At 71.1% G+C, this 111,132-nt stretch carries 104 protein-coding genes, 6 tRNA genes and 2 pseudogenes (1 of these 112 only partly in view); 51 read left to right on the top strand and 61 right to left on the bottom strand.

Translation table 11 applies throughout. The features are described 5' to 3' along the window. From ACIQBJ_RS32465 to ACIQBJ_RS32455, 3 genes are all read left to right on the top strand, one after another. A protein-coding gene (locus ACIQBJ_RS32465; protein WP_400717869.1) for a carbohydrate ABC transporter permease crosses the window boundary here: on the top strand, positions 1–882 show its 3' portion. Its footprint begins 36 nt before the window's first position; only the last 882 of its 918 coding nucleotides appear in the window; its start codon lies beyond the left edge, outside the window; it ends in the stop codon at positions 880–882. A 62-nt stretch (positions 883–944) separates the two neighbouring features. Continuing rightward, positions 945–2,399, top strand: a complete 1,455-nt coding sequence (locus ACIQBJ_RS32460) for a GH1 family beta-glucosidase (RefSeq protein ID WP_400717866.1) — start codon at positions 945–947, stop codon at positions 2,397–2,399. Positions 2,400–2,473: 74 nt separating this feature from the next. Further along, a complete protein-coding gene (locus tag ACIQBJ_RS32455) occupies positions 2,474–3,256 on the top strand; it encodes a hypothetical protein (protein WP_400717864.1) in 783 nt (260 codons plus the stop codon). Between the two features lie 77 nt (positions 3,257–3,333). On the opposite strand, the gene ACIQBJ_RS32450 is transcribed toward ACIQBJ_RS32455, so the two are convergent. Beyond that, positions 3,334–4,230: a spermidine synthase gene (locus ACIQBJ_RS32450; protein WP_400717862.1), complete on the bottom strand. Its 897-nt coding sequence runs from the start codon at positions 4,228–4,230 to the stop codon at positions 3,334–3,336. A 157-nt stretch (positions 4,231–4,387) separates the two neighbouring features. Then, positions 4,388–4,786, bottom strand: a complete 399-nt coding sequence (locus tag ACIQBJ_RS32445) for a hypothetical protein (RefSeq protein WP_400717860.1) — start codon at positions 4,784–4,786, stop codon at positions 4,388–4,390. 335 nt (positions 4,787–5,121) lie between these two features. Between ACIQBJ_RS32445 and ACIQBJ_RS32440 the strand changes: the two genes are divergently transcribed. Beyond that, complete coding sequence (locus ACIQBJ_RS32440; protein WP_400717858.1) at positions 5,122–6,519, top strand: tetratricopeptide repeat protein; 1,398 nt, start codon at positions 5,122–5,124, stop codon at positions 6,517–6,519. A gap of 66 nt (positions 6,520–6,585) precedes the next feature. On the opposite strand, the gene ACIQBJ_RS32435 is transcribed toward ACIQBJ_RS32440, so the two are convergent. Beyond that, positions 6,586–7,242, bottom strand: a complete 657-nt coding sequence (locus ACIQBJ_RS32435) for a histidine phosphatase family protein (protein WP_400717855.1) — start codon at positions 7,240–7,242, stop codon at positions 6,586–6,588. 258 nt (positions 7,243–7,500) lie between these two features. On the opposite strand from ACIQBJ_RS32435, the gene ACIQBJ_RS32430 reads away from it, so the two are divergent. From ACIQBJ_RS32430 to ACIQBJ_RS32400, 7 genes are all read left to right on the top strand, one after another. Further along, complete coding sequence (locus tag ACIQBJ_RS32430; protein WP_400717852.1) at positions 7,501–8,718, top strand: hypothetical protein; 1,218 nt, start codon at positions 7,501–7,503, stop codon at positions 8,716–8,718. Further along, the gene (locus tag ACIQBJ_RS32425) at positions 8,715–10,325 is read left to right on the top strand and encodes a hypothetical protein (protein WP_400717850.1); all 1,611 of its coding nucleotides are present in this window, start codon (positions 8,715–8,717) and stop codon (positions 10,323–10,325) included. Before ACIQBJ_RS32430 ends, ACIQBJ_RS32425 begins: the two co-directional genes overlap by 4 nt. A 64-nt stretch (positions 10,326–10,389) precedes the next feature. After that, positions 10,390–11,766, top strand: a complete 1,377-nt coding sequence (locus tag ACIQBJ_RS32420) for an AAA family ATPase (RefSeq protein ID WP_400717847.1) — start codon at positions 10,390–10,392, stop codon at positions 11,764–11,766. 152 nt (positions 11,767–11,918) lie between these two features. Next, the gene (locus tag ACIQBJ_RS32415; RefSeq protein ID WP_400717845.1) at positions 11,919–12,317 is read left to right on the top strand and encodes a hypothetical protein; all 399 of its coding nucleotides are present in this window, start codon (positions 11,919–11,921) and stop codon (positions 12,315–12,317) included. Positions 12,318–12,484: 167 nt separating this feature from the next. Beyond that, on the top strand, positions 12,485–13,027 hold the full coding sequence (locus ACIQBJ_RS32410; protein ID WP_400717842.1) for a bifunctional DNA primase/polymerase: 543 nt from the start codon (positions 12,485–12,487) through the stop codon (positions 13,025–13,027). A 76-nt stretch (positions 13,028–13,103) separates the two neighbouring features. Then, positions 13,104–13,177, top strand: a tRNA-Lys gene (locus ACIQBJ_RS32405). A gap of 99 nt (positions 13,178–13,276) precedes the next feature. Further along, complete coding sequence (locus tag ACIQBJ_RS32400) at positions 13,277–13,525, top strand: hypothetical protein (protein WP_400717840.1); 249 nt, start codon at positions 13,277–13,279, stop codon at positions 13,523–13,525. A gap of 73 nt (positions 13,526–13,598) precedes the next feature. Here the strand turns inward: ACIQBJ_RS32400 and pgi are convergent, their stop codons facing one another. Together pgi and ACIQBJ_RS32390 are read right to left on the bottom strand one after the other, a co-directional pair. Next, positions 13,599–15,263, bottom strand: a complete 1,665-nt coding sequence (gene pgi / locus ACIQBJ_RS32395; protein ID WP_400717837.1) for a glucose-6-phosphate isomerase — start codon at positions 15,261–15,263, stop codon at positions 13,599–13,601. Positions 15,264–15,435: 172 nt separating this feature from the next. Further along, positions 15,436–17,016, bottom strand: coding sequence for a Na+/H+ antiporter (locus ACIQBJ_RS32390; protein ID WP_400717834.1), 1,581 nt, complete (start codon positions 17,014–17,016; stop codon positions 15,436–15,438). Between the two features lie 111 nt (positions 17,017–17,127). Here ACIQBJ_RS32390 and ACIQBJ_RS32385 point away from each other — a divergent pair. Further along, positions 17,128–17,201, top strand: a tRNA-Lys gene (locus ACIQBJ_RS32385). Between the two features lie 43 nt (positions 17,202–17,244). Here the strand turns inward: ACIQBJ_RS32385 and ACIQBJ_RS32380 are convergent. Next, positions 17,245–17,625 (bottom strand): VOC family protein, encoded by a 381-nt coding sequence (locus ACIQBJ_RS32380; RefSeq protein WP_400717934.1) that lies wholly within the window; start codon positions 17,623–17,625, stop codon positions 17,245–17,247. A gap of 157 nt (positions 17,626–17,782) precedes the next feature. Next, the gene (locus ACIQBJ_RS32375) at positions 17,783–19,465 is read right to left on the bottom strand and encodes a chitinase (RefSeq protein WP_400717832.1); all 1,683 of its coding nucleotides are present in this window, start codon (positions 19,463–19,465) and stop codon (positions 17,783–17,785) included. Between the two features lie 144 nt (positions 19,466–19,609). On the opposite strand from ACIQBJ_RS32375, the gene ACIQBJ_RS32370 reads away from it, so the two are divergent. Continuing rightward, positions 19,610–22,933 (top strand): S41 family peptidase, encoded by a 3,324-nt coding sequence (locus tag ACIQBJ_RS32370; protein ID WP_400717829.1) that lies wholly within the window; start codon positions 19,610–19,612, stop codon positions 22,931–22,933. An 83-nt stretch (positions 22,934–23,016) separates the two neighbouring features. Here ACIQBJ_RS32370 and ACIQBJ_RS32365 read toward each other — a convergent pair whose 3' ends face one another. Then, positions 23,017–23,226 (bottom strand): hypothetical protein, encoded by a 210-nt coding sequence (locus tag ACIQBJ_RS32365; protein ID WP_400717827.1) that lies wholly within the window; start codon positions 23,224–23,226, stop codon positions 23,017–23,019. Positions 23,227–23,468: 242 nt separating this feature from the next. Between ACIQBJ_RS32365 and adhE the strand changes: the two genes are divergently transcribed. The 3 genes from adhE to pflA are packed head-to-tail and all read left to right on the top strand — an operon-like array spanning position 23,469 to position 29,194. Then, entirely contained in the window at positions 23,469–26,102 is a 2,634-nt protein-coding gene (gene adhE / locus ACIQBJ_RS32360) for a bifunctional acetaldehyde-CoA/alcohol dehydrogenase (RefSeq protein ID WP_400717824.1), read from the top strand. A 15-nt stretch (positions 26,103–26,117) separates the two neighbouring features. Next, complete coding sequence (gene pflB, locus ACIQBJ_RS32355) at positions 26,118–28,394, top strand: formate C-acetyltransferase (protein ID WP_400717822.1); 2,277 nt, start codon at positions 26,118–26,120, stop codon at positions 28,392–28,394. Between the two features lie 29 nt (positions 28,395–28,423). Next, positions 28,424–29,194 carry a pyruvate formate-lyase-activating protein gene (gene pflA / locus ACIQBJ_RS32350; RefSeq protein ID WP_400717820.1) on the top strand — a complete coding sequence of 257 codons (771 nt, stop codon included), beginning with the start codon at positions 28,424–28,426 and terminating at the stop codon, positions 29,192–29,194. 7 nt (positions 29,195–29,201) lie between these two features. Here the strand turns inward: pflA and ACIQBJ_RS32345 are convergent, their stop codons facing one another. The 3 genes from ACIQBJ_RS32345 to ACIQBJ_RS32335 form a co-directional block, all read right to left on the bottom strand. Next, entirely contained in the window at positions 29,202–31,253 is a 2,052-nt protein-coding gene (locus tag ACIQBJ_RS32345) for a phosphocholine-specific phospholipase C (protein WP_400717818.1), read from the bottom strand. A 170-nt stretch (positions 31,254–31,423) separates the two neighbouring features. After that, a complete protein-coding gene (locus tag ACIQBJ_RS32340) occupies positions 31,424–32,059 on the bottom strand; it encodes a pentapeptide repeat-containing protein (protein ID WP_400717815.1) in 636 nt (211 codons plus the stop codon). A gap of 2 nt (positions 32,060–32,061) precedes the next feature. Continuing rightward, the gene (locus ACIQBJ_RS32335; RefSeq protein WP_400717812.1) at positions 32,062–33,228 is read right to left on the bottom strand and encodes a low temperature requirement protein A; all 1,167 of its coding nucleotides are present in this window, start codon (positions 33,226–33,228) and stop codon (positions 32,062–32,064) included. A gap of 586 nt (positions 33,229–33,814) precedes the next feature. Here ACIQBJ_RS32335 and ACIQBJ_RS32330 point away from each other — a divergent pair. From ACIQBJ_RS32330 to ACIQBJ_RS32310, 5 genes are all read left to right on the top strand, one after another. Then, a complete protein-coding gene (locus ACIQBJ_RS32330; RefSeq protein ID WP_400717810.1) occupies positions 33,815–34,573 on the top strand; it encodes a DUF4239 domain-containing protein in 759 nt (252 codons plus the stop codon). Between the two features lie 109 nt (positions 34,574–34,682). Continuing rightward, positions 34,683–34,756, top strand: a tRNA-Lys gene (locus tag ACIQBJ_RS32325). A gap of 124 nt (positions 34,757–34,880) precedes the next feature. Then, a tRNA-Lys gene (locus tag ACIQBJ_RS32320) sits at positions 34,881–34,954 on the top strand. A gap of 241 nt (positions 34,955–35,195) precedes the next feature. Then, entirely contained in the window at positions 35,196–37,442 is a 2,247-nt protein-coding gene (locus ACIQBJ_RS32315; RefSeq protein WP_400717808.1) for a transglycosylase domain-containing protein, read from the top strand. A gap of 40 nt (positions 37,443–37,482) precedes the next feature. Next, on the top strand, positions 37,483–38,481 hold the full coding sequence (locus ACIQBJ_RS32310; protein WP_400717806.1) for an EamA family transporter: 999 nt from the start codon (positions 37,483–37,485) through the stop codon (positions 38,479–38,481). A 7-nt stretch (positions 38,482–38,488) separates the two neighbouring features. Here the strand turns inward: ACIQBJ_RS32310 and ACIQBJ_RS32305 are convergent, their stop codons facing one another. From ACIQBJ_RS32305 to ACIQBJ_RS32295, 3 genes are all read right to left on the bottom strand, one after another. Continuing rightward, the gene (locus ACIQBJ_RS32305) at positions 38,489–38,788 is read right to left on the bottom strand and encodes a YciI family protein (RefSeq protein ID WP_400717804.1); all 300 of its coding nucleotides are present in this window, start codon (positions 38,786–38,788) and stop codon (positions 38,489–38,491) included. A gap of 41 nt (positions 38,789–38,829) precedes the next feature. Continuing rightward, a complete protein-coding gene (gene lepB, locus ACIQBJ_RS32300; RefSeq protein WP_400717802.1) occupies positions 38,830–39,516 on the bottom strand; it encodes a signal peptidase I in 687 nt (228 codons plus the stop codon). A gap of 94 nt (positions 39,517–39,610) precedes the next feature. Next, positions 39,611–39,949: a chorismate mutase gene (locus ACIQBJ_RS32295; protein WP_400717800.1), complete on the bottom strand. Its 339-nt coding sequence runs from the start codon at positions 39,947–39,949 to the stop codon at positions 39,611–39,613. Positions 39,950–40,246: 297 nt separating this feature from the next. Here ACIQBJ_RS32295 and ACIQBJ_RS32290 point away from each other — a divergent pair, with 297 nt between their 5' ends. Further along, entirely contained in the window at positions 40,247–40,672 is a 426-nt protein-coding gene (locus ACIQBJ_RS32290; protein ID WP_400717798.1) for an OsmC family protein, read from the top strand. Positions 40,673–41,013: 341 nt separating this feature from the next. Then, complete coding sequence (locus tag ACIQBJ_RS32285) at positions 41,014–42,867, top strand: putative bifunctional diguanylate cyclase/phosphodiesterase (protein ID WP_400717796.1); 1,854 nt, start codon at positions 41,014–41,016, stop codon at positions 42,865–42,867. Here ACIQBJ_RS32285 and ACIQBJ_RS32280 read toward each other — a convergent pair. Then, positions 42,836–43,966, bottom strand: coding sequence for an LLM class flavin-dependent oxidoreductase (locus ACIQBJ_RS32280; RefSeq protein WP_400717794.1), 1,131 nt, complete (start codon positions 43,964–43,966; stop codon positions 42,836–42,838). The genes ACIQBJ_RS32285 and ACIQBJ_RS32280 overlap by 32 nt on opposite strands. A 448-nt stretch (positions 43,967–44,414) precedes the next feature. Here ACIQBJ_RS32280 and ACIQBJ_RS32275 point away from each other — a divergent pair, with 448 nt between their 5' ends. Both ACIQBJ_RS32275 and ACIQBJ_RS32270 read left to right on the top strand, forming a co-directional pair. Next, positions 44,415–45,023, top strand: a complete 609-nt coding sequence (locus ACIQBJ_RS32275; RefSeq protein WP_400717791.1) for a DedA family protein — start codon at positions 44,415–44,417, stop codon at positions 45,021–45,023. A gap of 296 nt (positions 45,024–45,319) precedes the next feature. Continuing rightward, positions 45,320–46,570 carry a hypothetical protein gene (locus ACIQBJ_RS32270; RefSeq protein ID WP_400717789.1) on the top strand — a complete coding sequence of 417 codons (1,251 nt, stop codon included), beginning with the start codon at positions 45,320–45,322 and terminating at the stop codon, positions 46,568–46,570. Between the two features lie 30 nt (positions 46,571–46,600). Here ACIQBJ_RS32270 and ACIQBJ_RS32265 read toward each other — a convergent pair whose 3' ends face one another. The 6 genes from ACIQBJ_RS32265 to ACIQBJ_RS32240 are packed head-to-tail and all read right to left on the bottom strand — an operon-like array spanning position 46,601 to position 52,139. Continuing rightward, positions 46,601–47,455 (bottom strand): alpha/beta hydrolase, encoded by an 855-nt coding sequence (locus ACIQBJ_RS32265; RefSeq protein ID WP_400717787.1) that lies wholly within the window; start codon positions 47,453–47,455, stop codon positions 46,601–46,603. Continuing rightward, positions 47,452–48,525 (bottom strand): branched-chain amino acid ABC transporter permease, encoded by a 1,074-nt coding sequence (locus ACIQBJ_RS32260; protein WP_400717784.1) that lies wholly within the window; start codon positions 48,523–48,525, stop codon positions 47,452–47,454. Before ACIQBJ_RS32260 ends, ACIQBJ_RS32265 begins: the two co-directional genes overlap by 4 nt. Next, on the bottom strand, positions 48,522–49,406 hold the full coding sequence (locus ACIQBJ_RS32255; RefSeq protein ID WP_400717782.1) for a branched-chain amino acid ABC transporter permease: 885 nt from the start codon (positions 49,404–49,406) through the stop codon (positions 48,522–48,524). Before ACIQBJ_RS32255 ends, ACIQBJ_RS32260 begins: the two co-directional genes overlap by 4 nt. Further along, positions 49,403–50,134, bottom strand: coding sequence for an ABC transporter ATP-binding protein (locus tag ACIQBJ_RS32250; protein ID WP_400717779.1), 732 nt, complete (start codon positions 50,132–50,134; stop codon positions 49,403–49,405). Before ACIQBJ_RS32250 ends, ACIQBJ_RS32255 begins: the two co-directional genes overlap by 4 nt. Then, the gene (locus tag ACIQBJ_RS32245) at positions 50,131–50,889 is read right to left on the bottom strand and encodes an ABC transporter ATP-binding protein (RefSeq protein WP_400717776.1); all 759 of its coding nucleotides are present in this window, start codon (positions 50,887–50,889) and stop codon (positions 50,131–50,133) included. The genes ACIQBJ_RS32250 and ACIQBJ_RS32245 overlap by 4 nt, the downstream gene beginning before the upstream one ends. Before the next feature lie 5 nt (positions 50,890–50,894). Beyond that, on the bottom strand, positions 50,895–52,139 hold the full coding sequence (locus ACIQBJ_RS32240) for a substrate-binding domain-containing protein (protein WP_400717774.1): 1,245 nt from the start codon (positions 52,137–52,139) through the stop codon (positions 50,895–50,897). A gap of 269 nt (positions 52,140–52,408) precedes the next feature. On the opposite strand from ACIQBJ_RS32240, the gene ACIQBJ_RS32235 reads away from it, so the two are divergent. Then, positions 52,409–53,176, top strand: coding sequence for a CoA transferase subunit A (locus ACIQBJ_RS32235; protein ID WP_400717771.1), 768 nt, complete (start codon positions 52,409–52,411; stop codon positions 53,174–53,176). Next, on the top strand, positions 53,176–53,811 hold the full coding sequence (locus ACIQBJ_RS32230; RefSeq protein ID WP_400717769.1) for a 3-oxoacid CoA-transferase subunit B: 636 nt from the start codon (positions 53,176–53,178) through the stop codon (positions 53,809–53,811). The genes ACIQBJ_RS32235 and ACIQBJ_RS32230 overlap by 1 nt, the downstream gene beginning before the upstream one ends. Positions 53,812–53,862: 51 nt before the next feature. On the opposite strand, the gene ACIQBJ_RS32225 is transcribed toward ACIQBJ_RS32230, so the two are convergent. Together ACIQBJ_RS32225 and ACIQBJ_RS32220 are read right to left on the bottom strand one after the other, a co-directional pair. After that, on the bottom strand, positions 53,863–54,573 hold the full coding sequence (locus ACIQBJ_RS32225; RefSeq protein WP_400717767.1) for a uracil-DNA glycosylase: 711 nt from the start codon (positions 54,571–54,573) through the stop codon (positions 53,863–53,865). Positions 54,574–54,661: 88 nt separating this feature from the next. Then, positions 54,662–55,819 carry a low temperature requirement protein A gene (locus tag ACIQBJ_RS32220; RefSeq protein WP_400717765.1) on the bottom strand — a complete coding sequence of 386 codons (1,158 nt, stop codon included), beginning with the start codon at positions 55,817–55,819 and terminating at the stop codon, positions 54,662–54,664. Between the two features lie 313 nt (positions 55,820–56,132). On the opposite strand from ACIQBJ_RS32220, the gene ACIQBJ_RS32215 reads away from it, so the two are divergent. The 4 genes from ACIQBJ_RS32215 (at position 56,133) to ACIQBJ_RS32200 (ending at position 60,965) form a co-directional block, all read left to right on the top strand. Beyond that, positions 56,133–56,714, top strand: coding sequence for a hypothetical protein (locus ACIQBJ_RS32215; RefSeq protein WP_400717762.1), 582 nt, complete (start codon positions 56,133–56,135; stop codon positions 56,712–56,714). Positions 56,715–56,753: 39 nt separating this feature from the next. Next, a complete protein-coding gene (locus tag ACIQBJ_RS32210) occupies positions 56,754–58,421 on the top strand; it encodes a WXG100 family type VII secretion target (protein ID WP_400717760.1) in 1,668 nt (555 codons plus the stop codon). 108 nt (positions 58,422–58,529) lie between these two features. Next, complete coding sequence (mycP, locus tag ACIQBJ_RS32205) at positions 58,530–59,987, top strand: type VII secretion-associated serine protease mycosin (RefSeq protein WP_400717758.1); 1,458 nt, start codon at positions 58,530–58,532, stop codon at positions 59,985–59,987. A 198-nt stretch (positions 59,988–60,185) separates the two neighbouring features. Continuing rightward, entirely contained in the window at positions 60,186–60,965 is a 780-nt protein-coding gene (locus ACIQBJ_RS32200) for an HAD-IIA family hydrolase (RefSeq protein WP_400717755.1), read from the top strand. Positions 60,966–61,040: 75 nt separating this feature from the next. Here ACIQBJ_RS32200 and ACIQBJ_RS32195 read toward each other — a convergent pair whose 3' ends face one another. After that, positions 61,041–61,982, bottom strand: coding sequence for a LysR family transcriptional regulator (locus ACIQBJ_RS32195; protein WP_400717753.1), 942 nt, complete (start codon positions 61,980–61,982; stop codon positions 61,041–61,043). Between the two features lie 164 nt (positions 61,983–62,146). Here ACIQBJ_RS32195 and ACIQBJ_RS32190 point away from each other — a divergent pair, with 164 nt between their 5' ends. The 4 genes from ACIQBJ_RS32190 to ACIQBJ_RS32175 all read left to right on the top strand — a co-directional run bounded on the left by ACIQBJ_RS32190 (position 62,147) and on the right by ACIQBJ_RS32175 (position 65,176). Then, a complete protein-coding gene (locus tag ACIQBJ_RS32190) occupies positions 62,147–63,058 on the top strand; it encodes a zinc-binding dehydrogenase (protein WP_400717751.1) in 912 nt (303 codons plus the stop codon). Between the two features lie 50 nt (positions 63,059–63,108). After that, positions 63,109–63,522 carry a nuclear transport factor 2 family protein gene (locus ACIQBJ_RS32185; RefSeq protein ID WP_400717749.1) on the top strand — a complete coding sequence of 138 codons (414 nt, stop codon included), beginning with the start codon at positions 63,109–63,111 and terminating at the stop codon, positions 63,520–63,522. A gap of 151 nt (positions 63,523–63,673) precedes the next feature. Beyond that, positions 63,674–64,042 carry a hypothetical protein gene (locus ACIQBJ_RS32180; RefSeq protein WP_400717747.1) on the top strand — a complete coding sequence of 123 codons (369 nt, stop codon included), beginning with the start codon at positions 63,674–63,676 and terminating at the stop codon, positions 64,040–64,042. Positions 64,043–64,105: 63 nt separating this feature from the next. Continuing rightward, positions 64,106–65,176: a Gfo/Idh/MocA family oxidoreductase gene (locus ACIQBJ_RS32175; RefSeq protein WP_400717744.1), complete on the top strand. Its 1,071-nt coding sequence runs from the start codon at positions 64,106–64,108 to the stop codon at positions 65,174–65,176. 40 nt (positions 65,177–65,216) lie between these two features. Here the strand turns inward: ACIQBJ_RS32175 and ACIQBJ_RS32170 are convergent, their stop codons facing one another. The 6 genes and pseudogenes from ACIQBJ_RS32170 to ACIQBJ_RS32145 all read right to left on the bottom strand — a co-directional run. Continuing rightward, positions 65,217–66,257 (bottom strand): adenosine deaminase, encoded by a 1,041-nt coding sequence (locus ACIQBJ_RS32170; RefSeq protein WP_400717742.1) that lies wholly within the window; start codon positions 66,255–66,257, stop codon positions 65,217–65,219. A 116-nt stretch (positions 66,258–66,373) separates the two neighbouring features. Next, positions 66,374–67,174 (bottom strand): hypothetical protein, encoded by an 801-nt coding sequence (locus ACIQBJ_RS32165; RefSeq protein ID WP_400717739.1) that lies wholly within the window; start codon positions 67,172–67,174, stop codon positions 66,374–66,376. A 127-nt stretch (positions 67,175–67,301) separates the two neighbouring features. Then, the gene (locus ACIQBJ_RS32160) at positions 67,302–68,582 is read right to left on the bottom strand and encodes a DUF445 domain-containing protein (protein WP_400717737.1); all 1,281 of its coding nucleotides are present in this window, start codon (positions 68,580–68,582) and stop codon (positions 67,302–67,304) included. Positions 68,583–68,669: 87 nt separating this feature from the next. Next, a complete protein-coding gene (locus ACIQBJ_RS32155) occupies positions 68,670–69,968 on the bottom strand; it encodes a nucleotide sugar dehydrogenase (RefSeq protein WP_400717932.1) in 1,299 nt (432 codons plus the stop codon). 49 nt (positions 69,969–70,017) lie between these two features. After that, a complete protein-coding gene (locus ACIQBJ_RS32150) occupies positions 70,018–71,226 on the bottom strand; it encodes a glycosyltransferase family 2 protein (protein ID WP_400717734.1) in 1,209 nt (402 codons plus the stop codon). A gap of 92 nt (positions 71,227–71,318) precedes the next feature. Beyond that, a pseudogene (locus ACIQBJ_RS32145) lies at positions 71,319–72,002 on the bottom strand (AAA family ATPase); the annotation flags it as partial. 57 nt (positions 72,003–72,059) lie between these two features. Here ACIQBJ_RS32145 and ACIQBJ_RS32140 point away from each other — a divergent pair. After that, entirely contained in the window at positions 72,060–73,634 is a 1,575-nt protein-coding gene (locus ACIQBJ_RS32140; protein ID WP_400717732.1) for a recombinase family protein, read from the top strand. Between the two features lie 302 nt (positions 73,635–73,936). Continuing rightward, entirely contained in the window at positions 73,937–74,263 is a 327-nt protein-coding gene (locus ACIQBJ_RS32135) for a hypothetical protein (protein ID WP_400717730.1), read from the top strand. 146 nt (positions 74,264–74,409) lie between these two features. Here ACIQBJ_RS32135 and ACIQBJ_RS32130 read toward each other — a convergent pair whose 3' ends face one another. Continuing rightward, positions 74,410–75,183 carry a hypothetical protein gene (locus ACIQBJ_RS32130; protein ID WP_400717728.1) on the bottom strand — a complete coding sequence of 258 codons (774 nt, stop codon included), beginning with the start codon at positions 75,181–75,183 and terminating at the stop codon, positions 74,410–74,412. A gap of 257 nt (positions 75,184–75,440) precedes the next feature. Between ACIQBJ_RS32130 and ACIQBJ_RS32125 the strand changes: the two genes are divergently transcribed. Further along, positions 75,441–77,156 (top strand): CHAP domain-containing protein, encoded by a 1,716-nt coding sequence (locus tag ACIQBJ_RS32125; protein ID WP_400717726.1) that lies wholly within the window; start codon positions 75,441–75,443, stop codon positions 77,154–77,156. A 429-nt stretch (positions 77,157–77,585) separates the two neighbouring features. Here ACIQBJ_RS32125 and ACIQBJ_RS32120 read toward each other — a convergent pair whose 3' ends face one another. The 3 genes from ACIQBJ_RS32120 to ACIQBJ_RS32110 form a co-directional block, all read right to left on the bottom strand. Beyond that, positions 77,586–77,933: an ion channel gene (locus ACIQBJ_RS32120; protein WP_400717723.1), complete on the bottom strand. Its 348-nt coding sequence runs from the start codon at positions 77,931–77,933 to the stop codon at positions 77,586–77,588. A gap of 205 nt (positions 77,934–78,138) precedes the next feature. Beyond that, on the bottom strand, positions 78,139–78,495 hold the full coding sequence (locus ACIQBJ_RS32115) for a hypothetical protein (RefSeq protein ID WP_400717721.1): 357 nt from the start codon (positions 78,493–78,495) through the stop codon (positions 78,139–78,141). Further along, positions 78,488–79,264, bottom strand: coding sequence for a ParA family protein (locus ACIQBJ_RS32110; protein WP_400717719.1), 777 nt, complete (start codon positions 79,262–79,264; stop codon positions 78,488–78,490). The genes ACIQBJ_RS32115 and ACIQBJ_RS32110 overlap by 8 nt, the downstream gene beginning before the upstream one ends. A gap of 417 nt (positions 79,265–79,681) precedes the next feature. Between ACIQBJ_RS32110 and ACIQBJ_RS32105 the strand changes: the two genes are divergently transcribed. The 3 genes from ACIQBJ_RS32105 (at position 79,682) to ACIQBJ_RS32095 (ending at position 81,155) form a co-directional block, all read left to right on the top strand. Then, positions 79,682–79,918: a hypothetical protein gene (locus tag ACIQBJ_RS32105; protein WP_400717716.1), complete on the top strand. Its 237-nt coding sequence runs from the start codon at positions 79,682–79,684 to the stop codon at positions 79,916–79,918. A 10-nt stretch (positions 79,919–79,928) separates the two neighbouring features. Then, positions 79,929–80,261: a hypothetical protein gene (locus tag ACIQBJ_RS32100; protein ID WP_400717714.1), complete on the top strand. Its 333-nt coding sequence runs from the start codon at positions 79,929–79,931 to the stop codon at positions 80,259–80,261. 363 nt (positions 80,262–80,624) lie between these two features. Further along, a complete protein-coding gene (locus ACIQBJ_RS32095) occupies positions 80,625–81,155 on the top strand; it encodes a hypothetical protein (protein WP_400717711.1) in 531 nt (176 codons plus the stop codon). A 399-nt stretch (positions 81,156–81,554) separates the two neighbouring features. Here ACIQBJ_RS32095 and ACIQBJ_RS32090 read toward each other — a convergent pair whose 3' ends face one another. Next, positions 81,555–82,112, bottom strand: a complete 558-nt coding sequence (locus ACIQBJ_RS32090) for a hypothetical protein (RefSeq protein WP_400717709.1) — start codon at positions 82,110–82,112, stop codon at positions 81,555–81,557. A gap of 255 nt (positions 82,113–82,367) precedes the next feature. On the opposite strand from ACIQBJ_RS32090, the gene ACIQBJ_RS32085 reads away from it, so the two are divergent. Beyond that, a tRNA-Arg gene (locus ACIQBJ_RS32085) sits at positions 82,368–82,458 on the top strand. 338 nt (positions 82,459–82,796) lie between these two features. Here the strand turns inward: ACIQBJ_RS32085 and ACIQBJ_RS32080 are convergent. The 5 genes from ACIQBJ_RS32080 to ACIQBJ_RS32060 all read right to left on the bottom strand — a co-directional run bounded on the left by ACIQBJ_RS32080 (position 82,797) and on the right by ACIQBJ_RS32060 (position 86,959). Further along, positions 82,797–83,474, bottom strand: coding sequence for a replication-relaxation family protein (locus ACIQBJ_RS32080; RefSeq protein ID WP_400717707.1), 678 nt, complete (start codon positions 83,472–83,474; stop codon positions 82,797–82,799). A gap of 127 nt (positions 83,475–83,601) precedes the next feature. Next, on the bottom strand, positions 83,602–83,844 hold the full coding sequence (locus ACIQBJ_RS32075) for a hypothetical protein (RefSeq protein ID WP_400717705.1): 243 nt from the start codon (positions 83,842–83,844) through the stop codon (positions 83,602–83,604). After that, the gene (locus tag ACIQBJ_RS32070) at positions 83,841–86,132 is read right to left on the bottom strand and encodes a type IV secretory system conjugative DNA transfer family protein (RefSeq protein WP_400717702.1); all 2,292 of its coding nucleotides are present in this window, start codon (positions 86,130–86,132) and stop codon (positions 83,841–83,843) included. Before ACIQBJ_RS32070 ends, ACIQBJ_RS32075 begins: the two co-directional genes overlap by 4 nt. A 389-nt stretch (positions 86,133–86,521) precedes the next feature. Then, positions 86,522–86,728: a hypothetical protein gene (locus tag ACIQBJ_RS32065; protein ID WP_400717700.1), complete on the bottom strand. Its 207-nt coding sequence runs from the start codon at positions 86,726–86,728 to the stop codon at positions 86,522–86,524. Between the two features lie 6 nt (positions 86,729–86,734). Beyond that, on the bottom strand, positions 86,735–86,959 hold the full coding sequence (locus tag ACIQBJ_RS32060) for a hypothetical protein (RefSeq protein ID WP_400717698.1): 225 nt from the start codon (positions 86,957–86,959) through the stop codon (positions 86,735–86,737). A gap of 176 nt (positions 86,960–87,135) precedes the next feature. Here ACIQBJ_RS32060 and ACIQBJ_RS32055 point away from each other — a divergent pair, with 176 nt between their 5' ends. Together ACIQBJ_RS32055 and ACIQBJ_RS32050 are read left to right on the top strand one after the other, a co-directional pair. Beyond that, positions 87,136–87,684: a hypothetical protein gene (locus ACIQBJ_RS32055; protein ID WP_400717695.1), complete on the top strand. Its 549-nt coding sequence runs from the start codon at positions 87,136–87,138 to the stop codon at positions 87,682–87,684. A gap of 174 nt (positions 87,685–87,858) precedes the next feature. After that, positions 87,859–88,350: a hypothetical protein gene (locus ACIQBJ_RS32050; protein ID WP_400717693.1), complete on the top strand. Its 492-nt coding sequence runs from the start codon at positions 87,859–87,861 to the stop codon at positions 88,348–88,350. 180 nt (positions 88,351–88,530) lie between these two features. On the opposite strand, the gene ACIQBJ_RS32045 is transcribed toward ACIQBJ_RS32050, so the two are convergent. Genes ACIQBJ_RS32045 through ACIQBJ_RS32030 form a run of 4 tightly spaced genes read right to left on the bottom strand, consistent with a single transcriptional unit; the run spans position 88,531 to position 90,063 of the window. Further along, entirely contained in the window at positions 88,531–88,776 is a 246-nt protein-coding gene (locus ACIQBJ_RS32045; protein WP_400717691.1) for a hypothetical protein, read from the bottom strand. Between the two features lie 48 nt (positions 88,777–88,824). Continuing rightward, entirely contained in the window at positions 88,825–89,073 is a 249-nt protein-coding gene (locus tag ACIQBJ_RS32040; protein ID WP_400717689.1) for a hypothetical protein, read from the bottom strand. Positions 89,074–89,120: 47 nt separating this feature from the next. Further along, positions 89,121–89,723 (bottom strand): ATP-binding protein, encoded by a 603-nt coding sequence (locus ACIQBJ_RS32035; protein ID WP_400717686.1) that lies wholly within the window; start codon positions 89,721–89,723, stop codon positions 89,121–89,123. A 49-nt stretch (positions 89,724–89,772) separates the two neighbouring features. After that, positions 89,773–90,063 (bottom strand): recombinase family protein, encoded by a 291-nt coding sequence (locus ACIQBJ_RS32030; RefSeq protein ID WP_400717684.1) that lies wholly within the window; start codon positions 90,061–90,063, stop codon positions 89,773–89,775. Positions 90,064–90,309: 246 nt separating this feature from the next. Between ACIQBJ_RS32030 and ACIQBJ_RS32025 the strand changes: the two genes are divergently transcribed. Then, a complete protein-coding gene (locus tag ACIQBJ_RS32025) occupies positions 90,310–91,191 on the top strand; it encodes a helix-turn-helix domain-containing protein (protein ID WP_400717682.1) in 882 nt (293 codons plus the stop codon). A gap of 28 nt (positions 91,192–91,219) precedes the next feature. Further along, positions 91,220–91,432 carry a DUF397 domain-containing protein gene (locus tag ACIQBJ_RS32020; protein WP_400717680.1) on the top strand — a complete coding sequence of 71 codons (213 nt, stop codon included), beginning with the start codon at positions 91,220–91,222 and terminating at the stop codon, positions 91,430–91,432. A gap of 231 nt (positions 91,433–91,663) precedes the next feature. On the opposite strand, the pseudogene ACIQBJ_RS32015 reads toward ACIQBJ_RS32020, so the two are convergent. The 5 genes and pseudogenes from ACIQBJ_RS32015 to ACIQBJ_RS31995 all read right to left on the bottom strand — a co-directional run. Further along, a pseudogene (locus ACIQBJ_RS32015) lies at positions 91,664–91,954 on the bottom strand (ATP-binding cassette domain-containing protein); the annotation flags it as partial. Between the two features lie 22 nt (positions 91,955–91,976). Continuing rightward, positions 91,977–92,810: an ABC transporter permease gene (locus tag ACIQBJ_RS32010; protein WP_400717678.1), complete on the bottom strand. Its 834-nt coding sequence runs from the start codon at positions 92,808–92,810 to the stop codon at positions 91,977–91,979. After that, positions 92,803–93,603, bottom strand: a complete 801-nt coding sequence (locus tag ACIQBJ_RS32005) for an ABC transporter permease (RefSeq protein WP_400717676.1) — start codon at positions 93,601–93,603, stop codon at positions 92,803–92,805. Before ACIQBJ_RS32005 ends, ACIQBJ_RS32010 begins: the two co-directional genes overlap by 8 nt. Positions 93,604–93,721: 118 nt before the next feature. Next, positions 93,722–94,024, bottom strand: coding sequence for a GroES family chaperonin (locus ACIQBJ_RS32000; RefSeq protein ID WP_400717929.1), 303 nt, complete (start codon positions 94,022–94,024; stop codon positions 93,722–93,724). A 189-nt stretch (positions 94,025–94,213) separates the two neighbouring features. Beyond that, the gene (locus ACIQBJ_RS31995) at positions 94,214–94,564 is read right to left on the bottom strand and encodes a DUF3618 domain-containing protein (RefSeq protein WP_400717674.1); all 351 of its coding nucleotides are present in this window, start codon (positions 94,562–94,564) and stop codon (positions 94,214–94,216) included. Positions 94,565–94,710: 146 nt separating this feature from the next. Here ACIQBJ_RS31995 and bcp point away from each other — a divergent pair, with 146 nt between their 5' ends. Continuing rightward, positions 94,711–95,184 carry a thioredoxin-dependent thiol peroxidase gene (gene bcp / locus ACIQBJ_RS31990; protein ID WP_400717672.1) on the top strand — a complete coding sequence of 158 codons (474 nt, stop codon included), beginning with the start codon at positions 94,711–94,713 and terminating at the stop codon, positions 95,182–95,184. Between the two features lie 71 nt (positions 95,185–95,255). Here the strand turns inward: bcp and ACIQBJ_RS31985 are convergent, their stop codons facing one another. Next, positions 95,256–97,619 carry a chitinase C-terminal domain-containing protein gene (locus tag ACIQBJ_RS31985; protein WP_400717927.1) on the bottom strand — a complete coding sequence of 788 codons (2,364 nt, stop codon included), beginning with the start codon at positions 97,617–97,619 and terminating at the stop codon, positions 95,256–95,258. A 290-nt stretch (positions 97,620–97,909) separates the two neighbouring features. Then, positions 97,910–100,246 (bottom strand): glycosyl hydrolase family 18 protein, encoded by a 2,337-nt coding sequence (locus tag ACIQBJ_RS31980; RefSeq protein WP_400717670.1) that lies wholly within the window; start codon positions 100,244–100,246, stop codon positions 97,910–97,912. Positions 100,247–100,499: 253 nt separating this feature from the next. Between ACIQBJ_RS31980 and ACIQBJ_RS31975 the strand changes: the two genes are divergently transcribed. After that, positions 100,500–100,583, top strand: a tRNA-Leu gene (locus ACIQBJ_RS31975). 84 nt (positions 100,584–100,667) lie between these two features. Here the strand turns inward: ACIQBJ_RS31975 and rdgB are convergent. The 4 genes from rdgB to ACIQBJ_RS31955 all read right to left on the bottom strand — a co-directional run bounded on the left by rdgB (position 100,668) and on the right by ACIQBJ_RS31955 (position 102,905). Then, on the bottom strand, positions 100,668–101,273 hold the full coding sequence (gene rdgB, locus ACIQBJ_RS31970; protein ID WP_400717668.1) for an RdgB/HAM1 family non-canonical purine NTP pyrophosphatase: 606 nt from the start codon (positions 101,271–101,273) through the stop codon (positions 100,668–100,670). 26 nt (positions 101,274–101,299) lie between these two features. Then, complete coding sequence (locus ACIQBJ_RS31965; RefSeq protein WP_400717666.1) at positions 101,300–101,695, bottom strand: hypothetical protein; 396 nt, start codon at positions 101,693–101,695, stop codon at positions 101,300–101,302. A 130-nt stretch (positions 101,696–101,825) separates the two neighbouring features. After that, entirely contained in the window at positions 101,826–102,551 is a 726-nt protein-coding gene (gene rph / locus ACIQBJ_RS31960; protein ID WP_400717663.1) for a ribonuclease PH, read from the bottom strand. Positions 102,552–102,671: 120 nt separating this feature from the next. Continuing rightward, positions 102,672–102,905 (bottom strand): glucose PTS transporter subunit EIIB, encoded by a 234-nt coding sequence (locus ACIQBJ_RS31955; RefSeq protein WP_400717660.1) that lies wholly within the window; start codon positions 102,903–102,905, stop codon positions 102,672–102,674. A 371-nt stretch (positions 102,906–103,276) separates the two neighbouring features. Here ACIQBJ_RS31955 and ACIQBJ_RS31950 point away from each other — a divergent pair, with 371 nt between their 5' ends. Further along, positions 103,277–104,566 (top strand): PTS transporter subunit EIIC, encoded by a 1,290-nt coding sequence (locus ACIQBJ_RS31950; protein WP_400717656.1) that lies wholly within the window; start codon positions 103,277–103,279, stop codon positions 104,564–104,566. A gap of 224 nt (positions 104,567–104,790) precedes the next feature. Continuing rightward, positions 104,791–106,041, top strand: a complete 1,251-nt coding sequence (locus ACIQBJ_RS31945; RefSeq protein ID WP_400717654.1) for a PTS transporter subunit EIIC — start codon at positions 104,791–104,793, stop codon at positions 106,039–106,041. A 25-nt stretch (positions 106,042–106,066) separates the two neighbouring features. Here the strand turns inward: ACIQBJ_RS31945 and ACIQBJ_RS31940 are convergent, their stop codons facing one another. Continuing rightward, a complete protein-coding gene (locus ACIQBJ_RS31940) occupies positions 106,067–107,014 on the bottom strand; it encodes a LuxR C-terminal-related transcriptional regulator (protein ID WP_400717651.1) in 948 nt (315 codons plus the stop codon). A 194-nt stretch (positions 107,015–107,208) separates the two neighbouring features. Between ACIQBJ_RS31940 and ACIQBJ_RS31935 the strand changes: the two genes are divergently transcribed. Beyond that, the gene (locus ACIQBJ_RS31935) at positions 107,209–108,126 is read left to right on the top strand and encodes a branched-chain amino acid transaminase (RefSeq protein ID WP_400717649.1); all 918 of its coding nucleotides are present in this window, start codon (positions 107,209–107,211) and stop codon (positions 108,124–108,126) included. On the opposite strand, the gene ACIQBJ_RS31930 is transcribed toward ACIQBJ_RS31935, so the two are convergent. The 5 genes from ACIQBJ_RS31930 to ACIQBJ_RS31910 form a co-directional block, all read right to left on the bottom strand. Then, on the bottom strand, positions 108,114–108,866 hold the full coding sequence (locus tag ACIQBJ_RS31930) for an MBL fold metallo-hydrolase (RefSeq protein WP_400717647.1): 753 nt from the start codon (positions 108,864–108,866) through the stop codon (positions 108,114–108,116). The genes ACIQBJ_RS31935 and ACIQBJ_RS31930 overlap by 13 nt on opposite strands. Positions 108,867–109,030: 164 nt before the next feature. Next, positions 109,031–109,219 carry a MarR family transcriptional regulator gene (locus ACIQBJ_RS31925; protein WP_400717644.1) on the bottom strand — a complete coding sequence of 63 codons (189 nt, stop codon included), beginning with the start codon at positions 109,217–109,219 and terminating at the stop codon, positions 109,031–109,033. 218 nt (positions 109,220–109,437) lie between these two features. Beyond that, a complete protein-coding gene (locus ACIQBJ_RS31920; RefSeq protein WP_400717641.1) occupies positions 109,438–110,406 on the bottom strand; it encodes a PLP-dependent cysteine synthase family protein in 969 nt (322 codons plus the stop codon). Continuing rightward, the gene (locus ACIQBJ_RS31915) at positions 110,406–110,684 is read right to left on the bottom strand and encodes a MoaD/ThiS family protein (RefSeq protein ID WP_014135950.1); all 279 of its coding nucleotides are present in this window, start codon (positions 110,682–110,684) and stop codon (positions 110,406–110,408) included. The genes ACIQBJ_RS31920 and ACIQBJ_RS31915 overlap by 1 nt, the downstream gene beginning before the upstream one ends. A gap of 115 nt (positions 110,685–110,799) precedes the next feature. After that, positions 110,800–110,913, bottom strand: a complete 114-nt coding sequence (locus tag ACIQBJ_RS31910; RefSeq protein WP_400717638.1) for a putative leader peptide — start codon at positions 110,911–110,913, stop codon at positions 110,800–110,802. Between the last annotated feature and the right edge of the window lie 219 nt (positions 110,914–111,132).

The raw sequence follows: 111,132 nt of genomic DNA, 5'->3' as shown, positions 1-111,132 counted from the left end.
GAGGCGGGCCCGAAGGGCGACCCGGCCCCCCGTCGGCTGTTCCGCCGCGGGGCCGGCGACCACGACAAGGCCGGTCCGGTCGCCTACGTGCTGCTCGCGATCGCCGCGCTGGTCTCGCTGTTCCCGCTGTACTGGACCTTCGTCGCCGCCTCCAACACCGGTGAGCGGGTGGCCCAGTCGCCGCCGCCGATGATCCCCGGCGGCGAACTGTGGACCAACGTCTCCACCGCCTGGGACCAGGCCGACATGGGCACCGCGCTGCTCAACTCGACCGTGGTGGCGGGCTGCGTGTCGCTGTCCACGGTGCTGTTCTCCACGCTGGCCGGCTTCGCCTTCGCCAAGCTGCGCTTCCGCGGCCGCAACGCGCTGCTGACCCTGGTGGTCGCCACCATGACCATCCCGCCGCAGCTCAGCGTGATCCCGCTCTACCGGATCGTCACGAAGCTGGACTGGGGCAACCACCTGCAGGCGGTGATCCTGCCCTCGCTGGTGGCCGCGTTCGGCGTGTTCTTCATGCGCCAGTTCCTGTCCGAGGCACTGCCGTTCGAGCTGATCGAGGCGGCCCGGGTGGACGGCGCGAACAGCCTGCGGGTCATCTGGCACGTGGTGTTCCCGGTGGCCAGGCCCGCCATGGCGGTGCTCGGCATGCTGGTGTTCGTCCAGTCCTGGAACGACTTCTTCTGGCCCTTCGTGGTCCTCACCCAGCAGAACCCCACCGTCCAGGTCGCGCTCTCGGCGATCGGCGGCGGCTCCGGCCACGACATCAACCAGGCCGTGATCATGACCGGCGCGCTCGTCGGAACCCTGCCGCTGCTGCTGATCTTCGCCGTTCTGGGGAAGCACATCGTCGGCGGGATCACGTCCGGCGCCGTCAAGAGCTGACCCTCGGAAAGCACCCGGCACAGCCCGCCCTGTCCACCCCCCAGCCATGGGAGCGCTCCCGTATGACCATGACCGATCCGACCACCGCCGCCCACGCCGCCGCGGCGGCCCCCCGGGTCGCCTTCCCGCCCGGGTTCGCCTGGGGCGCGGCCACCGCCGCCTACCAGATCGAGGGCGCCGCCGCCGAGGACGGCCGGACCCCGTCGATCTGGGACGTCTTCGCCAGGACCCCCGGCAAGGTGCTGAACGGCGACACCGGTGACGTCGCGGTGGACCACTACCACCGCTTCCGCGAGGACGTCCGGCTGATGGCCGACCTCGGGCTCACCTCGTACCGGTTCTCGCTGTCCTGGCCGCGCATCCAGCCGACCGGCCGCGGCCCCGCCGTCGAGCGCGGCCTCGACTTCTACCGCGCCCTCACCGACACCCTGCTGGAGCACGGGATCTCGCCCGTCGCCACCCTCTACCACTGGGACCTCCCGCAGGACCTGGAGGAGGCCGGCGGCTGGCCGGTCCGCGAGACCGCCCACCGCTTCGCCGAGTACGCGGCCCTGGCCGCCTCCGCGCTCGGCGACCGCATCCCGGTCTGGACCACCCTCAACGAGCCCTGGTGCAGCGCCTTCCTCGGCTACGGCTCCGGCGTGCACGCCCCCGGCCGCACCAGCCCCGCCGACGCGCTGAAGGCCGCCCACCACCTCAACCTCGGCCACGGCCTGGCCGTCGGCGCGCTGCGCGAGATCCTGCCCGCCTCCGCGCAGCTCTCCGTCTCGCTCAACCTGCACCTGCTGCGGCCGCTCACCGACACCCCCGAGGACCACGAGGCGGTCCGCCGGATCGACGCCGTCGGCAACCGGGTCTGGACCGGCCCGATGTTCAAGGGCGGCTACCCCGAGGACCTGAAGGCCGACACCGCCCACCTGGTGGACTGGGACGACCTGGTCCGCCCCGGCGACGAGGCCGAGATCGGCCGCCCGATCGACCTGCTCTGCCTCAACTACTACAACCCGACCGTCGTCTCGGCCCCGCGCGCGGAACTGGCCACCGCGGACGCCGCCCGCAACGACGGCCACGGTGCCAGCGACCACAGCCCGTGGCCCGGCTCCGAGGAGATCGTCTTCCACCTCGCCAACGACGACCTCACCGCGATGGGCTGGCCGATCGACGCCGGCGGCCTGACCGACTCGCTGCTCGGCATGCAGCGCGACTTCGGCCTCCCGCTGATGGTCACCGAGAACGGCGCCGCCTTCGAGGACGTGGTCGGCCCGGACGGCGAGGTGCACGACCCCGAGCGCCTGCGCTACGTCCGGCTCCACCTGGAGGCCGTCGCCGAGGCCATCGCCGCCGGGGCCGACGTCCGCGGCTACTACCTCTGGTCCTTCCTCGACAACTTCGAATGGGCCTACGGGTACAGCAAGCGCTTCGGGATCGTGCACGTCGACTACACGACCCAGCGGCGCACCCCGAAGAGCAGCGCCACCTGGTACTCCGAGGTGATCCGGCGCGGCGGGCTCGACTGACCCCGGGCCCGCGCGGCGGGCCGGAGGACGAGCGGCGGGCGTGACCGCGGGCGGTCCCGCTCGTTCTCCCCTGTGTGCGAACCAACTACCCGCAGCGGCCGCGACGTTCGGACACCTCCCGGGGCCGGTGGGGCCGGCCCGGGGCACTGGCGGCGGGCGGCATGATCGCCGCCCAGGTGTGGGGCCTCGGCCTCGGGGCGACCGGGGCCCGGGCCGCCGACCGGCCCGCCGACCCGGCCGCCCGCACCCTCGGGGGCACCGTCCGGGCCGAGGAGGGCGAGGTGCTCGCCCCCGTGCTGGACGGGACGGCCGGGGCCGTCGGCGGGATCGCCCCCGCCCCGGTGGCCGGCCTCGGCGGGGCCACGCACCTGCACCTCGCCCCCGGCACCCCCGGCCGGCTCCCGGAACTCCCGCTGCCCGGCCACCGCGCCGACGGCCCCGACGCGTTCGCCCTGGCGTCCCGGCTGCTCTCCGCCGTCCCCCCGCAGAGCCGCACCGAGGAGTCCGGCCGGGCCTCCCGCTCCGGCCCCGCGAACGGGCGCCCCGGCGAGACCGAGACCGCGGTCCCCGCCCAGCGCACCCCCGCCGCCGCCACCCCGGCACCCCCCGCTCCCCCGGCCGATCCCGCCCCCGCCCCGCCCGGCACCCCCCGCCCCGCCGCCGGCGGCACCCCGCCCCCGCCCTCCCCCACCGCCCCTGCCACCCCCGCCCCCACCCGCCTCGCCCTCGCCGCGGCCGCCCCGACCCACCCCACCGACACCGAGGACGCCGTCGCCGTCCTCCTGCCGATCGCCGCCGGCCTCCTCCTCACCGCCGCCGCCATGTACAAGCACCGCGGCCTCCCGGGCGGCCACTGAGCCCGTTCCCCGGGCAACCGGTATCACCCCCGGCCGGGAGCCCGGCGGGGGCACGGCGCTGACGGTTCGTCCGGGGGTCAGTCGAAGGCTTTCGGGGGCGGGGCCGGGGAGGGGACGGCCGAGGTGTCGGTGGTGACGGGGGCGCCGGCGGTGAAGTCGGTGAGGTCGCGGGCGTGCAGGAGGCGGGCCTGGGCGGGGTCGGCGGCGAGGCGGCGGGTGAGGTCGGCGAGCGGGAGGGGGGTGTGGGCGGCGGCGAGGACCAGGTTGCCGAAGCGCTTGCCGCGGAGCACGGCGGGGTCGGCGATCAGGCAGACCTCGGGGAAGACCGCCCGCAGGGTGGCGGCCTGGGCGCGGGCGAAGGCGAGCGTCCCGCCGTCGGTGATGTTGGCGGTGTAGCGCCCGGCCCCGGTGAGGGCGCGGGCGGCGAGCCGGACGAACTCCTCGGTGGCGCAGTGCGCGGGGACCCGGGCGCCGGCGAAGATGTCGGCGACGACCAGGTCGGTGGAGCCCTCGGGGGCGCGTTCCAGGACGGCGCGGGCGTCGCCGCCGCGCACCTTGATCTGCCAGCCGCGGTCCCACGGCAGTTCGGCCCGGACGAGTTCGGTGAGCGCGGTGTCGATCTCGGCGACCTGCTGGCGCGAGCGCGGCCGGGTGGCGGCGGTGTAGCGGGCCAGGGTGAGCGCGCCGCCGCCGAGGTGCAGGACGGTGAGCGGTTGGCGCGGCGGGGCGGCGAGGTCGATCAGGTGGCCGATCCGGCGCTGGTACTCGAAGCCGAGGTGCGCGGGGTCGGCGAGGTCGACCAGGGACTGCGGCGCGCCGTCGAGCAGGAGCTGCCAGGCGTGCGGCCGGTCGCGGTCGGGGCGCAGCTCGGCGGTGCCGGAGGCGACGGCGGCGGTGAGCGGGCCCTGGCTGTGCGCGCGGCCGGGGACGGGTTCGGCGGCGCGGCCGGGGTTGGTGGTGCGTGGGCGGCCCATGCGGCCATTATCGCGGTCGGCGACGGTGGGTGACGGAGGCGGCCCGCTGCGGCGTCGTCCGTTCCGCCCACCGAGACGGCACGGGACGACAGTTGCATGTCAACTACCGTCTGGGGCAGGTTCTCTGACGTGCCGTCAGAAGCGGCCCGCAGGGCGCTCAGAGCGGCCCGAGGCCGCCCGCGGTGAGGGTGGTGACGGCCTCGCAGAGCGCGGAGCGCAGCACCCACGCATCGGTGGGGCGGACGCACGGCAGGGAGCCGGAGGGCGGGATGATCCAGCGCGGGTCGTCGGTGGCGGGCAGGTCCGCGCCGGGGGTACAGGTGGAGCCGGGCAGGTGCCAGCCGAGGGCGGTGCCGGCCGGGACCAGGAAGGCGACGGCGGAGCCGCCGACGGTCTGCTGGACGGCCCCGCAGGCGCGCCGCAGCCGGAGGATGTCGACCGCCTCCAGGCCGTGCCGGACCGACACGGTGACCGTGTCGTACTGGACGACGCGTCCGGCGGCCTCCGGGCCCGGCCGGGCGGCCGGGTGCCGGTACTGGGGAACTCCGGTGGCCATGGGGGACCTCCTGTCACCTGGGGCGGCACGGAAACCGGGCGGCGCCCCGTCACCCGGTCGGGCGACGACGGGCCGGTCCGGGAGGGGGCCCGTACCTCCGGTGTCCGCGTACCAGCACAACGCGCGACCGGCCCGCGAGGCCACGGTCTCCGCTACAGCAAGCCGTGGCATTTCATGGCGGAACGCGGCAACTGCGTCCGGATTGTCCGTGATTGACCCACCCCGCCCCGGCGACCGCACGTGTTCGCACGGTGACGGCCGGTACTGTCGTGGCGACGCGGCGGTCCTCCCCCCGGGGCCGGCGCGACCACCCCGGCACGACCTCGGAGTGCAGCATGGCAGCCACGCGAGCAGGCGGTTCCCGTCCGGCGGCCGTCCCCAACCAGGCGATGCGCGCGCTGCGCGGCGACCTCTCGCCCGGGGAGTTCGCCACCCTGGTCCGCCGGGCCGCCCGGGAGATCGGCGAGCACGTGTCCTGCGACGCGCGCTACGTCGGCCGGGTGGAGTCCGGCGAGATCCGCTGTCCCAACTACGCGTACGAGCGGGTGTTCCGGCACATGTGGCCGGAGAAGTCGCCGACCGACCTCGGATTCGCCCCGCGCACGGTGGTGCGCGGCCGCGCCCCCGCAGCCGCCCCACCCGTCCCACCAGCCGTCCCACCAGCACTGCCCGCACCCACCGCACCGCCCGCCCCGCAGCGGCCTGACGAGGAGAACGACGACGTGCTTCGCCGTACGTTCCTGAACGGCGGTCCCACCGCCCTGGCGGCGGCGCTCGGCCTGGACCGGCCGGCGCCGCCGGTGGCCCTGCCGTCCGCGGCCGAGCGCCGCCGGGTGGGCGCGGCCGAGGTCCGGGAGGTCGAGCAGGCGGTCCGCGACATCCGGCTGCTGGACGACGCGCACGGCGCGGACGCCGTGTTCGAGCTGGCCGGGCAGTCGCTGCGCAGTGCCTACCTGCTGCTCAACGACGGCGACTACAGCGCCGGGACGGAGCGCCGCTTGCAGTCCGGCACCGGCGAACTGGCCATCTCGGTGGGCTGGTTGGCACACGACTCGAACCGGCTGGCGGACGCCCGCTCGTTCTACTCGGAGGCGCTGGCGACCGCCCGGATGGCCGGCGACCCGGGTCTGGAGGCCCACGTCTTCTGCAACGGCGCCTTCCTGGCCCGGGACGCCGGCCGCCCCCGGGAGGCGCTGCGGGCGGCGCAGGCCGGGCAGGCCGCGGCGGCGGGGCTGGGCTCGGACCGGCTGCTGTCGCTGCTGTCGCTGCGCGAGGCGGGCGGCTGGGCGCTGCTCGGCGACCGGTCGGCCTGCGAGCGGGCGCTGGGCCGGGCGTACACGCTGTTCGACCGGGGGCCGGGGGACGCCGATCCGGAGTGGATGTCCTTCTTCGGCGAGGCCGAGCTGGCCGGGCAGGACGCCCAGTGCCGGTCGGCGCTCGGCGACTGGGACCTGGCCGCCGAGCGGGCCGCCCGGGCGGTCGAACTGCAGGAGCCGCAGTTCGTCCGCAACCGGGTGCTGTACACCGCCGAACTGGCGCACGACCGGCTGGGCCGCGGCGACCTGGCGGGGGCGGCCGTGCACGGCTCGGCGGCGGTGGCGCTGCTGGACCGGGTCCGCTCGGCGCGCATCCGCGGCATGCTCGCGCACACCGCGGACCGCCTGCGCGGCCACGCCGCCGTGCCGGAGGTGCGGGAGTTCCTGACGGGGCACGACCGCGTGGTCGCGGCCTGAGCCCGACGACCGGCCGGGGCCGGTGCGCGGTCGGGGGCCGGTGCCCGATCAGGGACCGACGACCGGTCAGGCGTGCGTGCCGAGCCCGTCGAGGTGGCTGTGGTCGTTCCAGATCTCGACGGCGGGGCGGCCGTACTCCCAGGAGAGCACCGAGAGCGCGGCGGTGCCGAGCTTGAACTGCTGGGCGTGCTCGGCGTCGAGGCCGAGCCAGCGGACCGCCAGGATGCGCAGCAGGTGGCCGTGGGCGAACAGCACCACGTCGCGGTCGGCGCAGTGCATGGTGGTGGTGTCCGCGGCGGGGACGCCGTGCTCCTCGTTGAGTTCGGCGAGGAAGCCGTCGATCCGGCCGGAGACCTGGGCCAGGGTCTCGCCGCCGGGCACGCCGTCGCGCCAGATCAGCCAGCCGGAGTGGTCGGTGGCCCGGATGTCGGTGCCGGTGCGGCCCTCGTACTGGCCGTAGTCCCACTCCAGGAGTTCGGGGCGGTCGACGGCGCGGTCGCCGAACCCGGCGAGTTCGGCGGTCTCCCGGGCCCGGGAGAGCGGGCTGGTGTACACGGTGGCGCCGGGCAGGCCGTTCCACGGGGCGCGGGCCAGGCGCTCGCCGAGCGCGCGGGCCATCGCCCGACCCTCCTCGGTGAGCGGGACGTCGGTGCGGCCGGTGTGGCGGCCGGTGGCCGACCAGGAGGTCTCGCCGTGGCGGACCAGCACGATGCGGGCGGGCATGGGGGCTACCTCGTTCGATGGGGATGCGGTGCGCGGGCCGTCGCGGCCACCGGTCCATGATCCCCCACCCCGTCCCCGGACCCGCCGCGCCCTCGCCCGCCGAACGCGCCGAACGCACCGGGCCCGCCGGACGCACCGTCAACACGCCGGCCCCACCGGCTCCATCAGCCCCACCAGCCCCACCGTTCCGGCCGGACCCGCCCGTTCCGACCCTCGGACTCCGTTTTGTCGGCTCCGGATGCGAGACTGGGCCGCACCATGAACGTCTCGCACCTGGGGCAGTCCTCCCCGCCGCTGCGGCGGCTCTCCGAGCTGCGCGGCCCGGCGCCGCAGCGCAGCCTCGACGCCCGTGCCCTCGCCGCTCTCGCCGCCAATCCGGGGTGCCGCCGCCGCGCGCTGCTCGACGCCGCGGGCGTCGACAAGACCGCGCTGGCCCAGCACCTGGGCCGGCCCGCGCCGTTCGGCCAGTCCCCGTTCGCGATCCGGCGCGGGCTGCAGTTCGAGTCCCGGTTGAAGCAGGACGGGTACGCGGTGCTGCTGGAGCCGCTGCGCCGGCTGCTGGGGGTGCCGGAGGCCGAGGTCGCCTCGCTCGCGGTGCCGGACCTGCTGCCCGCGGCCGCCCCGGCGGCGCGCGCGGAGCGGACGGCGCTGGCGCTCGCCGAGGCCGCCGCGGACCCGGCGGCCTGGACGCTGCTGGACCACCCGATGCTGCGCCTGGAGGTGGCGGGCAGTCCCGCGTACCTGGAGCCGGACGCGCTGGTGGTGCACGGCGGCCGGTGCACCGTGGTGGAGATCAAGTCCTTCCCGGTGCTGGACGGTTCGGCCGATCCGGCGAAGGTCGGCGCGGCCGCCCGGCAGGCGGCGGTGTACGTGCTGGCGCTGCAGCGGGCGGCGGCCCTGGCCGCCGGGGTGCCGCTGGCCGAGGACCCTTACGCCGCACAGGAGTTGCCGGGTTCGCCGGAGTCCACGGTGCTGCTGGTCTGCCCGAAGGACTTCTCCAACCGCCCGGTCGCCATCCCGGTCGACGTGCGGCGCGAACTGTCCACCACCCGGCGGCAGTTGTCCCGGATGACGCGGATCGAGCAGCTGCTGGAGGCGCTTCCGGAGGGGGTGACCTTCGACCTGCGGCGGGACGACGCGGGAGCGCCGACCCGTCCGGTGGCGGAACTGGCCGAGGCGGTCGGGGCGGTGCCCGCCTCGTACGGCCCGGAGTGCATCTCCACCTGCGAGTTGGGCTTCCACTGCCGGGCGCAGGCGCGCTGCGCGGGCGCGGTGGAGCAGTTGGGCCGCGGGGTGCGCGGCGAGCTGGGGGCGCTGCGCACGGTGGAGGCGGCGCTGGAGGCGGCGGCCCGGGGCGGGTCGGAGGGCCTGGAGCCCGCGCTGTTCGAGGAGTTGGGGCTGGACGAGGCGTCCGAGCGGTTGGCGTACGCGGCCCGGCTGCGCGCGGAGGCGCTGGCGGCGGGGGGCCTGCGGTGAGCCTGCTGTCCACGCTGGCCCGGTTGGAGGCGGTGCGCGGGCAGCGGGCGGAGCCGGTGGCGACGGTGCGGCACCGGCACCTGTCGGAGCGTCCGATGGTGCTGGTGCCGCTGGCGGCGGCCGGTGAGGCGGGCGCCCCGCTGGCGGTGCTGCTGGGCACCGACCGGGACGCGCCCCGGCTGCACTTCGTGCCGCAGCCGCTGAACCGGACCCAGCGGTCGGAGTTCCTGGCCGCGACGGCGGCGGACGTGGTGCCGTACCTGGAGTCCTTCGGGTCCGAGGTGGAGCTGCTGGAGGGGTCGGAGAAGGACCCGGTGAGCGGCGAGAAGGTGCCGGTGGTGCGGGAGCTGTGCGCGGACGCGCCGCAGCTGATCGTGCCGAACGCGGGCGGGGTGGCGCACCTGGCGCTGCTCGGCCGGTCCACCCGGTTCCGCCGGACGGTCGAGGACCCGGACCCGGGCGACTACCCGGCGCCGACGCAGGTCCCGTTGCTGGGCCGGTGGTTGACGCACCTGACGGACCGGGCGCAGGTGCCGGGGTCCTCGATGCTGCTGGCGATGACGGGTCTGCTGTCCCGGCACTGGGCGACGGGGCAGAGCAACCTGGAGGACCAGCACCTGGCGGCCCGGCTGGCCTGGCACCTGGCGCCGGAGGGCTTCCCGGGGGCGGCGGCCGGGGCGGGGACGGGCGCGGCGGCGGCCGAGTGGGTGGAGTCGGCCCGGGGCGCGGACGGGCAGTTGGCGCACCCGTCGGCCGGTCCGACCACCGATCCGCGGTTCGACGAGCAGCTGCTGGCGCCGGGCATCCTGCGGCACGACGCGGCGGTGGCGGTCCGGGACCGGGCCGAGGCGGCCCGGGACGCCGCGGAGCTGCGCCGGGCGGCGGAGCTGGTGGAGCGGGCCCGGGCGGCGCTGGCCGGGGCGCTGCTGGCGGCGACGCTGCCGACCTGGCGGGACGTCTGGCGCGGGATCGACCTGCTGCGGGAGCTGCCGCCGGCCGGCCACCTGCCGGACCGCTGGGAGGGCGACCGCTGGTCGTTCACCATGCACCGGGACCGGCTGGCGGCGGGCGAGCCGCCGCAGCCGCGCCGGGACGACGCGGTGACGGCGGCCCGCAAGCTGGCCCAGCGCGAGCGCGAGCAGGCGAAGCTGGACATCCAGGAGGCGTTGGACGACCCGCTGGCGATGGCGGAGCGGCGGCTGTCCGGCGAGGCGTTCGCGGGCGAGGTGGTGGAGGTGGTGCCGGAGTGGTCGGCGGGCCGCTCCCCGAAGCCGCGTCCGCTGCTGGTGGTCCGCACCGGGGACCGGCCGCACGCCGATCCGGGGCGGGAGGTGCACCGGGCGCACGCGGAGCCGGCGCAGCGGGCGGAGATCGTCTCCTCGGCGCCGGGCGAGGTGGTGGTGCGGCTGCTGTCCGGGATGGGGCGGAAGAAGGACCCGGAGCCGGGCAGCGTGCCGGAGCCGGGCGACGCCGTGGTGTTCACGCTGTTCGAGCTGGCGCCGCGGCAGTCCGCGCCGCTGCCCGATCCGGCCGACACCCCGTGGACGCACGGCGGCCCGCCGGTGGTGGGCGCGGACGCGCCGGCCGGTGCGGACGAGTGGGAATGATCCTCCGACGAACCCGTCCGGGGCAGTGCGGCTGCCCGGGGCGACGAATCCTCCTGGAGCGCTGGTGACGGACCTTCAGCCCGCCCTGCCGCACGGCGCGTCGACGCCGGGCGAGGCGGCCGACCGGGCGGTGGCGGGCATCCTGGACGCGGTGGTGCGGCCGGTGCCGGGCGCGCCGCGCGGCGTGGTGGTGGACTCCCCGCCGGGGGCCGGCAAGTCGACGCTGGTGGTCCGGGCGGCCCGTGAACTGGTGGCCGCGGGCGAGCGGTTGATGATCGTGGCGCAGACCAACAGCCAGGTCGACGACCTGGTGGACCGGTTGGCGTCGAAGGCCCCGGACGTGACGATCGGCCGGCTGCACGCGAGCGACGCGAAGCCCGCGCCGGAGGTGCTGCGGCATCCGAACGTGACGGCGAAGGACAAGGTCGCCGACCTGCTGGAGCACGACGTGGTGATCTCCACGGCGGCGAAGTGGCAGTGGGTGAAGGTCGAGCGGCCGTGGCGGCACGCGATCGTGGACGAGGCGTACCAGATGCGCTCGGACGCGCTGCTGGCGGTGGCCCGGCTGTTCGAGCGGGCGCTGTTCGTCGGCGACCCGGGCCAGTTGGACCCGTTCACGGTGGTCGGCACCGACCAGTGGGCGGGCCTGTCGTACGACCCGTCCTCCTCGGCGGTGGTGACGCTGCTGGCGCACAATCCGGCGATCCGCCCGCACCGGCTGCCGGTGTCCTGGCGGCTGCCGGCCTCGGCGGCGCCGCTGATCTCCTCGGCGTTCTACCCGTACACGCCGTTCCGTTCGGGCACCGGCCCGGGCGAGCGGACGCTGCACCCGGGCCGGCCGGGGGACGGTTCGGCGGTGGACGCGGCGGTGGACGAGGCGGCGGCGTCCGGCTGGGCGCTGCTGGAGCTGCCGGCCCGGCACACGGTGCGGACCGACGCGCAGGCGGTGGCGGCGGTGGCGCGGACGGTGCGGCGGCTGCTGGAGCGGGAGCTGACGGCCCGTTCGGAGAGCGGCAGCGCCCTGCTGACGCCGGGCCGGGTGGCGGTCGGCACCGCGCACCGGGACCAGGCGGCGGCGGTCCGGGCCGAGCTGGCCCGGCTGGGCGTGCCGGTCGATCCGGCGCTCGGCGACTTCGTGACGGTGGACACCGCGAACCGGCTGCAGGGCCGGGAGTACGACGTGACGGTGGTGCTGCACCCGCTGTCGGGGCGGCCGGACGCGACGGCCTTCCACCTGGAGACGGGGCGGCTGTGCGTGCTGGCCTCCCGGCACCGGCACGCCTGCATCGTGGTGGCCCGGGCGGGGATCGCCGAGCTGCTGGACGAGCACCCGGCGACCGAGCCGGTGCAGCTGGGGGTGACGGTGAAGTTCCCGGACGGCTGGGAGGCCAACCACGCCGTGCTGGCGCACCTGGCCGCGCACCGGGTCCGGCTGGGCTGAGCGGCGCGCGGCCCGGCGCGGGGCGTGTTCACCCTGCGTGCACGCCCCGCGACGGGGAATAGCGCCCGGGGGCGCACCGTTCCGCTACCGGCGGTTCGCGCGCGACAATGGACGGCGGCCGTCTCCCCTGTCTCACCCGGAGGTGCACCGTCATGCCCGACTCGCGTCCGCAGGCGTCCGACCCGAGCGCTTCGCCGGTTCCGGCCGCCGTTCCGTCGGTGCCGGGTCCGGGGCGTCGGCTGCGTCCGGCCCAGCTGATCTTCGAGCCGGAGGGCTCGGCGCCCGAGCCGGAACGGTTCTTCGACCTGGAGTCGATCGCCGATCCGGCGCAACTGCTGTCCCGGTCGACCGAGTTGGCGCTGGCCTTCCGGGCCGCGGCGGAGCGCGCCACCGACTTCCAGGCGCTCGCGGCGGCGCAGCTCGCCGATCCGCGCCGGTTCGACGCGCTCTCCGCGGAGCAGATCGCCGAGCGGGCGGACTGGACGCCGGACTACGCGCTGAAGATGGTCGAGCACGGGCGGGCGCTGCAGCGGCGCGGCCCGGAGAGCTGACCGGCGGGCCGTCCAGGGCCGGCCCGCCGATCCGCCGATCCGCGGCCGAACAGGCCCGCGAGGCCACTGGCATATGCGGCGGGCGATGGTACGCCCTCGCGGCGGCCGGTGTCCGGCGAACGCGGTTTTCCCGGTGGCCGCGCTCGCGGCCGGTCCACGCTGGTCCGGTGGACATCTGGACCTATCAGTCGGTGGAGTACGTCAGCGTCGCCGGGGAGGCGTGGCTCGCCTCCGCCAGCGAGTACCCGAGCAGCATGCGCGCCCTGTGGGAGGCCCGGCCGTGGGCGCCCGCGGTGCTCCCCTGCGGCCGGGTCTTCGACGTGATCAGCCTGCCCGCGGTGTTCGGCCGCCGGGTGGTGGACGAGCTGTGGAGCTCGGGTCCGGGCTGCGGCCCGGTGGCGACCTACCGGGGCCGGACGCTGCTGTTCGTGCAGCCCGGCGCGGCGCCCCGGCTGCGGACGCTGCTGGCCTGGGAGGAGTGGGCGCGGGACGTGCCGCCGCTGCTCTGCCACGGCGCGGGCGACGCGGTGACGGTGCCGCCGGTGCAGCGGGCGCTGGACGCCCCGGAGAGCACGGCGAGCCGCTGGATCGTCGCCCCGGACACCCGCGAGCCCTGGCTGCCGGGCGCCCCGGTGGTGCTCTGGGCCTGCGTCCGGGCGGCCCGCGGCCGTCCGCGCGAGGCGGGCGACGCACCGCCGAACGCCCGCTGAACGCCGGGTGCCCGGCGGGCGGGAAACGGATTTTGGCTCCGACCCCGGCCGCTGCTAGAGTCTTCCACGTCAGCAGGCGCCGCTAGCTCAGTTGGTTAGAGCAGCTGACTCTTAATCAGCGGGTCCGGGGTTCGAGTCCCTGGCGGCGCACAGACGGTCGAAGGCCCCTCGCGGAAGCGGGGGGCCTTCGGCGTTCCCGGAGCCCGCGGGCGGCCCGGGGCCGCGTAAAGGACTGCTAATGTCCGCCGCATGGCGTCCGACGATCTCGATTCCGACTGGGCCGCCTGGCTGGACGCGGAGTTCGCGGGGGCCGAGGCGGCGGCGCTGCGCGGCCACCGGCGAGCGGTCCGGCTGTCCCGGGCCCGGCTGGTGGTGCTCTGGGCGGCCTCGGTGGCGCTGGCCTCCGGGCTGGGCTTCGCCCTGGTCTGGACCGCCCAGCACGGGCCGGCCCCGCGCCCGGCGGTCTCCACCTCGCCGACCGCCGGGCCGCACGGCTGACGGCGGGTCGGGGCAGCAGGAGCACGCGAGGGGCCCGGGGAGCGGTGCTCCCCGGGCCCCTCGTCGGACGTCGTCAGGAGCGGCCGCGCAGCTCCCGGTACTGGCCGACCAGGTTGGCGGTCGACGGGTCGAGCGCCCCGGTGCCCTCGCCGGTGAGCAGGACCGGCTCGATCTTCTTGGCGAGGACCTTGCCGAGTTCGACGCCCCACTGGTCGAAGGAGTCGATGTTCCAGATCGCGCCCTGGACGAACACCTTGTGCTCGTAGAGGGCGATCAGCTGGCCGAGGACGTGCGGGGTCAGCTCGGCGGCCAGGATCGTGGTGGTGGGGTGGTTGCCGCGGAAGGTCTTGTGCGGGACGAGCTCGGCGGGCACGCCCTCGGCCGCGACCTCCTCGGCGGTCTTGCCGAAGGCCAGCGCCTGGGTCTGGGCGAAGAAGTTGGCCATCAGCAGGTCGTGCTGGGCGACCAGGCCGGCCGACAGGTCGTCGACCGGGCGGGCGAAGCCGAGGAAGTCGGCCGGGATCATCTTGGTGCCCTGGTGCAGCAGCTGGTAGTAGGCGTGCTGGCCGTTGGTGCCGGGGGTGCCCCAGACCACCGGGCCGGTCTGCCAGGCCACCGGGTTGCCGTCGCGGTCCACCGACTTGCCGTTGGACTCCATGTCGAGCTGCTGCAGGTACGCGGTGAACTTCGACAGGTAGTGCGAGTACGGGAGCACGGCGTGCGACTGGGCGTCGAAGAACGCGCCGTACCAGACGCCGAGCAGGCCGAGCAGCAGCGGCAGGTTCCGCTCCGCGGGGGCGGTGCGGAAGTGCTCGTCCATCTGCCGGAAGCCGGCCAGCATCTCCTGGAAGCGCTCCGAGCCGATCGCGATCATCAGCGACAGGCCGATCGCGGAGTCGTAGGAGTAGCGGCCGCCCACCCAGTCCCAGAACTCGAACATGTTGGCGGTGTCGATGCCGAAGTCGGCGACGCCCTGCGCGTTGGTGGAGAGCGCGACGAAGTGCTTGGCGACGGCCTCCTCGCCGGCGCCGAGCCGCTCCAGCAGCCAGCTGCGGGCGGCGACCGCGTTGGTGACGGTCTCGATGGTGGTGAAGGTCTTCGAGGCGACGACGAACAGCGTCTCGGCGGCGTCCAGGTCGCGGACGGCCTCGTGCAGGTCGGCGCCGTCGACGTTGGAGACGAAACGGACCGTCAGGTCGCGGTCGGCGTAGGAGCGCAGCACCTCGTAGGCCATCGCGGGGCCGAGGTCGGAGCCGCCGATGCCGATGTTGACGACGTTGCGGATGCGGCGGCCGGTGTGGCCGGTCCAGGCGCCGGAGCGGACCCGCTCGGAGAAGTCGGCCATCTTGTCGAGGACGGCGTGCACGGCGGGCACCACGTTCTCGCCGTCGACCTCGATCACGGCTTCGCGCGGGGCGCGCAGCGCGGTGTGCAGGACGGCGCGGCCCTCGGTGGTGTTGATCTTCTCGCCGCGGAACATGGCGTCGCGCAGCTCGGCCACGCCGGTGGCGGCGGCGAGTTCGCGGAGCAGTTCCAGGGTGCGGTCGGTGACCAGGTGCTTCGAGTAGTCGACGAACAGGTCGCCGGCCTGCAGGGTGTAGCGCGTGCCGCGGTCGGGGTCGGCGGCGAACAGCCCGCGCAGGTGCTGGTCGCCCAGTTCCGCCCGGTGCTTCCCCAGCGCGGCCCACTGCGGGGTGCGGTCCAACGGGGTCCGGCCGTCGGCGGGGGTGTCCGGCATCGAGTGCTCCTAGCGTCGTACGGGTGCGGTTACCGGCGGGCGCGGCGGGAGGGCGGCGCCGGCCCGGCGGGTACGTGTGCGTGCGCCGGCTCCGTCGTCGGCCTCGTCCGTCCTCAACCCTATGCCCTGTTCGCGGCGGGCCACCGCCGCACCACGAGCGGTCGACGGACCGTCACTTCCTGGCCGACTGGAGGTCGAGTGCGCGCAGCACCCGGTCGGCGATCTCGGGGTCGCCGCCGGCCTCGCCGCGGGCGGCCAGCACCTCGCGGCGGGAGGCGGCGATCATCTGCTGCTCGACCGCGTGGGCCTGCCGCCACTGCTTGCCGCGGCGCTTCGCCTCCATCGCCTCCTCCTCCTCGTACTTCTCGGGGCAGAGCCGGGCCAGCCGGTCGTGCTGGCGTTCGCGGAGGCGTTCGGCGATCTCGGGCGGGAGCTGGTCCTGCTCCTCCAGTTCGGCGAGCCGGTGCAGCCCGGCCTTGGCGGCGCGCCACCACAGCTCGCGGACGGCCTTCTCGTGGGCGTCGCCGTCGCTGTCCAGGCCGAGCAGCTTGACCACGTACGGCAGCGTGAGGCCCTGCACGACCAGGGTGAACAGGACGACGCTGAAGGCGATGAAGACGATCTCGCTGCGGGCCGGGAAGTCCAGGCCGTCGTGCAGGGTGAGCGGGATGCCGAGGGCGAGCGCGACGGTGGCGACGCCGCGCATGCCGGACCACCAGAGCACCACGGTCTCGCGCCAACTGATCGGGGTGTCCTCCTCGCCGTGGCTGAGCCGCTTGGAGATCCAGGCGGCGGGCAGCAGCCAGAGCAGGCGGAGCACCACCACGGCGGCGATCACCGTCGCGGTGTCGCCGATCATGGTCTGCCAGGTGTCCTTGACGTCCTGCAGGACGGTGGAGAGCTCCAGGCCGATCAGGCCGAAGGCGACGCCGGTGATCAGGGTCTCGACGATCTCCCAGAAGGCGTTGCCGACCAGCCGGTAGGAGACCTCGTCGGCGTCGCTGGCCCGGTCGGCGAGGTAGAGCGCGCAGACCACCACGGCGAGCACGCCGGAGCCGTGCGCCTCCTCGGCCAGGACGTACGCGGCGAACGGCACCAGCAGGTTGAGCGCGACCTGCTGGGTGGGGTCGTCGAGCAGGCCGGCCAGTTTGGCGTTGGCCCAGCCGAGGCCGATCCCGACGGCGACCGCGACCAGCGCCGAGAGCAGGAACCGCTCGACCGCCCGACCCGCCGTCAGGTTGCCGTCCACGACGGCCTCGACGGCCAGCGAGTAGATGACGATCGCGGTGACGTCGTTGAACAGGCCCTCGCTCTCCAGCACCGCGGTCAGCCGCCGGGGCAGCCCGACCTCGCCGGCCACCGCGACGGCGGCGACCGGGTCGGGCGGCGAGACCAGCGCGCCGAGCGCGACCCCGGCGGCCAGCGGCGCGGCCGGCACCAGCCAGGAGAACACGCCCGCGACCACCGTGGTGGTGACCACCACCAGCGCGACGGCCAGCAGCAGGATCGACCGGATGTTGGCCTTGAAGTACCGGACCGAGGAGCGCCGGGCGACCGCGAAGATCAGCGGCGGCAGCACCAGCGGCAGGATCAGCTCCGGGTTGACCTGCACGTTGGGGATCTGCGGGATCAGCGCGAAGACCAGGCCGACCATCGTCATCAGCACCGGCTGCGGGATCCGGCTCCGGCGGGCCAGCGGCATCGTCACCACCGAGGCGAGCAGCACCAGGAAGAGCAGTGTCAGCTGGCCCACGGGGGTTCCTCTCGGCAGGCGCGGGTCGGGCCTGCTCAGCATACGTCCGCCCCCGGCCGGGCCGATTGTGTGTTTCGGCCGCTGACCAGGTAATGTTCTCCGCGTCAGCAGGCGCCGCTAGCTCAGTTGGTTAGAGCAGCTGACTCTTAATCAGCGGGTCCGGGGTTCGAGTCCCTGGCGGCGCACAGACGGTCGAAGGCCTCCCTCCGGGGAGGCCTTCGGCGTTCCTCAGGCCTCCCGCCGTTCGTTGACGCACAGCACGTTCCCGTCCAGGTCCTTGAACCAGGCGGCCCGCATGCCGTCGGCCTCGGCGACCCCGTCCAGGGTCTTCAGCCCGGGCAGGTCGTACTCCTCGAACACCACGCCGCGCCCGCGCAGCCCGGCCATCTCCGCGTCCAGGTCGGCGACCTTCCAGCTGGCCAGGGTGTGCCCGGCCTGTCCCCCGTACGGCGTCTCGTACATCCCGAACTCGGTGCCGCCACAGCGGAACACCACCTCCTCCGGGCTCTCCCGGACCGGGTCCAGCCCGAGCGTGTCGCGGTAGTACGCCACGGCCCGCCCGAGGTCCGTCACCGGGATCACCGCGGCGAGTGGAGCGTCTGCCAGCATCTCCACCACCTCCTCCTCTCCGCCCCAGGCTGACACCGCGCCCCCGCACCCGCGAGCCCCGGCGTCCACCTCCTTCGGTCTCCCCGGCCCCCCGGGGACGGCCGGAGGCCGACCACCCCCCCGGCGGTCGGCCTCGGCCCTGCTGCTGCCCGGCGGATCAGCCGAAGTAGCCGTGGAAGTTCTTCGAGAACTCGTTCCCGTTGTAGTTGTCCCAGTTGATCGACCAGGTCATCAGGCCGCGCAGGTTCGGCTGCTTGCCGGCCCGCGGGGTGTAGGAGCCGCAGCCGGTGCCCTTGGTGAGGCAGTCCAGCGCCTGGTCGACCGCGGCCGGGGCGACGTAGCCGTTGCCGGCGTAGGTGTTGGCGGGCATGCCGATCGCGAGCTGCGAGGGCTTGAGCGCCGGGAACATGTTGTTGGTGTTGCCGGCCACCGGGAAGCCGGTGAGCAGCATGTCGGTCATCGCGATGTGGAAGTCCGCGCCGCCCATGCTGTGGTACTGGTTGTCGAGGCCCATGATCGAGCCCGAGTTGTAGTCCTGGACGTGCAGCAGCGTGAGGTCGTCGCGCAGGCCGTGGATGACCGGCAGGAAGGCGCCGGCCCGCGGGTCCTGGCCGCCCCAGGGGCCGGAGCCGTAGTACTGGTAGCCGAGCTGGACGAAGAAGGTCTCGGGCGCCATGGTGAGCTGGAACTTCGCGCCGTACTTGGCCTTGAGGCTCTTCACCGCGGAGATCAGGTTGGTGATCACCGGCGTGGTGGGGTTCTTGAAGTCGGTGTCGCCGGTGTTGAGCGACAGCGAGTGGCCCTCGAAGTCGATGTCGAGGCCGTCCAGGCCCCACTTGTCGATGATCGCGGAGACCGAGTTGACGAAGTTGTCGCGGGCCGCGGTGGTGGTGAGCTGCACCTCGCCGTTCTGGCCGCCGATCGACAGCAGCACCTTCTTGCCCTTGGCCTGCTTGGCGGCGATGGCCGCCTTGAAGTCGGCGTCGGACTCGACGCCGGGGCACTCGGTGACCGGGCAGCGGTTGAAGTGGATGGTGCCGCCGGTGATGGAGTCGGGTTCGCCGAAGGCCAGGTCGATGATGTCCCAGCTGTCGGGGACGTCGGCCATCTTCAGGTAGCCGGCGCCGTTGGCGAAGCTGGCGTGCAGGTAGCCGACCAGGGCGTGGCCGCCGGGCGGCGGCGGGGTGGTCGGGCTGCTGGAGGTGCTGGGGCTCGCCGAGGTGGACGGGCTCGCGGACGTCGACGGACCGGCGGAGGTGGACGGGCTCGCCGAGGTGCTGGGCGAGGCGCTGGCGCTCTTCGACGGGGACGGCGAGGTGCTGGGCGCGCCGGGGCCGTCGAGGGAGACGTCGTCCGCGTAGTAGGTGCCCTGGCCGTACCAGCCGTGGGTGAAGACGGTGGCGGAGGTCTGGGTGGCGGTGGTGGTGAAGCTGACCGAGAGCTTCTGGAAGGCGCCGCCGGTGCCGGGCGTCCAGGTCGAGGTGCCGCCGTTGACGCCGAGGTAGACGTAGGAGCCGTTGACGTAGGCGCTGAGCGTGTACGTGGTGCTGGGGGCGACGGCGACGGTCTGGGTGCACTGGGCGGTGTCGGACCCGGACGCGGCGCCCGCGAGCGCGTACGTGCCGGTGCGGGCGTGGCCGGTGACCACGGAGCCGGTGGAGCCGGTGCAGCTCCAGGGGTTCAGGGTGCCGGACTCGAAGCCGCCGTTGACCAGGAACTCGCCGGCCGAGGCCGACCCGGCCAGGCCGAAGCTGACCGCGACGGCGCCCGCGGCCGCCACCGCCCAGGCCGTTCCGGCGGCGAGCAGCCGCTTCCTGCGGGGAGTTCGGGGAGTGTGCATGTGGGGATGCTCCTGCCTCTGTGTGGGGGACGTCCTGCTCCACCCGCCGGGCTGTGGGGTTCCCGGCCCGGGGCGTGCCGCCGCACCGGCACGCACCCTGGGAGTTGGACTAGACCACTGAACCGGCTCCGCCCGCCCCTGTCAATGCGCTCGCCACCCTCGCTCCCTGACCCCCCGTCAGCCGTTCCGCCCGTCTCCCGGACCGTCCGCGTTGCGGCGGTCGCGGGCGGGTCGAACCATGGAGTGGTGGCCGGATATCTGCGGTACCCCCATGTGCGCGGCGGGCTGCTCGCCTTCACCGCGGAGGACGACGTCTGGGCGGCCCCGCTGGGGGCGGACGGCGGGGTGGGGCGGGCCTGGCGGGTGAGCTGCGACCGGACCAGGGTGAGCCATCCGCGGCTGTCTCCGGACGGGTCGGCGCTGGCCTGGACCAGCTGGTTCGCGCTGACGCCGGAGGTGTTCACCGCGCCGGCGGCGGGCGGCGAGGCGGTCCGGCTGACGTACTGGGGCAGCCAGGACACCCGGGTGCGGGGCTGGCTGCCGAACGGCGAGGTGCTGGCGGTGACCTCGTACCACGAGCCGTTCGCGCACTACACCTGGGCGTGGGAGCTGCCGCCGGACGGTTCGCCGGGGCGCCGGATGCCGTGGGGGCCGGTCGCGGACGCGCAGGTCGGCGAAGGGTGCACGGTGCTGCTGACGGATGCCGCGCCGCACGAGCCGGCCTTCTGGAAGCGCTACCGGGGCGGGGCGACCGGCCGGCTCTGGGTGGACCACGACCTGCTGCTGCCGGGCCTGGACGGGCACCTGGCCTCGCCGATGCCGGTGGCCGCGGCGGGCGGCCCGCGGATCGCGTTCCTCTCCGACCACGAGGGCGTCGGCAACCTGTACTCGGCCCGCCCGGACGGCACCGACCTGCGCCGGCACACCGACCACGCCTCCTTCTACGCGCGCGAGGCCGCCACCGACGGCGTCCGGGTGGTCTACCAGCACGCGGGCGACCTGTGGCTGCTGGACTCGCTGGACGCCCCGGCGCCGCGCCGGCTGGAGGTGCCGCTGGGCGGGGCCCGGACCGGCCGCCGCCCGTACCAGGTGGGCACCGCGACCAACGTGAAGGACCTGGCCTGCGACGCGACCGGCCGGGCCGGGGTGCTGAACGTCCGCGGCTCGCTGTACTGGCTGACGCACCGCGACGGCCCGGCCCGGGTGCTGGCGGACACCCCGGGCGTGCGCTGCCGGCTGCCGCTGGTGCTGGGCCGGCTCGGGCAGGCGGCCTGGGTGACGGACGCCGAGGGCGAGGACGCGATCGAGCTGGCCGCGCTGCCCGCCAAGGACGGACCGGAGGACCCGCCGCCGCACCGGCGGATCGCGGCGGGCCGGATCGGCCGGGTGCTGGAGCTGGCCGCGGCCCCGGACGGCGCCCGGCTCGCGGTGGCCTGCTCGGACGGGCGGCTGCTGCTGGTGGAGACCGACGGGGGCGCGGTCACCGAGCTGGCGGCGTCCCCGTTCGGCCCGGTCTCCAGCCCGTCGTTCTCGCCGGACTCGTGCTGGCTGACCTGGTCGCAGCCGGTGGCGGGCCGGTCGCTGCGCTCGATCCGGCTGGCCCGGGTCGACCGGCCGGGGCGGACCGTCGAGGTGACCTCGGGCCGGTTCGAGGACGAGCACCCGGTGTTCACCCGGGACGGCCGGTTCCTGGTGTTCCTGTCCTGGCGGGGCTTCGACCCGGTGCACGACGTGCACACCGGCGACCTGTCCTTCCCGCTGGGCTGCCGCCCGTACCTGGTGCCGCTGGCGGCGGGCACCCCGTCACCGTTCGCCTCCCCGGCGGAGGGCCGCCCGCCGGTCGGCCTGGACCCGGAGGAGGCGGGCGGCGACGGCACCGTGCGCGTCGACGAGGAGGGGCTGGGCAAGCGGCTGGTGCCGTTCCCGGTGATCGCCTCCAAGTACTCGGCGACGGCGGCGGTGCGCGGCGGCGTGGTCTGGCTGCGCTGGCCGATCTCGGGGGCGCTCGGCCAGACCTTCGCCAATCCGGAGGACACCTCGGGCCGTCCCGCGCTGGAGTACTTCGACCTGGCCCGGGCCCGCCGCACCACCCTGGTCGAGCAGTTGGACGGCTTCGCGGTGTCGGCGGACGGCTCGGCGGTGTCGGTGTTCTCGGCGGGCGCGCTCAAGCTGTACCCGCTGGCCGCGCCGACCGCCCCGATCGCCGTCGACCTGCGCCGGATCACCCACACCGTGCACCCGGCCGCCGAGTGGCGGCAGTCCTACGCGGAGGCGTCCCGGGTGGTCGCCGACCAGTTCTGGGACCCGGGCATGTGCGGCCTGGACTGGCCCGCGCTGACCGCCCAGTACGCGCCGCTGCTGGAGCGGATCGCCTCCCCCGACGACTTCGCCGACCTGCTGCGCGAACTGCTCGGCGAGCTGGGCACCTCGCACGCGTACGTGACGCCGTCCCGGCGCGGCGAGGGCCCGGCACTGGCCCAGCAGCCGCTGGGCCTGCTGGGCGCGAACGCGCACCGGGCCCCGGACGGCCGCTGGCTGCTCGACCGCGTCCTGCCCGGCGAGTCCTCCGACCCCAAGGCCCGGGCCCCGCTGGCCGGCCACGGCCTGCGCGACGGCGCGGAGCTGCTCGCCGTGGACGGCCGCCCGCCGGACCCGGTGCGCGGGCCCGCCCCGCTGCTGGCCGGGACGGGCGGCAGTACCGTCGAACTGACGGTCCGCCAGGACGGGCGGACCCGGCGGCTCGCCGTCACCCCGCTCACCGACGAGCGGCCGATCCGCTACCAGGACTGGGTGGCCCGGCGGCGGCAGCTGGTGCGGGAGTTCGGCGGCGGCGCCTGCGGCTACCTGCACATCCCGGACCTGGGCGGCTCGGGCTGGGCCCAGTTCAACCGCGACCTGCGCTCCGAACTCGCCCTCCCCGCCCTGGTGCTGGACGTCCGCGGGAACGCCGGCGGCAACGTCTCCGAACTGGTCCTGGAGAAGCTCCACCGCCGGGTCCTGGCCTGGGACTTCACCCGCGGCCGGGAGCCGGTCCGCTGGCCCCGGGACGCGCCGCGCGGCCCCGTGGTCGCGCTCGCCGACCAGGCCACCAGCTCGGACGGCGACGTCATCATCACCGCCATCAAGGAACTCGCCCTCGGCCCGGTCGTCGGCACCCGCACCTGGGGCGGCGTGGTCGGCATGACGGGGCGGCACGCGCTGGGCGACGGCACCCAGATCTCCGTGCCCAAGAACGCCTCCTGGTTCACCGGCGGCATCGGCTTCGGCGTGGAGAACCACGGCGCCGACCCCGACGTCGAGGTGGTCCGCACCCCCCGCGACTGGGCCCGCGGCGACCACACCGACCTCGCCGCCGCCGTCACCCTCGCCCTCGACCTCCTCACCACCGCCCCGCCCGCCGCGCCCCCTCCCCCGGCCGCCCCCCGCCCCGACCTCCGCCGCCCCCCGCTGCCCCCGCGCACCGCCTGACGGCCCGTCACGGCCCGTCACGGCCCGTCACGGCCGGAACGCCGGTGCCCCGGGCGGGGTACCGGCGTTCCGCGGCGGGGCGGTCAGCCCCAGGGGTCGCCCTCGGACGTCATGTCCTCGGCGGCCTCGCGGTCGGCGCGCTCCTGCCGGATGCGGCTCTCGGCGTCGTCGCGGGCGCGTTCGGCCCGGTCCCCGAAGGCGTCGGCGGCCTCGTCGTGGGCGAGGGCGGCCCGGTCGGCCGTGTCGGCGGCCGGGCGGGCGGCCTGGTGGCGGAACCTGTCGAAGATGCCCATGTCTCCTCCTGGGTGCGTGGACGACGGGCTCCGTCCACCGTGCCACCGGCCCGGGCGGGGCGCACCCGGGCCACCGGGGCCGTCGCCGTTCGGGGTCCGGAGGAGGGACGTTCGGCCCCGGTGGGTCGCGGCCAACGGCCGTGTCCGGCGGGGGGTCGCGGGGCGGAGGCTGGAGGGGTCGAGCCGGTCCCGGCAGCGCCGCCGGGGCACACCGTTGCCGCACCCCGAGAGGTGAGCACGCCATGTCCCGCGAACCGTCCGTCGAGACCGGTGCCCCCGGCACCCCGGAAGCAGCCGTCGACCTCCTGGTCGGCAACGCGCAGCAGGCGCTGCGCGCGTACGCCTCCTTCACCCAGGAGCAGGTGGACCGGATCGTGAAGAAGGCCTCGCTGGCCGCGTTGGCCGCGCACACCCGGCTGGCGGCGCTGGCGGTGGAGGAGACCGGGCGCGGCGTGTTCGAGGACAAGGCCGTGAAGAACGTCTTCGCCTGCGAGAACGTCACCCACGTGATGGGCCGGATGAAGACGGTGGGGGTGGTGCGCCGGGACGAGATCGACGGGATCGTCGAGATCGCCGAGCCGGTGGGCGTGGTCGCGGGCGTGACGCCGGTGACCAACCCGACCTCGACCACGATCTTCAAGGCGCTGATCGCGCTGAAGACCCGCAATCCGATCGTGTTCGGCTTCCACCCGGCGGCGCAGCGCTGTTCGGCGGAGGCGGCCCGGATCGTCCGGGACGCGGCGGTCGCGGCGGGCGCCCCGGAGCACTGCGTGCAGTGGATCGAGCAGCCGTCGACGGCGGCGACGGGCGCGCTGATGAAGCACGAGGGGGTGGCGACGATCCTGGCCACCGGCGGCAACTCGATGGTGCGGGCGGCCTACTCGTGCGGGAAGCCGGCGCTGGGCGTGGGCGCGGGCAACGTCCCGGCGTACGTGGAGAAGAGTGCGGACCTGGAACGCGCGGTGAACGACATCGTGCTGTCGAAGTCCTTCGACAACGGCATGATCTGCGCGTCCGAGCAGGCGGTGATCCTGGACGCCGAGGTGTACGGCGCGGCGCTGGCGGAGTTCCGGAAGCTGAAGGCGCACCTGGCGACGCCGGAGCAGAAGGCGCTGCTGGAGCGGCACCTGTTCGGGGTCGGCGAGGGGGTGGACTGCGCGGGGGCGAAGCTGAACGCGGCGGTGGTCGGGCAGTCGGCGGCGGCGGTCGCGGCGGCGGCGGGCTTCGAGGTGCCGGAGGACACCTCGGTGATCCTGGCCGAGGTCGGCGGGGTCGGCGAGGAGGAGCCGCTGACCCGGGAGAAGCTCTGCCCGGTGCTGGCGGTGCTGCGCGCGGACGACCGCCCGCAGGGCCTGGAACTCGCCACGCGGATGGTGGAGTTCAACGGCCTGGGGCACTCGGCGGCGGTGCACAGCGAGGACGCGGCGTTCGTCGAGGAGTTCGGCGCGGCGGTGCGGGCCTGCCGGATCATCTGGAACGCGCCGAGTTCGCAGGGCGGCATCGGCGACGTCTACAACGCGTTCCTGCCCTCGCTGACGCTGGGGTGCGGCAGTTACGGGCACAACTCGGTGTCGGGCAACGTGTCGGCGCTGAATCTGATCAACATCAAGCGGATCGGGCGGCGCAACACCAACATGCAGTGGTTCAAGGTGCCGCCGAAGATCTTCTTCGAGCGCAACTCGATCACGTACCTGGCCGACATGCGCGGCGCCCGCAAGGTCGTCGTGGTGACGGACCGGACGATGGTGGAGATCGGGCACCTGGACCGGATCCGGGACGTGCTGTCCCGGCGCACCGAGCCGGTCGAGGTGCGGGTGGTGGACTTCGTGGAGCCCGAGCCGAGCATCGCCACCGTGGAGAAGGGCGCGGAGCTGATGCGCGCCTTCGAGCCGGACACCGTCGTGGCGCTGGGCGGCGGTTCGCCGATGGACGCGGCGAAGGTGATGTGGCTGCTGTACGAGCACCCGGAGGTGGAGTTCGCGGACCTGAAGGAGAAGTTCTTCGACATCCGCAAGCGCGCCTTCGCCTTCCCGGACCTGGGCGAGAAGGCCAAGCTGGTGTGCATCCCGACCACCTCGGGCACCGGCAGCGAGGTGACCCCGTTCGCGGTGATCACCGACCCGGCCACCGGCCAGAAGTTCCCGCTGGCGGACTACGCGCTGACCCCGACGGTGGCGATCGTCGACCCGGCGCTGACCACGCACCTGCCGAGGGCGGTGACGGCGGACTCCGGCTTCGACGCGCTGACGCACTGCATCGAGACGTACGTGTCGGTGTACGCCAACGACTTCACCGACGGCCTGGCGCTGCAGGGCATCCGGCTGGTCTTCGAGAACCTGGAGGCGGCGGTCGTCGACGGGCCGAACGCGCCGGTGGCGCGGGAGAAGATGCACAACGCGGGCACGATCGCGGGCATGGCCTTCGGCTCGGCCTTCCTGGGCGTGGTGCACGCGATGGCGCACACCCTGGGCGCGACCTTCCACGTGGCGCACGGGCGGACCAACGCGCTGCTGCTGCCGCACGTGATCCGCTACAACGGGGCGGCGCCGGCCAAGGTGACCAGCTGGCCCAAGTACCGGGCGTACGTGGCCCCGGAGCGCTACCGGCAGATCGCCCGGATGCTGGGACTGCCCGCCGGGACGCCCGAGCAGGGCGTGGCGTCGCTGGCCGCGGCGGTCGAGGAGCTGCGCGAGAAGGTCGGCATCCCGCGCTCGTTCAAGGAGGCCGGGGTGGACGAGGCGGCGTTCCTGGCGGCGCTGCCGCAGCAGGCGATGAACGCCTACGAGGACCAGTGCGCGCCGGCCAACCCGCGGATGCCGATGCTCGCGGACATGCGGCGGCTGATGACCCAGGCCTACTACGGCGACCAGAGCTGAGAAGGGACACCCGAAATGACCACCTCGCAGCAGCACCCCACCGCGTCCGCGCCGACCGGGGCCTGGGACGGCTTCAAGGGCGGCCTGTGGCGGGACGCGATCGACGTCCGCGACTTCATCCAGCAGAACTACACCCCGTACGAGGGCGACGGCTCCTTCCTGGCGGGCCCGACCGAGCGGACCACCGGGCTCTGGGCGAAGATCACCGCGCTGTTCCCGGCCGAGCGCGCCAAGGGCGTCCTGGACGTCTCGTACGACACGCCCTCGACCATCACCTCGCACGCCCCCGGCTACATCGACCGGGACAGCGAGCTGATCACCGGCCTGCAGACCGACGCCCCGCTGAAGCGGGCGATCATGCCGAACGGCGGCTGGCGGATGGTCGCGGGGGCGCTGGAGACCTACGGCTACCCGGTCGACCCGGAGCTGGAGAAGATCTTCACGGTCCACCGCAAGACCCACAACGCGGGCGTCTTCGACGCCTACACCCCGGAGATCCGGGCCGCCCGCAAGGCCGGCATCGTCACCGGCCTGCCGGACGCCTACGGGCGCGGCCGGATCATCGGCGACTACCGGCGGGTCGCGCTGTACGGCGTGGACCGGCTGATCGAGGCCAAGCGGGAGGAGAAGGCGTCGCTGGACGCCGCGCCGACCGACCCGCGCGCGCTGGAGGAGACCATCCGCGAGCGCGAGGAGCTGGCCGAGCAGATCCGCGCGCTGGGCGAGCTGAAGACGATGGCGCTGGGCTACGGCCACGACGTCTCCGGACCGGCCCGGGACGCCCGGCAGGCGATCCAGTGGCTGTACCTGGCCTACCTGGCGGCGGTGAAGGAGCAGAACGGCGCGGCGATGTCGCTCGGCCGCACCTCGACCTTCCTGGACGTCTTCCTCGAACGGGACATCGCCGAGGGCCGGCTCACCGAGAGCGCGGCCCAGGAGCTGGTCGACGACTTCATCGTCAAGCTGCGGATCGTCCGCTTCCTGCGCACCCCCGAGTACGACGAGCTGTTCTCCGGCGACCCGACCTGGGTCACCGAGTCGATCGGCGGCATCGGCACCGACGGCCGCCCGCTGGTCACCCGCACCTCGTTCCGGTACCTGCAGACCCTGTACAACCTGGGCCCGGCGCCGGAGCCGAACATGACGGTCCTCTGGTCGCCGAAGCTCCCGCAGGGCTTCAAGGAGTTCTGCGCCCGGGTGTCGATCGACACCTCCAGCGTGCAGTACGAGTCGGACGAGCTGATGCGCCCGCGCTTCGGCGACGACACCGCGATCGCCTGCTGCGTCTCCGCGATGGAGGTCGGCAAGCAGATGCAGTTCTTCGGCGCCCGGGTCAACCTCGCCAAGACGCTGCTCTACGCGATCAACGGCGGCCGGGACGAGAAGTCCGGCGCCCAGGTCGGCCCGGCCACCGGCGCGCTCACCTCCGAGGTGCTGGACTACGACGAGGTGCTGGCCCGCTTCGACCTGCAGATGGAGTGGCTGGCCGAGACGTACGTCCACGCGCTGAACGTCATCCACTACATGCACGACAAGTACGCGTACGAGCGCCTGGAGATGGCCCTGCACGACCGCGCGGTGCGCCGCACCATGGCCTGCGGCATCGCCGGCCTGTCGGTCGCCGCGGACTCGCTCTCCGCGATCAGGTACGCGACGGTGCGGCCGGTGCGCGACGCGACCGGCCTCGCCGTGGACTACACCGTCGAGGGCGAGTACCCGGCGTACGGCAACAACGACGACCGGGCCGACGAGCTCGCGGTGTGGCTGGTCGAGGAGTTCATGAGGAAGGTGCGCAGGCACCCGACCTACCGGAACGCCGAGCACACCCAGTCGGTGCTGACCATCACCTCGAACGTGGTGTACGGCAGGAAGACCGGCGCCACCCCGGACGGCCGCCGGGCCGGCGAGCCGTTCTCGCCGGGCGCGAACCCGATGAACGGCCGCGACGCCCACGGCTACGTGGCGAGCGCCCTGTCGGTGGCGAAGCTGCCGTACGACGCGGCGCAGGACGGCATCTCGCTGACCAACACCGTCACGCCCGACGCGCTGGGCCGCACCCCCGAGGAGCGGGTGCGCAACCTGGCGGGCGTGCTGGACGGGTACACCGCGGTCGGCGGGTTCCACATGAACGTCAACGTGCTGAACCGGGAGACCCTGCTCGACGCGATGGAGCACCCGGAGGAGTACCCGCAGCTGACCATCCGGGTCAGCGGCTACGCGGTCAACTTCGTCCGGCTGACCAGGGAGCAGCAGCTCGACGTCCTGGGCCGCACCTTCCACGGCTCGCTCTGACCCCCCGACAGGTCCCAGGAGGCACCGCCATGACCGTCATGCTCCCCGCCGAACTCCCGGTGGGCCCGGCCGCCGGCGGGTCGGTGCACTCCTGGGACCTGTCGACGGGTGTCGACGGCCCCGGCACCCGGTTCGTGGTCTTCCTCGCCGGGTGCCCGCTGAACTGCCTGTACTGCCACAACCCCGACACCATGCGGATGCGCAACGGCAGGCGCACCGGCGCGGACGAGGTGGTCGCCGAGGCGTCGAAGTACACCGCGTTCATCCGGGCGGCGGGCGGCGGCGCCACCGTCAGCGGCGGCGAGCCGCTGCTGCAGCCCGGGTTCAGCGGCGAGCTGTTCCACCGCTTCAAGCACGAACTCGGCCTGCACACCGCGCTGGACACCTCGGGCTTCCTCGGCGCCCGGGCGGGCGACGCGCTGCTCGCCGACGTCGACCTGGTGCTGCTCGACATCAAGTCCTGGGACAAGCGCCTCTACCGGAAGGTCACCGGGCAGCGGCTGGACCCGACCCTGGACTTCGCCCGCCGGCTGGCCGACCTCGGCAAGGAGGTGTGGATGCGCTTCGTGCTGGTGCCCGGCCTGACCGACCCGGTGGAGAACGTCGACGGGGTGGCCGCGTTCGCCGCCTCGCTGGGCAACGTCTCCCGGGTCGACGTGCTGCCCTTCCACAAGCTCGGCGCGGCCAAGTGGGCGGCGCTGGGGCGGGAGTTCACCCTCGCCGACACGCCGGTGCCGACCGCCGGGCAGGTGCGGGCCGCGCGCGAGCTCTTCGCCGCGCACGGCCTGCACGCCGTCTGACCGGGCGTCAGCCCGAGAGCGAGGCCGTGCCGGTCTCCAGGTGGCCGGTGAAGCGCTGCGACCAGCCGGCGTCGCCGCTGACGGTGACCGTGAAGTCGTACCAGCCGTTGGTGTAGGCGGCCGCGTTGAAGTAGTCGGAGGTGTTGGCGCCGGCCGCGACGGTGTACGTCCACGGGCCGTCGGAGCGGTAGTTGGTGGAGGTGATGGTGAAGGTCACCGGGGCGGTGCCGGTGTTGGCGAGCTTGAACCAGACCGCGAGCTTGCCGGTGTCCGGGGCGGGCGCGTAGGTGACGGTGACGGCGGCGTCCTTGCCGGACTTGGTGGCGTCGCCGGTGAAGCGGCGCAGGAAGCGGTTGGGGCCGACCACCGTCAGGTCGTACTTGCCGGCGCCGTAGTTGGTGCCGCAGTTGAAGAAGTCGCTGGTGGCCGCGGACGGGTCGACGGTGTACTGCCACGGGCCGCCGGAGCGGTAGGCGTTGGCGTAGGCCGCGAAGTGGGTGCCCGCGGTGCCCTGGTTGGCCATCGCGATCCACACCTTCATGACGCCGCCGGAGCCGAACTCCAGGTGGTCCAGGTTGGCGACCGGCTGGTACGGCAGGGCGCGGGCCGGGCGGGTGCCCGACTCCTGGACCGGCAGCTGGTTGTTGACGGGTGCCGGGTTGGGCAGCGGGCCGCAGGCGGCCAGGCCGATGGTCTGCGAGGTGTCGGGCAGCGCGGGCATCCCGTACACCGGGTTGGCGAAGTCGAACATGCCGGTCAGGTCGCCGGTCACCTTGCGGCGCCAGGCCGAGATGTTCGGGGTGGTGGCGGGCTTGCCGACGGCGGCGGTCCAGCGCTCCAGGAAGCGCAGCACCGAGGTGTGGTCGGAGGTCTCCGAGGAGACCCAGCCGCCGCGGCTCCACGGCGAGACGGCGATCATCGGGACCCGGAAGCCCAGGCCGATGTTGACGCCGTTGTAGAACTCGCCGGCGGTGCCGGCCGGGGCGGCGGGCGGCGGGACGTGGTCGAAGAAGCCGTCGTTCTCGTCGTAGTTCAGGAACATGATCGAGGAGTTGAAGACGTTCGGGTCGGCGTTCAGCGCGTCCATCACGTTGTGGACGAAGTGCGCGCCGTCCGCCGGGGTGGCGTACGGGTGCTCGGAGGACGCCTGGTCGGGGACGATCCAGGAGACCTGGGGCAGCGTCCCGGCCAGCACGTCGGCCTTGATCGCGGCGACGATGTCGTCCGGGGTCCTGCCGGTCACCTTCGGGACCGAGCCCATGCCCTTGACCGCGAGCGGGCTGCCCGCCGGGGCGGAGGCGAACTGGGTGAAGTAGGCGAGCGCGTTGTCGCCGTAGTTGTCGGCGGCGTTCTGGTAGACCTTCCAGCTGACGCCCGCGTTCTCCAGCGCCTCGGCGAAGGTCTGCCACTTCAGGCCGGACTCGTCGCCGCCGTCGTAGGCGGGGCCGCCGGCCGCGCCCGCCGGGTCGATCTGGCCGGACCAGTGGTAGGTGCGGTTCGGGCCGGTCGCCGAGATCACCGAGCAGTGGTAGGCGTCGTTGACCGTCCAGTTGTCGGCCAGCGCGTAGTGGAACGGGATGTCGGCCCGGGTCAGGTAGCCCATGGTGCGGACGTTGCCCTTGGCGGCGACCCAGGAGTCCAGCTTGCCGCTGTTCCACGCCTTGTGCTGGTCGCTCCAGCCGTGCGCGAGGTCGCCGTTGCACTGGGCCAGCCGCTCCGGGTCGGCGCCGCCGGCCGGCTTGGTGGCGGAGAACTGCCACGGGTACTGCCGGCTCAGCACGTTCGGCTGGTTGAACACGCTGTAGCCGCCGGAGAGTTGGATGGTGGCGCGGTCCGCGAAGCCGCGCACGCCCTTCAGCATCCCGAAGTAGTGGTCGAAGCTGCGGTTCTCCTGCATCAGGATCACGATGTGCTTCGCGTCCGCGAGCGTGCCGGTGGCGCTCGGCCCCGCCGCCGCGGCCGTCTCGCCGCCGGCCGCCGCGGCGGTGCCCGCGACCGCCGCCCCGGCCGCCGCGCTCGCCGACAACGCCATGAACTTCCTACGACTCAGCCCTGCCATGGTGACCCGCCCGTCCGATCGGCCGCTGTGATGTTGTCCAGACACCTTTGATGTCGGACCGCCGAGCATCCTCACCCACCGGGGGCCGCATGGCCATGGGCGCGCAGCAAGGATTCGGTGAGTGTTCACCGCGGACGGGCCGGGCGGACGCGGGGTGAACGGGCGGGGCGTCAGTCCTGCACGGAGATGCCCAGGGCCTGGGCGAACCGGGGTGCGAGGTCCAGCAGTTGGGGCGTCGAGACGATCGCGCCGCGCAGTCCGAGGTGGCCGTCCGGCAGGTCCAGCCGGGCGGCCCGGCGCAGGTCGGCGTTCTTCAGGACGGCCCCGCGCAGCCGGACCTCCTCCAGCGTGCTGCCGGGGAAGGAGACGTCGGTCAGCTTGGCTTCGGCGAGGTCGACGTCCCGCAGCAGGCAGTCCTCGAACACCACGTCGCGCAGCACCGCGCCGCGCAGGTTGACCGATTCCAGCTTGCACTGCCGGAACACCGTGCGGCGGACCGCCGAGCCGTACGCGGAGACGCCCGCCAGCACGCACCCCTCGACCTCGGTGTCCTGCCACTCGCTCTCCGCGAGGTCGACGCCGACCAGCCGCCCGCCCTGCATCCACACCTCGTTGAACGAGGCCCGGCGCAGCCGCGCCTCCTCGGCCCGGACGGCGGTGAAGGCGCACTCCAGGAACTGCGCGCCGCCGAACTGGCCGGTCAGCGCGAGGTCGTCGAAGTGCACGGTGTCGTAGCGGGCGTCGGCCCGCAGCGGGCCGGTGTGGCGCTGCAGCAGGTGGGCGTGGGGCAGGTCTTCCAGGCGCACGGTCAACTCCGGTTCGCGGACAGGGTGATGCCGACGGCGACGGCGAGCGCCACCAGGGCGCCGGCGATCGGCACACCGGCGTCCCCGGCCAGGGTCGCAGCCAGCACCGACAGCGCGGCCAGCGGCAGGATCAGCTGGGCGGCGCCGCGCTTGTGGTGGCGGGAGTGCAGCGCCCAGACGGTGAACAGGAACAGCGCGGTGGGCACGGTGACGGCGGCGGCCGCGGCCCGGTCCGAGAGGTGCGCGGCGCCGACGGCGTGCTCGACCGCGACCTCCAGGCCGCCGCCGACCGCCGCGGCCGAGGCGAACACCACGAAGTGGCCGTAACCCCAGGGCAGCGCCTGCCGGTTGGTGCGCAGCACGTGGTGCACGTCGTCGGCGAAGTAGATCCACCAGGCGCCGAAGCAGATCAGCAGGCCGCCGGCCGCGATCGGCAGCAGTTCGGCGACGGCCCGGTGCTCGTCCAGCGCGGTCTGGATCGCGACGGTGGCGGCGGCCACCGTCTCGCCGAGCACGATGATGGTGAACAGGCCGTAGCGCTCGACGATGTGGTGGCGGTGCCAGGGCGTCGGGTTGTCCTTCTCGGCCCAGGCGGGCACGGCGAGTTCGGCCAGCACGCCGACCGGGAACAGCGGGCCCTGCCAGCCGTGCGGCAGGAACAGCAGCACCACCCAGAAGACCTGGACGGCGGTGATCCCGGCGGCGTAGCGCAGCGCGCAGGTGCGGCCGGGCCCGGCCTCGCCGCGGGCGGCGCGCAGCCACTGGGTGACCATGGCCAGGCGCATCAGCACGTAGCCGGCCACGCCGAGGGCGAGGTCCTGGTCCTCGAAGATCCGCGGCACCCCGGCGGCGAGCACCAGGACGCCGGTGATCTGCACCAGGGTGGTGAGCCGGTAGGGCACGTCGTCGACGTCGTAGGCGGAGGCGAACCAGGTGAAGTTCATCCAGGCCCACCAGATCGCGAAGAACGCCATGGTGTAGCCGACCAGGGCGTGGCCGACGTGGCCCTCGGCGAGGGAGTGCGCGAGTTCGCGGCCGGCCTGGGCGATGGCCACCACGAAGCACAGGTCGAAGAACAGTTCCAGCGGGGTGGCGACCCGGTGGGCCTCGCCCCGGTCGCGGGCCAGCATCCGGCGGACCGGACGGTAGCGGTCGGGGGCGGCGGTCATCGGCCTGCCTTCGGTGCGGGGCCGCGCCGCGGGGGCGGGCGCGGACGGGGGTTCGGACGGGGGTTCGGACGGGTTCGGACGGGGTCAGGCGGGGCCGGACGGGGTTTCGGGCGCGGGAGGGGTTCGGACACCGCGATCCTGGCAGTCCGGGGGCGGTGGCGCACGCACCGTGCCCGGCACGCCGGTTGGCGCGGGCCGGGCCGATCCGGGCGTCCGTCAGGCAGAGTTGACGCCGCTGTGCGCGAACCGGGTGACAGCGGGGCCGAATCGCGGGGGCGGCGCGGGCGGTTCGGCCCGGCCGCCCCGTCCGGGCCGCTACATTCCTCCCGGAAGAAGGACGACACGGGCGCTTCGCGGACAACGCGGAAGGTCAAGGAGGACGGCGCGGACACGGGGGCGGGCTCGCCGCGGCTCCCCGGGTCCGACCACCCGGGCTCCTCGTGATCACCGCGCTGTCCGGCAGCGCGCGCCCCGCGGCGCGGACGGGCGTCCGCCCGGTCGGACCAGCCCCGCTCGCCCGGACCTCCCCGGCCCGCTGTGATGACCGCATGCGCACAGTCGGGCACCGAGGGCATCGGGGGCGGTCGTGAACTGGGTCGACGTGATGGTCCTGGTCGGCATGCTGCTGCTCACCGCGGGCGGCATGTACCTGGTGCAGCGGCACGCCTCCGTCCCGGCCCGGGAGAGCTGCAACGACGTGGCCGGGTTCATCTTCGCCGCGGTCGGCGCGTTCTACGCGGTGCTGGTGGCCTTCGTGGTGATCGTGGTGTGGGAGAACGCCTCGACGGCGAAGGCCGCCACCTTCGAGGAGGCCGACGAGCTGGCGGGCGTGTACTGGATGGCCCGGCAGCTGCCGCTGCCGCAGGGCGCGGCGCTGGAGGGGCTGACGCTGGACTACGCGCACGCCGTGGTCGGCACCGAGTGGCGGGAGATGGCCGACCACCGGAGCGACCCGGCCGCGACCGCGCTGATGTACCGCATCCGGGAGACCGCGCTGGCCTTCGAGCCGGACGGCGACCGGCAGACGGTGCTCTACGAGAACCTGGTGCAGCACGTGGACGGCCTGGCCGGGAAGCGCCGGGCCCGGCTGAACATGATCGCGGACTCGGTGCCGCCGCTGCTCTGGGCGGCGCTGATCGCCGGCGCGGTGGTGACCATCGCCTTCACCTTCCTGTTCGGCCTCTCCAACACCTGGGCGCACCTGGCGATGGTGCTCAGCCTGGCCGGGCTGATCGGCCTGTCGCTGATCGCCGTGAAGGAGATGAACTACCCGTTCGACGGGGCGAATTCGGTGCGACCGACGGCCTTCGAGGTGTTCCTGAACCGGCTGCCGCCGCCGCGCTGAGCCCGGCCGGGCGGGCGGCCCGGCCCCGGCCCGGCGGGTGCGCCGCGTGGCCGGGTGGTCACGATTCGGCGGTTCGGGCCGGTCCGTGTAATGTTCTCCGGGTCAGCAGGCGCCGCTAGCTCAGTTGGTTAGAGCAGCTGACTCTTAATCAGCGGGTCCGGGGTTCGAGTCCCTGGCGGCGCACAGACGGTCGAAGGCCCCTCGCGGAAGCGGGGGGCCTTCGGCGTTCCCGGAGCCCGCGGGCGGCGGCCGGGAAACCCGGTTTCACCGCAGGTCGGGGAGCGTGTAGTGTTCTCTCCGTCAGCAGGCGCCGCTAGCTCAGTTGGTTAGAGCAGCTGACTCTTAATCAGCGGGTCCGGGGTTCGAGTCCCTGGCGGCGCACAGACGGTCGGAAGCCCCTCGCGGAAGCGGGGGGCTTCCGGCGTTTCCGGGCCATGTCCCCGTGCGGGGTCCGCTCGTTGAGGAGGGGGAGGGAACGAAACCAAGCAGGATTTAAAGATCGTCTTAGGAAAAATGGGACATAGTTCCCTAACATCTGACAAGTCGATCAGTCAGGCTGACGAGGTTCCGTCTCCTCGTCCCCCAGTGAGCAGCCCGTCCGGGGCCTGCGGGAAGGTCTCCGTTGCCTCGAAAACCTCGTGAGCGCAGGAAGCGGACCGGCTGGCGCAGGCTGATACCCACCTGGCGGGTCACCCTGCTCGGCCTGGCCGGCTCCACCGTGCTGGGGATCGGGCTGTTCGTGCTCGGCATCGCCCTGGTGAAGGTGCCGGACGCGCACGCCACCGCCACCGCGCAGTCCAACACCTGGCTCTACTCGGACGGCTCGCTGCTGGCCCGCACGGGGCAGACCAACCGGCAGAACGTCCCGCTGGACAAGGTCTCCCCCGCCGCGCAGCACGCCGCGCTGGCCGCCGAGGACCGCAACTTCTACTCCGAGGGCGCCGTCAACTTCAAGGGCATGGCCCGGGCCGCCTTCAACACCGCCTCCGGGGGTTCCACCCAGGGCGGCTCCACGATCACCCAGCAGTACGTGAAGAACGCGTACCTGAACCAGAAGCAGACCGTCACCCGGAAGGTGAAGGAGGTGTTCATCGCGATCAAGGTGGACGCCACCGAGAGCAAGGACGACATCCTCTCCGCCTACCTGAACACCTCGTACTACGGGCGCGGCGCGTACGGCGTCCAGGCCGCGGCGCAGGCGTACTTCGGGGTGGACGCGAGCCAGCTGACCGCCGCCCAGGGCGCCTACCTGGCGACGCTGCTGAACGCGCCGAGCGCCTACGACGTGTCCTCCGCCACCGAGACCGGCAAGCAGCGGGCGGTGGCGCGCTGGAACTACGTGATGGACGGCATGGTCGCGAAGAAGTGGCTGGACCCGGAGGAGCGGCGCAACACCGCCTTCCCCGAGGTGCAGGCGCCGAAGTCCGCGCCCGGCCTGTCCGGGCAGGCCGGGTACCTGGTGGCCGCGGCCACCTCGTACCTGACCGACCACGGGATCGTGTCGGACGCGCAGCTCGCCCAGGGCGGCTACACCATCACGCTGACCGTCGACTCCGGGAAGCAGCGGCAGCTGCAGGACGCGGTGCAGTCGCAGCTGACCGACAGCCTGAAGCCGGACACCCGCAAGGTGGACGCGGCGGCGCAGGCCGGCGCGGTCTCGGTCGACCCGGCGACCGGGCAGGTGCTGGCGCTGTACGGCGGCGCCGACGCCACCAAGCACTGGGTCGACAACGCCACCCGCACCGACTACCAGGCGGGCTCGACCTTCAAGGCGATCGCGCTGGCCGCCGCCCTGGAGTCGGGGGCGCGCACCCAGTACGGCGAGCGGATCACCGCCGACACCGTGTACGACGGCACCAACCGGCGGGCGGTGCGCGGCGCCAAGGGCACTCCGTACGCCCCGCCGAACGAGGGCGAGCGCTCGTACGGGCAGATCTCGCTGCAGCAGGCCACCGACTGGTCGGTGAACACGGCGTTCGCGCAGCTCGCCCAGGACACCGGGCTGGACAAGGTCCGGGCCACCGCAGTGGCGCTCGGCCTGCCCGCCGACACGCCGGGGCTCGCCCCGGTCGCGTCGATCCCGCTCGGCACCGCCACGCCCAGCGTGCTGCAGATGGCCGGGGTGTACGCCGCCCTCGACAACGACGGCCGGCAGATCACCCCGTGGCTGGTGAAGACGCTGGCGCACGGCGGCGAGCAGGTCCAGCTGCCCGGGCACGAGGCCACCCAGGCGGTGTCCAAGGACACCGCGCGGGCCACCACCGCGATCCTCCGCGGCGTGGTCGACGACCCGGGCGGCACCGGCTACCGGGCCGCCGCGCTGAACCGGCCGGTGGCCGGCAAGACCGGCACCTCGGACGAGTCCCGGTCGGTCTGGTTCGCCGGGTACACGCCCGAGCTGGTCACCGTGGTCGGCCTGTTCGGGCAGGAGCCGGGCAGCGGCAAGCAGATCGGCCTGGACGGGGTCGGCGGCGCGGGCAGCGCGGCCGGCGGCAAGTTCCCGGCCCAGATCTGGACGGCCTACATGAAGGCCGCGCTGTCCGGGCAACCGGTCGGCGACTTCCCCGGGACGAGCCGGTCCTCGTCCGCGGGCTCCTCGGCGGGCACGCCGAGCAGCCCGGCCGCGCCCAGCCAGAGCCCGTCCGCGGCCGCCACCGACCCCGCCACCGGTCGGCCCGGCGACGGGGGCACCGACACGGCCACCGGCACGCCCAGCCCGCGGCCGACCGGGGACGGCGCCTCCCGGCCGACCCGCAGCCCGTCGGCGCGGCCCACCGGCGGCGCGAGCCGGACGCCGAGCGCGCCGGCCGAGTCCGGGATCGGCGGGGTCGGCGGGGTTCTCGGCGGCCAGCAGCAAACCGAGGGTTAGCACCTTACGGCGGAGGGGTCCGAGCTGGCACAATGCGGCGGTGCGCAGCAGCTCGGACCCCTCCGCCGTCCCCGTGGACGCCCCCGCCCCCTCCCCCGCCGCCGTTCCGGCGCCCACCGCCGCCGGGCCCGCCCCGGCCCGGCGGGCCGCGACGGTCGGCCTGGCGCTGGCCCTGGTCTCCGCGGTCGCCTTCGGCGGGTCCGGGACGGCCGCCAAACCGCTGATCGAGGCCGGGCTGTCGCCCGCCCACACCGTCTGGCTGCGGGTGGCCGGCGCGGCCCTGGTGCTGCTGCCGGTCGCCTGGCGGCACCGGGACGCGGTGCTGCGCCGGCCCGGGGTGCTGTTCGGCTTCGGCCTGCTGGCCGTCGCGGGCGTGCAGGCCTGCTACTTCGCGGCGATCTCCCGGATCCCGGTGGGCGTGGCGCTGCTGATCGAGTACCTGGGGCCGCCGCTGCTGATCGGGTACGTCCGGCTGGTGCAGCGGCGGCACGTCCCGCGCCGGGCGATGGCCGGGGCGGGCGTCGCGGTGGCCGGCCTGGCCTGCGTGGTCGAGGTCTGGAACGGCCTGGGCTTCGACGCGCTCGGCGTCCTGTTCGCGCTCGGCGCGGCCTGCTGCCAGGTCGGCTACTTCGTCCTCGCCGACGCGGGGCGGCGCGGCGAGCGGCCGGTCGACCCGCTGGCGGTCTCCGCGTACGGGCTGCTGATCGGCGCCGTCCTGCTCACCGCCTTCACCCGCCCCTGGCAGGCCGACTGGTCACTGCTCGGCCGCGCCGTCACCATGAACGGCCACCAGCTCCCGGCCCTGCTCCCCGCCCTCTGGATGGTCCTGGTCGCCACCGTCCTCGCCTACCTCACCGGCGTGGTCTCCGTGCAGTACCTCTCCCCGCCGGTCGCCGGCGTGGTCGCCAACCTGGAGGCCGTGGTCGCCACCGTCCTCGCCTGGTTCCTCCTCGGCGAACACCTCGGCACCCCCCAACTCCTCGGCGGCGCCCTCGTCCTGGCCGGCGCCTTCGCCGCCCAGTCCGCGAGCCGCTCCTAGCGGGCCGTCAGGCCGGGAGGGTCTCGCGGTGCGGGGCGAGGGCGGGGCCGGTGGTGGTGGCGACGAACTCGGTGATGCGGTAGGCGGCGGCGCCGGCCGGGACGAAGGGGTCGGTGGCGGCGAGGGCCTCGACGGCGGGGCGGTCGGGGGCGACGGCGAGGATGATGCCGCCGTCGCGCGGGACCTTGCGGCCGGAGGCGAGGAAGGTGCCGTTCGCGTAGTGCTCGGCCAGCCATTCGACGTGGGCGGGCAGCAGGGCGTCGATGCGCTCCAGCGGGGCGGTGTAGGTCAGCTCCAGGATGAACACCCGGTCATCGTACGCCCGTTGGGGGACGCGCCGACGGGGGGTCAGCGGCCGCTCCAGCCGAACCAGTCGAAGTGGCCGAGCGGCCAGACCACGGCGCTGGCCGGGCCGACCAGGTTGCCGACCGGGACGGCGCCGCCGTTGGCGTCGTCGCGGTGGTAGCGGGAGTCGGCGGAGTCGCTGCGGTGGTCGCCCTCGACCCAGACGTGCCCGGCGGGGACGGTGACCGGGCCAAAGTCCATGCCGGCGCAGGAGTCGTCGCCGGGGTGCAGGTAGGGCTCGGCGACGGCCTTGTCGTCGACGGTGAGGGTGCTGCCGTGGCAGGCGACGCGCTGGCCGCCGGTGGCGATCACCCGCTTGACCAGGTAGTCGTCGCCGGGGGGCAGCAGCCCGACCGCGGACAGGCCGGTGTGGATCGCCCCGGTGACGGCGTTGCCCCCCTGGGGGGCGGGCGGCAGCCAGCCGCCCGGGTCCTTGAAGACCACGGGCTCGCCGGGCTCGGGCTTCCAACCGGTGTGGGCGGCGAGCTTGTTGACGGCGACCCGGTCGCCGATCTGGAGGGTGTTCTCCATCGACCCGGACGGGATCGAGAACATCTGGAACAGGAAGGTCTTGATCAGCACGGCGATCACCAGGCCGATCGCGATCATCACCGGCAGTTCGACGTACCAGGGCCGGCGCCTGCGCCGGCCCCGCGCCTGCGCAGCCTCCTCGGTCACCGCGACCGCCACCGACACCGCCTCCTCCGGAAGAACTGCACGCTAACCCGCCCGGACGGCGGCGCGAAATCCGGTCTTTAACCGGAGCGGACACTCCCGCCGGTGGTCAGTGCTCGGGCTGGGCGTCGTTGGCGATGGCCTCGTGGTGGCGGATCACCTCGGCGATGATGAAGTTCAGGAACTTCTCGGCGAAGACCGGGTCGAGGTTGGCGCTGACGGCGAGTTCGCGCAGCCGGGTGATCTGGCGGCGCTCGCGCTCGGGGTCGGCCGGGGGCAGCCGGTGCTCGGCCTTGAGCCGGCCGACCTGCTGGGTGGCCTTGAAGCGCTCGGCCAGCATGTGGACGACGGCGGCGTCGATGTTGTCGATGGACTCGCGCAGGCGGGTCAGCTCGGCGCTCACGGCGTCGTCGATCCCCGCCGGGGCGGCGGTGGGCTGGTCCGTCATGTGGGGTGGCTCCGATGCGGGGTGCGGGTGGGCGCTCGGGCGCGGCGATCGGGCGCGGCGAACGGCCAATCTAACAGGGCGGACGGGCCCGACCGGCCCCGATCCAGGGGGCGTTCCGGCATGTGGGACGCGGTGCGGGGGCCGCTCCGGGTGCGCCCCGGCGCACGCCCGGCCCGTGGCGCGGCGTTCGCGCACCGGGGCCGGTCCCGGGCCGTAGGCTGGGCGGGTCGCGGCCGGAAGTCCGGTCGCGGGCGCAGCAGTTCGACCGGCAGTTCCCCTTACAGGAGGTACCTGATCGTGGCAACGACCCGCACCGCGCACACCGAGTGGGAGGGCAACCTGCTCGACGGCAAGGGCCTGGTGACCTTCGACTCCTCGGGCATCGGCGCGTACCCGGTGTCCTGGCCGGCCCGGGCGGAGGCCCCGAACGGGAAGACCAGCCCGGAGGAGCTGATCGCGGCCGCGCACTCGGCGTGCTTCTCGATGGCGCTCTCGCACGGCCTGGCCGGGGCCGGCACCCCGCCCACCGCGCTGGAGACCAAGGCGGACGTGACCTTCCAGCCGGGCACCGGCATCACGGGCATCCACCTGACCGTGGTCGGCACCGTCCCGGGCCTGGACGAGGCGGGCTTCGTGAAGGCGGCCGAGGACGCGAAGGCGAACTGCCCGGTGAGCAAGGCGCTGGCGGGCACCGGGATCACGCTGTCGGCGAGCCTGGCCTGACCCGGTCGGGGGCGGCCGGGGCGACGCTCCGTCACCCGGCGCCCCGCCCACTCACGTACCGCTACGGTGCGTGAGCGATGAGGTACGTCCCCGGCGTGCGCCACCGGCGCCGCCGGGGACGCCGTCCGGAATGTAGCGGACATCTACGGACATTCCTCACGCATCACTCAGGCGGCGGTCGCGCACAGTCACAACGGCGGCCTATGATCGACAAGCGTGGCCCGAGGCCGCCGACAGCTCCCGGTCCCGCGGCCGGGGCCGCCGGGCGGCGGGCCGCGGGACCGGTCCCGCCCGCAGGGGCAGCCGGTCCGACCAGTGGCAGCAGCGGACGGGAGCGTGCCGTGCCGGGCCGGAATCTCGGGGCCGACGCACACCATCGGGGTGGGCGGCCCGAAACGCCGCGCCCGGACACCGGGCCGCAGGGGTTCTGCGAGTCCTGCGGGAGCCCGACGGGCGGCGACGCCGAGGCGCTGCGGGCCGGCGAGTCCCGGTTCCGGGCGGCCTTCTCCGACGTCGGGATCGGCATGCTGCTGATCGGCACCGACAACCTGGTGATCGAGGGCAATCCGGCGTTCGCGGCGATGCTCGGCCGGGAGAGCGCCGACCTGCCCGGCATGCACGTCCGCGACATCGTCGATCCCGAGGAGTCCTCCGGGCGGCGCTACCGGGAGCTGGTGCGCGGCGAGCGCGAGCGGATGAGCGCGGAGAAGCGGCTGAAGCACCGCGGCGGCCACGAGGTCTGGGGCCGGGTCACCGCCTCGCTGATCCGGGACGGCCGGGGCGCGCCGCACTGCACGCTGGTCACCGTCGAGGACATCACCGAGCAGCGCAGGCTCGGCGACCGGCTCGCCTACCAGGCGCTGCACGACCCGCTGACCAGGCTGCCGAACCGGACGGCGTTCTACGAGCGGCTGGAGTCCGCGTTCAAGCCGGGCGACCAGGACCGGCCGGGCGCGGGCGAGGAGCCCCGGGTCGGCCTCTGCTACGTCGACCTGGACGGCTTCGCCGCGATCAACGAGACGCTCGGCCACCACGTCGGCGACCAGCTGCTGGTGGCGGTCGCGGCCCGGCTGGAGCGCGGGTTCGCGCACCAGGACGGGCGGCTGGTGGCCCGGCTGGGCGGCGACGAGTTCGCGGTGCTGGTCACCGCGAGCGACGGCGACCGGCAGCTGACCGACCTGGCGGCGGAGCTGATGGAGGCGCTGGAGCGGCCGTTCGAGGTGGCCGGGCACCGGCTGACCGTCACCGCCTCGATCGGCGTGGTGGAGCGCCCGGTGCACGGCTCGACGCCCACCGACCTGGTCCGGGACGCCGACTCGACGCTGTACTGGTCGAAGTCCGACGGCCGGGCCCGCTGGACGCTGTACGACCGCGACCGCGGCGCCGACCAGCTGACCCGGCACCTGCTGGCGACGGCGCTGCGCCCGGCGGTGGAGCGCGGCGAGTTCCTGGTCGAGTACCAGCCGCTGGTGGGCCTGGCCGACGGCACCGTCCACGGCACCGAGGCGCTGGTGCGCTGGCGCCACCCCCGGCTGGGGCTGCTGTCGCCGGACCGGTTCATCCCGATCGCCGAGGAGTCGGGGGCGATCGTCCCGCTCGGCAAGTGGGTGCTGGAGGAGTCCTGCCGGCAGACCCGGCGGTGGCTGGACGAGTTCCCGGACGCCGAGGCGTTCGTCTCGGTGAACCTGGCGGCCCGGCAGATCTGGGACTCCGACGTGGTCGCCGACGTGGCCGAGGTGCTGGCCCGCACCGGACTGCCGGCCCGGCTGCTGCAGCTGGAGATCACCGAGAGCGACCTGCTGGGCCCGGGCGGCCGCCCGCTGCAGGCGCTGCAGGCGCTGGCCGACATGGGCGTGCGGATCGCCATCGACGACTTCGGCACCGGCTACTCCAACCTGGCCTACCTGTCCCGGCTGCCGGTGCACACCCTGAAGCTGGACGCCACCTTCGTCGAGGCGTTCCGGGAGGCCACGCCGGGCGCGGACGGCCGGCGGGCCGCCGACGAGCAGATCGTCGGCGCGGTGGTGCAGCTGGCGCACGCCCTCGGGCTGACCGTCACCGCCGAGGGCATCGAGAACGCCGCCCAGGTCGAGCGGCTCCGGCTGACCGGCTGCGACACCGCCCAGGGCTGGTACTACGCCCGCCCCGGGGCCCCGGAGGCGATCACCGCGATACTGCGCGACCAGCGCCGGTGAGGCCGTACGCCTCGGCGATCAGGCGGTAGGACTCCAGCCGGTTGCGGTGCCCGTGGATGTGCGAGGTCACCATCAGCTCGTCCGCGCCGGTGCGGCGGCGCAGCGCCTCCAGGCCGGCCGCGACCTCCTCGGGGGTGCCCAGCACCACGTTGGCCAGCCAGGAGTCCAGGAAGTCCTCCTCGGCCATCGTGTACGGGTGCGCGGCGGCCTCCTCCGGGGTCGGGATCGGGCCGGGGCGGCCCTGCCGCAGCCGCAGCATCGCCAGGCCCGCCGACCGGGCCAGCCACCGCGCCCGCTCCCGGCTCTCCGCGGCGACGGCACTGACCCCGATCAGCGCGTACGGCTTCTCCAGCACCGCGGACGGGGTGAAGCCGTCCCGGTACAGGTCGAGGGCGGGGACGGTGTTGGCGGCGCTGAAGTGGTGCGCGAAGGCGAACGGCAGGCCGAGGCCGGCGGCGAGCCGGGCGCTGAAGCCGGAGGAGCCGAGCAGCCAGGTCGGCGGGCGGGAGGCCGAGCGGGGGACGGCCGCCAGCCGGGCGTAGGGGTGGCCGTCGGGGAAGTCGCCGTCCAGGAAGTGGATCAGTTCGGCGAGCTGCCGGGGGAAGTCCTCGGCGCCGTCGGTCGCGCTCTGCCGCAGCGCCCGGGCGGTGGCCTGGTCGGTGCCGGGGGCGCGGCCGAGGCCGAGGTCGATCCGGCCGGGGTGCAGGGCCTCCAGCATGCCGAACTGCTCGGCGATCGCCAGCGGGGCGTGGTTGGGCAGCATCACGCCGCCGGAGCCGAGGCGCAGCGTGGAGGTGTGCGCGCCGAGGTGGGCGAGCAGCACGGCGGGGACGGAGGAGGCGATGCCGGGCATGCCGTGGTGCTCGGCGACCCAGAACCGGTGGTAGCCCCAGCCTTCGGCGGCCCGGGCGAGTTCGGTGGTGGCGGCCAGCGCCTCGCCGGGGGTGTGGCCGGTGCCGATGGTGGCGAGGTCGAGGACGGAGAGCGGGGCGGGGGCGGTGCCGGCGGCGCGGCCGCGGACCGGGTCGGCGGGCTGCCTGGCGGTGCTCTCGGCGGTCTCGGCGGGCTGCGGGGCGGTCGGCTCCGGTGCGGTGCTCATGCGGTGCGTCCTCCTGGTGCCCCGGCCGGGTGCCCGGGCGTTCGTCGGGGGACAACCGGCGGGCCGCGGCGCCTTGTTCCCGGCGGGGGCGGCCGCGGGCTGACGGTCCGACAGCAGGCCACTCTGCATGGCGACTTCACGCCAGAGCGGGAACCCGCCAGGGGGAACGGCGGCCGCGGGCCGTCCGGTGCGGCAGGCTGGTGATCGTCGCGGAGCACGTACCGGCTCCGCGCGCCTGCGACAGATCGGCGGGCTCGACCAGCGTCGTTCGATCCCCATGAGCCCCCGGAGCGGCACCCCGCCCGGGGGCTCTCGCGTGCGCGCGGCCCGCGCGCACCGCCCGTGTGCGGTGCGCCACAGGGGGTGCTTCATGACATGAAATGTGCCCGCGCTAGCGTTGTCCCCCGTACAGTCGCCTCCCCCCGGGCGCGCTGGAGGGAGAACCGCCTTGGACGCCAATGCCGTGATCGGCCCCGCCTGGTACTGCGGGCTCGCCCTGGCCGCCGTCCTAGGCGACGCCTTCCTGCCGTTCCTGCCCAGCGGGACGCTGGTGATCCTGGCCGTGCTGAAGACCGGGCAGATGGGCGGTTCGCCGATCCTGCTGGCGGTCGGCGTGGCGATCGCCTCGTTCCTGGGCGACCTGCTGCTGCTGCACCTGGCCCGGCGCGGCGCCCCGGCCGTGCACCGCCGGCTGGCCCGCCGGCCGCGGCTGGCGGCCAGCGTGGAGCGGGTGCAGCGGGCGCTGGCGGGGCGGGCCGGCCGGGCGGCGGCGGTGATCGTGATCGTGGCGCGCTTCGTGCCGGCCGGGCGGACGGTGCTGGACCTGGCGGTCGGGCACTCCCCGTACCGGCCGTGGACCTTCCTGCGCTGGTCGGCGGTGGCGGCCGTGGTCTGGGCCGGGTACATCGTCAGCCTGGGCTGGCTGAACCTGCACTGGTTCGACACCGCCTGGCTGAGCTTCGCGATCTCCTGCGCGGCGGCGACCGCGATCAGTTCCGCGGTGGTGCAGCTGGTGCGGCGGCGGCGCAAGCTCGCGGTGCTGGTCGAAGGCGCCTGAGCGCCCCGCCGGGGGCGGTGCTCTGTCTCAGGACGGCAACAAGACGGGCTCCCCGGGAGCCGTCGCGGGCCCGTCGGCGTGATGACCGGGTGACGGGTGGACGGCCTCTCACGGCCTCTCGCGACCTCTCACGACCTCTCTGAGGGCCGCGGACGGCATTGGTCCGAACCACCCCGGACATGCCATCCTGGGGTGGCTATACCGTCAAATTGTCCGATTTTGCCAGAAGTTGACCTCCGGGGCCGCGTGTCGGCCGCCGGAGCTTCTTTCGGCCGGGCCACTCGGCAGGGGAGACCATGAGCACCATCTCGCGCAGGACAGTGCTGACCGCCACCGCGGCCACCGCGGCCCTCGGGGCCGTCGCCGCCTGTTCCGGCGGGGGCGGTGGCGGCGGCGGCTCGGACGCCGGGGGCGCCGGCGGGGGCGGTGGCGGCAAGGGCGGCTCCACGCAGCCCACGGTCAAGGGCACCCCGCTGGGCGACGGCTCGAACGCCGACACCGGCGCGCAGCCGAACCAGCCCGCGCCCGAGAAGCTCAAGCCCGGCGAGGCCCCGCCGCAGTTCGTGGTGCTGTCCTGGGACGGCGCGGGCGCCACCGACGACGGCCAGTTCACCCGCTTCCTCAAGCTCGCCGAGGAGCACAAGGCGGCGATGACCTTCTTCCTGTCCGGCATCTACGCGCTGCCGAAGGAGAAGTCCTCGCTGTACCACCCGCCGAAGCACTCGGTCGGCGCCTCCGACATCCCGTTCCTGTCGGCGAACGCGGTCCGCAACACCCTGAAGCTGATCAGCCAGGCCTGGCTGGCCGGCCACGAGATCGGCACCCACTTCAACGGGCACTTCTGCTCCACCCGCTCCGACGGCAACGGCGTCAACAAGTGGACGCCGGAGGACTGGGAGAGCGAGATCGAGCAGGCGGTCGGCTTCGTCACCCAGTGGCGGACCAACACCGGCTTCACCGACCTCGACCCGCTGCCCTTCGACTACAAGAAGGAGCTGATCGGCGGCCGCACCCCCTGCCTGGAGGGCCAGAAGGCGCTGCTGCCGACCGCCGCCAAGCTGGGCTGGAAGTACGACGCCTCCTCCCCCGGCGGCCTGCAGATCTGGCCGCAGAAGGTCCAGGACGGCAAGATCTGGGACTTCCCGCTGCAGGGCATCCCGTTCCCCGGCCACAGCTTCCAGGTGCTGTCGATGGACTACAACATCCTCGCCAACCAGTCCGGCGGCTCCACCAAGGGCGACGCCACCAAGTACGGCCAGTGGCGCGACCAGGCCCGGGACTCCTACCTGGCGGGCTTCAACCGGGCCTACACCACCAACCGGGCGCCGTTCTTCATCGGCAACCACTTCGAGCAGTGGAACGGCGGCATCTACATGGACGCCGTCGAGGAGACCCTGAAGCAGATCGCCGGCAAGCCCGACGTCCGCCTGGTCTCCTTCAAGCAGCTGGTGGAGTGGCTGGAGGCGCAGGACCAGGCCGTGCTCCGCAAGCTCCGCACCCTGAACGTCGGCCAGGCCCCGGCCGGCGGCTGGCAGACCTTCGTCTGAGCCGGGCCGGGGCCCCTCGGGGCGGGGGTCTCAGCCGCCGAGCAGGACCTCCGCCAGGCGCTCGGCGGCGATGATCGAGTAGTGGTTGGTGTCGGGCACGAGTTCGGTGGGGACGGCGAGTCCGGCCGCCGCCAGCCGCCCGGTGTCGTAGAGGGCCTGCGGTTCGTCCAGCAGGCCGCGGGCGGCGTACAGCAGGCGGGCGGGGACGGTGAGGCGGTGGATCGCGGCGGCGGCCTCCGGGTCCAGCAGGACCTGGGCGCCGTCGGTGTCGATCGCGGCGTGCACGCAGGAGGAGACCAGGGCGGGTTCCGTGCCGACCAGGTCGCGCTGGGTGTAGGCGTCGAGCTCGTCGGTCCACGGGTCGAAGGCGGGGTGGGCCTGCCAGAAGGCCCGGTAGGCGGCCCGGGACTCGAAGACGGCGGAGAGCCGGGCCAGCGCGGGGCCGAGCACCGCGGCGAGCGCGTCCTCGGGGCGGACCCCGGCCGGGAGCGGGAAGCTCACCGCCCCGTCCACCAGGGTCAACTCCCGCACCAGGGACGGGTGGTGGACCGCCGTCAGGGCGGAGACCCAGGCGCCCATCGAGTGGCCGACCAGCCGGACCGGGCCCGCGTCCAGGGCGGTGATCAGCGCGGCCGTGTCCTCGGCGTGCCGGGCCAGGCCGTACGGGCCGGGCAGGTCGCGGCTGGCGGCCCGGCCGCGCAGGTCGGGGGCGTACAGGGCGGCCCGGCCGGCCAGCCGGCGGGCCAGCGCGCCCCAGGCCAGCGCGTTGGCGGTGATGCCGTGCACGGCGACCAGCACGGGCGCGCCGGGGTCGGCCGCCGGCCAGTGCAGGACGGCGAGGTCGCCGCCCTCGACGGGGACGGCGAGTTCCTGAGGGGGTGTCATGCGGCACCTTCCGGGACGGCGGTGGCGGGGGCGGCGGCGGGCCGCGCGGTGCGGCCGGCCCGCAGGCGGGCGGGGAGCCGGGCCAGCCCGCCGGGGAGCAGGTACACCACGGCGACGAAGAGCGTACCGAGCAGGAACAGCGGCTGGGAGAGCGGAACCCGCAGCACGGCGGGGAGTTCGGCCACCGACGCGGAGTTGGCGAGGTCGCCGAGCCGGTGCGCGGCCCAGGTGTACAGGACGCCGCCGAGCAGCGGGCCCCAGCGGGTGCCGGAGCCGCCGAGCACCACCATCACCAGCAGCGCCAGGGTGGCGTCGGAGCTCGCGGCCTGCGGGGTCGCACCACCGGTGAGCAGCAGGTACACCACGCCGCCGGCCCCGGCCAGCGCCCCGGAGACGGTGAACGCGACCAGTTTGAAGCCGTACGGGCGCAGGCCCAGCACCTCGACCCGGCGCTCGTTCTCCCGGATGCCGGCCCAGACCCGGCCGGTCGGGGAGGCGACCGTCCGGTGCACCACGGCGAGGACCAGCACCAGGTAGCCGAGGGCGATCCAGTACAGGTTGGCGGTGTTCTGGATGCCGACCAGCGCGCCGGGCAGCTGCTCGGCGGGCGCGGAGCGGCCCTCCTCGCCGCCGGTCAGGCCGCCGGGGTTGCGCTGCACCAGGATCGCGCCGGCCTGGGCGAAGGCCAGCGTCACCATCGAGAAGCCGATGCCGGTGACCCGCAGCGACACCGAGCCGAGCAGCAGCGCGAGCGCCACCGAGCAGGCGACGCCGAACAGCGCGGCGGCGGCGAAGGGCAGTCCGAGTTCCAGCATGGCCAGGTCGGTGGCGTACAGGCCGGTGGCGAAGTACAGCGCGTGCCCGAAGGAGAGCAGGCCGGTGCGGCCGAGCAGCAGGTCGTAGCCGGTGGCGAGACCGCCGTAGAGCAGGCAGAGCGCGAGCAGTTGCAGGCTGCCGGGGCTGCCGAGCGGGCCGTCCAGCAGTCCGGGCAGCGGGAGGGTGCTGTAGGGGGCGGCCAGCAGGACCAACAGCAGGGCCGCCGGCCACCAGCGCTTGAGCAGGGGGGTCATGCGAGTCTCCCGGTGAGTCCGCGCGGCTTGACCAGCAGCAGGACGGCGAGCAGCACGACCACGGAGAGGTCCCCGAGGCCGGCGGCGCCCCCCAACCCAGGAATTGCCGCGTAGTTGGCGAACTGCTGGACCAGGCCGACGCCGACCGAGGCGACGGCGGCGCCGGTGACCGAGCCCATGCCGCCCATCACGACCACCACGAAGGCGAAGATCAGCAGGCCGGTGCCCTGGCCGGGGTTGATCGAGCCGAAGTAGAGGCCGGCCAGCGCGCCGCCGAGCGAGGCGGCCGCGCCGCCGATCGCGAAGACCAGGGTGAACGCCTTGCGGACGTCGATGCCGAGGGCGGTGACCATGGCGCGGTCCTCGACGCCGGCCCGGACGATCAGGCCGTAGCGGGTCCGGGCCAGGAACAGCCGGAGCAGCAGCAGGACGACCGCGGCGGCGGCGATCAGCACGAAGCGGTTGACCGGGACGGTCGCGCCGAGCAGGTCGACGGTGCCGGACAGCGCGGCGGGCTGCGGGAAGGGCCGGGCGTCGGAGCCCCAGACGCCCATCAGCAGGGCGGGCAGGGCGAGTCCGACGCCGACGGTGGCGAGGATCTGGTCCCGGGGGCGGGCGTACAGCGGCCGGATCAGGGCGAGTTCGAGCAGCACGGAGGCCGCGGTGCCGACGGCGGTGCCGAACGGGACGGCGAGCCAGAAGCCGAGGCCGCCCTCGGTGGCGGCCCACCAGGCGGCGTAGGCGCCGACCGAGAGCAGCGCGCCGTGCGCGAAGTTGAGCACGTCCATCAGGCCGAAGATCAGCGAGAGGCCGGAGGCGACCAGGAAGTACAGCGCGCCGAGCCCGAGTCCGGTGCAGGCGAGCAGGACGACGGTGTTCAACGGGGCGTCCCCCCTCGGGAGTCGGGTCGGTGGCTGCCGACGCCGAGCAGGCGGCGGGCGGCGTCCTCGTCGGCGAGCAGGTCGCGGGCGTCGCCCTGGTGGGCGGTGCGGCCGTCGGCGAGGACGGCGCAGCGGCCGGCCACCCGGCGGACCAGGGCCAGGTTCTGTTCGACCAGCAGGACGGGGACGGCCTCGGCGGCCCGGGCCAGCACGTCGGCGACCTCGGTGACGATCTTCGGGGCGAGGCCCTTGGTGGGTTCGTCGGCGATGATCAGCCGGTTGCCGTTGAGCAGGGTGCGGGCGATCGCCACCATCTGCTGCTGGCCGCCGGAGAGCGTCCCGGCGGGCTGGTTCCGGCGCTGCTCCAGTTCGGGGAACAGCTCGTGCACCAGGCCGTAGGCGGGGTCGGGGCCGCGTTCGGCGAGCCGCAGGTTCTCGGCGACGCTGAGGCCGGCGAAGACGCCGCGGTCCTCGGGGGCGTAGCCGATGCCGCGGCGGACCACCAGGTGGGTGGGGAGCCGGGAGATGTCGGCGCCGTCGAGGGTGATCGCGCCGGTGCGCGGGACCAGGCCCAGGACGGCCTTGACGGTGGTGGTCTTGCCCGCGCCGTTGCGGCCGAGCAGGGCGGTGACGCCGGTGGCGGCGACGTCCAGCTCCACCCCGTGCAGGATGTGCAGGCCGTCGATCACCACCCGCAGGTCACGGACCGTCAGCAGGGCGTCGGTCACAGCGCCTCCCCGAGGTAGGCCCCCTGGACGGTGGCGTCGGCCATCACGGCCTCGGGGGTGTCGAGTGCGAGCAGGGTGCCGTGGTGCATCACGGCGAGCCGGTCGGCGAGGCCGAGCAGCACGTCCATGTGGTGCTCGACCATCAGCACGGTGCGGCCCTGCTCGCGGTGGACCGAGCGGATCAGCTCGACCAGGGCGGGCACCTCCTCGGCGCTGACCCCGGCCATCGGCTCGTCCAGCAGGATCAGCCGGGGGTCGCCGACCAGCAGCACGGCGAGTTCCAGCTTCCGTTTGCCGCCGTGCGAGAGCGAGCCGGCCGGGTCGTCGGCGCGGTCGGCCAGGCCGGTGCGCTCCAGGACCTCCTCGACCCGGGCGCGGTAGCGGTCGGCGCGCCGCCAGATCCGGTAGGAGGCGGCGGGTCCGGCGGCGGCCTGGGCGGCCAGGCGGACGTGTTCGGCGACGGTGAGGCCGGGCCAGAGCGAGGAGGTCTGGAAGGTCCGGCCGAGGCCCCGCCGGGCCCGGGCGGGCACCGGCAGGGCGGTGATGTCGGCGCCGTCCAGGTGGACGGTGCCGCGGGTGGCGGGGTGGATGCCGGAGACCAGGTTGAACAGGGAGGTCTTGCCCGCCCCGTTCGGGCCGATGAAGGCGACGAACTCGCCCTCGGCCACCTCCAGGCTGACGTCCTGCACGATCGGGACGCCGCGCACGGACCAGCCGAGGCCGTCCAGCCGCAGGACCGGGGCGGGGGTGGTCATGCCGCTCAGCCCGCCATCGTGGCGACCGGCGGGGCGACCTGCTCGGCGCTCAGGATCTTCTCGGCGGTGGGCTTGGCGGCGGCGCCGCTGCCGGTCAGCTTGACCTGGAACATCGGCTGGAGCAGCGCGTGGTCCTCGGCCCGGACCGTCAGCTTCCCCTTGACGCCGTCGAAGCTCCAGCCCTCCAGGGCCTTCACCAGGGCGGCGGTGTCGGCGTCGGAGCCCTTGTTGGCCTCCAGCGCGTGCACCACCATCTGGGCGGCGGTGAAGCCGTCGGGGGTGAACAGGTCGGGCTTGGAGCCGGCCTTGGTGACGGCGTCGGTCATCGCCAGTTCGGCGTCGGTGCCGCCGGCCGCGCCCGCGAAGTAGTGGTTCAGGAAGTCGATCTTCTCGGCGGCGGGGCCGAACAGCGGGTAGGAGGCGGCCACGTCCAGGCCGGTGACCACCTTGGTGGCGGCGAACACGTCCTGCTGGTTGAGCGAGGTCCACAGCGCGGCGGCGGTGTCGCCGGCCCAGGCCACGTACAGCAGGTCGGGCTTGGCGGCCTTGGCCTGGGTGGCGAACGGCGTCAGGTCGGTCGCGGACGGCGGGGCGAGCACCGCGTCGACGGTGGCGCCCTCGGCGCCGAGGACGTCCTTGACGGCGGCCACGTTGGCCTGGCCGAAGGCGCTGTCCTGGGCCAGCACGGTGACCTTCTTGCCCTTGGCATCGCCGATGAACGAGGCCGCGGCCTTCGTGTCCTGGTAGGACTGGCGGCCGGAGCGGAAGGTGTACTTGTTCAGGCCGGTGACCTTGTCGGCGGCGGCCGGGCCGGAGATGAACAACACCTTGTTCTGGGCGGCGATCGGGCCGACCTGCAGGGCCACGCCGGAGGCCGTCGAGCCCGCCAGGATCCGGTAGTTCTTGCCGATCAGGTCCTTGGCGGCGGAGACCGCCTTCGCCGGGTCGCCCGCGTCGTCCTGCTCGGCGATCTCCACCGGGTGGCCGTCGACGGCGTTGCTGCCCTTGGTGGCGTACGCCAGGCCCGCCTTGAAGCCCTCCAGGTACTGCTTGCCGTAGGCGGCCAGCGGGCCGGTCCTCGAGTACACCAGGCCGACCTTGACCGGGCTCCGGTCCCCACCGCCGCCCCCGGCCTCGGCCGAGGTGCCCGCGGTGCCGGCCTTCGCGCAGCCCGCCGCGAGCAGCACGCAGGCGGCCAGGGCGGCGAGCTTCCGGACGGGGCGTCTGGGGGTGGCGTCCGTGACTGACATGGTGGCGGGCTCCTGACGTACCGGTGCTGGTGGGATGCCGGAACCGTAGAGAAGCCTTCCGGGCCGCGACATGTGACGGACCGACGCATCGGCGGCCCGCACTGTGTGGGCCACCGCCATGTCGGGGCGCCGGACCGGGGCGGGTGTGCGGCGCCCACACGGCGCACGCCCGCCCCGTGGCGCCGGCCGCCATGGCGACGGGCGGGGCCCGCGGGGAGGGTGGGGCGGCAGTCAGCCCTCCTCTCCCCCATCCCCCAAGGCGGTCCCCGTTGGACAAGGTCCTGGACTCACCCGCCCGCGCCGTCGCGGACGTCCCCGACGGCGCGGTCCTCGCGGTCGGCGGCTTCGGCCTGTGCGGCATCCCGTCCACCCTGATCGGCGCGCTCGCCGACGCGGGCACCACCGGCCTGCGGGTGGTCTCCAACAACTGCGGGGTCGACGACTGGGGCCTGGGCCTGCTGCTGCGGGCCGGCCGGATCGCCCGGACGACCTCCTCGTACGTCGGCGAGAACAAGGAGTTCGCCCGGCAGTACCTGAACGGCGAACTGGAGGTCGAACTCGTCCCGCAGGGCACCCTGGCCGAGCGCCTGCGGGCCGGCGGCGCGGGCATCCCCGCCTTCTACACCCCCGCGGGCGCGGGCACCCAGGTCGAGGAGGGCGGCCTGCCCCGGCGCTACGCCCCCGGCGGCGGCACGGTCGTGCTGGCCTCCCCGCCCAAGGAGGTCCGGGAGTTCGGCGGCCGCCGCTACCTGCTGGAGGAGGCGATCACCGCGGACTTCGCGCTGGTCCGGGCCGCGGTCGCCGACCGGCACGGCAACTGCGTGTTCCACGCCGCCGCCCGCAACTTCAACCCGCTGTGCGCCGCCGCCGGCCGGGTCGCCGTGGTCGAGGCCGACCGGATCGTCGAGCCCGGCGAGATCCCGCCGGACGCCGTGCACCTGCCCGGCGTGTACGTCGACCGGATCGTGGCCGCCGACCCCGCCGACCGGCGGATCGAGCGGCGCACCGTCAACTCCGTTTCCCCGAAGGAGTCCTGATGACCGCCCTGCTCGACCCGCGGGCCGCGCTCGCCGCCCGGGCGGCCCGCGAACTGCGCGACGGCGAGTACGTCAACCTCGGCATCGGCCTGCCCACCCTGATCCCGGACCACCTGCCGCCGGGCGTGCACGTGGTGCTGCACTCCGAGAACGGCATCCTCGGCACCGGCCCCTACCCCGCCGAGGCCGACGTCGACCCCGACCTGGTCAACGCCGGGAAGGAGACCGTCACCGTCAACCCCGGTGCGGCGTACTTCGATTCGGCGTTCTCCTTCGGCATGGTCCGCTCCGGCCGGATCGACGTCTCGGTGCTCGGCGCGATGCAGGTCTCGGCCCGCGGCGACCTCGCCAACTGGATGATCCCCGGGAAGATGGTCAAGGGCATGGGCGGCGCGATGGACCTGGTGCACGGGGCCCGCCGGCTGATCGTGGTGACCGAGCACACCGCCAAGGACGGCAGCCCCAAGATCGTGAACGAGCTGTCGCTGCCCGCGACCGGGCGCGCCGTCGTCCACCGGATCGTCACCGACCTGGCCGTCCTCGACGTCACCCCCGAGGGCCTGCGGCTGGTCGAACTCGCCGACGGCGTCACCATGGAGCGGCTGCGCGCCGCGACCGAGCCGCCGGTCCTCTGAATCCCCCCGCGGGTGCGGCCGGGCCCGTGCGGGCCCGGCCCGGCTCCCCCGCTACTTCTTCAGGTTCGGGATCTGCCAGTCGACCGGCTTGTCGCCGAAGCCCTCCAGGGCCTCGTTGATCTGCGAGAACGGCTTGCTGCCGAGGAAGAGCTTCGCCGACAGCGGCGACGGGTGCGCGCCCTGCACCACCACGTGGCGCGAGGTGTCGATCAGCGGGAGCTTCTTCTTCGCGTAGCCGCCCCAGAGCACGAAGACGCACGGCTCCTCGCGGGCCGACACCGCCTTGATCACCGCGTCGGTGAACTTCTCCCAGCCCTTGTTCTTGTGCGAGTTGGCCTCGTGCGCCCGCACCGTGAGCACCGCGTTCAGCAGCAGCACGCCCTGCTCGGCCCACGGCATCAGGTAGCCGTTGTCCGGCACCTGGAGGCCGAGGTCGGTGTTCAGCTCCTTGTAGATGTTGCGCAGCGACGGCGGGGTCTTCACGCCGGGCAGCACCGAGAAGCTCATGCCGTGCGCCTGGCCGTTGTCGTGGTAGGGGTCCTGACCGAGGATCAGCACCTTCACGTCCGGGAACGCCGTCGCGGCCAGCGCCGAGAACTCCTGCCCGGCGGGCGGGAACACCTCGTGCTCGGCCCGCTCGGCGGCCAGGAACTCCATCAGCTGCGCGTAGTACGGCTTTCCGGTCTCCTCGGCGAGGACCCCCTGCCAGGACTCGGGCACTTCCAGGGCACCGCCCACGGACGTCTCCGCCTGCTCCGTCACGTCGTACCTCCCACACCGGCCGCGCCGCACGGCGGCCGCTCTCACTCGTCACGTTCGGCAGACCCGTCCCGGGCCTGTGCGGTGAACGCTACACAGTCGCGCCGACACCCTGCGCCGCCGTCGGCACCGGCTCCGCCGCCGCCCGCCGGGCGGCGCGCACCCGCAGCGCCTCCCACGCGTTCAGGCCGACCAGCACGGCGGCCAGCAACCCGAGCACGGCCAGCGCGGGCAGCCGGTGCAGCGGGGTGAGCAGCAGCAGCGCCAGCAGCCCGGCGACCAGCGCGGCGGCCGCGAGCCGGGTCGGCGACAGCACCCCGAACATCGTCCGGCGGGTGTAGTTGAAGGTCAGCAGGTAGAGCGCGCTGCCGCCGTACAGCAGCCCCAGGGTGCCGCCGCCGAGCGCCTCCGCGGGCCGGGCCACCGTCTCGGCGAAGCCCACCGCGACGGTGATCACGCCCGCGATCAGCGCCAGGTGCCCGTACGAGAAGACCCGCCGCATCACGTCGCGGCGGGAGGCGGTGGTCTCCATGGCGTGCCGCATCGCGTCGGCGGCGTACCCGAAGTACTGCCACCACAGCGCGCAGGAGATCACGAACGCCAGCGCGACGGAGGCGAGTTGGGGGACGTGCAGCGGCCCGCCGGCCAGCGGGGCGCCGATCCCGACGATCGACTCGCCGAGCGCCACCAGCAGGAACAGGCCGAAGCGCTCCGGCAGGTGGCCCGGGTGGTACTCGACCTTGGCCAGGTGGCGGCGGAACACCAGCGGCGCGGCCAGGTCGACGGCCGCGGCCGCCACCCACAGCGCCTCCCGCAGCGGGGAGCCGACCAGCCCGCCGACCAGCAGCAGCGGCCCGGAGACCAGCGCCGCCACCCCGTACGGGCCGCGCCAGATCCGCGGCACGCTGCGGACCAGCAGCCCGATCAGCACCAGCCGGGCCGCCCAGTACGCGCCGCCGAACAGCACGCCGCCGGCACCGTACGCGGCGGGCAGGGCGAGCGCCATGAACAGCCCGGCCAGGCCGACCGCGAAGATCCCGATCCGGTCCCGCGGGTTGTCGACGTCCCGGATGTCGGCCTGGACGGTGGTGCCGACCCAGCACCAGTAGACCGGCACGAACGCGATCAGCGCCCGGCCGCTGCCCGCCGCGTCGTGGTGGTGGTGCAGCAGCGCCGAGACCTGCGTCACCGCGAACACGAACACCAGGTCGAAGAACAGCTCGGCCCAGGTGACCCGCTTCTCCTCCATCGCCAACTCCCCCGTGCAGCCCGCCCGTTGACCGGCGGACGGAACGGGGCCGGGGTTCGGCCGGTCCGCGGGCGGCGTGCGACCGGCCCAGGCTACCCGGCCCCGGGAGACCCGCGCTCCGCCGTTTCCCGCACCGGTCGCACGTGTCCGGAGGGACCCCCTGCCCGTGGTCCGCCCCGGGCGCTAACCTTTCCCCTTGGCGCCCCGCGGTCAACGGGAACGGGGCCACCGGAGCCCCCCGGGGGCGGGCGTCCGGAAGAGAACGCAGTGCGGTGGGTGCGGCGGACCGCACCACGGGGGAAGGGGAACCGCGATGAACGAGGCCATGAACGACGCCGGGGACGGCGCCGTCGCCGGTGCGGCCGCCGGAGCCGTCGGAGGCGCGATCGGCGGCGCGGTCGCCGCCATGGTCGCGCAGACCGCCGCCCTGGTCGGCGCGGTCGGCGCGGGCGCGGTCAAGGTCGAGGTCGAGAACCTGCAGACCTTCAAGGCCCGGGTCGACGACATCCTGCGCGACCTGGATGGCTCCGCCGCGAGCCAGGGGAAGATCTCCCAGCAGCAGTTGACGGCCGGTCAGCTCGGCCAGAACTTCGGCCAGGCCGGCGACCTGATGTCGGCCTACAGCACGGTGCACGCCAACCTGGAGCAGCTCTCCCGGACGCTGTCGCTCCAGATCGAGGCGATGAGCGCCAGCATCGACATGGCGGCCCGCGGCTACCAGAACGCGGACGCCGAGCAGCAGCAGAAGTTCCACTCGATCCTGAACCAGGCCGGTGCCCAGTCCCAGCTCCCGCCGGCCGGCGGGCAGCCCGGCGCCCAGCAGGTCGGGACGCAGCAGATCGGCCGCCAGGCGCCGCCGGCCGGGCCGGTCGGCACCCAGCAGGGCTCGTACTGACGGCCGGTCCGTCCACACGACTACACGGGGAGAGACGAAATGGCCGAACTCGAAGAGGCGAGATTCGTCAGGCTGCAGCCGGGCGAGATCGGACGCTCCAGCCACGAACAACTGGTCGCCATGGTCCAGCACGCGGACCCGATCGGCGTCGCCATGGTCGGTGAGCAACTGCGCCAGGCCGCCCACCGGATGGACGAGATCAGCGAGGAACTGCACCGCCACATCAGCGGCCTCGACTGGCAGGGCGACGCCGCCGACAACTTCAAGACCTGGGGCAGCCAGGTCTCCCGCTCCACCATGGACCTGGCCACCTACTCGCGGGACGCCGGCACCCACATGGAGAGCGCCGCCGCGACCCTCGGCAGCGTCAAGCTCGGCATTCCGGAGGTCCCGCACCAGGACATCGAGACGGTGCGCCGCTACGAGGCCCAGGACAACACGGCGATGAGCATCGGCGGCGCCGTCGTGGGCAGCGTGCTGATGCCGGGCGCCGGCACCGTCCTGGGCGGCATGTTCGGCGACAAGGTCGCCCACATGGTCAACTCCGACTGGGTCACCGAGGACCAGGCCCGGGCCGCCTCCGACCGCGTCTTCGAGGCGCACCAGGAGGCCATCACGCAGATGGAGCGCCTCGGGCAGTCCTACGAGCACGTCAGCACCCAGCTCAACTCGGCGCAGCCGCCGGTGTTCCCGCCGCCGCCGGGGGCGCAGGTGACGGGTTCCCCGCACGAGGCCGGTCTTCAGAATGTGCCGATCGGTGGTGGCGGCACCGGTGGTGGCGGTGGCGGCTACGGCGGCGGCGGTGGTGGCGGCTACACCGGTGGTGGGGGCGGTGGTGGCGGCGGTGGCAGCAGGACCCCGATGCCGACCTGGACGCCGCCGACCGTGAACCCGGTCCCGACGCCCGGCCCCGGTCCGGTCGCCCAGCCGCCGTGGGGCGTCAACCACCCGGGCCCGGGCCCGATCCGCCGGGACCCGATCGTCCCCGACCCCGGCCCGCTGCGGATCGACCACGTGCCGACCGCGCCGGCGCCGCCGAGCCCGACGCTGCCCGGCCCGGGCGGCGGGGGCGGCGGCCTGCCCGGCGGTGGTGGCGGTGGCTACGGCGGCGGAACGGGTGGCGGGTACGGCGGCTCGGGCGGCGGTGGCGGCTACGGCGGGGGCGGGTTCCCCGGCGGCGGCCTGCCCGGTGGCGGCGGCTACGGCGGCGGTGGCGCGGCCGGTGGCGGGCGCCCCGGTGCTCCCGGTGCCGGTGGGACGACCGGGACGGGTGCCCGGGGCGGCGCCGGCGCTCCCGGGGCCGGTACCGGCACGGCGGGCGCGGCGGGCCAGTCCGGCCGTCCCGGCGCCCCCGGTGCGGGAGGTGGCGGCATGCCGCACGGCGGTGGCGGCGGGGGTGCCGGTGGCGCCCGCGGCGGGGCCGGCGGTGCGCGCGGCAGCGGGCTGGTGAGCCGCGCGGGCGGCACCGTCGGCGGGAGCCGGGGCACCGGCGGGCGCGGCGAGTTCACTCCGGGCGGGAGCGGCCTGCGCGGCCGGGCCGAGCGGAGCGCGGACGGCCGGGCCGGGAACTCCTTCGGCGGCGGGATCGGCGGCGGCAGTGCGAACCGCAAGTCCAAGGCCAAGGGCAACCGCCCGGACTACCTGAACGAGGACGAGGACACCTGGACCTCCGGGATGGGCCGGGCCAACCCGAACGTGATCGAGTAACGACCGGTTCGACGGCCCGGTCGCGGGGGCTGCGGCTCCCGCGACCGGGCCGCACCGTGTGACGGGGCTGGCCCCGGGCGAAGGCGACGGAGCACGAAGGAGAGTGTGATGCGGCGAACGGGCAGGACAGGACACGGACGGCGGTTCGCCGCGGCGGCGGCCGTCGGCGCCGTGCTGTGGGGATGGACGGCGGGGCCCGCGTCCGCGGTGGACTCGATCCGGGCGCAGCAGTGGCATCTGGACGCCATGCACGCCGACGAGATGTGGAAGACCAGCACGGGCCGGGGCGTCACCGTCGCCGTGGTCGACAGTGGTGTGCAGGGCGACGCCCCCGACCTGGCAGGGCAACTCCTCCCCGGCAAGGACTTCACCACCCAGCCCGGCGGCGTGCTGTCCGACCAGATCGGTCACGGCACCCACATGGCCTCCGCCATCGCCGGTACCGGCAAGAACCTCAACGGGCAGGGCGCGTACGGACTCGCTCCCGGCACGAAGATCCTTCCCCTCAAGGCGGGTGACACGTCCGTCGGGACCGGGGCGACGACTCCGTTCGCGGACCAGGTGTCCCAGGCCGTCACCTACGCGGTCGACAACAACGCCAGGATCATCAACATCTCCATGGGCGTTCCGGCCAACACCCTGCAGCCTGCGAGCGTCGACAAACTCAAGTCGGCCATCTCCTACGCGAATGCCCACAACACGCTGGTCTTCGTCTCGGCGGGCAACAGCGGTGCCAAGGGCAATCCCCTGGAGTACCCGTCCGGCCTGCCGGGTGTGGTCGCCGTGGCCGGCACCGACCGCGACGGCAAGGCCTGGGCGGATTCCGAGCACGGCCCGCAGGTTGCCCTGGCCGCCCCCTCCGTGGACATCTACGCGTCCTGTACCGGCCCGTCCGGCTACTGCAAGGGCGACGGTACCTCCGACGCCGCCGCGCTGGCCTCCGCCTCCGCCGCGCTGATCTGGTCGGTGCACCCGGACTGGACGGCCAACCAGGTCCTGCGGGTGATGATCAACACCGCGTCCAACCCCAAGGAGCGCAGCGAGTACCTGGGCTACGGCGTCATCCGCCCGCGGATCGCGCTGACCGACCCCGGCGACCCGGGCCCGGCGGACGTCAGCCCGCTGGCCGCCGCCGGGGGTGCCGCCCCGGCCCCGACCAAGTCCGGTGCGGGCAGCGCCCCGACGAACGCGCCCGCGACCGACCCGGCGGGCAACGCGCCCGGCACCTCGGCGCCGGTCGCGCAGCCGCCGTCCTCCTCCGACTCCGACCCGAGCGGCAACCTCCCGCTGATCGTCGGCGGCACGGTGGCGGGCATCGTGGTCCTGGCGCTGGCCATCGCGCTGATCGCCCGCCGCAAGCGCCCCGCCGCCCCGGGCCCGGTCCCGGTCCCGCCGCCGTACGGTGCCCCGCCGCAGCAGCAGCCCTACCCGCCGCAGGCGCAGCCCCAACCGCCGTACGGCCAGCAGTCGCCCTACGGCCAGGCCCCGCAGCCCCCGTACGGCCAGGCCCCGCAGCAGCCCCCGTACCAGCAGCAGCCCCCCGGCGGGAACCCGTACGCGAACTGACGGCGCGGGGGGCGTCCATCCCGCCGGTGTCCGCCGGTGTCCGGCGGTGGACGGCGGTGGACGCCCCTGCGTGGGGCGGGGGCGGGCGACTAGGCTGATCGGCGTTGGGGCAGCCAGTGGCGCCCGACCGGCCAGCGGTGTCCGGTCGGAGCGATCCACGAGATCGTTCGACCAGTGCAAGACCGAGGAGACACCGACGTGGCAGACCGCAAGCCCATCGAGACCTGGCTGACCGACATGGACGGAGTCCTCATCCACGAGGGCGTGCCGATTCCGGGGGCCGACGCCTTCATCAAGCGGCTGCGTGAGTCCGGAAAGCCCTTCCTGGTGCTCACCAACAACTCCATCTACACCCAGCGCGACCTGCACGCCCGGCTGTCCCGGATGGGCCTGGACGTTCCGGCCGAGCACATCTGGACGTCGGCGCTGGCGACCGCGAAGTTCCTCTCCGACCAGCGTCCGGACGGCACCGCCTACGTGATCGGCGAGGCCGGCCTGACCACCGCGCTGCACGACGTGGGCTACGTCCTGACCGACAGCGACCCTGACTTCGTGGTGCTCGGCGAGACCCGCACCTACTCGTTCGAGGCGATGACCAAGGCGGTCCGGCTGATCGACGCGGGGGCCCGCTTCATCGCCACCAACCCGGACGAGACCGGCCCGTCCGCCGAGGGCGCGCTGCCCGCGACCGGCGCCGTGGCCGCGCTGATCACCAAGGCCACCGGCGTGGAGCCGTACTTCGTCGGCAAGCCGAACCCGCTGATGATGCGGGCCGGCCTGAACGCGATCGGCGCGCACTCGGAGAACAGCGCGATGATCGGCGACCGGATGGACACCGACATCGTCTCCGGCATGGAGGCCGGCATGTCGACCTTCCTGGTGCTGACCGGCCTCACTCAGGCCGGTGACGTGGACCGCTTCCCGTACCGCCCCACCAAGGTGGTCGACTCCATCGCGGACCTGGTCGAGCTGATCTGACCCGCCCCCCGGAGGGCCCCGGCGAACGCCTCGCCGGGGCCCTCCGTCGTGCCTGCGCCGGGTAGGCGTGGTGCGTCACGCCAGGTCGCGGGCGTCGGCGCCGGGCAGCCAGTCGCGGTCGGGGCGGTACTCCAGCCAGCGACGTTCGCGGCCGCGTTCGGCGAACGCGCGCAGCAGCGCGGGGACGGCGGGGTGCGGGCGCTCGCGGTGCCAGACCAGGGACCAGGCGTACAGCGGGACGGGGTCCACCAGCGGGCGGACGACCAGGCCGGGCGGGACGGCGAGCGGGAGTTCGGCGGGCAGCAGGGTGCAGCCGTCGGGGACGGTGCGGACCCGGTCGAGCAAGTGGGCGAGGCCGAGGTTGGCCTCGCCGGACAGCAGTGGGACGCCGAAGTGCGCGCCGAACCGGGCCAGGAAGTCGAGCCGGGCCGGGTCGGCGGGCAGCACCAGCCGCAGCGCGGCCAGGTCGGCGGGGCGCAGCCGGTCGGCGCGGGCCAGCGGGTGGTCGGCGGGCAGGACCGCGTCGACGGGTTCCAGCCGGACCAGCCGGTGCGCCAACTCCCCTCCGGTGCCCGGCTGGTGGCGGCCGAACCCGGCGGCGCTCTCGCCCCGGGCCAGGGCGGCGGCGACCGCGTCGAGGTCCCGGGCGGGGCCGACCTCGACGGTCGGCCCGGGGGCAGCGGCGAGGGCGTCGCGCACGGTGCGCAGCGGCTCGAACAGGTGGCCCCAGACGTCCAGCCGGGCGGGTGCGGGCCGTTGCCGGACGGCGGCGAGGGCGGCCTGCCCGGCGGCCAGCGCGGCCCGCGCGGGGTCGAGCAACCGCCTTCCGGCGTCGGTGAGTTGCACGGCGGCGGGGCCGCGGTCGAGCAGCTGGACGCCCCACTCCCGTTCCAGGGCGGCGATCCGCTTGGAGACGGCCTGCTGGGTGAGCGCCAACTGCTCGGCGGCGCGCCCGAAGTGGCCCTGCTCGGCGACGGCGACGAAGGCCCGCAGCTGCCGGAGGTCGGGGTCGTCCATCGGGCCATCATCGCCGACAACCGGCGGTTGTCGTAGGGGCGTTCCGGTTGTTGGACCCTCCCGGGGCCCGGGCCGTTGACTGGGTCCGTCACCGAGCGAGTCGGTCCCCACGATCGGCCCCCCGATCGGCCCCCCGATCGGTCCCCACGAGAGGAAGTCCCCCGATGAAGGCCCTGGTTCCGGCGCACGGCACGGTCGGGTTCGCCGAGGTCCCGCAGCCCGAGCCGCGCCCCGGCGAGGCGCTGGTGAAGGTCGACGCGTTCTCGGTGAACCGCGGCGAGACCTTCCTGCTGGAGGACCCGCCGCCGCACTGGCGGCCCGGCAAGGACGTCGCCGGGCTGGTCGTGCAGGCCGCCGCGGACGGCACCGGCCCGGCGGTCGGGCAGCGGGTGGTGGCGCACCCGCCGGGCGGGGGCTGGGCGGAGTACGTCGCGGTGCACACGGACGCGCTGGCGGTCCTGCCCGAGCGGCTGGCCGCCCCGACCGCCGCCGCGCTGCCGCTGGCCGGTCTGACCGCGCTGCGGCTGCTGCGCGCGGCGGGCCCGGTGACCGGGCGGCGGCTGCTGCTGACCGGCGCGTCCGGCGGCGTCGGCCACTACGTCACCGAGTTGGCGGCGGCCGCCGGGGCGCAGCTGACGGTCGTCACCGCGAACGCCGAACGCGGCTCCCGGCTGCGGGAGTTGGGTGCGGACGAGGTGGTGCACGAGGTGGCCGGGGCGCGCGGCCCGTACGACCTGGTGCTGGAGTCGACCGGCGGCGCGGAGCTGCCCCGGGCGCTGGCGCTGCTCGCCCCGCGCGGCCGACTGCTGTGGTTCGGGCAGGCGTCCCGCGAGCCGGTGCTGCTGGACTTCTTCGCCCTGCTGAACGGTCCGGTGTCGGCCACCGTCCAGCACTTCGGCTACGCGGACGTCGACCACCCGGACGGGGACGACCTGCGCACCCTGGTCCGGCTGACCGAGCAGGGCCGGCTGCACCCCGAACTCGGCCTGGTCGACGACTGGCGGCACACCGCGGCGGCGATCGCCGCCCTGCGCGGCCGGCGCGTGCGCGGCAACGCCGTCCTGACCCTCGACTGACCTCCCACCCGAACCGTCCCCACCCGACCTTCCCTCCGAGGAGATCCGCCATGAACACCGACCCCCGCACCGTCGTCACCGACTACGTGGCCGCGGTGGCCCGCGGCGACGCGGCCGCCGTCCGGGACGCCTTCACCGAGGACGTGGTCTGGAGCTATCCGGGCGACCTGCCGCTGAGCGGCGAGTGGCGCGGCCGGACGGCCGTCGTCGAGGACTTCCTCGGCTCGGTCGGCGGCGTCTTCCGACCCGGCACGGCCGTCGAGGTCGCCCTGGTCGGCACGCCGATCGCCGAGGGCGACCGGGTGGTCGCCGAGTGGACGTCGCGCGGCACCACCGTGCACGGCCGCCGCTACGACAACCGCTGCCTGGGCGTCTTCACCGTCCGGGACGGCCGGATCGCCGCCGTCCGCGAGTACACCGACACCCGGCACGTCGCCGAGACCCTGTTCCCGAACGGCGGGTGACCGCCCGGAGCCGGAACGTCGCCGCCGCTCCGGGCAACCTCAACGTCGGCTTAAGGCGCCCGTAATTACCCTGACGTACCGTCAGATCCGGTGCCAGCACTGGTTAGCGTCCCGGACAAGCCCTCTCCGCACGACGCAAGGGAGCCCGCCGATGGCCTCCGTCCGCCGCCCCGCCGTCCTGTTCGCCGCGACCGCCCTGTTCGGGAGTCTCGCGGCGGGGTCCGCCGCCGGGCACGAGTCGGCGCCGGACCGGCCCGACCGGGTCCGGGACTGCCGCCAGGAGGAGCCGACGGCCTCCTGTCCGCAGCCCACCGCGGCCGCCCCGACGGCCACCGCCCCGCCGCCCGCGGCGGTCCCGACGCTCCGCCCGCTCCGCACGCTCGCCCGGAGCGGCGAAGGCGGCGGGGGCGACGGGGGCGGGGACACCGCGAACGGGGTGCTGGTCTCGCTGGGCTCGGTGCTGCTGCTGACCGGGTCCGCGGCCGCCGTCCTGCGCCACGGCCGCCGGGTGCGGCCCTGACGGGGACCGACAGCACGGGACGCCTCCGCCACCGCGGCGGCCCGGGGTGGTTGAGTTGAGGGCATGAGCAGCACGCCCTCCGCCCCGTTCCGCGTCGGCCTGATCGGCTACGGCCTGGCGGGTTCCGCCTTCCACGCCCCGCTGATCGCCACCACTCCCGGCCTGCGGCTGGACGCGGTGGTCACCGCCAATCCCGACCGCCGCGCCCAGTTGCACCGCGACCACCCGGACGCCCGCGCCCTCGACACCCCCGAGCAGCTGTTCGAGGACCGGGACCGGTTCGACCTGGTGGTGATCGCCTCCCCCAACCGCACCCACGTCCCGCTGGCCCGGACCGCCCTGCTGGCGGGCCTGGCCACCGTGGTCGACAAGCCGCTCGCGGCGACCTCCGCCGAGGCCGCCGACCTGTGCGAGTTCGCCGAGAAGTCCGGCCTGCTGCTGTCGGTGTTCCAGAACCGGCGCTGGGACGGCGACTTCCTGACCGTCCGCCGGCTGGTCGAGGAGGGCCGGCTCGGCCGGGTGCACCGCTTCGAGTCCCGGTTCGAGCGCTTCCGCCCGAAGCCGAAGCCGGGCTGGCGCGAGCTCTCCGACCCGGCCGAGGTCGGCGGCACCCTGTACGACCTGGGCAGCCACCTGGTCGACCAGGCGCTGGCGCTGTTCGGGCCGGTCGAGACGGTGTACGCGGAGATCGACGTCCGCCGGGACGGCGCGGTGGTCGACGACGACGCGTTCCTCGCCCTGACCCACACCGGCGGGGTCCGCTCCCAGCTGTGGACCAGCGCCCTCGCCCCGCTGGCCGGGCCGCGCCTGCGGGTGCTCGGCGACCGCGCGGGCTACGTGAAGTCCGGCATGGACCCGCAGGAGGCCGCGCTGCGGGCCGGGCGGCGCCCCGGGCCGGACCTGCGCTGGGGTGACGACGACCCGGCCGCGTACGGCCTGCTCGGCAGCGACGGCGATGCCGAGCCGGTGGCCACCGACCCGGGCGACTACCCGGCCTACTACGCGGGGGTCGCCGCCGCGCTGGCGGGCCGGGCCCCGGTGCCGGTGGACCCGCGGGACGCCGTCGCCACCCTGGCCGTGCTGGAGGCCGCCCGGGCCGCCGCGGCCACCGCCTCGGTCGTCCGGCTGCCCTGAGCCGGGCCCCGTCCCGGCGGGGGACGGGGCCGACGGCCCGTCAGCCCTTCTGCCAGGCCGCCAGGTGGGCGTCGATCTCGCCGGTCAGCCGGCGCTTGCCCGCCGGGTCGAGGAAGGACGCCTCGACGGCGTTGCGGGCGAGCGCCGCGACCCCGGCCTCGTCCAGGCCGAGCAGCTGCGCGACCACCGCGTACTCGGTGTTCAGGTCGGTGCCGAACATCGGCGGGTCGTCGCTGTTGACGGTGACCAGCAGTCCGGCGTCGACCATCTGCCGGATCGGGTGCTCCTCGATCCGCTCGACCACCCGGGTGGCCAGGTTGGAGGTCGGGCAGACCTCCAGCGGGATGCGGTGCTCGCCCAGGTGGTCGAGCAGGGCGGGGTCCTGGACGGACCGGGTGCCGTGGCCGATCCGCTCGGCGCCGAGGTCGCGGATCGCGTCCCAGACCGTCTCGGGCCCGGTGGACTCGCCCGCGTGCGGGACGCTGTGCAGGCCGGCCGCCCGGGCCCGGTCGAAGTAGGGCTTGAACTGCGGGCGCGGCACGCCGATCTCGGGGCCGCCGAGGCCGAACGAGACCAGGCCCTCGGGGGCCAGGTCGAGGGCGAGCCGGGCGGTCTCCTCGGCGGAGGTCAGCCCGGCCTCGCCGGGGATGTCGAAGCACCAGCGGAGCACCACGCCGAGGTCCCGCTCGGCGGAGCGCCGGGCGTCCTCGATCGCCTCCATGAAGGCGACGTCGGGGATGCCGCGGCGCACCGACGAGTAGGGGGTGACGGTCAGTTCGGCGTACCGGATGTTCTGCCGGGCCATGTCCTCGGCGACGCCGTAGGTCAGCGAGCGGACGTCCTCGGCGTCGCGGACCAGGTCGACGACGCTCAGGTAGACCTCGATGAAGTGCGCGAAGTCGGTGAAGGTGAAGTACTCGGCGAGCGCCTGCGGGTCGGTCGGGACCTTGCTCCGCCCGGCGTGCCGGGCGGCCAGTTCGGCCACCACCCGCGGCGAGGCGGAACCCACGTGGTGCACGTGCAGTTCCGCCTTCGGCATTCCCGCGATGAACGCCTCGATCCCCTGGACACCCTCGGCCACGGCACGCTCCCGTCTTCTTCTCACCCGGACCCGGACAGACCTCGCATGCTAACCCGCGCCGGGCCCGGGGGCGGTCACCGCCGGGCCGTCACCGGCGGGCCGTCACCGCCGGGCCGTCACCAGCGGGCGGCGAGCTTGGCCAGCGCCTCGCGGGCCAGGCCGCGGCCCTCGAAGCTCTGCCGCTGCGGGTCGCCGTCCACGAACACCGAGATCGTCACGGCGCCCTTGCGGGCGATGATGTAGGTGTAGGGGCGCTTGTCGGTGCGCCCGCCCTCGGTGGTGTCGTAGACGCCGAGGCCCTCCTCGGTGTAGACCTCGTCGGCGCCGGGGACGGTGGGCGACTCGGCCTCGTGCGCGGTGCTGAAGGCGTTGTGGCTCTCGGCGTCGGTGTAGTTCTCGCAGCGCGCGATGTTGGCCTTGTACTCCGCGATGTCCTGGTGCGCGGCGTCGGCGCCGGAGAAGACCGACACCTCGGTGTTGGCGAAGGTGGTGTCGCTCTCGTGGTCCTGCCGGACGAACCGGGAGGTGGTGGCGGTCATGCCCTTGACGGTGCCGCCGTTCGCGGTGGACCTGCAGGACTTGTCCATCGTGTAGTCGGACCGGTCGGTGTCGTCGTCGCCGTCCGCGACGAAGCCGTGGTCCCAGTCCTTCGCGGTCAGCGCGAGCTTTCCGGTCCTGGCCTGCGCGGTGGCGTCCGCGGCGGCCCCGGCGGTCGGCTTGGCGCTGCTCCTGCCGCCGTTGGCGGGCTCCTTGGCCTTGCCGGTGGCGCTCGCGGACGGCGCGGCCGCCGGGTGCGAGGCGGCGGCGGTGTTCGCGGCGGTGACCGCCGGGTCGTCGTCGTTGCAGGCCGTCAGCAGCAGCGCGGCGGCCGTCAGGGCCGCGGCCCGCAGGGCCGTCTGTCGTGCACGCACCGTCATTCCGGTCAACTCCCCCGTGGCAGAACGGGCCCGACCCCCCTGGTCGGACCGGTCGCCACCCTACCCAAGGGTCGGGACGGCGGACCGCCGGGTTCCGCCGGGCGGCCCGCCGGGCGCCGACGGGGCGTCAGCCGCCCAGCGCGGTGCTGACGGTGTGGATCAGCAGGCCGGCCAGCGCGCCGACCACGGTGCCGTTGATCCGGATGAACTGCAGGTCACGGCCGACGTTCGCCTCGATCTTGCGGGAGGCGTCGGCGGCGTCCCAGCCGGCCACCGTCTCGGAGATCAGCGAGGTGATCTCCTCCCGGTAGGTGGAGACCACGTACTCGGCGGCGTCCAGCAGCCAGCCGTCGGTTTTTGCCTGAAGTTTGCCGTCGGTGGCGAGCCGGTGGCCGAGGGAGCGCAGGCCCTCGGTGATCCGGCGGCGCAGCTCGCTGTTCTCGTCCTCGGCGGCGTTCAGCACCAGGGTGCGGACGGCCGACCAGGAGGAGGCGATCAGGTCCTGCACCTCGGGGCGGGCCAGCAGTTCGGACTTGGCGCGCTCGACCCGGGCGATGGTCGCGGGGTCGTGCTGGAGCTCGGTGGCGAAGTCGGCGAGGAAGTTGTCGAGGGCGCCGCGGGCGGGGTGCGCGGGGTCGTCGCGGACGTCGGTGACGAAGCGCAGCAGTTCCTTGTAGACCCGTTCGCCGACCTGGTGGTCGATGAACTTGGGCGTCCAGCCGGGGGTCTTGGCGGTGATCCGGGCGACCACGTCGGTGTGGTGGTCGAGCAGCCAGTCGTGGGCCCGGACGGCGACCAGGTCGACCACGCCGCGGTGGCCGCCGTCGGCGACGATCTTCCCGAGCAGCCGGCCGGCGGGTTCGGCGACCGAGGTGGCGGCGGCCCGGCGGGTGATCGCCTCGGCGACCACGGCCTGCACGTCGTCGTCGCGGAGCACCGCGAGGACGCCGCGCAGCGCGGCGGCGGCCTCCCGGGTGACGCGTTCGGCGCTGCCGGGCGCGGCCAGCCACTCGCCGAGCCGCCGGGCCACGCCGATCCGCCCGAGCCGGGCCCGGACCACGGGCGCGGACAGGAAGTTGTCGCCGACGAAGTCGCCGAGCGAGCGCCCGAAGGCGTCCTTCTTCGTCGGGATGATCGCGGTGTGCGGGATCGGCAGCCCGAACGGGCGGCGGAACAGCGCGGTGACGGCGAACCAGTCGGCGAGCGCGCCGACCATGCCGGCCTCGGCGGCGGCCGCCACGTACCCGGCCCAGGCGCCCGCGCCGGCCGCCTTCGCCCAGGTGGCGAGGGCGAACACCAGGGTGGCCGCGGCGAGCAGGCCGGTCGCGACGGCCTTCATCTTCCGTACGCCGCGCCGCTTGGCCTCGTCGGCGGCGGTGAACCTGACTCCGGCTGCGGTCTCGTCCACACTCACCCCGCCAGACTCGCACACCACTCCCGCCGAACGGGCCCCGCCCCGCGAATCCGCGCCGCCCGGCCGCGACCCGACGGATCGTCAGCCCGCCGCGCCGCCCCCGCCGAGGACGATCCGCCGGACGCCCTCCCAGCGGGCCGGGTCGGTGACCCGGCGGCCGTCGAGCAGCACCCGGACGCCGGGGAAGTCGATCGCGCCGAGGTCCCGGTATTCGGGGTGGTCGGCCTGGACGACCAGCGCGGCGGCGGGCTTGCCCTGGTCGGGCGGCAGGCCGAGGGCGGCGAGTTCGTCCGGCGGGTAGAGCGGGTCGCTGACGCCGACCTCGGCGCCGGCCGCCCGGAGCGCCTCGACCAGCGGGAACACCCCGGAGCGGGCGGTCTCCTTGACGCCGCCCCGGTAGGAGGCGCCGAGCACGGTGACGGGCACGCCGTCCAGCGGGCCGAGCGCGCCGGTGAGCAGGCCGACGGCGTACGCGGGGACCTGCTCGTTGGCCTCCCGGGCGGCCCGCACCACGGTGGCGTGCGGGTCGTTCCACAGGTAGAGCCGGGGGTAGACCGGGATGCAGTGGCCGCCGACGGCGATGCCGGGGCGGTGCAGGTGGCTGTAGGGCTGCGAGTTGCAGGCGTCGATCACCTCGGCGAGGTCGACGCCGACCCGGTCGGCGAACCGGGCGAACTGGTTGACCAGCGCGATGTTGACGTCCCGGTAGGTGGTCTCGGCGAGCTTGGCGAACTCGGCGGCCTCCGCCCCCGACATCGCCCACACGCCGTTGCCGCGCGGGAGGTCGGGGCGCGGGTCGAAGTCGAGCACGGCCCGGTAGAACTCGACGCCGCGCCGGGTGGACTCCGCGTCGATCCCGCCGACCAGCTTCGGGTAGCGCCGCAGGTCGGCGAAGACCCGCCCGGTGCGGACCCGTTCGGGGCTGAACACCAGCGCGAAGTCCCGTCCGGCGGCCAGCCCGGAGCCGGCCTCCAGCCGCCGGGCGAAGCGCCCGCGCACCGAGCCGACCGGCAGCGTGGTCTCGTAGCTGACCAGCGTCCCGGGCCGCAGCCCGGCGGCGACCGCGTCGGTGGCGGCGTCGAGCAGCCCGAAGTCGGGGTTGCCGTCGGGGTCGGTGAGCAGCGGGACGACGACGACCACGGCGGCGGCGCCGGCCGCGGCGGCCGCGGTGTCGCCGGTGGCGCGCAGCCGCCCGGCGGCGACCGCCGCGGCGAGGCGCTCGTCGAGGTGCGCCTCGCGCGGGAACGGCGGGCGCCCGGCGTTGACGGCGGCGACCACCCCGGGGGCGGTGTCGGCGCCCGTCACCAGGTGTCCCTTGGCGGCGTACTGGACGGCCAGCGGCAGTCCGATCTTGCCGAGTCCGACCACGCAGATGTCCAGGGCCCGTTCCGTCACCGCGTCACCTCTCGCTTCTCCCGTTCCCATGCCTTCAGCCCCGCAGGACGGCGACCAGGCCGCGCACCCGCCGCCGGGCGGCCCGCCGGGCCCGCCGCAGCGGGGCGGGCACCAGTCGGCGCCAGCCCCGGGGGCCGGGGGCCGGGCCGGTCTCGAACAGGGCGTCGGGCAGGGCGCGCCGCCGCTCCCGGAACATCGGGTAGGCCGCGTAGAGGCGGCCGCGGCGGCGGACCTCCGGCGGCGCGCCGTGGTCGCGCTCGTACCCGATGAGTTCGCGCAGGCCGGGGAGGTCGCCGCGGCGGGCCAGGGCGAGCCGGAGCCGGACCGGCACCGGCAGGTCGGCGAAGACCAGCGCCGGGCAGTAGCGGTCGACGAGTTCGCCGATCTCGCGGGCGATCCGCGCCTGAAGGACGGGCGGTTCGGCCAGGAAGCCCTCCTGGAGCAGCTGCGGGATGTCCCAGCTGAAGAAGCGCTCCCGGATCGCCCGGTGCGCGGACCGCTCGCCGTACCCGGCCAGCACCTCCTGGGAGGCGCGGAAGCCGCGCAGCCGGTCCAGCGGCCCGGCCCGGTGGGTGACGTTGGAGCGGTCCTGCCGGGACACCAGGTGGTAGTAGTCGTAGTCGGCGAGCACCGAGACCTTGCGGGCGTGCATCAGCGCGCCGATGGTGAACGGCTGGTCGGAGTGGATGACCAGGTCCTCGCGTCGGCGCAGCCCGTGGGCGACCACCAGTTCGCGGCGGAACAGCTTGGTGTCGCCGAGCGCCCAGGCGAGCGCGGAGTCGGTGAAGGTGACCTGCTCGGCGGTGCGGTCGAAGATGCCCTGCGGGACGACCCGGCCGTTCTCGCCGACCTGCTTGGGGATCAGCACGTCGGAGTGCCAGCGGTCGGCGGCGTCGACCATCCGCCGCAGCGCCTCGGGGCCGAGCCAGTCGTCGGCGCCGAGGTAGAGCAGGTAGCGGCCGCGGGCCAGTTCGGTGCCGCGGTTGGTGGGCTTGGCGGGGCCGCCGGAGGCGGGCTGCCGGACGGTGCGGAACAGTCCGGGGTGGGCGGCGGCGAAGCGGGCCAGTTCCTCGGTGCTGCCGTCGCTGGACCCGTCGTCGACGGCGACCACTTCCATCCGCGGGTGCCCGATGGTCTGTCCGACCAGCGAGTCCAGGCACGCGGTCAGGTAGGGCATGGTGTCGTGGACGGCGATCACCACGCTGACGTCCGGTCGCTGCCCGGTCCCTGCTTGCTCGGTCACGTGGTGTCAACTCCCGTACCGGCCATCCGGTCACCTCCACCACCCGATCGGGGGACGGCGCCGGTGTGTCGGCCCGGGCGGCCGACCGGCCGTCAGGGGACCGGCGCGACGGGCGTTCCGGCGTAGATCCGGGCGATCACGTCCTCGATCGCGGGCTCCCGGATCGACAGGTCGACCAGCGGGTGGCGCGCGGCGACGGCGGCGACCACGGGGGCGGCGCTCTGCTCGGCGGGGAAGGCCAGCCACTGGCGCGGGCCGTCGACCCGGACCACCCGGACGCCGGGCAGCTCGATCGGCGGCCGGGCCTCGGCGAGGTCGACCACCAGGGTGCGCTCGCTCCGGCCGACGGTGTGCAGCAGCTCCAGCGGGCCGTCCAGGACGAGCCTGCCGCGGTCGACGACCATCACCCGGCCGCACAGCTGCTCGATGTCGGTGAGGTCGTGGGTGGTGAGCAGCACGGTGGTGCGCCGCTCCCGGTTGGTCTCCCGCAGGAACTCCCGGACCTTCGCCTTGGAGACCACGTCGAGGCCGATGGTGGGTTCGTCCAGGTACAGCACCTCGGGGTCGTGCAGCAGGGCGGCGGCGAGGTCGCCGCGCATCCGCTGGCCGAGCGAGAGCTGCCGGACGGGGGTGTCCAGCAGTTCGCCCAGGCCGAGGAGTTCGACGCACCGGTCGAGGTTGGCCCGGTACCGGGCGTCGGGGACGCGGTAGATCCGGCGGGCCAGTTCGTAGCTGTCGCGCAGCGGCAGGTCCCACCACAGGGTGGTCCGCTGGCCGCGGCAGTATTGCAAAAGATGTGATCATTGTTACAATAAGTAACAGGAGATCACGCAGTGCAATCACAACCGAACATCATTGAGCGCGTCCATCAGGGCAATCTCACCGGCCTTAACATCGCCGGATTGGTTCGGCTCTCCTTCGAAACCCACCCCGACCGTGAAACGTCCGGCATCCCGATGACCGGCGGGGACATCAATAACCGCGACGAACAAGAAGCGCTCTGCCGCAAGTACGTCGAGTCGCGGGGTGGTACGTACGTCGGCACCTATGACGAGCCCGACACCTCGGCGTGGAAGAAGAAGCGCATCAAGCAGGAGGACGGGAGTTACATCTACCGCGTCATCCGTCCAGTGTTTGAGGGGATGCTCAGTGACCTCAAGAAGGGGAGCACTGAGTCCGAGCACTTCACTCCCGCCGAGGGGTTCGGCAAGACCACTCACGTAGACGGCTCGGTCGTCTATGACATCGACCGTCTTACGCGCGACCACCGCCACCTAGAAGACGCCATCGAGGTAGTGCAGTACTACCACCGGCCGATCCTCGATATCCGTGGATCGCTCGACCTTCTGACGGACAACGGTCGTTCGGCAGCGCGCTACGTCCTGAACGCTCGCGCCAGCTCCTCCACCGACACGTCACGTCGATTGAGGGACAGTCATCTCTCGCGCGCTAAGCGAGGTATCCCCGTAGGTGGTAACCGTGCGTTCGGGTGGGCGGAAGACAAACGCACCATAGTAGATAAGGAAGCGTGGCAGATCAAGGCAGCAGCTCGCCTGTTGCTCGCTGGTGTGAAGGCTTCAACCATCATCCGCAAGTGGAACGCGGCAGGAAGGCGCACCACCAAGGGCAACCCGTGGAGCCGTAGGACGTTCGTGCTCATGATGACGTCACCTCGGATGGTGGGGTACCGGGTGTATGGCCCGATGGATCAGCCGCACCACACGCGCTACCTCACCGATGATGAGGGCAACCCGGTCAAAGGGCAGTACCCGGCCATATTGGATGAACACACCTGGCATTCAGTTGTCGCCCTTCTCGCAGGCCCCGACCGCCCGGAGGGACACGCCGATATCGGGAAGTTGAAGTACATGCTTTCTGGCATCCTGCGGTGCGGAAACTGTGGTGGAAAACCCACTGGAGGCGCGCAGCCGAACAACCGCTACACCTACCAATGCAAGTACAACGACGGTGGTTGCGGAAACTGTGGATCAGGGAACGCAATTGATGGGCTAGTGACCAAGCTCATCCTTGCCCGACTCGAAGCGGAGCGCATCGAGGTGGAGACGCAGCCATGGCCGAAGGCCGATGAACTCAAGGCCCTGAACGCCACCAAGGCAAACCTGTTGGCCCAGTTCAAGGAGAACCCCGACATGGGGCCACACATTTGGCCGGAGGTACGAAAGAAAGAAGCGGCCATCGCCGCACTCGTCAAGGAACGCAGCACCCATGCGAAGAAGCACGCCGCGCCAAAGTCAAACAACATGGCTGAGATGTGGCCATTCCTCGAAGTAGAGCAACGGCGAGCCATAGCGGCTCAACTGTTCGAGGCGATCATCCTGCAACCAGCCACCAAGGGAAGCAACCGGTTTAATCCTGAGCGTCTTCAGGTGGTGCACCGCCAAGGATAGCGGTTATATGCTCAAGTTGAGTGGGTTGAAGCACGGGAGCATTGACTCTCTGCGCTTCAACCCACTTTGCGTCTTCCGCCTCACGCACACTCACCCCAACCCTCTTGATTGGCGGGTTCTTCCTCGATGCCGGCTGATGCTTTAGATCTTCGATTTTCATTGCAATATCTCTGCTTCAATTATACAACGCATCATCCGATTTGCCGTTGCCAATTTGACCATATCGAACCTACACACAATATGAGTAAATAGATATGGCTCACCCGAAAGAGAGCCTAATCCCTTCAAGCAGTGGAGCAGAAGTGGCTATTGTCAGCCGTAAAGAGTCCGACCTGAGCGGAGAGAGTGGGACAGATGCAGAGTTCGCCTCTGTCGTCGTCCGCCAGCACCCGAGCATTGACCAGCCCAAGTCGTTGGACGTGCTCGTGTCGGAACTGGACTCGTTCAAGGACATTGGCGGGGATCTCGTGATCCTCGAAGTCCGCACCCCCAACGGGGAAACCCGCGACGTCTACATGAAGGTGCCCGACTTCAACAAGCTGGCACCCGACATGCCGAAGGTGCTAAAGGAGGCACGCGGCACACGTGGTCGCGTTCCCGGAACTCGTGTCGGTAACGGCAACGGGTAACACCCAACACTTCACCTCCTGCCAACGCTCCCGGTAGTTGAGGTGAAAACCCCGCCCTGATGACCCGAAAGGGTTGTCAGGGCGGGGCTATTTTCATTGAGCGCCCATAGAACGCATTGTCACAAATTTACGATCACTGCTGAGCTTTAGTAGCTCAACGACTTGATAATCAGGAGTGCGTCGTTGTAGAAAGTATCGTTCTGGTAAGTTCCCAAAGGCTTTGAGACGCCATTTTGAGTCGAATTATTGTAGGTCATTCGAATAATGTCATATGACGGCCCACCGGGAGCGCTGATGTTCTTACTCGCTGGATAAAGGGCTGGACTGCTTGACGAAGTTCCGACAGCGCCATTAACTGGAGAGGTGTCCCCAGCTGGGCCTGTCCCGAAGCCTAGATAATAGTTTCCGCCCAATGTGGCGATAGGGACAATGAATTGAGGGTGGGTGCTGTACGGCCCATCTCCAACACTATTCACCCCAGTGGCTACGGTCACGGTGAGCCCTGTTGGGCTAGTGAGTGACGCCGCGTCATTGCCAGGTGTCGCCATGATGTTATTGCCGTTGTATGGCGTGCTCGTGTCAGTCAGCTTCCATGTTGACGGGTACTTGAGATTGAGTTTCTCGTACTTCAACGTCGCACTCTGCCAACCAGCATACGGGTCGGCTGGTGTTGTTGTTGGAGAAGTTGTTGGCGTTGAGCTTGACGTGGTCTTCTGCTTTTGCAGATCAGCTATCTGCGTGTTCTTCGTGCTTACATCAGACGAGAGCTGACGGTTTTGCTGCCACGCGTAGACCGAGTAGGCGATAGCTGCGATGGCAATTAGCGCCAGGACGATAGCGCCTGTAATTAATAGTGACTTACGACGGCCGGCTGGGCCGTTTTGTTTCATTGGGTTGTGGGTTAATGGAGTTTCGTTCATACTTCTCAGAATAATATCATAAAACGGCCCAATTTCCACCCTGAAGTTGAATTCGCCCCTCTGATAATCCTCATGCTTTGGATTAATGACCTATTAGCTTAAAGTGGACGATCAGGTGCGTCTCTTTGGTAATGCAAAGGGTTTAGGCATTCCGCCACGCGTCGCCCTGCAAGACATATGGGAAAGAGGTGAGAACCTTGACAACTGAAAAGGTCAGACGCAAGACGCTTACGCGCCTTCGTGCTCTCCTGTTGGCCGTGAGCCTTGTGCTCGTTGGTTTTACGGGAGTGGTGACGAATGCGGTCGTGACGGCTACACCGGCTTCGGCAACCACTGGAACGGACGACTACCCGAACACCGCACCTAAGTACCTTGCTACTGCGGCCCAGGACTCTGTCGTTGATCCCTGGGGCTTCTACAACCGCGAATGCGTATCATTTGTGGCGTGGCGGCTCAACAACGACAACGGCATGGCGTTCACAAACAACATGAGCGCCAACGGAGTTAAGGGCCACTTTGGCGTCGCATCTGAGTGGAAGCAGAACGCGATCAACCTGTTTGGCGACTCCGCTTTCAGTGGCACGCCAGCAATCGGCTCGGTAGCCTGGTGGGACGCGAACCATGGTGACGCCGGTTCGATGGGTCATGTGGCCTATGTCGACTCGGTGAACGCTAACGGTTCTATCAACATCGAGCAGTACAACACCTACCACAATGTAGGCGGGTACTGGGCCGAAACCATCGCTACAACCAGTAAGAACTGGCCGAGTGGATTCTTGCACCTGAAGGACGGGGTAGCAACACCACCGCCTCCACCCGGCATCCCGACAAGCGCCACATCTTCGAGCGATGACTCGGAGTACAGCGGCGACTTCAACGGAGACGGCTACTCGGACATTGCCACCCTCAGTCAGCTTGCTGACGGAGGCATTGGTGTCCACCTTCTCCATGGAGGGTCGGGGGCCACAATGTTCAGCACGGTAGTCAGCGCCAGGAGCCTCTACGGTTCAGCACCGCCACCGGGTCAGTCCGGTGGCTTCAACTGGAACCAAATCAAGGTGGTGGCCGGCCGCTTCAACAGCGACACGTACGCCGACCTAGCAATCCTGCACCAGACGGCTGACGGTGGATTCCATCTCTACGTTCTCTACGGAGGGCCGACGGGAACAGAGTTCACCGCAATGTCTGACCCCATGTCCTTTCCGGCTTCGGACGGGTGGAACTGGGCGAATGCCAAGGTCGTTTCCGGAGACTTCAAGGGAAACGGCTTCGACGACATCGCGATCGCCGAAAAGCGAGCCGATGGTGGCGCCGATATCCACGTTCTCTACGGAGGCGCGGGGACGGACATGTTCAGCTACAACAACGCACTTCCGGTCGCTCGTAGTCTGCCCGGTCCTGGTTGGCAGTGGTCGCACATGAAGCTCGCGGCCGGGCTGTTCAATGCGGACAGCTTCGCCGACCTGGTGGTGTTCTACCAGGCGTCAGACGGAGGCGTAAACGTCCACATCCTGTACGGCGCGAACGACAGCTCCGCGTTCAGCATCGAGCAAGATGTCAGAGACCTACCGGGCACTGCTGGTTGGGATTGGACAAAAATGAAGTTGGCGGCGGGACTGTTCAACAGTGATCCCTACGCCGACCTGGCAATCCTGCACCAGACCAGTGCTGGAGGTATCGATATCCATGTCCTCTACGGAGGCGCGGGAACGTCGATCTTCAGCAACACCACCACCATCGCTCAGCACCTGCTGGCGTCAGATGGGTGGGTCTGGACTCAGACCATGATCACGTCGGGACTCTTCAACGCCGACAGTGAGTCGGATCTCGCGCTCCTGACGCAGCTCGCAGATGGAGGGATCGGCATCCACGTTGCCTACGGGGGTGTTGGAACACCGTTCCAAACCGTCAATCCCGTCACAACGCTGCCCGGCTCTCAGGGCTGGTCGTGGACGGCGACCAAGTTCGGATAACAGATTGGTGGTGCGAAGCTGGTTCGGGCGATACGTCGCCTCCAGCGACGACGCCCGGCTAGCTGGCCAACGATCGTTCTTCAGAAAGACTCGCTCCTCATGGGGCTTGAGTTTACGAACCTGCTCGGTGGGAGCAGGTTTTTTTAATGCCCTAATCCCATCCTATCGAGCTTTGCGCAAGAGGTTGCAGAATCAACGGAACATGGTCTAGATGGATTCGGCTTTCGCGACTACCAGACCATTGTCTGACACTATCTGTCAACGATTTCCAGTGCGACCGGCCTCGGGCCTAGGTCTGGACAATCAACCGGACCGATGGTCTGGTGAACCGCTACCCCTGTAAGCATTTTGTCTGGGTCGCACAAGTTACATTGTGCGACCCATGATCACAAAGAAAACCTACTCACTCGCTCTAATGGCACGGCGACTTTAAGGCTCGGACTCGGACGGTGAAACGCGATCCTCGCGATTTTCGCTGAGCCGTGACACAAGGATGGTCGCAGCGACGGCGATCAGGAGGAAGTCGATAACCATTTGAACCGTTACGACGCCTCGCGCTTGAGCGCTTAATGGGGCCAAGCTCCCTGTGCCGGTGGTCATAGTACCGAGAGCAAAATAGACAGCATCCAACTTCGTTAACTGCTCACTGAAATTGTCCTTCGTACCAAGCATCCAGTACGTTTGAGAAAATGCCAGCGCCACGCACGATAGGCTGTTGATTATCAGGAAGACGGATGCACGCCCCAGACGAGGACTGTGGATCAGATGGCGGATCATGCTAAATGCGAGAATTACAAACAAGGCTCCTACGGTAGCTAGTATGGGGAAACCCGCCCCCGTCATACCTGGCTGGCCTCGACTAGGAGCCCTGAGAAAATCCGACCAAATATATATCTGACACAAAAGCAGCGTAGCAAGCAATGGCCATGGCGAGCGAGCTGCATTATTGATCCACCCTCTAATCATTGCGCAACTCCATGGACTACTTCCGCTTGTACTGCTTCCCATAGTGCTTGACGACGTATTCTTCTAACGCATCCTCGATGATCTCCCAAGGCTTACGCTCCTCGATGTACACGAGGTCATGCGTCACTTGCTTGTGGCGCGACGGGTACATGTGGAAGCCACGGTTCAAGGGTGACTCGTTGGTGTCCACAATCGTGCGGATTACCGGGCCGCTTGAGTCGGCTTCAACTGGAGCCGCGGGCGTCGTTGGTTGCGGAGGTTCTACCGGCTCCGCCGGCGCTGTCTTGGGTGCCTCGGGATCAACCTGTGGGATGGCTTGGCGAGGAGCGAACGACTTACGCTCGCCTACCTGCTTCTTAAACTCGTTACTCATTGATCAGTATCTCCGCGACCCGCTTATATCCTTGCGCGGCTGCACTCTCGGGGTCATAGAGCACTACCGGTTGGTTCAGTTGTTCTGCCTCATCTACGGCGGTGGACTCGACAATGAGCTGAGGGATCACGCGGTCGCTGTATGCCTCCCCTATCCCGTCGAGAACTGCCGAGGAGGCGTTCGTACGCTTGACGCGGGTAATCAAGATGCCTCGCAGCCGTAGACCAGGGTTGTAGGTCTTCACTGCCCTCTCGTATGCCTCAATGGTTCGAGCGAGGCCGTCTTGAGTGTAGGCACTGGCCGCAGCAGGGATTACGAGTTCATCAGCCGCAGCAAGCGCGTTGATGGTCATGAAGCCAAGAGACGGCGGCGTGTCAAGAATGATGAAGTCGTAGTGATCCTCTAGCGCCTCTAAGAGCGTCTTTAGCGCCACGATGGGATCAGGGGCTGTCGGATCGGAGCGCTGAAAGGCCATTCCGGTCTCAGTCTTTGAGAGGTTTGGATGACCGGCTATCAGATGAAGGCCATCGACAAGCGTCGTCACCACGGCCATAGACGGCTCAATGGTGGGATCAGTAAATAGATCGTTCAGTGTGGCAGAGAGCGCGTCGGGGTCAACACCGAGGCCCTTGGTAGCGTTCGCCTGTTCATCAAGGTCAATTAACAGCGTCCGCTTACCTGCACCTGCCAAAGCAGCTGCGATGTTCTTGGCGCTTGTTGTCTTGCCTACCCCGCCTTTGTGGATGGCGATTGCTATCTTCTTTGCCATTATTCACTTGTTCTCCTATTTGTTTAAGTTAGCACATATGCATCCTCGCGTCCAATTATCAACGCTTCAAAGCGTGAGTGAGTTAATTCTTACGTGCGATCGTTTCCATTCTAACGCTCTAACGCATTAGAACGTGAATGCACTTGTATTCTCATGCTCTATTGCGTTAGAATAAGAGTGTAAGAGGAAATGCAAATGAACAAGAATACAATGACTATCACAGGCGGCCTTCTAGGACAGCTCTCCAAGGTCTTCGTGACTGAGCGACTAGGGATTAACCCGGATCAGCATCAACTCACGACTGAGGGCACATGGATACGCCTTGCTGAGCGCTTAATGAAGGCGTCCAGGATAGAGAAGCGAAGCGTAAAGCACGCAGGATCACGCAACCCGCGGAAAGTAAGATAAGGAGAATCTATGAACCTGACGCAACAGCAATTTGGCCACATGCCTACAAGTGGGGAAGTGGGGGAACCCACAAAACAACAAGTGGTTAAGTACACAACACATCTTCCTGCGGGCCTGATTAAGTGGGTCAAGCGTGAAGCCCTCGAACGAGATATGAAGGATTACCAGCTCATGCAACTCGCGTTAGAGAGCTTCCGGGGTAACCGGGAGGGCGAACCCTTGATTCCTGCGGGAAGTGGCGCATAATAATCTATATATGAATGATGAAATACTAAAGGCGATCGCCGAACTCACAACCCGCATAGATAACGGGTTCAAGCAGGTAGATAAGCGGTTCGACGCGCAAAGCTCCGAATTTGATAGCCAATTCACGAGCTTCTACCAACACGTTGAGAACGAGTTCGACAAAGTGCACACTGAGATAGCATTAACCCAGAACGAACTTAAGCGCGAGATTGCGCGTGTTTATACTCTTCTCGACGGCGACACCAAGCAGCGCGAGATTGACGACCATGAACGCGCCGCCCTTGGGCTACAGCTTGACCGGTTAGACGAAGAAGTTAAGGCACTAAAGATAAAACTCGCCTAGTCTAAGCCACCCTCAGGGGTGGCCTTTTTCATGATTGCAATACATGCGCGAAATGCTTATACTAGGAGCAAGCTAGCGTCTAGCCCTGTGCAAAAGAACTATGCGCTAGCCCATCGGTTTTGGGGGTACTTTTTCTATCCATCTGGGTTTTGCGCAAAAACATGCTTGCATATTTTGTCGTGATTGTTTACTATTAGAACAGCACAGAGTTAGACGCATAAAGAGCCCCCGAAAGAGGGCTCTTTTCTTTTGCCTAAGATTCCTCGCCACCACGCAGGTACACCGAGCCGACCAATCAACGTTAGCAACTCCCGAAACGGGACGGTTTTGTGTTGCCCAAAATCGGGAGTAGGAGAAACCAGCATGGCTGAACACATCGGATCAACATTAAAGCCCTTGGACTTCTATAGAAATAGGGAAAGCGATAGCTCCTCCGTTACTTCTATAGAAGGAGGGCAGGTTCCACCAAAGGTAATTGACGACCTCATCGACAACAAGATGTACCGTCGTAAGTTCAACGCACTCATCCGCAAGGGACACTTACAAGACTTGCTCGATCTCGCAGAGGTAGCCCAGGGGAAGGACAAGCCGAGCCACTGGTTCGCACGAGCCACCAGGACAACCCCTGTGCCAGGGAACGAGAATAAACCAACGTTCTGGGATCGTTCGTTGAAGTTCCTGAAGAGATTGCGCAAGGTGCGTCACATCGCCCGAGAGATCGGCCAGCGTCTCAAAGTGCCAGCAAACAGCGAAAAGGCCGTGTTCAAGGCTGCATGGAGGCACGACGAACGTGCTGTTCAGATGGCTGTCACCGCCGCCGAGACAGGGAGGAAGCATCCGTTCGGACTGTTCTGCGCCATCGCGTTTAAGTCCTTGGCTACCCAGGCGGTTTGATACGCCGTAAGACATGCTGAGATCGCCTGTGCGAGCCGTCAGCAGGGAAGACGACATCATCCTCCGCCTGACCCCGATTTTTGACCTGTAGGGCCTGCGAGACGATCGCCCGACGGAAGACTGCCACTCCAACGGTGCGCGTCTCGTCGCGTAGACCATCCTCACCAAGCCCACGCCGGCCCCGACCTCTTGGTCGGGTCTGTTCAGTGCGTCCCGCGGTGACCCCTGATAGAGGCTCATCCAGCAGACAGCACCAGCCCCGTAGGAGGCGATGTCCTCCACCGCAGCCGGCAGGGGCCGTAGAACCGCCGCACCTACTCTGGCGCCTGGCGGTGCTAGGAACGCAACGAGGGCTCCCCCGATCTACAGGAGAGCCCTCGTGGGGATGAACCAGCCGACCTACTCGACGCCGGCCCCGCGCTCCTGAACGAGCGCTTCAAGACCGTACCGGCTGACGTGATCCGGGTTGCCAAGATCAATCGTGCGCAAGCCCTCGGCGGCCAGGCGCTTGTTCACCTCGTCCAGGTGCTCTTGGACGAGGTGCTTCTCGGCGTCAGTGGTGCGTCCCTTGTGCGGAGTACCAGCGTGCTCCAGGGATGCATAGTTGATCCGCGTCTTCTCAGCCGCCGCCGGCCGGGCCTGTGAGGGTATCGCTCCTACGACGCGCTTCGCACTCCGTAGAACCTCCGGCATCGGGGTGTCCGCGGCAAGCTGGTTGAACGCCTTGACCTCCATGACGATCGTCTCGGGCTCGTCGCTGTCGGGATAGTGCAGCTCGAACGTCACCAGGTCGAGTGAATTCTCTTCGACAGTGGTCAGCTCTTCGGCCAGGGCTTCAATCTCCACCGGGCCGTTTTCAAGGTCGGGATGACCTGTCACGACGATGCGAACGAGTTGATTCTCGTCGTCCACCATCCTGCCGGTGAGGTCGGAGAAACGAACGATTTTCTGGCCCATGAGTCACCTTGTCGTGGTCGTGGCGTCTTGGGGGGATTCTATCAGCGCGGATACTGGGTCAGTAGTCACTGGAGATGGCGCACATTTTCGTGAAGCAAGAAATGCGCACAAAACTAGCACTCGCCTGTTTTCATAACTGGTGCGATTTGTTATAATGAAGATGGCAAAAAAGAGAGACTATTAGCCATTAGCTTAATGGCTAGGGGTCATTGAGAACTTTCGATCAGAAAGCTGTCACTTGGCATTGCCGCACGTGGGGTGTTGCCAGAGTGGTCGAATGGGGCGGTCTACGAAACCGTTTTCCGTCAGAGGATCGACGCGGGTCCGAATCCCGCACACTCCACCAACGTTGGTGAAAACCATCAAAAAAGACCTTGCTTATCGCAGGTCTTTTTTGATTCCGTCAGAGGACTAGCCGAATGAACGGCTATCAACGCGCCTCAACGCATTGAGACACAATAATAGCAATTCATTTACTTTATGTCAACATTATGGTGGACTGCAAGACAAGAGGCGGACTGTTCATTCTTGGGTTGATCCATCCTTGTAAAAATCAATCCATCACTAATTCGCCGGAGAACCTTGTACTTGTTTATACTTCCAGTATGGCCGGAGGGCTTTTAAAAGTCAATACTTTTCTAGCCCTCCCGGCCTCTGTAAAACCCATAGAATACTCTAGAGTATTTAGAGACGCATCAACTGTGGGATCAACTCCCCAATAAGAACCACCTTCACCATCTCCCGTTGCGCCGCCGGTAGCTTCCGGATGATCCGGCCCATCTCGGCCTTACGTGCCTCCTGCTTAACCACGAACACCACGTAAGGGAAGTACTCCTCTTGACTGCTCTCGGCGGCCCGCCAGTATCCCGCGATCTTCTCCACGATTCGCACGGGCCGTTCTGTACCGAGGTCGATTTCAAGGAAGAAGCTACTCGTCCGTTGCTGGGCGGGAAAGTCAAGCACAGCAAACAAGTCCGCTCGCACCGGTGGAACCGGGAGTTCTACCTCCCAGCGCTTCACTGAGAGAACACCCAGCTTTTCCGCCCGCCGGAGTTCAAGGTAGGTGTCAGCAATCATGAGGGCGTGATCGCTCACCGTTGGAGAAGGCCGACCTTCTATGTCGAGGAGTGCCCGCCCGAATCTCCCCAGCTGATACACGTACGCGCTCGCTCCACCCTTATCCCCGGGCGCTCGCCGCCCCACCCGTGCAAGGTAGTTCAGTCGCACCAAACGCCGCAGCACGGTGTCAGGGATGCTGTGGGAACGGTCGGCAAAGAGGAGTTCTTCAAGGTGTGTCGAAGCCAGCTGGGTAAAGGTGCCAACTAGTTTGATGATTTCGTAGTCTCTATGTCTTAGTTCCATGTGGGTAGGTTCCTATACAGTCACGCAGTGACAGGGCGCGGCGTTCCCCCAGGTCAGAGCCGTACAGGTACAGGCATACGCCTGGGGTCAACCTGGGCCTGGCCTAGGGGGTTCGCCTGGGCTTGACCTAGCCTGCCGCGTGCTCGATTGCGGTTTTCCAATGTTCGGCGAGACGGGCGGCGAGGTCGATTTCCCCCTTTATCGCGCTGGCGTTTTGGAGGGTGGCCGTTTCGACCATCGACTCTTGCAGCGGGTCAAGGTACTCGATGTTATTCGCCACCGTCTCGACATCGAGAAGGTTTTGCATGAGGTACTCGCAACTCCGCTGCAAGTAGGCCACCTCTGACAGCAGCCCCTGAATGCTTCTCACTCGTTCCACGCCCTTCCGCCGAACTTGCGCTTAGTGTTAGTTGGTTTCGACGCCGGAGGGGTGCCGCGTCGCTTTGAAATCTCCTGTTCTACCTCGGCCACGGGCCTTCCATATCGCGCCCGTGAGAGTCGCCGGACTTCATCGGCAAACCCCGTCACATCACGAGGGGGAAGGGTCATCGCTGTCACCGGCGCACTTACGCCGCCCTCGGTGGCGAGTCGCATGATGACTTCAAAGCGGTGTTGGTTCATGAAGTCGTCTTCCGTGACGCTCCTACCGAATTGACGCGCAAAGTGCCGCGCCTCGTCGGCGGAGGTCTGAAAGACCACCGTTGAGCGAGCATTGTTCTGGGTCGCGTCCTGGAGCTCACGCGTGAGTTGATTCAAGAACTGGTGCGCTACCGTCATGGCGAGCCCGAGAGAACGCGCTTGGGCGAACATGTCGCTCGGTGAGATCGGGAGATTCAGGAAGTCCTGAAACTCATCCAGGTACAGCATGGTGGGGTTGTTCGGGGTGGCCACGCCGCTCTGTACCGCGCTCCAAAGCGAGTTGAGCATCAGGCTGCCAAGCAGACCGGCTGTCTCCTTGCCCTCGGTGGCACGTCCCAGGTTGACGAGCAGAATCTTGTTTTCTCGGATCACGTCGCGAAGATCAATCGTGCTGGTGCCCTGCCCGATGATATTCCGAATCGAGCGCCGGTTGTTGAGCTGCCAGATGCGGTCAGAGAGCGGCTTGAAGTACAGCTCTCTTTGCGACTTCGGCAGGCTGGTGATTTCTTGCCACCAGTGGGCCAACTCCTCGACGTGTGAGACGCCTCGGATCAGGTCGTCGGAGAACGCTTCTTGGTTGGCCCTCGGGACACTCAGCGCGCCGAGATCCGCGAACGTCATTTGCCCGCGCGCCCCTTGGCTCATGAGAAGCGTCAGGATCAGGTGGTAAAACCCCTGCCGGACACGCACCCCTCGGGCGTCCTGCGGATACAGGTGATCGAAGAGCCGTTGAATGTCGGCAGCGACCACGTAGGGCGACCCCTGCAAGATGTTGAAGCCGACAGGGTGATCCGTGTCGGTAACGTCCAGGAGGACGACATCTTGAATGCGGTGTTCTGGTACTCGGGCAAGCGTGTCGTTGAACAGATCGCCCTTGCTCTCGATGAGGATGACCCCTCGGCCAGCCTCCATGTCCTGAACAATCAAGTTGTTCAGGAGCGCCGTCTTGCCCGATCCCGTTGGCCCCACGACTTGAAGGTGTTGAGCGGATTCGACTGGGGAGAGCGCCAACAGACGTTGGTCGGAAGGGAAGTTGGAACGGGCAATCACTCGACCCGTGCGCGGGATGACACCCGTTGCCGGGAGGTGCCTCGTCCGGCTGCGTGGAAGCCCTGCAATATGAGGGCTGCCGATCGGCCAAGAGACCAGACTGACCAACTCGCTCGCCGACAGCTTCGCCGGGAACATCGTTGGCGTGGCGGCCTGGTGGACGCGCTCGATCACCTTGGCCTGAGAGGTGAGCCGCTTCTTGAACCGAGTGTCAGGGCTTCGCACACTGGCGAGGCTGCTTTGCACCAGGGACAGCAGCCGGTCAGCGTGGAGCTTGTCGGCTGCCTTGGCTGCCACCCGCAGCACCCCAAGGAAGTTCGGTTCACTCAGCTTGGCGCGACGGTCGGCGATCTCGTCTTTGTCGGCGCTCCGGGAACCGACCAGGAGCTGACCGACGACGCTGTAGTTGCTGGCTTTCACGTCGCGCTCTTGCTTGGGTAGACGCTCCTGGACACTGGGCGCCACAACCCACTGAAGAAGCAGCGCTTCACCCCGTCCGAGGCTCTGCATGTTGGTCAGGACACTCGCCGAGACAGCCTCGGCATCATGGATGTTGAGGCTGCGGCTTGGGTTCGTCAGACCAAGCTCCACCGCGGTCGTCCACTGATGGCGTGGTTCATCCACCCCGGCCGGCGTGACCGTGATCCCCGGCACCAACGACCGCAGCTGCGGGACGATGTAACTCGCCTGAGCATGGGGCACCTTGAGCTGGTGGATGATGCCGAGATCATTCGCCGAGACCTCGAACACCATGGAAGGCACGTTCAAGAGGCGGCCAGGCCCCGTGCGAAGCGTGCCGCTGATCGCCTTCAACCACGTCACCACGTCGGCGGTAGCGAGGTCAGCGGGGAAGGTGAGCCTGTATGACAGGCGTGAATCGGATGGTTGCATGAATTCCCGTCCCAAAAAAATGACGCCGGGGATGAGCGTCAGAAGAACAGCGATGATTGTGAAAACAGTGGGACTCATGCCCATCTATTTTCTCACAACGACATACGTATTACATGTGTAGTTTTTACCACCGCGTCATTTTGTAGTAGATGGCACCGAGCACCACCACAACAACGAGGGCACTCACCAAGTACGGGACGAAGGGGGCGATCACCAACCACACAACCCTGACCGCAAGTGCTGCGAGAAGCAGTGTTACCAGCCAGGCACGGGCTTTTCTCATGGCACGTTCTCTCTGCTAGGTGGTGCCGACCTACGGTCGAGGCCGGCGGGGAGGTAGAACGGGAAGTTCACACGACGAAGCCCCCTCCTCGTCGCCATCGCCTGTCGGGTGACAAAGGCCAACGTTCTGGCTGTGCTTCCCGAGTAGGTGAGATGCTGACGACAAGGAGGGGGCTGGGTGGGGACTACTCGTCCCGTTCATCTCGAATCTTGCGAGCAATACGCTCTGCGGCTTCGGCGTCGTACATGCCGTAGCGGATACCGGTCTCAATCTCACGGTCACGCCTACGGGCTTCAATGCCGGGCCCGTACTTGGTGGCCAACTTGTGGAGACCCCAGATGATGAGTCCCGGGATACCCAGGAAGACAGTCATGAAGGCGATAGCTCCCATGGTCTTCTACCTCCCGAAATTGTAGTTACCGAAAATGTCCTCGTCCTCGAAGACCTCCTCTTCCATGACGATGCGCTGCTCCATGTTGATGATCTGGAGAACGCGACGACGGGTGTGCGTGTGACGCCTACTCGTCGGCTGCTCGTTCTGCTGCCGAGCCAGCTCCACACCAACCTGGTACGCGTAGATGCGCGGGTTGGTGGGGTCGTACACCTCGATCTCCTTGCCCATGTGACGTCTCCTCTTCCTCCGAGCCAGCCGGGGTGGCTGGGTCGGTGGGTTCAAGGTCGCTGGTGAGAGGAGGGTGGGTCGATGCAGCTGACGTCCAAGTTCAGGCTGTACGTCGTTTGAACGTGGGTTGCATGGGAGACTCAGCGCCAGACGGGCCAGGGCTGGAGGGGTTGCACGTGGATGACATGGCGCGGTTGGTCGCGGCGTTCCAGGAGATGCGGAAGAAGGAGGGCATCACCGACACCAAGCTGCTCGCCAGAGGCTGGCTCCTCGACCTGCTTCACACTCCTGGCGACCCCCTCGCAGGCATCAAGCAGCTGAGCGAGGTCATCGATGCCATGGGAGACAGCCCGAAGACGCGCGCTGTGCGGAACGCCCTCAACATCGGTATGGAGTGGCATGGAGAGCTAGACGATCGCCGCAAGTGGGCCTACGGGCTTGAACTCCCTAAGGGAGAAGCATTCCTCGGCGTCAGTCGCGGTACTCAGTACAGTCTTGAGAACGACGGCTTTCAAGACCTCGCCCGGCGCATCGTGGCTCATTCGACCACTATCACCTATGACGAAGAGTTGACTCCCGATGATGGGCAGGTAGTGGACGAGCAAGCAAGAGAAACGTGGTGGGAATTCTGGCGTCAGATGTTCCGCGAAGATCGCCAATTCGCCGGAGTAGCAGCGGTCGTCTTCATCCTGCTTGCACTTGCACTATATTTTGCTACCCGCTAGCCAGGCGGCAGGCGACCCGTGATTGTATTGACTAATCAAGTGTTTCGTGTTATAAGTTAAGACATATTGCCTCAAGGTAATTGCATACGTGTCTCTGTCTTCGGATACGACACCCCGCTTGTTTCACTAAGCCGGTGGTGTGTCCTATCCGAATCGACCAAGGAGATACACCACATGTCGGATGAAGCATGGAAGATGTTCAGAGGGGTCAGAGATGAGCTGATGAAGCTCGCTCAAGGCGAAGGTCTGACACCTCGAAAGGTGGAGCTCCGAACTCCCTACCTCATGGAGTTGGTCGGGGCAGCAGATGGTCAAACGGTCTCAGATCTGATCCGAAGCTTCCTCGATGCCATGGAGCCGGACAAGTTCACGCAAGCACTTCGCAACGCCTTCGGCGGTGAGGGGTATCCCCCCACCCTCACGGAGCGTCGTCAGCGGCTTGGCGATGAACTCGGCCTCTCAGTAGGAGGAATCAGCACGCGAGAAGAGAAGGCTATTGATGTAATGGCCAGAAGGATTATCGCGCTCGCTGAAACACGCACTGCCCCGGAGCCACAGAATCAAGGAGCGCTCATCGCAGCGCTGAATGGTCTCCAAGACAGCATCATGGCCCAAACGGCGATCCTGCAAGAGATCAACGGCAGACTCAAGCGTCTCGGCGATTGAGAGACATCCGACAACCCACACCCCGCACCACCCAACGAAGAACACCCCGTGTCCGTTGGTCGGTCGCGGGGTGTTCTTCATTTCTGGGGATCTGGAGTTGTAGATGCGGAGAATCAAGCGCCTCCGCCGGCTGCGGGAAGAACGTCGCCTTCAAGGGTGTCTTGGCTCACCCTGAGATCGTCACTGCCACGCGCCCGGTTCAGCCGTCGCGTAGTCGGCAACCGTCCTCCGGAAGCGCTGGTGCCCGGTGTCGCGGACGTGCTTCGCGATCCAGGTATCAACCTTGGTCGGCTCGTCTTCATCTCCGGACTGCGCTCCGCAGTCGGCTTCATCACCAGAGACGCACTCAGCGGCGTAGGTCGTCTCTCCAGCGGGGTCGGGGTGGATGTCGTAGTTCCGGAACCGGAACGTCTTCGTGGTGCCCATCTCTTGCTCCTGCGTTGGTAGGGGTGACGTGGAGAGAATTGGGCTGCGCTACAACCGCTTGCCAGCGCGACCTACGGCCCAGAACGTGTCAGTGGTCAACCGGTACTGCTGGTGCCCCGGGTTCTCCTTGCTGTGGTTGACCGTCCAGACCTCGACCAACAGCCTGTTGTCGTCCACGACATGGGACGTGGCGCTGCACTTGCGACACTCCGCCATGAATATCTCGCCGGGGTCTTTCTCGTTGGTGTCGGCGCGCAACACCAACCCTCCGGAGCGGTAGATCACATCGGTGGCCATCTGCTCTCCTGTACTTGAATCGGTGACGTTCTTCGTGTTGGTCGCACCTACAGGGCGTGCAGCCCCTTGAGAACCTGACGCAGCAGATCAGGGTCAGACCGAGGCAGAGAGATGGTCGTCGGCTTCTTCGACGTACGCCGCGGGAGGGCTGGAACCGGCCCATCTAAAGCCAGCTCAGCCCACACGACCTTGCCCCCGGTCTTCGGGTAGTAGTGGCCGACCTGGCGAGCGAGGGCCTTCACGATGAACAACCCTCTTCCGCCCTCGGCGTCGTCGCTCGGGCCGGCTGCCGGTTGGTCGAGCGGTTCAACGCCCGTGTCCCACACCTGGATACAGATGCAATCCATGCGACCGAGGATGCGCACGTTGAGGAGACTCAGGTTCTCCAGCGCCGACCACTCGGGGTCGGGGGTCATCAGGCCGGTTGCCTTCACGGCGTTGGTGACCAACTCCGACACCACCAGCTCGGCCGTGTCGATCTGCTGCGGCAGGTTCCAGCTCCCAAGCGTGTGCCGGATGAACAGACGAGAGCAGCTGACAGCCGTCAGCACGGCGGCCAAGTCGAGCGATACCACCAAGGGCGGACGCTTCCTCATGGGCGGCCGGGTCTGGGTGGTGGCCGGGGTTTCCTCCGGCAGTACCGTCGTCATGGCTGCTCTCTCTTCCGAGTCTGTTCTTGTCCCGTGAGGTTTCGCCCACCTACACACCGCTGAGCTCATGCACCGCCGCGTCAGCCCTAAGTTCGACGTTCAGGACCATCGCCACCTGGAGCGCCCGGCAGTGGGCGAGCTGCTCCAAGGACGAGACGACGACGTGGTGTGTCTCCGAGCGCCGCAGCTCCTCGATCAGCTCGGAGAAGGCGGCGAGTGAGCCCGTCTCGTACTCGTAGAAGATCGCGCCGAGGGTGAAGCCCTCGACGTGCGCGAAGTTCGTCAGCTGCTGCTCGATCCGACGGACTTCCTGGTCGTCCGCTTCATCCGTGACCCTCATGTAGCCGTAGATCAGTGGCTTCAAGGCCGTTCCTCCTCGCGCAATGGAGGTCAGATGGCGATGCCTGACGGTGCTCAGTCGTCCATCTGGCCAGCTCACGGCCCCGAGGTTCGATCAGGAGAGCGAATTAGGGGTCGATTATGGACTCCTAGGATAGGCTCTCATCGCTCACAAAACTAGACTCCTATTTTGGGAAACCACACGTTCGAGGGACCTCTGACGTGCTATCAGCAGGTGGGGGCCATAATGAGCACCTGGCTGACCAGGTGGAGGATCAACGACGTGGCTACCCCAACGATCCAGAGGCGTCGGCTCGGTAACGCGTTGAAGCGTGCCCGTGAGCAGGCAAGCAAGACGCAGGATGAAGCTGCCGAGCAGATCGACGCGGCGGCGAGCAAGATCAGCCGCTTGGAACTGGGGCAAAGCGGCATCAAGTTGACAGACCTGACGTTGCTGCTCAGCTTCTACCGCGTGACCGGCGACGACGCCGAGTTCATGAAGGAACTTGCCCGCGCTGGTCGCCAACGGGGGAGGTGGACAGGCTTCCTCGGTGCCATCCCCGACTGGTTCCGCACCTACGTCGATCTTGAAGCTGACGTATCTGACATGCGGTGGTATCAGCCCGAGGTGGTGCCCGGCATCCTCCAGATCGAGAACTACATTCGCGCCATGAACGTCAAGGCGCAGCCTGGCGTCTCACAAGAAGTGATGGATCAACAGCTCAAGGTGCGGTTGGAGCGGCAAGCGATCCTCGACCGCCCGGATGCCCCGATGCTCAACTTCATCTTGAGTGAGTCGGCGATCCGCCGGAACATCGGCGACAAGGCCATCATGCGTGAGCAGCTGCTTCACCTGGCCGAGCTTGCCGAGCGACCCAACGTCGAACTCCAGGTTCTCCCGTTCAACGCGCAGACGTTCGGCGCTGCCTGGGTGGGCTTCACGATCATGCGGTTCGACCATGATGCCGCCTCTGACGTGGTGTACCTGGAGGACTACACCGACGCCACTTATCTCGACAGGCCGGACGGGGTGAAGGCATATACTGCCCTTTGGAATCGGCTACAGTCGGCGGCTTTGGGTCAAGTAGAGTCGCGCAACATGATCCTCCGCCTCGCGAGCGAGGACTAGCGCTGACACCCCAAAAGAGAGAACCAGCATGAACACCCCAGACTTCTCCGGCGCCACGTGGCGTAAGAGCACCTTCAGCGGTGACAACGGTGGCCAGTGCGTTGAAGTGGCGTTTCACGAGGGTGTCGTTGGTCTCCGTGACTCGAAGGCCAAGGGAACAGGGCCGATCTTGGCCTTCACTCCGGAGGAGTGGGACGCCTTCGTGAGTGGTGTCGTGAACGGCGAGTTCACGCAGCCGTAGCCACCCCAAGATCAAGACGAAACAAGAGCCCTCGATCTGCCGTGATGATCGAGGGCTCTTGTCGTGCAAGATCGTTCCGTGCCTGCTCGGAAGTGACCACACCCCTGACGGGCCGCACAGACAGCCCCGCACGCCCTCTGGCCTGCGGGTTTTCCAGCCCTTGGGGACTGCCCCGGACGGCTCCCACCCCCGGTAGACTGGTCTCTGTCCACCACATCTTTCGCGGTAGTGCTGCCCGAACACCACGCCGATCCGGCGGGCCAGCGCGGTGCGTTTCGCGGCCGGGTCGACGCCGGCCACCCGGAGCCGGCCGCCGCTGGGCACCAGGATGCCGGTGAGCATCTTCACGGTGGTGGACTTGCCCGCCCCGTTGGGCCCGATGTACCCGACGCACTCGCCCTCCTCGACGCTGAACGTCAGCCCGTCGACGGCCCGCACCTCGCGCTTCTCCCGCCGCCAACGGCCCTTGCCGGTGCGGACGGTGAAGCTGCGCCGGACGTCCTCGACCTCGATCACCGCCATGGGTGCCTCCTTCTCCTTCGGCTCAGCTTCCGGTGGACCGGTAGGCCCGCAGTCCGGCCCGCCAGGCGAGCGCGGCCACCAGCACGCACAGCGCGGCGGCCAGCGGCGCAACGAACCGGAACGCCGCGGGCAGGCCGAGCGGGTCGGGGCGGTCCAGCACGTACAGCGCGGGCAGCCAGTTGACGAAGGCCAGCGGCACGCCGAAGACGGTGCCGGCCACGATCTCCTTGGCGAACACGGTGGGCGGGTACTGCAGCAGGGTGGCGCCGCCGTAGGTGACGGAGTTCTGCAGTTCGGCGGCGTCGCCCCACCAGAACTGCACGCAGGAGCAGCCCACGAACACCGCGCAGAAGATCACCGTGCCGCAGAGCAGCAGCGCGGGGACCATCAGCGCCCGGCCCCAGGTCCAGGGCACGTCGAGCGCGGTGAGCGACCAGCCGAGCACGGCGAGGGCCTGCACCGTCCGGCCGAGCCGGCGCAGCGAGAAGCGTTCGGCGGCGAGTTGGGCCAGCACCGGGACGGGCCGGATCAGCATGGTGTCCAGCGTCCCGGCGCGGACCCGTTCGCCGAGCGCGCCGACCGACCCGACCAGGACGTTGGCGGCGCCGAGCGCCATCGAGGAGGTGCCGTACAGGAACGCGGTCTCCGGGAGCGTCCAGCCGGCCAACTGCCGGGTGTGCCGGAACATCAGGACCAGCACCGCGAAGTCCAGGAAGGTGATCAGGACGTTGGCGGCCAGCGTCAGCACGAAGGACGCCCGGTAGGAGAGCGTGGAGCGGGCCCACATCGCGGCGATCAGGCACCAGCCGCGCACCGCCCGTCCGGCCCGGGCGGCGAGCCCGGTGTCCTCAGCCACCCTGGACCACCACCTTGCGGACGGCGAGCGCCTGCCCGGCCCGGCCGAGCGCCAGCAGGGCCGCCGCCCAGGCGAGTTGGAAGCCGTAGAGGTGCAGCAGGCCGGTTCCGGCGGCCCGCCGCAGCAGGACGTCGGAGGGCAGTTGCACCATCGCCTGGAAGGGCAGCAGGCGGGCCAGTTCGCCCAGCGGGCCGGGGAAGAGCGGGATCGGCAGCAGGGTGCCGGAGAAGAACATCGCGACCACCGTCATGGCGGCCCGGACGCCCTCGGCGTCCTGCAGCCAGAACCCGGTCAGCGAGGCCAGGAAGCGCAGCCCGAAGCTGACCGCGAGGCCGAGCGCCACGGCGAGCAGGAACTCCGCCCACACCAGCGGGTCGGCGGGCAGGCTCAGTTCGAACAGCAGCGATCCGGCGAGCAGCGGCAGCGCGCCCCGGGTGAGCAGTTGGAACCCGGCCCGCCCGGCGTCGGCGGCCAGCCACCAGCCCTGGAAGTCCACCGGCCGGTACAGGTCGACGGCGATGTCCCCGCTGCGGAACCTGGCCTGCACGTCGTCCTGGAAGCCGCCGCCCCAGACCGCGACCGTCACCAGCAGCGCCTGGCTGATCCAGGTGTACGTCACGGCCTGCTGGGCGTCGTACCCGCCCAGTCCGGGCCGGGCCCGCCAGAGCGCCAGCATGGCGGAGGCCAGGATCACCCCGAACACGGTGTTGGTGACCGTCCCCGCGACGGTGGCCGCCCGGTACGTCGAGTACCGCCGGAACGCTCCGCGGGCCACCGACAGGTACACCCCCATACGCCTGTCTCCTTGTCGACATTCCGCCCGAGCCGATTCGGCCCACCACGGTATGCCCGGCGACCCCCGGACCGCACCCGATTTATGACGCCCCGTCAGCGGCCGGGGCGGCCGCCCGCTACAGGTACAGCCCCGTCGACCCCTCGTTGTCCCCGAACCGCCCCGCGGCCACCGCGTGCAGGTCGCGCTCGCGCAGCAGCACGTACGTCGCGCCGCGGACCTCGACCTCCAGCTTGTCCTCCGGGTCGTACAGCACCCGGTCCCCCGGCTCCACCGAGCGGACGCTCTGGCCGACGGCCACCGCCTCGGCCCAGGCGCAGCGCCGGGAGAGTTCGGCGGTGGCGGGGATCAGGATGCCGCCGGTGGAGCGGCGCTCGCCCTCCCCGGCCTCCGTCCTGACCAGTACCCGGTCGTGCAGCATCCGGATCGGGAGCTTCTCCCCGAGCCGGTCGTGCGGTCCTCGGTCGCCGGCTCCGGCCGTGTCCTGCGTGTCGTTCTCGCTCACGCCCCGACCGTACCCCGCCGGGTACGGCGGCGGGGCCCCGGGCACCCGCCCGCGGCCCCGCCGTCCGCTCCGCGGACCGTCGGCCCTCGAAGGCCCTCGACCCGCTCAGCGCCTGCGTCGGCGCCGCGCCGCGGCGATCAGCAGCACCGTGCCGACGCCGACCAGCGCGACCGGCACCACCCGTTCCGCCCGCAACCGGCCGTCCTCGTCGACGAACTTCGCCCGGGCCTGCTCGACGGCGCCGCTCGCGGCGACGTACGCCTGCCCGGCCTTCTGCTCGACCGAGGCGCGCAGCCTGGCCTTGGTCTGGGCGGCGACGGTGGCCGGGTGGACGCGCATGGCGAGTTCGTCGAGGGTCGCGGCCAGCCGGTCCCTGCTCCCGGCGATGTCCGCCTCGATCTGGGCCGTCGTGCGTGGTGCCGACGTGTCCTTGCCGCTCGCTGCCACTGGGGCCACCCCTCTCCTCTGCTACCGCTGGGTACTTCCTTCTCCACCGACAGTCTGTCAGCTCGCTGCGGCGCTCGCGCAGCGCCACCCACCAACGGGAGTAGGTTGGCGGGGAGCACCAGCACCGGCCCTGTCCCAGAGGAGATCCCAGCACCGTGAGCGAGCGCCTGCAGGCGGGCGACACCGCCCCCGCCTTCACCCTGTCCGACGCCGACGGCAACCAGGTGTCGCTGGCCGACCACCTGGGCCGCAAGGTGATCGTGTACTTCTACCCGGCCGCGCTGACCCCGGGCTGCACCAAGCAGGCCTGCGACTTCACCGACAACCTGGCGGTGTTCGAGGGGGCGGGCTACGACGTGATCGGCGTCTCGCCGGACAAGCCGGAGAAGCTCGGGAAGTTCCGCGAGACCGAGAACCTGAAGGTGACGCTGCTGTCCGACCCGGACCACGCGGTGCTGGAGGCGTACGGCGCGTACGGCGAGAAGGTGAACTACGGCCGCACCTACCAGGGCGTGATCCGCTCCACGGTGGTCGTGGACGAGGCCGGCAAGGTCGAGCGGGCGCTGTACAACGTCCGGGCGACCGGCCACGTGGCGAAGCTGCTGAAGGACCTGAAGGTCGGTCAGTAGCCCGGAGCACGCAGCGGTGGCGGCCGACCCCCCGACCGGGTCGACCGCCACCGCCGTTCATGGGCTCGGGATCAGCAGGCCCCGAGGTCCGTCCAGACGCCCCAGGCGCCGCTCAGCGAGGGGTCCTCGCCCGCGGTCCACCACTTGTTCTGGTAGTAGTGGCCCTTCCACGACACCTTGGTGACGGTGGCGTAGGTGGTGCCGGCGCTCCAGCTCGGCGCGCCGGAGCAGGTCCCGACGGTGGCCGACGCGGACGGCGAGGCCGACTGCGAGGCCGACTGCGACGGGCTCGCGGACGCCGACTGGGAGGCCGAGGCGGAGGCCGACGGGGACGCCGACTGCGAGGCGGAGGCCGAGGCGGACGGGGACGGCGAGGAGGTGCTCGCGGTGGTGCCGCGGGTGTAGTCGCCGGTGATGCCGTACAGCGTGCCGCCGACGTTCACGGTCCAGTTGGCGGGGGTGGAGACCGGCAGGTAGTAGACGAAGGCGACGTCCACCGAGGCGCCGGGCGCCAGGGTCTGCCAGGTCGGGAGCTTCAGCGAGACCCGGTTGTAGGTGCCCTTGAGGCCGCCGACGTTGCTGCCGGTGTGGTCGGTCCGGATCACCTTGGAGCCGAAACCGGACTGGTCGGCGGCGTTGCCGGGCGCGGAGACCGAGTAGTCGAACTGGAACTCGGTGCCGCCCGGCAGGGTGACCGTCGAGTTGTTGACGATGTGGATCTTCGGGTTGATCGGGTAGTTGTTGTCGCCCAGCGCGAACTGGGTGAACGACACGTCGATCGGCAGGGTCTGCTGCGGCAGCGCGATGGTGGAGCGGGTCGCGCCGTACGCGGAGGCGGACTTGAACTTGTCGTAGAGCAGCGAGGTCATGGTGTTGCCCTGGACGTACTCGCCCTTGCCGCCGTTGGCGGTGGCGTCCCACTTGTAGTCGCCCGCGAGCTCCCAGATCATCGCGCCGCCGACGCCCTGGTTGACCACGTAGTCGGCCTTGGCGCCGATCGACTGGTCGTCCTCGGTGGAGAGGAAGACCTTCTTGGTGTCGTTCCACAGCCACGGCGCGACCAGGGCCGAGCTGTAGTTGCGGGCGTAGGTGCCCTTGAGCGCGGTGTCGGTGACGCCGTACTTGGAGAGGTAGTCCGGCACGACGCCGGCCTCCAGGTTCTTGGCGTGCCACATCGGGTTGGAGCCGGCCGGCGACTCCTTGCCGTTGGTGTCCAGGTCGTGCCAGATGTTGTCGATGCCGACGGCGCCGTCGCCACAGGTCGTCAGGCCGGAGCCGGCCGGGCAGTTGGTGGTGGAGGAGGTGCCCCACAGGCCGTTGGTGCCGCCCTGCACGTTCTGGAAGCCGCGGGTGTAGTACGGCACGCCGAGGTTGATCCGGCCGGCCGGCATCGCGCCGCGGAAGTAGTGCACGGCCCAGTCGGTGTTCAGGTAGCCGATGCCGCCGTACTGCGAGGTGCCGTACACGTTGGCGGCCGCCAGCTCGGCGTCCTTGCCGTCGTCGTACAGCGAGGCGTTCGGGCCGACGTACTTGTTCCAGGCGCCGTGCAGGTCGTACGACATGATGTTGACGTAGTCCAGGTACTGGGTGACCTGGAAGGTCTCCATGCCGCGCAGCAGGTAGCCCGAGGACGGGGCGGCGACCGACAGCAGGTAGTACTTGCCGTCGGCGGCGGAGGCCCGGTCGAGCTTCTCCCGCATGGTCTTCATCAGCGCGGCGTAGCCCTTCATCAGGGAGGCGCGCTTGGCGTTGGAGAGGGTGTAGTCGAGCGGGTTGCCCGCGTCCTTCATCGAGGTCGGGTACTCGTAGTCGAGGTCGACGCCGTTGAAGCCGTACTTCTTGATGAAGGTGACGGCGGAGTCCGCGAAGGTGTTGATGCCGGCCTGGTTGACCGACCCGTCCGCGTTGACGGTCATCGAGTAGAAGCCGCCCGAGTTCACCCGGCTGCCCGAGTCGTCGAAGTAGCCGCCGGTCTCGGCCCAACCGCCCACCGAGACCATGGTCTTGACGTTCGGGTACTGCTTCTTGAACTTGCTGAGCAGGTTGAAGTGGCCCTTGTACGAGTACGCCGGGTCCATCTCCGCGCCGGCCACGCCGGGGAAGGTCATCCCGGTCGAGGCGTTGTTCGGGCCGTCCGTGCCGACCGACAGGGTGTTGTCGGAGGCGACGTGCGCGAACGCGTAGTTGAGGTGGGTGACCTTGTCCCAGGGGATGTTGTTCACCAGGTAGGCGGGCGTGCCGTCCTTGCCGGTGCGCCAGCTGGTGAAGTAGCCGATGACGCGGCGCTGGTGGTCGGCGCCCATCTGCTCGCGGCCGCTGGTGTCGTAGACGTTGCAGTAGGGGACGTCGACGCCGGGCGTGGTGTACATGCCGTCGGGACGGCACGTCTGGTTGTCGACGGCGGCGGCGGACGGGGCGACGCCGAGCGTGCCCATCAGCAGGCCCGCCAGTCCCGCGGCCGCGGTGACGGCGAACGCCGCCCTGCGGCCCTTGGTGTGGCGGCCGGCAGCGGTGGGACGCTGCTCCGCCCTGTTTCGGATCAACACTCGGTCCTCCAGGAGAGAGTGTCGTGCGCACGGCCGTGGGAAGCCGGGCACATGTGGGGGAAGTTCCGCCGAACTTAAAAGGTCTGGACCACCCGCGTCAACAGGTCTGTACCAACTTGGCGAGAAAGGCCGGACCGTCCGCAGTCGGACGATCCGGCCTTCCCCAGGGGGGCCTGACGCTACTTCATGCTGCTGGTCATCGCGTTGACCAGCGTCCCGGCCGGGTCGTCGGCCTCCAGCGAGTAGGCGAAGACGCCGCCGAGGCCCTTGGCGGTGGCGTACGCGCCGCGCGCCGCGATGGCCTGCGGGGTGTCACCGGTCCACAGGTTGGTGCCGTCGTAGATCCACGAGCTCTGCGTGGTCGGGTCCCAGTGCACCGAGGACCCGGTGGTCTTCCCGGCCGCCGCCAGCTCCTTCCAGAACGCCACGCCGGCCGTCTGGCTGGTCCCCTGCGCCCCGGCCGGGCCGGTCGCGGTCTGGTACAGGCCGTAGTTGCCCCCGGCCGGCACGCCGGTCCACCCGCGCAGGTAGAACGGCACGCCCAGCACCAGCCGGTTCGCCGGGAACCCGCCCTTGATGCCGTACGCCGGGGCGCCGTTCAGGTAGGCGTTCACCGCGTTGTCGACGGTGTACTTCTGGGTGCCCGGGGCGACCGGGTTGGACGGGTCGTTCGGGCTGTCGTACAGCGGGTCCTGCAGGTTGGTCGGGCCGGTCGCGTCCCAGGCACCGTGCATGTCGTACGACATCACGTTGCCGTAGTCCAGGTACTTCCCGATCTGGTCGGTCTGCAGCAGCGCGATCTTGTCCTGGCCGGACGGCAGCGCGGCGGTCAGCAGGTACTTCTTGCCGACGGTCTTCCCGTACGCGTCCAGCTGGTTGCGGAACTCGGCCAGCAGCGCGGTGTAGTTCGCGGTGTCGGCGGCCGACCAGTGGTTGCCGGTGTGGCCGCCCGCGGAGGCCGGGTACTCCCAGTCGATGTCGATGCCGTCGAAAATGCCCATCGCCGCGGCGGCCCCGCCGGTCGCGTCGCCCTGGATCGAGGGCAGGTTGCCCTTGATGAACATGTCGAGGCAGGAGGAGACCAGCTTCTTGCGCGAGGCGTCGGTGGCCGCCGCGTCCGAGAAGTACTTGGAGTACGTCCAGCCGCCCAGCGACATGGTCATCCGCAGGTTCGGGTACTTCGCCTTGAGCTCGCGCAGCTGGTTGAAGTTGCCCTTCAGCGGCTGGGTCCAGGCGTCGGTGGTGCCGTCCACCGCGATGTCCGCGGTGTAGCCCTTCTGGTAGTCCGCGAACGCGTCGCCCGCGCCGTCGCCGGCGTTCGGGTTGTTGTCGTTGGTGTCGGCGGCCTTGATGGTCTCGAAGCAGCTCAGCGTCGACGGGTCGATGTTGGCGAACGCGTAGGTCATCGTGTTCAGCCCGGCGGCCGCGCCGGTCGCCGCCATCGTCGACGGGTAGTACTTGTTCCCGTAGATGCCCCACTGCGCGAAGTACGCCGACTTGAGCGCCCCGGTCGGGGCCGCCCCGGTGGTCACGGTCACCGGCGCGGAGAACCCGCTGCTGTGCCCGTCCTTGTCGTAGCCCTGCACGGTGAAGCTGTACGCGGTGTTCGGCAGCAGCGAGGAGACGGTGACGGTGGTGCCCATCGAGGTCGCGGTCTGGGTGGCGGTGCCGCCGGTGAAGATCCGGTAGACCGCGCTGTTGCCGTTCTGCGCGTTGTCGGCGGACGCGTTCCACTTCAGCGTCACCGCGGTGCCCGCCACGCTCGCGGTCAGCCCGGTCGGCGTGGTCACCACCCCGTCGCCGCCCGGCGTCCCGGTCTGCGAGGCGCTGGCACTGGCACTGGCCGACGGCGAGGCGCTCTGCGAGGGCGACGCGGAGGTCGAGGGGGACGCGGAGGCGCTGGCGCTCGCACTGGGGCTCGGGCTCGAACTCCCGCTCGCCGAGGGGCTGCTGGAGCCGCTGCCGCCGGGGCCGGTGAGCTGCAGGTCGTCCGCCCCGTAGGTGCCCTGGCCGTACCAGCCGTGGGTGTAGACCGTCACCGAGGTGGTGGCCGCGCCGGTGGTGAAGGTGGTGCTCCGGTTGACCCAGTCGGCGCTGGAGCCCCAGGCGTTGGTGTCGGTGGTGCCGGTGCCGGTGACGCCCAGGTAGGTGTAGTTGCCCTTCAGCCAGCCGCTCAGGCTGTAGGTGGTGTTCGGGCTGACCGCGACGGTCTGCGCGCACTGCGCGCTGTCCGAGGCGGAGGCCGCCGCCTGCAGCGCCTTGCTGCCGCCGTGCGGGGCGGTGCCGGTGATCGAGCCGAGGCCGCCGGAGCAGCTCCAGCCCGCCAGGGTGCCGGTCTCGAAGTCGCCGTTGGCCAGCAGGTTCACGGTGGCGGCCGAGGAGGCCCCGCCGATCACGGTGACCAGTCCGGCGGCCCCGGCCACCAGGGCGGTCGCGGTCGCCAGCGCGGTGCCGGCCTTCAACGGACGCCGCCCGGGGCGGGCGGCGGAGCGCGCGGTCGTGGCGCGTTCGGGCATGGGGTCGCTCCAATGCTCGCGCCCGGCAGGGGGACCGGGCGCCGTGGGGGAGGAATGACGTGCCGGGGCCCGGCCGTTGCGCACCGGCGGGGCCCGATTTTCCGCGGATCGGCGCGAACGTATGTGGTCTGGACCACTCGGGTCAATAGGTCCATACCAATTCTTGAACAAGCCGGAGCGCCCCGGAACGCCGCCCGAAAGGGTGGTGCACGCCCGTGTGACGGGCAAGTAGCATGGCGGGAAGTCACTGTCGGCGGTCTTGGCGGAATTGGCAGACGCCCGGGTTTTAGGTGCCCGTGAGAGAGATCTCGTGAGGGTTCGAGTCCCTCAGGCCGCACAGGGGTTCGCATGCGGGAGGCCCGTCCGGATTCGTCCGGACGGGCCTCTCCGCGCGTTCGGCGGCGACGGGCCTGACGGCGGGTCAGCCGAGCAGTTCGGCGACCACGGGGGCGAGCGCCCGGAAGGCCTGGCCGCGGTGGCTGATCGCGTTCTTCTCCTCGGCGGTCAGCTCGGCGCAGGTCCGGCTCTCGCCGAGCGGCTGCAGGATCGGGTCGTAGCCGAAGCCGCCGCTGCCGGCCGGCTCGGTGCGCAGGGTGCCGAGCAGCCGGCCCTCGACGACCCGCTCGGTGCCGTCGGGCAGGGCCAGCGCGGCGGCGCAGGCGAAGGACGCGGCGCGGTGCTCGGCGCCGATGTCGCCGAGCTGGGCGAGCAGCAGGTCCAGGTTGGCCTTGTCGTCGCCGTGCCGGCCGGCCCAGCGGGCGGAGAAGATCCCGGGCGCCCCGCCGAGCACGTCCACGCACAGGCCGGAGTCGTCGGCGACGGCGGGCAGCCCGGTGGCCTTCGCCAGCGCGTGCGCCTTCAGCAGGGCGTTCTCGGCGAAGGTCACCCCGGTCTCCGGCACGTCCGGCACCTCGGGGAAGGCGTCCGCCCCGACCAGTTCGACCTCCAGTCCGGCCGCGCCGAGGATGTCGCGCAGCTCGGCGACCTTGTGCTGGTTGCGGGTGGCGAGAACGAGTCGCTTGGTCATGCCCCCAGCCTAGGCCGTGGCGGTGCTCAGCCCGTGCAGACCTTGCTGATCTGGCCGGCCGCGCTGCCGAGCGGGCCGAGGTCGGGGACCTGGTTGTTGTCGACGGCCTGCTGGACCTTGTCGACCTGGGTCTGCAGGGCGTCGATCGCCTTGGTGACGTCCACGTCACTGGAGTTGCGCCCCAGCTTGTCCATGTCGGTCTTGAGGCGCTGCAGCGCCTGCCCGGCGGCGGCCGGGTCCTGCTGGGCGTTGTTGTAGGCGCTGCCGACCTGGGCGACGTCGGTGGAGATCTGCACCGCGGTGTTGGCGCAGTCCACGGCCTTCTGGGCGGCCGAGCAGCTGACCACGCTCAGCGGCAGCACCAGGACCAGCGCGGCGACGGCGAGCGCGGCGGTGCGGTTGATGCTCAGCGACTGCTGCATCGGCGAGTCCTCCAGAGGGGTGTGCGGGCCCACAGCGAACGTTAAGGGCGGACCCGCGCGCCTGTACAGCACGCGCGGGCCACCCGCCGTTTCTGACGGCCTTTCGGCCCACAGCGGTTCCCCGGGAGGGCTAGAGCTCCAGGGCCTTGCGCTGGATCTCGTCGAGTTCGGCGCAGCCCAGGCTGCCCAGGTCGAGCAGTTGGTCGAGCAGCGCGCGGTCGAAGGGGGCGCCCTCGGCGGTGCCCTGGACCTCGACGAAGCGCCCGTCGGAGGTGCAGACCACGTTCATGTCGGTCTCGGCCCGGACGTCCTCCTCGTAGCGGAGGTCGAGCATCGGGACGCCGTCGATGATGCCGACGCTGACGGCGCTGACGCCGCCGGTGATCGGCTGCCCCTTGGCCCGGAGCAGCTTCTTCCCCCGGGCCCAGGAGACAGCGTCGACCAGGGCGACGTACGCGCCGGTGATCGCGGCGGTGCGGGTGCCGCCGTCGGCCTGCAGGACGTCGCAGTCGAGCACGATCGTGTTCTCGGCGAGCGCCCGGTGGTCGACCACGGCGCGCAGCGAGCGCCCGATCAGCCGGCTGATCTCGTGGGTGCGGCCGCCGATCTTGCCGCGGACGGACTCGCGGTCGCCGCGGGTGTTGGTGGCCCGGGGCAGCATGGCGTACTCGGCGGTGACCCAGCCCTCGCCGCTGCCCTTGCGCCAGCGCGGGACGCCCTCGGTGACGCTGGCGGTGCACAGCACCTTGGTGTCGCCGTAGGAGACCAGGACGGAGCCTTCGGCGTGCTTGCTCCAGTTCCGCTCGATGGTGATCGGTCGGAGCTGGTCGGGGGTGCGGCCGTCGATGCGTGACATGCGGACGAGCGTATCGGGTCCGGGCCGCGGCCCCGGCCGGGCGCACGCGCGACGGCCCGCCGGCCGGGGGTGTCCGGCGGGCGGGCCGTTCGGGTGGAGCGGGCCTGCGGGAGGCTCAGCTCACATCATGTCCTCGATCTCGGCGGCGATCGGGTCGGCGTCGGTGCCGATCACCACCTGGACGGCCGTCCCCATCTTCACCACACCGTGGGCGCCGGCGGCCTTGAGCGCGGCCTCGTCGACCTTGGAGGGGTCGTGGACCTCGGTGCGCAGCCGGGTGATGCAGCCCTCGACCTCGTCGATGTTCTCGATCCCGCCGAGACCGGCGACGATCTTCTCAGCCTTGCTGGCCATGGTCTTTCTCCCTCTGTATCGGCGCTTCGGCGGTCGGTCGCCGGGTGCCGTACTGCGTGTGCGGTGGTACCGGCCGGAGGTGACGCGGGATCAGTCTGCCGCGCCTTCCGACGGCGCGACCAGCATCACCCGATTCCGGACGATATGCCACGTTAGTCCACTTTCGGGCTATCTCCGCGCGCGGCCCGCTCCGGGACCGCCGGAGGATGGCGATCATCGGGCTCTCGAACCCGCGGACCGCCACTGCCCCACAAATGGTCTACACCAATTCTAGGTGTACCCGGGACAACGCAGGACGGTCCGCCGGTGTTCCTGGCCCCACGCACGGATGAACCCCAGAGACGTACGGGCACGGCAGCGGAGGGCCGACGATGAGTTCACCAGGCGCCACGGCGCACCAGTCCACGTGGTGGCAGACCTTCTACGGCGGCCTGCAGAAGATGGGCCGCAGCCTGCAGCTGCCGGTCGCCGTACTGCCCGCCGCCGGCATCCTGAACCGGCTCGGCCAGCCCGACATCTTCGGCGCCGACGGCCTCGGCTGGGACAAGGTCGCCACCGCGATCGGGGCGGCCGGCGGCGCCCTGCTCAACTCGGCCCTCGGCCTGCCGCTGCTGTTCTGCATCGGCGTGGCGATCGGCATGGCCAAGAAGGCCGACGGCTCGACCGCGCTCGCCGCGGTGGCCGGCTTCCTGGTCTACTACACCGTCCTGCAGGCCTTCCCGCAGGACTGCCCGACCGGCTCGGTGCTCAAGGGCACCTTCTGCGTCGACTTCACCGCGGACAAGGCCGTGAAGGCGGACTTCCAGAATCCGGGCGTGCTCGGCGGCATCCTGATGGGCCTGTTCTCGGCCTGGCTGTGGGTACGCTTCCACCGGGTCCGACTGGTCGACTGGCTGGGCTTCTTCAACGGCCGCCGCCTGGTCCCGATGATCACCGCCCTGGTCGGCCTGGCCTTCGGCTCGCTGATGGTGTGGATCTGGGAGCCGATCGGCAACGGCCTGACCGACTTCTCCAAGTGGCTCTCCGACCTGGACGCGGTCGGCTCCGGCATCTTCGGCGTCGCCAACCGCGCGCTGCTGCTGATCGGCATGCACCAGCTGCTGAACACCTTCGTCTGGTTCCAGTTCGGCGACTTCACCAAGCCGGACGGCACGGTGGTCAACGGTGACATCAACCGCTTCCTGGCGGGCGACCCGACGGCCGGCCAGTTCACCTCCGGCTTCTTCCCGATCATGATGTTCGCGCTGCCTGCGGCCGCCATGGCCATCGCGGCCGCGGCCAAGCCGCACCGGCGCAAGGAGATCTACGGCCTGATGACCTCGGTCGCGCTGACCTCCTTCGTCACCGGCGTGACCGAGCCGATCGAGTACTCCTTCGCCTACGTGGCCCCCCTGCTGTACGCGGTGCACGCGCTGCTGACCGGCGTCTCGATGGCCGTCACCTGGGCCCTGGGCGTGCACGACGGCTTCAGCTTCTCGGCCGGCCTGCTCGACTACGTGATCAACTGGAGCCTGGCGACGAAACCCTGGCTGATCATCCCGATCGGCCTGTGCTTCGCGGCGGTCTACTACTTCCTGTTCCGCTTCATCATCGTCAAGTTCGACCTGAAGACCCCGGGTCGCGAGGACGACGACGAGGTCGAGGACGTGACCAAGGCCTGAGGGCCGGTTCGGCGCGCCCCCGGCGGGAGACCCCTCCCGACCGGGGGCGCGGCGCTGCCGGGGCACTGACAGGACGTCAGGGCGGGGAAGGTTTCGATTCGGTGGCGCTTGCCCGCGACCCGCCGCGAGAGGGTTCCGGAGCCCGATCGGCGCGTGCTAGAAAACTGGACAGGACCGTCAGTGGTCTAGACCAGAATCGCGCTGCCGTGAGGAACCCGCCCGCTATGAGTACGACCGCGCAGAACTCCCCGTCCGCGGCGGCGCCGGGCGGCCGGGGGCCGCGCTCGCGGGTCTTCCCGGCCCTGCAGAAGATCGGCCGCAGCCTGCAGCTGCCGATCGCCGTGCTGCCCGCCGCCGGCCTCCTGCTGCGGCTCGGCCAGCCGGACGTGTTCGGCGCCGACGGGCTGGGGTGGACCAGGGTCGCCGAGGTGTTCTACGCCTCCGGGCACGCCGTCTTCGACTGGATGCCGCTGCTGTTCTGCGTCGGCATCGCGATCGGGTACGCCCGGAAGGCCGACGGCTCCACCGCGCTGGCCGCGCTGGTCGGCTTCCTGACGTACCACCAGGTGCTCACCGCCTTCCCGAAGACCGCCTACCAGGTGCTGCCGGGCCAGGACGCCCCGGCCACCTACCAGGACCCGGGCGTGCTCGGCGGCGTGGTGGTCGGGCTGCTCGCCGCGCTGCTGTGGCAGCGGCTGCACCGGGTCCGGCTGGTCGACTGGCTGGGGTTCTTCAACGGGCGGCGGCTGGTCCCGATCGTGATGGCCTTCGTCGGCACCGGGCTCGGCATCCTGTTCGGCCTGTGCTGGGGGCCGGTCGGCGACGCCGTCGACAGCTTCAGCAACTGGGTGATCGGCCTGGGCGCGCTCGGCTCCGGGATCTTCGGAGTGATCAACCGGGCGCTGCTGCCGTTCGGCCTGCACCAGATCGCCAACACCTTCTTCTGGCAGCAGGCCGGCAGCTTCGAGACGGCCGGCCGGGTGGTCCACGGCGACCAGAACCGGTTCTTCCAACTCGACCCGAGCGCCGGGCAGTTCATGTCCGGCTTCTTCCCGGTGATGATGTTCGGGCTGCCCGCCGCCGCGCTCGCCATCGCGCACTGCGCCCGCCCCGAGCGGCGCCGCGCCGTGCTCGGCATGATGTTCTCGCTCGCCCTGACCTCGTTCGTGACCGGCATCACCGAGCCGATCGAGTTCGCCTTCGTCTTCATCGCCCCCGCCCTGTACGCCGTGCACGCCCTGCTCACCGGGCTCTCGATGGCCGTCACCTGGGCGCTGGGCGTGCACCACGGCTTCACCTTCTCCGCGGGCGCGATCGACTACGTGCTGAACTGGAGCTACGCGCGACAACCCTGGCTGATCGTCCCGATCGGGCTGGCCTTCGCGGCGGTCTACTACACGGTCTTCCGGTTCGTGATCCTGCGCTTCGACCTGAGGACGCCCGGGCGCGAGGACGAGGACTTCGAGGACGGGTAGGCGCCGCCCGCCCGGGCCGGGGGCGTCAGATCCAGCCCAGCCGGGCCGCGTGCACGCCCGCCTGGAAGCGGGACTGGGCGCCCAGCGCGGTGGTCAGGTCGGCGACCAGGCGGCGCACCGTGCGGTCGGAGATCTCCAGCTTGCGGCCGATCGCCCGGTCGGTCAGGCCGGCCGCGAGCAGCCGCAGCACCTCGCGGTGGCGGTCGTCGGGCGTGGTGCGGCCGAGCAGTTCGGGCGGCACCCAGCTGGCCGCCCAGAAGTGCTCGAACAGCTCGCGCACCACGCTGACCACGGCCGGGTCGCGGACCACCACGGCGGCGGTGCCGGGCGGCTCGCCGGGTGCGGGCAGCACGGCCAGCCCGGCGTCCACCACGATCAGCCACAGCGGCAGGGTGTGTGCCACCCGGATGCTGGCGCCCGCCGCGGTGAGCTCCTGGACGTGCGCCAGCACCGCGCCCCGGTGCAGGGCCGCGGCCGGGTAGATGGTGCGCAGCGCGACCCGGTGGGCGAGCGCGATCCGCTCCCGGGCCAGCTTCTCGGCCAGGCCCGCCTCGGAGCTGTCCTGGCCGGGGCGCAGCGACAGCGCCTCGGCGCGGGCGCCGCGGGCGGCGTCCTCCAGCAGGGCGGCGACCCGGTCGGCGCCGCGGACGAGTTCGTGGGCGGCGCCGGTCTGCAGCGGCAGGTAGCGGGTGTGCAGGTGCTCGACGCGTTCGCGGGTGCGGCGGGCCTCGCCGAGCAGCGCGGTGAACCGGCGGTCGGAGTCGGCGAGCAGCTGCCGGACGGCGGTGTCGATCGAGACGGCGGTGACCCCGCTGGTGGTGGCGGTGGTGGCGCGGAGCAGTCCGAGGCCGCGCAGTTCGCCCAGGGCCTGCTGGAACTCCCGTTCCTCGCAGCCGAGTTCCTCGCGCAGGGCGTCCAGTGCCCGGCCGGGTTCGGCGAGCAGGCCGGCGTACAGGGCGGTGCTGGTCTCCACCCTCCGGGAGCCTAGGCCCGGGGCCGGTGGGCGGCGGCGGGTTTTCAGCATCCGAGACGACTCCGTCACCTGCGGCCGTTCCGTCGGCCGGGGGCGTCCGGGATGCGGGACGGGGGCGCCGCCGGCGGCCATGGCCGGATGCGGCGCGGCCCGGGCCCTTCGCCGGGCGGGGCGGGCTGCCCAGGATGGGCGGCATGACGATTCCCGAGTCCTCCGTGATCTGGTTCGACGGCGCGCTGGTGCCCTGGCGGGAGGCGCGCGTGCACGTGCTGACCCACGCCCTGCACTACGGCACCGGGGTGCTGGAGGGCACCCGGGTGTTCGACACGGCGGCCGGGCCCGCGGTGTTCCGGCTGGACGGGCACCTGGCCAGGCTGGAGCGCAGCGCCCGCATGCTGCGCATCGAACTCCCCTACAAGATGGACGAGTTGGCGGCGGCCACGGTGGCGCTGGTGGCGGCCAACGGCCATCGGGAGTGCTACCTGCGGCACCTGGCCTTCCTGGGGTACGGGGCGATGGGGCTGGACATGCGGCACTCCCCCACCAGCGTGTCGATCGCCTCCTGGGAGTGGCCGGCCCAGCTGCCGGCCGGGCGCGGGGTGCGGCTGGCGACCAGCAGTTGGCGGCGGACCGACCCCAACGCGGTCCCGCCGGCGGCGAAGGCCACCGGCCCGTACCTGAACTCGGCGCTGGCCCGGCGGGAGGCGACCGACGCGGGCTTCGACGAGGCGCTGCTGCTGGCCCCGGACGGGACGGTGGGCGAGTGCAGTTCGGAGAACGTGTTCGTGGTCCGCGACGGGGTGCTGCGCACTCCCCCGGGCAGCTCGGGCGCGCTGGAGGGGATCACCCAGGACACCCTGCTGACGCTGGCCCGGGACCTGGGCGCGGAGGTCCGGGTGGAGCCGCTGCTGCGCTCGGACCTGTACGCGGCGGACGAGGTGTTCCTGTCCGGGACGGCCGCCGGGGTGGTTCCGGTGGCCTCCCTGGACAACCGGGAACTACCGTCCGCGGAGGGTGAGTTGACGAAGCGTCTGGCGGCGGCGTACCGGGCCGCGGTGAGCGGCGCGGACGCCCGGTACCGGCACTGGCTGACGCCGGTTCAGAGTTCGTAGACGGCCCCGGCGCGGGCCAGCTCGACCGGGCCGGCGAAGGTCTCGGCGGCGTCCCGGCGGTTGCGCTCGCGCTCGGTCCACGGCGGGATGTGGGTGAGCACCAGGCGGCCCACCCCGGCCGCGGTGGCGTGCTCGCCGGCCTGGCGGCCGTTGAGGTGGATGGAGTCGAAGGTCTCCTTGCCGTCGGTGTAGGCCGCCTCGCAGAGGAACAGGTCGGCGCCGCGGGCGAGTTCGACCAGTTCGGGGCAGACGCCGGTGTCGCCGGAGTAGACCAGGCTGCGGCCGCCGTGCTCGATCCGGAAGCCGTAGGCCTCGCAGTCCAGGTGGTTGACCCGGGCGGCGGTGACGGTGAACGGGCCGAGGTCGAGCCGGGCGCCGTCGGAGAGGTCACGGAAGTCGAAGACCTCGGTCATGCCGGGCTTCTCCGGCATGTCGTAGGCGCGGGCGAGCCGGTCGGCGGTGCCGGCCGGGCCGTGCACGGGCAGCGGGTCGGGGCAGCCCTCGACCCGGTAGTTGCGGGCCACCCAGTAGGCGCACAGGTCGACGCAGTGGTCGGCGTGCAGGTGGCTGAGCAGGATCGCGTCGATGTCGTACAGGCCGGTGTACTTCTGCAGGGCGCCGAGCGCGCCGTTGCCGAGGTCGACGACCAGGCGGTAGCCGTCGGCCTCCACCAGGTAGCTGGAGCACGGGGAGTCCACGGCCGGGAAGCTCCCCGAGCACCCCACCACAGTCAGTTTCATGCCGAGCCCTTCCCGCCCCGTCGGGCCCCATCGCCCGCGGCCGCCCCGCCGGGCCGGTGCGGCGCGGCGGGTTCCATGAGTGTCGAGGGTAAGGGCCGGGGGGCACTTTGCCCCCTCTCCCGTGCCGGGCTGTGGGCGGAATCACCAGGACGGGGCGGGGGTGTTCAGCGGTGCCCGGGGCGGGCCCTGGCCCAGTCCTGGATGGTCTCGGGGTACCAGCGGGGGTGGCCGGCGGCGTCCACCCGGTCGGGTTCCGGCAGCAGCCCGTGCCGCTTGTAGTTGCGGACCGTCTCGGCCCGCACGTTGATGTGCCGGGCGATCTCGACGTACGACCAGAGCTCTCGGCCGGGCATGGCGCCCTCCTCCGGGATTGAGCGGCGGACCAGTGGTGCGCCGCCCAGCCTGCCGGGGGCCCGGGGGCGGGCCGTCCGCGACCGCCCGCGGTGACCGTTCCGTGACGAACCGGTCACGGGGGACGGACAAATGACGACATGTCACGGCGGTCCGATGATCCGACACGCACGGCGGCGCGGCCCCCGCGAGGGGTGCCGCGCCGCCCGCCGTCCGTGGCTCAGGCCCAGAGCTGGCCCTGCAGTGCCTCGACCGCCGCCTCGGTGGTCTCGGCGGTGTAGATGCCGGTGGACAGGTACTTCCAGCCGCCGTCGGCGACCACGAACACCACGTCGGCCCGCTCGCCGGCCTTGGCGGCCTTGCGGGCCACCCCGATCGCGGCGTGCGCGACGGCGCCGGTGGAGACGCCCGCGAAGATGCCCTCCAGCTGCAGCAGTTCGCGGGTGCGGGTGACGGCGTCGGCGGAGCCGACCGAGAAGCGGGTGGTGAGCACCTCGGGGTCGTACAGCTCCGGGACGAAGCCCTCGTCCAGGTTGCGCAGGCCGTACACCAGGTCGTCGTAGCGCGGCTCGGCGGCGACGATCTGCACGCCCGGGACCTTCTCGCGCAGGAAGCGGCCGATGCCCATCAGGGTGCCGGTGGTGCCCAGGCCGGCCACGAAGTGGGTGACGGTGGGCAGGTCGGCGAGGATCTCCGGGCCGGTGGTGGCGTAGTGCGCGCCGGCGTTGTCGGGGTTGCCGTACTGGTAGAGCATCACCCAGTCGGGGTGCTCGGCGGCGATCTCCTTGGCGATCCGCACCGCGGTGTTGGAGCCGCCCGCGGCGGGCGAGGGGATGATCTCCGCGCCCCACATCTTCAGCAGCTCGCGCCGCTCCTCGCTGGTGTTCTCCGGCATCACGCACACCATGCGGTAGCCCTTGAGCTTGGCCGCCATGGCGAGCGAGATGCCGGTGTTGCCGCTGGTCGGCTCCAGGATGGTGCAGCCCGGGGTGAGCCGGCCGGCCGCCTCGGCGCGCTCGATCATCCGCAGCGCCGGGCGGTCCTTGACCGAGCCGGTCGGGTTGCGGTCCTCCAGCTTGGCCCAGAGCGTGACCAGGCCGTCCTCGTTCCCGGGGACGGCCGCCGACAGCCGCGGCAGCCGCACCAGGGGCGTGTTGCCGATGGCCTCGATCGGGCTGTCGTAGCGCATTACTTCATCCCGCCGGCCACGGCCGGGAGGATGGTGACGCTGTCGCCGTCGGAGAGCGCGGTGGAGATGCCGTCGAGGAAGCGGACGTCCTCGTCGTTCAGGTAGACGTTGACGAAGCGGCGCAGCTCGCCGCCGTCCAGCAGCCGGGCGGCGATGCCGGGGTGGCGGGAGTCGAGGTCGGTGAACAGCTCCCCGAGGTCGGCGCCGTTGCCGTCGACGGCCTTGGCGCCGTCGGTGTAGGTACGGAGGATGGTCGGGATGCGGACCTCGATGGCCATGGCTGCGCTCCTGTGGAGTGGTTTCGGGATGCCGGGCCGGGCGGGGCGCGGCAGGGGAAGGAACCCCGGGGCGCCGGGGCGGGGTGCTGCTCGGGGTGGTGCCGGCCGTCGCCGGTCAGCGCGCGGCGGCGCCGGGACAGATCGCGCTGGCGAGCCGGCACAGGTCGACGTGCAGGCGCGCCACGAGGCGGGTGCCTGGGGCCTGATTGCTCACATCGACGGAACGCATGGACTCATCGTATAGATTCCCCGCCCCGCTTTGACATGCTTGTCTCGGCATCCGGTCCGCGGTGTTCCGAGGGGTGGGAAAACGGGTCGGGCCCCCCCCGCGGGGGCGCGGCGGGGCCCCCCCCCCCGCCCGGGGGGGGGGGGCCGCCGCGGCGCCCCCCCCCCCCCCCCCCGCGTGCCGCGGGATCACGCCCGCCCCCCAGGGGGACGTGCGGGCCAG

Origin of the sequence: Kitasatospora sp. NPDC088391, from assembly GCF_044753345.1 — a bacterium.
In the GTDB taxonomy this organism is placed as follows: Bacteria; Actinomycetota; Actinomycetes; order Streptomycetales; family Streptomycetaceae; genus Kitasatospora.
Note: the sequence above shows the minus strand (reverse complement) of the source record. Positions and strands in the feature narration are given on the sequence as shown.

Coding starts and splice junctions, on each gene's coding strand:
- ACIQBJ_RS32460 (WP_400717866.1), top strand. CDS start 945: ATGACCATGACCGATCCGACCACCGCCGCCCACGCCGCCGCGGCGGCC.
- ACIQBJ_RS32450 (WP_400717862.1), bottom strand. CDS start 4,230: ATGGGCCGCCCACGCACCACCAACCCCGGCCGCGCCGCCGAACCCGTC.
- ACIQBJ_RS32445 (WP_400717860.1), bottom strand. CDS start 4,786: ATGGCCACCGGAGTTCCCCAGTACCGGCACCCGGCCGCCCGGCCGGGC.
- ACIQBJ_RS32440 (WP_400717858.1), top strand. CDS start 5,122: ATGGCAGCCACGCGAGCAGGCGGTTCCCGTCCGGCGGCCGTCCCCAAC.
- ACIQBJ_RS32435 (WP_400717855.1), bottom strand. CDS start 7,242: ATGCCCGCCCGCATCGTGCTGGTCCGCCACGGCGAGACCTCCTGGTCG.
- ACIQBJ_RS32430 (WP_400717852.1), top strand. CDS start 7,501: ATGAACGTCTCGCACCTGGGGCAGTCCTCCCCGCCGCTGCGGCGGCTC.
- ACIQBJ_RS32415 (WP_400717845.1), top strand. CDS start 11,919: ATGCCCGACTCGCGTCCGCAGGCGTCCGACCCGAGCGCTTCGCCGGTT.
- ACIQBJ_RS32400 (WP_400717840.1), top strand. CDS start 13,277: ATGGCGTCCGACGATCTCGATTCCGACTGGGCCGCCTGGCTGGACGCG.
- pgi (WP_400717837.1), bottom strand. CDS start 15,263: ATGCCGGACACCCCCGCCGACGGCCGGACCCCGTTGGACCGCACCCCG.
- ACIQBJ_RS32380 (WP_400717934.1), bottom strand. CDS start 17,625: ATGCTGGCAGACGCTCCACTCGCCGCGGTGATCCCGGTGACGGACCTC.
- ACIQBJ_RS32375 (WP_400717832.1), bottom strand. CDS start 19,465: ATGCACACTCCCCGAACTCCCCGCAGGAAGCGGCTGCTCGCCGCCGGA.
- ACIQBJ_RS32370 (WP_400717829.1), top strand. CDS start 19,610: ATGCGCTCGCCACCCTCGCTCCCTGACCCCCCGTCAGCCGTTCCGCCC.
- ACIQBJ_RS32365 (WP_400717827.1), bottom strand. CDS start 23,226: ATGGGCATCTTCGACAGGTTCCGCCACCAGGCCGCCCGCCCGGCCGCC.
- adhE (WP_400717824.1), top strand. CDS start 23,469: ATGTCCCGCGAACCGTCCGTCGAGACCGGTGCCCCCGGCACCCCGGAA.
- pflB (WP_400717822.1), top strand. CDS start 26,118: ATGACCACCTCGCAGCAGCACCCCACCGCGTCCGCGCCGACCGGGGCC.
- pflA (WP_400717820.1), top strand. CDS start 28,424: ATGACCGTCATGCTCCCCGCCGAACTCCCGGTGGGCCCGGCCGCCGGC.
- ACIQBJ_RS32345 (WP_400717818.1), bottom strand. CDS start 31,253: ATGGCAGGGCTGAGTCGTAGGAAGTTCATGGCGTTGTCGGCGAGCGCG.
- ACIQBJ_RS32335 (WP_400717812.1), bottom strand. CDS start 33,228: ATGACCGCCGCCCCCGACCGCTACCGTCCGGTCCGCCGGATGCTGGCC.
- ACIQBJ_RS32295 (WP_400717800.1), bottom strand. CDS start 39,949: ATGACGGACCAGCCCACCGCCGCCCCGGCGGGGATCGACGACGCCGTG.
- ACIQBJ_RS32280 (WP_400717794.1), bottom strand. CDS start 43,966: ATGAGCACCGCACCGGAGCCGACCGCCCCGCAGCCCGCCGAGACCGCC.
- ACIQBJ_RS32270 (WP_400717789.1), top strand. CDS start 45,320: ATGAGCACCATCTCGCGCAGGACAGTGCTGACCGCCACCGCGGCCACC.
- ACIQBJ_RS32265 (WP_400717787.1), bottom strand. CDS start 47,455: ATGACACCCCCTCAGGAACTCGCCGTCCCCGTCGAGGGCGGCGACCTC.
- ACIQBJ_RS32260 (WP_400717784.1), bottom strand. CDS start 48,525: ATGACCCCCCTGCTCAAGCGCTGGTGGCCGGCGGCCCTGCTGTTGGTC.
- ACIQBJ_RS32245 (WP_400717776.1), bottom strand. CDS start 50,889: ATGACCACCCCCGCCCCGGTCCTGCGGCTGGACGGCCTCGGCTGGTCC.
- ACIQBJ_RS32240 (WP_400717774.1), bottom strand. CDS start 52,139: ATGTCAGTCACGGACGCCACCCCCAGACGCCCCGTCCGGAAGCTCGCC.
- ACIQBJ_RS32230 (WP_400717769.1), top strand. CDS start 53,176: ATGACCGCCCTGCTCGACCCGCGGGCCGCGCTCGCCGCCCGGGCGGCC.
- ACIQBJ_RS32220 (WP_400717765.1), bottom strand. CDS start 55,819: ATGGAGGAGAAGCGGGTCACCTGGGCCGAGCTGTTCTTCGACCTGGTG.
- ACIQBJ_RS32215 (WP_400717762.1), top strand. CDS start 56,133: ATGAACGAGGCCATGAACGACGCCGGGGACGGCGCCGTCGCCGGTGCG.
- ACIQBJ_RS32210 (WP_400717760.1), top strand. CDS start 56,754: ATGGCCGAACTCGAAGAGGCGAGATTCGTCAGGCTGCAGCCGGGCGAG.
- mycP (WP_400717758.1), top strand. CDS start 58,530: ATGCGGCGAACGGGCAGGACAGGACACGGACGGCGGTTCGCCGCGGCG.
- ACIQBJ_RS32195 (WP_400717753.1), bottom strand. CDS start 61,982: ATGGACGACCCCGACCTCCGGCAGCTGCGGGCCTTCGTCGCCGTCGCC.
- ACIQBJ_RS32190 (WP_400717751.1), top strand. CDS start 62,147: ATGAAGGCCCTGGTTCCGGCGCACGGCACGGTCGGGTTCGCCGAGGTC.
- ACIQBJ_RS32185 (WP_400717749.1), top strand. CDS start 63,109: ATGAACACCGACCCCCGCACCGTCGTCACCGACTACGTGGCCGCGGTG.
- ACIQBJ_RS32180 (WP_400717747.1), top strand. CDS start 63,674: ATGGCCTCCGTCCGCCGCCCCGCCGTCCTGTTCGCCGCGACCGCCCTG.
- ACIQBJ_RS32175 (WP_400717744.1), top strand. CDS start 64,106: ATGAGCAGCACGCCCTCCGCCCCGTTCCGCGTCGGCCTGATCGGCTAC.
- ACIQBJ_RS32165 (WP_400717739.1), bottom strand. CDS start 67,174: ATGACGGTGCGTGCACGACAGACGGCCCTGCGGGCCGCGGCCCTGACG.
- ACIQBJ_RS32130 (WP_400717728.1), bottom strand. CDS start 75,183: ATGAACGAAACTCCATTAACCCACAACCCAATGAAACAAAACGGCCCA.
- ACIQBJ_RS32120 (WP_400717723.1), bottom strand. CDS start 77,933: ATGATCCGCCATCTGATCCACAGTCCTCGTCTGGGGCGTGCATCCGTC.
- ACIQBJ_RS32115 (WP_400717721.1), bottom strand. CDS start 78,495: ATGAGTAACGAGTTTAAGAAGCAGGTAGGCGAGCGTAAGTCGTTCGCT.
- ACIQBJ_RS32110 (WP_400717719.1), bottom strand. CDS start 79,264: ATGGCAAAGAAGATAGCAATCGCCATCCACAAAGGCGGGGTAGGCAAG.
- ACIQBJ_RS32105 (WP_400717716.1), top strand. CDS start 79,682: ATGAACCTGACGCAACAGCAATTTGGCCACATGCCTACAAGTGGGGAA.
- ACIQBJ_RS32100 (WP_400717714.1), top strand. CDS start 79,929: ATGAATGATGAAATACTAAAGGCGATCGCCGAACTCACAACCCGCATA.
- ACIQBJ_RS32095 (WP_400717711.1), top strand. CDS start 80,625: ATGGCTGAACACATCGGATCAACATTAAAGCCCTTGGACTTCTATAGA.
- ACIQBJ_RS32090 (WP_400717709.1), bottom strand. CDS start 82,112: ATGGGCCAGAAAATCGTTCGTTTCTCCGACCTCACCGGCAGGATGGTG.
- ACIQBJ_RS32080 (WP_400717707.1), bottom strand. CDS start 83,474: ATGGAACTAAGACATAGAGACTACGAAATCATCAAACTAGTTGGCACC.
- ACIQBJ_RS32070 (WP_400717702.1), bottom strand. CDS start 86,132: ATGAGTCCCACTGTTTTCACAATCATCGCTGTTCTTCTGACGCTCATC.
- ACIQBJ_RS32065 (WP_400717700.1), bottom strand. CDS start 86,728: ATGGGAGCTATCGCCTTCATGACTGTCTTCCTGGGTATCCCGGGACTC.
- ACIQBJ_RS32060 (WP_400717698.1), bottom strand. CDS start 86,959: ATGGGCAAGGAGATCGAGGTGTACGACCCCACCAACCCGCGCATCTAC.
- ACIQBJ_RS32050 (WP_400717693.1), top strand. CDS start 87,859: ATGTCGGATGAAGCATGGAAGATGTTCAGAGGGGTCAGAGATGAGCTG.
- ACIQBJ_RS32045 (WP_400717691.1), bottom strand. CDS start 88,776: ATGGGCACCACGAAGACGTTCCGGTTCCGGAACTACGACATCCACCCC.
- ACIQBJ_RS32040 (WP_400717689.1), bottom strand. CDS start 89,073: ATGGCCACCGATGTGATCTACCGCTCCGGAGGGTTGGTGTTGCGCGCC.
- ACIQBJ_RS32035 (WP_400717686.1), bottom strand. CDS start 89,723: ATGACGACGGTACTGCCGGAGGAAACCCCGGCCACCACCCAGACCCGG.
- ACIQBJ_RS32030 (WP_400717684.1), bottom strand. CDS start 90,063: ATGAGGGTCACGGATGAAGCGGACGACCAGGAAGTCCGTCGGATCGAG.
- ACIQBJ_RS32025 (WP_400717682.1), top strand. CDS start 90,310: ATGAGCACCTGGCTGACCAGGTGGAGGATCAACGACGTGGCTACCCCA.
- ACIQBJ_RS32020 (WP_400717680.1), top strand. CDS start 91,220: ATGAACACCCCAGACTTCTCCGGCGCCACGTGGCGTAAGAGCACCTTC.
- ACIQBJ_RS32005 (WP_400717676.1), bottom strand. CDS start 93,603: ATGGGGGTGTACCTGTCGGTGGCCCGCGGAGCGTTCCGGCGGTACTCG.
- ACIQBJ_RS32000 (WP_400717929.1), bottom strand. CDS start 94,024: ATGCTGCACGACCGGGTACTGGTCAGGACGGAGGCCGGGGAGGGCGAG.
- ACIQBJ_RS31985 (WP_400717927.1), bottom strand. CDS start 97,619: ATGGGCACGCTCGGCGTCGCCCCGTCCGCCGCCGCCGTCGACAACCAG.
- ACIQBJ_RS31980 (WP_400717670.1), bottom strand. CDS start 100,246: ATGCCCGAACGCGCCACGACCGCGCGCTCCGCCGCCCGCCCCGGGCGG.
- rdgB (WP_400717668.1), bottom strand. CDS start 101,273: ATGACCAAGCGACTCGTTCTCGCCACCCGCAACCAGCACAAGGTCGCC.
- ACIQBJ_RS31965 (WP_400717666.1), bottom strand. CDS start 101,695: ATGCAGCAGTCGCTGAGCATCAACCGCACCGCCGCGCTCGCCGTCGCC.
- rph (WP_400717663.1), bottom strand. CDS start 102,551: ATGTCACGCATCGACGGCCGCACCCCCGACCAGCTCCGACCGATCACC.
- ACIQBJ_RS31955 (WP_400717660.1), bottom strand. CDS start 102,905: ATGGCCAGCAAGGCTGAGAAGATCGTCGCCGGTCTCGGCGGGATCGAG.
- ACIQBJ_RS31950 (WP_400717656.1), top strand. CDS start 103,277: ATGAGTTCACCAGGCGCCACGGCGCACCAGTCCACGTGGTGGCAGACC.
- ACIQBJ_RS31945 (WP_400717654.1), top strand. CDS start 104,791: ATGAGTACGACCGCGCAGAACTCCCCGTCCGCGGCGGCGCCGGGCGGC.
- ACIQBJ_RS31935 (WP_400717649.1), top strand. CDS start 107,209: ATGACGATTCCCGAGTCCTCCGTGATCTGGTTCGACGGCGCGCTGGTG.
- ACIQBJ_RS31930 (WP_400717647.1), bottom strand. CDS start 108,866: ATGAAACTGACTGTGGTGGGGTGCTCGGGGAGCTTCCCGGCCGTGGAC.
- ACIQBJ_RS31925 (WP_400717644.1), bottom strand. CDS start 109,219: ATGCCCGGCCGAGAGCTCTGGTCGTACGTCGAGATCGCCCGGCACATC.
- ACIQBJ_RS31920 (WP_400717641.1), bottom strand. CDS start 110,406: ATGCGCTACGACAGCCCGATCGAGGCCATCGGCAACACGCCCCTGGTG.
- ACIQBJ_RS31915 (WP_014135950.1), bottom strand. CDS start 110,684: ATGGCCATCGAGGTCCGCATCCCGACCATCCTCCGTACCTACACCGAC.
- ACIQBJ_RS31910 (WP_400717638.1), bottom strand. CDS start 110,913: ATGCGTTCCGTCGATGTGAGCAATCAGGCCCCAGGCACCCGCCTCGTG.